Annotated in this window: 71 protein-coding genes (2 of these 71 cut by a window edge); 32 read left to right on the forward strand and 39 right to left on the reverse strand. The window is 66.7% G+C overall.

What is annotated here, in order from left to right; translation table 11 throughout:
• From D6850_RS14655 to htpX (D6850_RS14680), 5 genes are all read right to left on the reverse strand, one after another.
• On the reverse strand, positions 1-1,270 hold the 5' portion of the coding sequence (locus D6850_RS14655) for a 3'-5' exonuclease (protein WP_121168283.1). 731 nt of this gene lie to the left of the window's left edge; 1,270 of the gene's 2,001 nt are visible here — the first part of the coding sequence; it begins with the start codon at positions 1,268-1,270; its stop codon lies off the left edge, out of view.
• Between the two features lie 400 nt (positions 1,271-1,670).
• Entirely contained in the window at positions 1,671-4,526 is a 2,856-nt protein-coding gene (locus tag D6850_RS14665; RefSeq protein WP_121168287.1) for a site-specific DNA-methyltransferase, read from the reverse strand.
• Positions 4,526-5,443 carry a hypothetical protein gene (locus tag D6850_RS14670; protein WP_121168289.1) on the reverse strand — a complete coding sequence of 306 codons (918 nt, stop codon included), beginning with the start codon at positions 5,441-5,443 and terminating at the stop codon, positions 4,526-4,528. The genes D6850_RS14665 and D6850_RS14670 overlap by 1 nt, the downstream gene beginning before the upstream one ends.
• 127 nt (positions 5,444-5,570) lie before the next feature.
• Positions 5,571-8,579 (reverse strand): BPTD_3080 family restriction endonuclease, encoded by a 3,009-nt coding sequence (locus tag D6850_RS14675; protein ID WP_166434082.1) that lies wholly within the window; start codon positions 8,577-8,579, stop codon positions 5,571-5,573.
• 188 nt (positions 8,580-8,767) lie between these two features.
• Positions 8,768-9,685: a zinc metalloprotease HtpX gene (gene htpX / locus D6850_RS14680; protein WP_121168291.1), complete on the reverse strand. Its 918-nt coding sequence runs from the start codon at positions 9,683-9,685 to the stop codon at positions 8,768-8,770.
• Between the two features lie 285 nt (positions 9,686-9,970).
• On the opposite strand from htpX (D6850_RS14680), the gene D6850_RS14685 reads away from it, so the two are divergent.
• The 4 genes from D6850_RS14685 to D6850_RS14695 all read left to right on the forward strand — a co-directional run bounded on the left by D6850_RS14685 (position 9,971) and on the right by D6850_RS14695 (position 18,608).
• Positions 9,971-15,271, forward strand: coding sequence for an AAA domain-containing protein (locus tag D6850_RS14685; RefSeq protein WP_121168293.1), 5,301 nt, complete (start codon positions 9,971-9,973; stop codon positions 15,269-15,271).
• Positions 15,272-15,772: 501 nt separating this feature from the next.
• Positions 15,773-16,393: a DMT family transporter gene (locus D6850_RS14690; RefSeq protein ID WP_121168295.1), complete on the forward strand. Its 621-nt coding sequence runs from the start codon at positions 15,773-15,775 to the stop codon at positions 16,391-16,393.
• Between the two features lie 576 nt (positions 16,394-16,969).
• Positions 16,970-17,194: a hypothetical protein gene (locus D6850_RS19320; protein ID WP_147438911.1), complete on the forward strand. Its 225-nt coding sequence runs from the start codon at positions 16,970-16,972 to the stop codon at positions 17,192-17,194.
• Positions 17,195-17,342: 148 nt separating this feature from the next.
• Positions 17,343-18,608 (forward strand): MFS transporter, encoded by a 1,266-nt coding sequence (locus tag D6850_RS14695; protein WP_121168297.1) that lies wholly within the window; start codon positions 17,343-17,345, stop codon positions 18,606-18,608.
• Between the two features lie 9 nt (positions 18,609-18,617).
• On the opposite strand, the gene ftsH is transcribed toward D6850_RS14695, so the two are convergent.
• Positions 18,618-20,447: an ATP-dependent zinc metalloprotease FtsH gene (ftsH, locus tag D6850_RS14700; protein WP_121168299.1), complete on the reverse strand. Its 1,830-nt coding sequence runs from the start codon at positions 20,445-20,447 to the stop codon at positions 18,618-18,620.
• Positions 20,448-20,809: 362 nt separating this feature from the next.
• Here ftsH and D6850_RS14705 point away from each other — a divergent pair, with 362 nt between their 5' ends.
• The 10 genes from D6850_RS14705 to htpX (D6850_RS14750) all read left to right on the forward strand — a co-directional run bounded on the left by D6850_RS14705 (position 20,810) and on the right by htpX (D6850_RS14750) (position 30,226).
• Positions 20,810-21,250, forward strand: a complete 441-nt coding sequence (locus D6850_RS14705) for an Hsp20/alpha crystallin family protein (protein ID WP_121168301.1) — start codon at positions 20,810-20,812, stop codon at positions 21,248-21,250.
• A 21-nt stretch (positions 21,251-21,271) separates the two neighbouring features.
• Complete coding sequence (locus D6850_RS14710; protein WP_121168303.1) at positions 21,272-21,676, forward strand: Hsp20/alpha crystallin family protein; 405 nt, start codon at positions 21,272-21,274, stop codon at positions 21,674-21,676.
• 42 nt (positions 21,677-21,718) lie between these two features.
• A complete protein-coding gene (locus D6850_RS14715) occupies positions 21,719-22,201 on the forward strand; it encodes an Hsp20/alpha crystallin family protein (RefSeq protein ID WP_121168305.1) in 483 nt (160 codons plus the stop codon).
• 113 nt (positions 22,202-22,314) lie between these two features.
• Positions 22,315-25,212, forward strand: coding sequence for an ATP-dependent Clp protease ATP-binding subunit (locus D6850_RS14720; protein ID WP_121168308.1), 2,898 nt, complete (start codon positions 22,315-22,317; stop codon positions 25,210-25,212).
• Positions 25,213-25,242: 30 nt separating this feature from the next.
• Positions 25,243-26,415, forward strand: coding sequence for a flagellar biosynthesis protein FliA (locus D6850_RS14725; RefSeq protein WP_121168310.1), 1,173 nt, complete (start codon positions 25,243-25,245; stop codon positions 26,413-26,415).
• Between the two features lie 12 nt (positions 26,416-26,427).
• Complete coding sequence (locus D6850_RS14730) at positions 26,428-27,063, forward strand: HdeD family acid-resistance protein (protein ID WP_121168312.1); 636 nt, start codon at positions 26,428-26,430, stop codon at positions 27,061-27,063.
• A 31-nt stretch (positions 27,064-27,094) separates the two neighbouring features.
• Positions 27,095-27,604, forward strand: a complete 510-nt coding sequence (locus D6850_RS14735) for an NADH dehydrogenase ubiquinone Fe-S protein 4 (protein ID WP_121168314.1) — start codon at positions 27,095-27,097, stop codon at positions 27,602-27,604.
• A gap of 107 nt (positions 27,605-27,711) precedes the next feature.
• A complete protein-coding gene (locus tag D6850_RS14740; RefSeq protein ID WP_121168316.1) occupies positions 27,712-28,689 on the forward strand; it encodes a YfdX family protein in 978 nt (325 codons plus the stop codon).
• A 70-nt stretch (positions 28,690-28,759) separates the two neighbouring features.
• A complete protein-coding gene (locus D6850_RS14745) occupies positions 28,760-29,344 on the forward strand; it encodes a nucleotide exchange factor GrpE (RefSeq protein WP_121168318.1) in 585 nt (194 codons plus the stop codon).
• Positions 29,345-29,347: 3 nt separating this feature from the next.
• Entirely contained in the window at positions 29,348-30,226 is an 879-nt protein-coding gene (gene htpX / locus D6850_RS14750; protein ID WP_121168320.1) for a protease HtpX, read from the forward strand.
• A gap of 305 nt (positions 30,227-30,531) precedes the next feature.
• Here htpX (D6850_RS14750) and D6850_RS14755 read toward each other — a convergent pair whose 3' ends face one another.
• From D6850_RS14755 to D6850_RS14770, 4 genes are read right to left on the reverse strand one after another with little or no spacing between them, the layout of a single operon-like run.
• On the reverse strand, positions 30,532-30,963 hold the full coding sequence (locus tag D6850_RS14755; protein ID WP_121168322.1) for a type II toxin-antitoxin system YhaV family toxin: 432 nt from the start codon (positions 30,961-30,963) through the stop codon (positions 30,532-30,534).
• Positions 30,941-31,168: a type II toxin-antitoxin system Phd/YefM family antitoxin gene (locus tag D6850_RS14760; RefSeq protein WP_121168324.1), complete on the reverse strand. Its 228-nt coding sequence runs from the start codon at positions 31,166-31,168 to the stop codon at positions 30,941-30,943. The genes D6850_RS14755 and D6850_RS14760 overlap by 23 nt, the downstream gene beginning before the upstream one ends.
• A gap of 28 nt (positions 31,169-31,196) precedes the next feature.
• Positions 31,197-31,844, reverse strand: coding sequence for a hypothetical protein (locus tag D6850_RS14765; RefSeq protein WP_121168326.1), 648 nt, complete (start codon positions 31,842-31,844; stop codon positions 31,197-31,199).
• 43 nt (positions 31,845-31,887) lie between these two features.
• On the reverse strand, positions 31,888-32,556 hold the full coding sequence (locus tag D6850_RS14770; protein WP_245964204.1) for an ImmA/IrrE family metallo-endopeptidase: 669 nt from the start codon (positions 32,554-32,556) through the stop codon (positions 31,888-31,890).
• Between the two features lie 747 nt (positions 32,557-33,303).
• Between D6850_RS14770 and D6850_RS14775 the strand changes: the two genes are divergently transcribed.
• Positions 33,304-33,879, forward strand: coding sequence for a HupE/UreJ family protein (locus D6850_RS14775; protein WP_121168330.1), 576 nt, complete (start codon positions 33,304-33,306; stop codon positions 33,877-33,879).
• A 147-nt stretch (positions 33,880-34,026) separates the two neighbouring features.
• Here the strand turns inward: D6850_RS14775 and D6850_RS19545 are convergent, their stop codons facing one another.
• A complete protein-coding gene (locus tag D6850_RS19545; RefSeq protein ID WP_166434083.1) occupies positions 34,027-34,164 on the reverse strand; it encodes a hypothetical protein in 138 nt (45 codons plus the stop codon).
• 153 nt (positions 34,165-34,317) lie between these two features.
• Between D6850_RS19545 and D6850_RS14780 the strand changes: the two genes are divergently transcribed.
• Positions 34,318-35,757, forward strand: coding sequence for an MFS transporter (locus D6850_RS14780; protein WP_121168332.1), 1,440 nt, complete (start codon positions 34,318-34,320; stop codon positions 35,755-35,757).
• A 62-nt stretch (positions 35,758-35,819) separates the two neighbouring features.
• Here D6850_RS14780 and D6850_RS14785 read toward each other — a convergent pair whose 3' ends face one another.
• From D6850_RS14785 to D6850_RS14795, 3 genes are all read right to left on the reverse strand, one after another.
• On the reverse strand, positions 35,820-36,026 hold the full coding sequence (locus D6850_RS14785; protein ID WP_166434084.1) for a DUF3394 domain-containing protein: 207 nt from the start codon (positions 36,024-36,026) through the stop codon (positions 35,820-35,822).
• Between the two features lie 318 nt (positions 36,027-36,344).
• The gene (locus D6850_RS14790; RefSeq protein ID WP_121168336.1) at positions 36,345-36,839 is read right to left on the reverse strand and encodes a Dps family protein; all 495 of its coding nucleotides are present in this window, start codon (positions 36,837-36,839) and stop codon (positions 36,345-36,347) included.
• 107 nt (positions 36,840-36,946) lie between these two features.
• A complete protein-coding gene (locus D6850_RS14795; protein ID WP_206019284.1) occupies positions 36,947-37,264 on the reverse strand; it encodes a YjiS-like domain-containing protein in 318 nt (105 codons plus the stop codon).
• Positions 37,265-37,697: 433 nt separating this feature from the next.
• On the opposite strand from D6850_RS14795, the gene D6850_RS14800 reads away from it, so the two are divergent.
• The 7 genes from D6850_RS14800 to D6850_RS14830 all read left to right on the forward strand — a co-directional run bounded on the left by D6850_RS14800 (position 37,698) and on the right by D6850_RS14830 (position 43,468).
• Positions 37,698-37,988: an urease subunit gamma gene (locus tag D6850_RS14800; protein WP_425452397.1), complete on the forward strand. Its 291-nt coding sequence runs from the start codon at positions 37,698-37,700 to the stop codon at positions 37,986-37,988.
• Positions 37,989-38,233: 245 nt separating this feature from the next.
• Entirely contained in the window at positions 38,234-38,551 is a 318-nt protein-coding gene (locus D6850_RS19550; RefSeq protein WP_166434092.1) for an urease subunit beta, read from the forward strand.
• Positions 38,538-40,247, forward strand: coding sequence for an urease subunit alpha (locus D6850_RS14810; RefSeq protein WP_121168343.1), 1,710 nt, complete (start codon positions 38,538-38,540; stop codon positions 40,245-40,247). Before D6850_RS19550 ends, D6850_RS14810 begins: the two co-directional genes overlap by 14 nt.
• Before the next feature lie 17 nt (positions 40,248-40,264).
• Positions 40,265-40,936: an urease accessory protein UreF gene (locus D6850_RS14815; protein ID WP_121168345.1), complete on the forward strand. Its 672-nt coding sequence runs from the start codon at positions 40,265-40,267 to the stop codon at positions 40,934-40,936.
• A 25-nt stretch (positions 40,937-40,961) separates the two neighbouring features.
• Entirely contained in the window at positions 40,962-41,744 is a 783-nt protein-coding gene (locus D6850_RS14820) for an urease accessory protein UreD (protein WP_166434085.1), read from the forward strand.
• 13 nt (positions 41,745-41,757) lie between these two features.
• Positions 41,758-42,474, forward strand: coding sequence for an urease accessory protein UreG (ureG, locus tag D6850_RS14825; RefSeq protein WP_121168349.1), 717 nt, complete (start codon positions 41,758-41,760; stop codon positions 42,472-42,474).
• 46 nt (positions 42,475-42,520) lie between these two features.
• Positions 42,521-43,468, forward strand: a complete 948-nt coding sequence (locus D6850_RS14830; RefSeq protein WP_166434086.1) for an FUSC family protein — start codon at positions 42,521-42,523, stop codon at positions 43,466-43,468.
• A gap of 155 nt (positions 43,469-43,623) precedes the next feature.
• Here D6850_RS14830 and D6850_RS14835 read toward each other — a convergent pair whose 3' ends face one another.
• Positions 43,624-44,436, reverse strand: coding sequence for an efflux RND transporter periplasmic adaptor subunit (locus D6850_RS14835; protein ID WP_166434087.1), 813 nt, complete (start codon positions 44,434-44,436; stop codon positions 43,624-43,626).
• A 341-nt stretch (positions 44,437-44,777) separates the two neighbouring features.
• On the opposite strand from D6850_RS14835, the gene D6850_RS14840 reads away from it, so the two are divergent.
• Genes D6850_RS14840 through D6850_RS14860 form a run of 5 tightly spaced genes read left to right on the forward strand, consistent with a single transcriptional unit; the run spans position 44,778 to position 85,915 of the window.
• Positions 44,778-79,544: a CARDB domain-containing protein gene (locus D6850_RS14840; protein ID WP_166434088.1), complete on the forward strand. Its 34,767-nt coding sequence runs from the start codon at positions 44,778-44,780 to the stop codon at positions 79,542-79,544.
• A gap of 4 nt (positions 79,545-79,548) precedes the next feature.
• Positions 79,549-79,896, forward strand: a complete 348-nt coding sequence (locus D6850_RS14845; RefSeq protein ID WP_121168356.1) for a DUF3467 domain-containing protein — start codon at positions 79,549-79,551, stop codon at positions 79,894-79,896.
• Between the two features lie 7 nt (positions 79,897-79,903).
• Positions 79,904-81,766 carry an HlyD family secretion protein gene (locus D6850_RS14850; RefSeq protein ID WP_121168358.1) on the forward strand — a complete coding sequence of 621 codons (1,863 nt, stop codon included), beginning with the start codon at positions 79,904-79,906 and terminating at the stop codon, positions 81,764-81,766.
• Positions 81,763-83,916: a PqqD family peptide modification chaperone gene (locus tag D6850_RS14855; protein ID WP_121168360.1), complete on the forward strand. Its 2,154-nt coding sequence runs from the start codon at positions 81,763-81,765 to the stop codon at positions 83,914-83,916. Before D6850_RS14850 ends, D6850_RS14855 begins: the two co-directional genes overlap by 4 nt.
• Positions 83,909-85,915: a preprotein translocase subunit SecA gene (locus D6850_RS14860; RefSeq protein WP_121168362.1), complete on the forward strand. Its 2,007-nt coding sequence runs from the start codon at positions 83,909-83,911 to the stop codon at positions 85,913-85,915. The genes D6850_RS14855 and D6850_RS14860 overlap by 8 nt, the downstream gene beginning before the upstream one ends.
• Before the next feature lie 100 nt (positions 85,916-86,015).
• Here the strand turns inward: D6850_RS14860 and D6850_RS14865 are convergent, their stop codons facing one another.
• The 12 genes from D6850_RS14865 to dctP form a co-directional block, all read right to left on the reverse strand.
• On the reverse strand, positions 86,016-86,990 hold the full coding sequence (locus D6850_RS14865) for an endonuclease/exonuclease/phosphatase family protein (RefSeq protein ID WP_121168365.1): 975 nt from the start codon (positions 86,988-86,990) through the stop codon (positions 86,016-86,018).
• 66 nt (positions 86,991-87,056) lie between these two features.
• A complete protein-coding gene (locus tag D6850_RS14870; protein ID WP_121168367.1) occupies positions 87,057-88,085 on the reverse strand; it encodes a trans-3-hydroxy-L-proline dehydratase in 1,029 nt (342 codons plus the stop codon).
• Between the two features lie 12 nt (positions 88,086-88,097).
• Positions 88,098-89,762: a cis-3-hydroxy-L-proline dehydratase gene (gene lhpI / locus D6850_RS14875; RefSeq protein WP_121168369.1), complete on the reverse strand. Its 1,665-nt coding sequence runs from the start codon at positions 89,760-89,762 to the stop codon at positions 88,098-88,100.
• Between the two features lie 12 nt (positions 89,763-89,774).
• Positions 89,775-90,779 (reverse strand): 4-hydroxyproline epimerase, encoded by a 1,005-nt coding sequence (locus D6850_RS14880; protein ID WP_121168371.1) that lies wholly within the window; start codon positions 90,777-90,779, stop codon positions 89,775-89,777.
• The gene (locus D6850_RS14885) at positions 90,776-92,005 is read right to left on the reverse strand and encodes an NAD(P)/FAD-dependent oxidoreductase (protein ID WP_121168373.1); all 1,230 of its coding nucleotides are present in this window, start codon (positions 92,003-92,005) and stop codon (positions 90,776-90,778) included. The genes D6850_RS14880 and D6850_RS14885 overlap by 4 nt, the downstream gene beginning before the upstream one ends.
• Positions 92,005-92,727, reverse strand: coding sequence for an amino acid ABC transporter ATP-binding protein (locus tag D6850_RS14890; protein WP_121168375.1), 723 nt, complete (start codon positions 92,725-92,727; stop codon positions 92,005-92,007). Before D6850_RS14890 ends, D6850_RS14885 begins: the two co-directional genes overlap by 1 nt.
• Positions 92,720-93,373: an amino acid ABC transporter permease gene (locus tag D6850_RS14895; RefSeq protein ID WP_121168377.1), complete on the reverse strand. Its 654-nt coding sequence runs from the start codon at positions 93,371-93,373 to the stop codon at positions 92,720-92,722. Before D6850_RS14895 ends, D6850_RS14890 begins: the two co-directional genes overlap by 8 nt.
• Before the next feature lie 12 nt (positions 93,374-93,385).
• On the reverse strand, positions 93,386-94,051 hold the full coding sequence (locus D6850_RS14900) for an amino acid ABC transporter permease (protein WP_121168379.1): 666 nt from the start codon (positions 94,049-94,051) through the stop codon (positions 93,386-93,388).
• Positions 94,052-94,128: 77 nt separating this feature from the next.
• Complete coding sequence (locus tag D6850_RS14905) at positions 94,129-94,938, reverse strand: ABC transporter substrate-binding protein (protein WP_121168381.1); 810 nt, start codon at positions 94,936-94,938, stop codon at positions 94,129-94,131.
• A gap of 140 nt (positions 94,939-95,078) precedes the next feature.
• A complete protein-coding gene (locus tag D6850_RS14910) occupies positions 95,079-96,392 on the reverse strand; it encodes a TRAP transporter large permease (protein WP_121168383.1) in 1,314 nt (437 codons plus the stop codon).
• A gap of 1 nt (position 96,393) precedes the next feature.
• On the reverse strand, positions 96,394-96,915 hold the full coding sequence (locus tag D6850_RS14915) for a TRAP transporter small permease subunit (RefSeq protein ID WP_121168385.1): 522 nt from the start codon (positions 96,913-96,915) through the stop codon (positions 96,394-96,396).
• Between the two features lie 110 nt (positions 96,916-97,025).
• Positions 97,026-98,087 carry a TRAP transporter substrate-binding protein DctP gene (dctP, locus tag D6850_RS14920; RefSeq protein ID WP_121168451.1) on the reverse strand — a complete coding sequence of 354 codons (1,062 nt, stop codon included), beginning with the start codon at positions 98,085-98,087 and terminating at the stop codon, positions 97,026-97,028.
• Positions 98,088-98,100: 13 nt separating this feature from the next.
• Here dctP and brnA point away from each other — a divergent pair, with 13 nt between their 5' ends.
• Positions 98,101-98,505, forward strand: coding sequence for a type II toxin-antitoxin system BrnA family antitoxin (brnA, locus tag D6850_RS19640; protein WP_206019286.1), 405 nt, complete (start codon positions 98,101-98,103; stop codon positions 98,503-98,505).
• A gap of 30 nt (positions 98,506-98,535) precedes the next feature.
• On the opposite strand, the gene D6850_RS14930 is transcribed toward brnA, so the two are convergent.
• The gene (locus D6850_RS14930; protein ID WP_121168387.1) at positions 98,536-100,056 is read right to left on the reverse strand and encodes an aldehyde dehydrogenase (NADP(+)); all 1,521 of its coding nucleotides are present in this window, start codon (positions 100,054-100,056) and stop codon (positions 98,536-98,538) included.
• Positions 100,057-100,181: 125 nt separating this feature from the next.
• Between D6850_RS14930 and D6850_RS14935 the strand changes: the two genes are divergently transcribed.
• Complete coding sequence (locus D6850_RS14935; protein WP_121168389.1) at positions 100,182-101,210, forward strand: Ldh family oxidoreductase; 1,029 nt, start codon at positions 100,182-100,184, stop codon at positions 101,208-101,210.
• A gap of 242 nt (positions 101,211-101,452) precedes the next feature.
• Here D6850_RS14935 and D6850_RS14940 read toward each other — a convergent pair whose 3' ends face one another.
• Positions 101,453-102,415 carry a dihydrodipicolinate synthase family protein gene (locus D6850_RS14940; RefSeq protein WP_121168391.1) on the reverse strand — a complete coding sequence of 321 codons (963 nt, stop codon included), beginning with the start codon at positions 102,413-102,415 and terminating at the stop codon, positions 101,453-101,455.
• Positions 102,416-102,573: 158 nt separating this feature from the next.
• On the reverse strand, positions 102,574-103,302 hold the full coding sequence (locus tag D6850_RS14945; protein ID WP_121168393.1) for a GntR family transcriptional regulator: 729 nt from the start codon (positions 103,300-103,302) through the stop codon (positions 102,574-102,576).
• Between the two features lie 417 nt (positions 103,303-103,719).
• On the opposite strand from D6850_RS14945, the gene D6850_RS14950 reads away from it, so the two are divergent.
• The gene (locus D6850_RS14950; RefSeq protein WP_121168395.1) at positions 103,720-105,483 is read left to right on the forward strand and encodes a bifunctional helix-turn-helix transcriptional regulator/alpha/beta hydrolase; all 1,764 of its coding nucleotides are present in this window, start codon (positions 103,720-103,722) and stop codon (positions 105,481-105,483) included.
• A gap of 19 nt (positions 105,484-105,502) precedes the next feature.
• Here D6850_RS14950 and D6850_RS14955 read toward each other — a convergent pair whose 3' ends face one another.
• Genes D6850_RS14955 through D6850_RS14965 form a run of 3 tightly spaced genes read right to left on the reverse strand, consistent with a single transcriptional unit; the run spans position 105,503 to position 108,357 of the window.
• On the reverse strand, positions 105,503-106,807 hold the full coding sequence (locus D6850_RS14955; RefSeq protein WP_425452395.1) for a TRAP transporter large permease: 1,305 nt from the start codon (positions 106,805-106,807) through the stop codon (positions 105,503-105,505).
• Between the two features lie 4 nt (positions 106,808-106,811).
• Positions 106,812-107,330 (reverse strand): TRAP transporter small permease, encoded by a 519-nt coding sequence (locus tag D6850_RS14960; RefSeq protein WP_121168397.1) that lies wholly within the window; start codon positions 107,328-107,330, stop codon positions 106,812-106,814.
• 40 nt (positions 107,331-107,370) lie between these two features.
• A complete protein-coding gene (locus tag D6850_RS14965; RefSeq protein ID WP_121168399.1) occupies positions 107,371-108,357 on the reverse strand; it encodes a TRAP transporter substrate-binding protein in 987 nt (328 codons plus the stop codon).
• Between the two features lie 249 nt (positions 108,358-108,606).
• On the opposite strand from D6850_RS14965, the gene D6850_RS14970 reads away from it, so the two are divergent.
• Positions 108,607-109,500: a LysR family transcriptional regulator gene (locus tag D6850_RS14970; protein WP_121168401.1), complete on the forward strand. Its 894-nt coding sequence runs from the start codon at positions 108,607-108,609 to the stop codon at positions 109,498-109,500.
• Here D6850_RS14970 and D6850_RS14975 read toward each other — a convergent pair.
• From D6850_RS14975 to D6850_RS15000, 6 genes are all read right to left on the reverse strand, one after another.
• Positions 109,485-110,933 carry an N-acyl-D-amino-acid deacylase family protein gene (locus tag D6850_RS14975; protein WP_121168403.1) on the reverse strand — a complete coding sequence of 483 codons (1,449 nt, stop codon included), beginning with the start codon at positions 110,931-110,933 and terminating at the stop codon, positions 109,485-109,487. The genes D6850_RS14970 and D6850_RS14975 overlap by 16 nt on opposite strands.
• Positions 110,926-112,329, reverse strand: a complete 1,404-nt coding sequence (locus D6850_RS14980) for an amidase (RefSeq protein ID WP_121168405.1) — start codon at positions 112,327-112,329, stop codon at positions 110,926-110,928. Before D6850_RS14980 ends, D6850_RS14975 begins: the two co-directional genes overlap by 8 nt.
• Before the next feature lie 74 nt (positions 112,330-112,403).
• A complete protein-coding gene (locus tag D6850_RS14985; protein WP_121168406.1) occupies positions 112,404-113,633 on the reverse strand; it encodes an amino acid ABC transporter substrate-binding protein in 1,230 nt (409 codons plus the stop codon).
• Between the two features lie 29 nt (positions 113,634-113,662).
• Positions 113,663-114,406, reverse strand: a complete 744-nt coding sequence (locus D6850_RS14990) for an ABC transporter ATP-binding protein (protein ID WP_121168407.1) — start codon at positions 114,404-114,406, stop codon at positions 113,663-113,665.
• Positions 114,407-114,409: 3 nt separating this feature from the next.
• Positions 114,410-115,117: an ABC transporter ATP-binding protein gene (locus D6850_RS14995; protein WP_121168408.1), complete on the reverse strand. Its 708-nt coding sequence runs from the start codon at positions 115,115-115,117 to the stop codon at positions 114,410-114,412.
• Between the two features lie 2 nt (positions 115,118-115,119).
• Positions 115,120-115,343, reverse strand: partial view of a branched-chain amino acid ABC transporter permease gene (locus D6850_RS15000; RefSeq protein WP_121168409.1) — the final stretch only. The gene runs 658 nt beyond the window's last position; 224 of the gene's 882 nt are visible here — the last part of the coding sequence; its start codon lies beyond the right edge, outside the window; the stop codon is at positions 115,120-115,122.

Consider the following 115,343-nt stretch of genomic DNA (forward strand, 5'->3'; position numbering starts at 1 on the left):
ATGGCATGGGGTCGCCCTGCCGAAGTGCATGGGCGCAGCCGGCCTCGGTAACGAGCCCCTCACGCGCGAGCCGGGCGCGGACCTGCGCGAACACCGCCCAGAGCGCATCGCGGCGGGACGCGGCCATCCGGGTCTTGCGCCCGAGGCGGGGCAGATCGCGATAGGCATCCGCATCCGCCACGTCCCAGGCATCGACGATCAGCAACCATTCATCGAACAGGAAGTCAGGGTCGACCGCCAAACCCGCCTCTGCCGCTGCCTCCTCGAGGAACCGCCGCAGAGTTGCCTCGTCGACGATTTCGACCCCGCCAAATCGTTCGGCATGGAGGCGGTGGATCACCGCGCCCAGGTCTTCGACGAAGATCCGGGCCTGTTCCTCGTGCCCGGCGACCAGCGGCAGCTTGGCGCGCAGCAGATCGGCCAGCCGGCGGTTGAAGGTGGTCAGCAGCACGCGGGCATCTGGATCGGCCGCCAGGCGCACCGCGCGGTGTAGCGCCACGATGGTCTTGCCGGTGCCGGCCGAGCCGATCACCCGGGCGGGGCCGTTGAAATCGCGTTCGACGAATTCGCGCTGCGCTGGGTGGAGGAAGACCGTCCATTTCTCCCAGGGCGCATCCAGCGCGGCCTTGAGCTCTTCGACATTCTCCACCACCCGAAAGCGGCGCAGGGCATCCGGGTGCGCCCAGGGGTCTTCGCCAGCCGCCACGACCGGAGCGGGCTGGGGTCGCTCGCCGGTGGCAGCGGCCATGATGGCGTCGGCAGCCTCGGAGGGCAGCCGCAGCGCGATATCCACCACCGTGTCCTCGGTGGCATCACGCACGGTGTCGAGCCAGTCCTCGGGCACGCCCCAGGACAACAGCGTATCGTTGGTTTCATCGGCGAAGAGGCGCGGCAGGCGGACGGCTTCCTCGACGATCCGCTGGATGACGACATCCTCGACGGTCTCGCGCGCTTCGACGATCTGGACGGCGCCGGTGCGGGGGTGGCTCTCGATCCGCCGGGTTTCGGCCCAGCGGTAGGCGGCGTCGTGATGGCCCACCCAGGCGAGCAACGTGTCGCCCTTGGCCTTGTGGATCACCATGCGGATGTCGCGATTGACCCGCGCGGTCCAGAAGTTCGGATCGCGGGCGCGATCGACCCGGTGCATGGAGAAGCCGGGCAGGCTCGGGTCCATCTGGAAATCGAAGGCGGATTGTTTCACTGCCTTCTGTTCCTGAGGGTGGAGCTTTTCCAGCGCGTCGTAGAAGGTATCGGCGATGCGGTGGGTCATTTTATCTTTGCGTTACTGAGCTTAAATTTCCGCTTTTTTCTCCGCTCAACTTTGAAAGTTGCGACCCATTCTGATTGGGCATTGTTCCTTAATTCTAAACCTCTAACTTTCTCGGCTTTTCTTCGAGCTTTTGCTGAAGCTTCTTGCTCAGGCGAAAGTCTCGAAGCACGGAAGTATCTCGTCTCATTGGACGGGTCTGAATCGACTTCTTGCCGTCCGAATTCTTGGTGAAGAGTACTTGGTATCTCCCGCCCTTCGCGAACTGCTCGCATATATGCTTCAAATCTAACGTTCTGGCTTTCATCGCTATTGAGATCCTTCTCGTCGTCACTTCCGAACCAAGAGGTTCCGGGTCGGATAATAGTTGAACCACCGTTGTAATCACCCTTCTTAGACACACCTACACCCCCAAGACTTTCATCACCTCATCCCCCAGATGGTTGATAACCTTGACGGCAATGCGGCCTGATTTGGGCTTTGCGAAGGGGCGCGAGACTGTGCGTTTGAGGCTTTCCCATGCTTCCTCGTCCACTTCCCCTTTCAGCGTCGTCTTGAGCTGCTTATAGGGGATCTCGGCGCCGGGGAAATAGGCGTGGCGCACGAAGAAGGATTCCTCGTTGTAGTCGGTGTCGATGAACCAGCAGGCGATGTCGTCGGGTTCGCTTGACACGACCTCGCCCGTCGCGGGTTTGAAGATGTCGACGCCGAGCAACTCGATGCGCAGGCGGTCGCCCTCCTCCCGAACCACGATATCCGGCTCGCCGAACACCACGAACAGGTTGCCGCCACCGGATTTCAGGTCGCCGGCCATGTGCAGGTCGGGGTTCATCCGGGCTTGCAGGATCGGCAGGCGGCCCAGCTTGCGGGTCTCTGCCGTGTGGGCGTCGTAGTTGAAGGCGCAGGTGATCAGCAGGTCGAAGCCTGCATCCACCGCCTCGCGCGCGGCGGCCATCAGGTCGGCGCGTTGCAGGGTGCCGTATTCGGGGCCGATCAGGATGCCAGCCTTGCGTTCCGTATCCCCTTCCAGATACCGCCCCTCGGCGGCGAGCCATTCACCGGGCCAGGCGGTGAGCGAGGTGAAGGTGATCTTGTCGGCCTTGTCGGCTTGCTGGATGCCCGCCTTGGAGAGGTTTTCGAGGATCGCGGTGCGGTAGTTGTCGGCCTCTTGCGCGCCTGGGGCGCGTTTGCCGGTGGCGGCGTCGTGATCCTCGATGATCTCGCCGTGTTCGTTGACCGCCTGGGTGCGGTGGGGCGAGAGGCTTTCGACCGTGAAGGGCCCGGCGACGCGGAGGCGTTTTTTGTCCTCATAGGGTTTGTCATAGAGGAATTCGTGATCGGCCTTGGCGGCGATGGAGGCGTCGATTTCGGTTTGCCGGGCGATGCGGGCGGTCCAGAAATCGGCCAGCGCGGTCTTTGCGGCATCGGACCAGTCTTCGGGGGCCTCGCGCGGGATTTCCCATTCCATGAAGCCGTTTGCGGGGGCGGTTTCTCCGCTGGGCAGGTCGACCTCGCCACTTGCGGTAAAGTCGATGTCATCGGCCTTGCGCCCGCCGGTCTCGACCGTGAAGGGCGTGGGGTGGCCGTTGAGCGCGGTGTTGAGGGCCGTGCGGGCGGCGTCGACGGCGGGTTGCTTGTCGGCCCAGATCTCGTCGATCTCGGTGTTGTTGGCGATGCTCTTCAGGGTGATGTGCGGCACGCGCTGATAGACAAAGCCGTGGCGGATGTCGTTATAGGTGGCCGCTGTCGCAGGGGCAGATCGGGTGACCTCGGCCTCTTTCCTTTGCCCGGCGTCGCTGTCCTTGAGCAGATACCAGGGGTATTTCGCGCCCATGATCCGCGCGCGGGCCAGGGCGAGGGCCACGCGAGAGGTGTCGATGGTGATCCAGCGCCGGCCCCATTGCTCGGCGACATGGGCGGTGGTGCCGGAGCCGCAGGTGGGATCGAGCACGAGGTCGCCGGGGTCGGTGGTCATTTGAATGCACCGCTCAATAACTTTTACATTTGTCTGAACTACATAAACTCGTGAAGAGACGCCAAGACCGCCTGATTGGGTATCCATCCAAATGTTCGACATCGGCGAAAAAGGCCAATCTTCGAAATAGCGCTTATAAAATGCGTTTTGCCCGCGCAAGCCAAGCCGGTTTGATTTATATGCGCGTGTCAAGCCGATCAGTGAAGTCTTCCAACCACCTGATTTCGGACGGAATTTTTGCCCCCACGCGGAGAACTCCATTCGCGACGAGTCACCGCCGGAGCGAGATGTGAGATCACCAAATACCAAAAGTTTCGCTTTCTTGGAGCTTGGCTTCCGCGCGATTACAAAGTCGTCTTCATACATCGCGAAGGAAGATGCTTCTTGCTTATTGCGATCTTTTTCAAGTTTCAGCTCGCGAAACTTTGCATTTTCCTTGTCCTTCGCAAACCAAAGCACGTGGTCCGCGATCCCCGAAACAAACTTGGAAGTTTGACTTGTCGTAGTGACGAAGTCGATTTGAACGATAAAATTCTCCTCCCCAAACACCTCATCCATGAGCGCGCGCACCCGGTGGACGTTCTCGTCTCCGATCTGGACGAAACAGGAGCCGCTCTCAGTCAGCAGTTCCCGCGCCACCACCAGCCGGTCGCGCAGGTATTGCAGGTAGGAATGGATGCCATCGCGCCAGGTGTCGCGGAAGGCCTTCACCTGCTCGGGCTCGCGGGTCAGATGCTCCAGCTTGCCGTCCTTCACATCGCGCGAGGTGGTGGACCACTGGAAGTTGGAGTTGAACTTGATGCCATAGGGCGGGTCGATATAGATCGCCTGCACCTGGCCTTTCAGCCCCTCACGCTCGGCCAGTGATGCCATCACCTGCAACCCGTCGCCCAGGATCATCCGGTTCGACCATTTGCGGTGGTGGCGGTAGAACTCGATCTCGGCCTCGCGGTCATCGTCGGTCAGCCCGAAATGATCGAAGAGATCGACGCCCGCCCCCTGCCCGTTCCGCTGCCCTCCGGCGCGCAGATCCTCGATGATCGCCTTCGGATGCACCTGTTCCTGCAGGTAGATCGGCGGCGCGTCGACGGTGAGCGCCGCCTGGTCGATATTTTTGCCGCGCCAGATCAGCTGCGGGTCGAGATCGGGGTTGCGGGTCGCGTAGGCCACCTTGATCGGGCGCGCATCGTCCGGGTCCATCATCGGCGCCAGTTCGGGCGTCGGGATGTTGAGGCGTTCGTCGTCGTGGGTGATCGGGTCGATGGGAGTCTTTTGGTCGGTCATCAGAGCGTATCCTCGGCGATGCAATTCAGAGCGGAAATGTAGAGTTCGAGCATGCGTTCCTGCCAATCCTGCGCCGCGGGCCATGTGGATGGATCGGCAACACTCGCCTCGAATCGCTGCCCCAATTCAGTGCCCTCGCCGCTTTGATTGGTGATGCCAAGGCGCTCTTCCAGTTTTGGGATGCGGGGCAGGATCCACTCGCGGAACGCGTCTGTCGTCAGACCGGAATGTCCGCGGACAAATATCCCGGCAGCCTTCTGGCCGATCCAGAGCACGACCTTGATGTCCGGCGCCTTGTCCGGCGAGAAGGAAATCCAACTGCCGCGTTTTGCCGGCACACGGGTGTCTGGATGACGGGCAACGTATTCGGCCCAATAAGCCTCGCGCATGTCGCCGAGTTCCGACGTGCCGCCGACCACGGTGCGTTTCTGGGCGATGAGTTTGCGATCCCAGTCATTGGGTTTCTCCACGACCTCGAATATCGGCGCATAGGGGCTGTCTCCGATGCGCACAACACGGGCCTTTATCGCGAAAAAGGAAAAGCCATCGGCAGTGTGTTCGTTGAGCCAGCGGATGGCGGATAGGTGCGGTTCACGGAACGACGGCGCGAGCCAGATGACGGTTTGCGCCTCGAGCCCGGCGAGATAGGTCATGATCTGGCCGAGATGGGTGTGGTCGGTCGTCTCCAACTGGTTTTCGATTAGCACGACGCTGTCATCCATCGGGTTGCGCGCGAGGATGTCGGCGGAGAAGGTTTCGACCGCGACCTCTGTGCCGGTGAGTTCCAGCGGGATGCCGATGGCCTCGGACAAATGATCGATATTCTCGGCGAGCCAAGGGGTGAATTCGAGTGCCTCGTGTTTCCATGCCTCACGCAGCGGGAGGTCCTGCAAACGGCCAAAGCGAATGTCGGTCATGTCAGCCTCTTTCACCAGATCAGCCAAAGTATGAAGATCGGCGGAATGGCCGAAACGGCAACCCAAAAGGCCGCGATAAGGCATTGAAACATCAGTGCCAGTAATTCCAGGGTGGTTGGTTCGCGTTTCATGCCGGCACCCTCCCGAGCATCTCATCGATAGCCGCATCCAGCGCGGGGCCGAACTCATGCACCTCGCGCAGTTCGGCGAAGCCCCAGCGCCCGTAAGTGCCCAGCCGGTTGACGGCGGGGATCCATTTGGCGCGCATGGTTTCAGCCTTGAGCATGGCGTCGTGGCCGCGGTAGCCCTTGACCTCGATCACCAGGGTGGTGGGTTCGGAGGCATCGAGCCGGATCAGGAAATCCGGGCGATAGTGGCGCGGTTCGCCTTCCACCAAGTATGGCACCTCAAGCCCGAGGTTGTGGTTCTTGGCATAGCTGAGCACGGCGGGATGATCCTCGATGCTGGCAGCCAGCTTGTCCTCCCAATCGCTGTCGGTGATGATCCAATTTAGGTGGGATTTGTCGGGGCGCGGTTGGTATCGCGTTGCCTTGGATGTGTTGAAATTGACCCCGAGGGTGGAGCCGGTGGGGTTGTAGGGATCGAGCACCGCGCGCAGCACGCTGTCGCCGCCGGGCTTGTCGATGAGCGCGCCGAAGATCAGGTCGCAGACTTCATCGGCAATCTCGCGGTAAAGGAGTTGCGCGGGCACGGTGCCGCCAGTGCACTGCAGGTGGCCTTCCGAGAGCCATTGGTTGACGATGCGCTTGGCCGCCGGGATCAGGTGCATGCGCGGGCGCTGGTTCGCATCGCGGAGTTTCTCGAACACCATGTGCTTGGCGACATGATAGGCGATGGTCGATTGCCGGGTGGTGCGCAGGTAATCGAGCGTCAGCTTTTCGCTTTCGCCGACGATGCCTTGCATGGTGACTTCGGCAGCAGAGGTCTTCTCGGGGGTCAGCACGTAGCGCTCCATGCCCGAGAAATCGACATCGAGGCTGTCCGAAGGCAGGTCAGCGACATAGCCGGTGACCCGCGGGAAGGTGATCTCCAGATGATCGCGCTCGGGCGAGACGGCGCGCACATTGATGACATCGCGCGGCGGCTGCGGTGGCGCGATTGTGGGCTGGCCCGAAAAATTCAGCCCGTCGATACCCATGATATCGGCATATTCGGTGCGAAACAGGCCGGTGTCGGGATCGGCATCGTAAGACAGCCGGCGCAGCGCACGACCGATCACCTGCTCGCAGATCAGTTGCGTGCCGAACGCCCGCAGGCCCAGGATATGCGTGACGTTATTGGCATCCCAGCCTTCAGTCAGCATCGAGACCGACACGACGCAGCGCACCTGCTCGCCCAAGCGGCCCTTTTTGCCCACGGTGTTCATCACCTCGCGCAGGATGTCGGCGTCGCTCAGGTCGTCGGCCCTGTTCCGCTCGGCCTGCTCGCGGCGGAAGGCCTCGATCTCTTCGGCATGGGCATCGCGGAAGGCCTTGTCCACGTCGCCGCCGGCCTCCAGCGTGGCGCTGTCGATCAGGACGGTGCGTGGCCGTGGCAGACGGTCGCCGTCAGACGAGAAATTGGCGAAGAGATCGCATTTACCCTTGATGGTTTCGATGGTCCCATCGGCATTCTCGCGCTCGTATCCGGCGATGTAGTCGCGCAGAAGCTCGGAATTGGTGGTGTTGTTGCAAACCACGATGAAGACCGGCGGGATGCCGACGCCCTCGGCCTCCCAAAGCTTGAAGGTCTTTTCGTAATGGCCGTAGAGCGCATCAATTGCGGTTTTCAGCGGGATCGGCAGGCTTTGCGGATCGGGTTTCGCGCCGCGGGATTTCTTCGGCATCTTCTTTCCGATCGCCTCCCACAGCTTTCGATAGAGCGGCTCGGGCTCACCCGGCAGATTGTCGGCCACCGGCACCCGCGGCAGCTTGACGATCCCGCATTCGATCGCGTCCATCAGCGAAAAATCGGAGATCACCCAGGGAAAGAGCGTGCCCTCGACCCAGCCCGACCCGGACAGGAAAAACGGCGTGGCCGAGAGATCATAGACAATCTGCACCCCCAGCTTGCGCTTCGCGGCCTCAATCCCCGAGATCCAAAGTCGCGCGGCCTCGGCGTTCTCCTCCGCTTCCTTGCGTGCATCGCCGGTCAGCTTTGGTGCATCGGCATTCGGGCGTTCGCGGTAGCAGTGATGCGCCTCGTCATTGATCACGTTGATCCGGCCCAGCCCCATGAGTTCCGGCATGACCCGCTGGAGCATCTGGCCTTCGCTCTCCAGCGTGGTCAGCGCCTCGCCATGCCCCTCAAGCGCCGAGCGCGTCCCCTTCGCGAGTTGCACCCGCTCGCGCAGCTTGAAGGCATGATAATTGGTCAGGACAATCTTCGCGCGCTGCATGTCCGGCATCAGGTCGCCCGGGACGAGGTTAAGTTTCTGATAGTAGCTGTCGGCATCATTGGGCATGAGAACCCGCAGACGATCGCGAATCGTAATGCCGGGAGTCACGATCAAGAACCCCCGCGAGAAGGTTTTGGAATTGGGACTGCGCACGGAATTGAGCGTCTGCCAGGCGATCAGCATGGCCATGACGGTGGTCTTGCCGGCACCCGTCGCCAGCTTCATCGCCACCCGGAAGAGGTCCGGGTTCGCCTCGGCGTTCGCAGCCTCCAGCCTGCGGCGCACCCGACGGCCCCGCTCCCCCATCTTCGGCGCAACTTCGGTCATCCAGATCGCGGTTTCGACCGCTTCGAGCTGGCAGAAGAACGGGCGGATGACCTGCGTCTCGTCCTTCTGAATGGCGCGCCAATGTTGCAGCAGACGCTGCGTTATCGGAGAGACCTGCCAGTCGTTCGGGTTCGGGAGTTGCCGCCAGGCATCGACCTGGCTGCGCATCTCGTTGACGAATTCGGTCACGTTGTAGGCCATGTCCTGGCCCGTCAGCCCGGCCGCGCTCAACTCCATTTCCGCCTGCTTGCCGCCCTTCACGCTCCTGGCCTTCGGCATTGCAGAAATGAGATCGGATCTTCGCCTCTTGGGAATTACCGTATCGGTAGGACGACCGTCACCATCCAATTCCCAGTGCCGCTCTGGAATAAAATAGGGAGAGTTCAGGATTGGCTGCTCGAAAAAGGTCATTTCTCTGCCCCGGATTTGTTTGATGGCACTAAAGCAAAGGCAAAGGAGCGAAGCAATGCCTCCCGCGGCGGGCAATCATCATGCAGAATATGCGATGGCTGCTGTGGCTGTCAGGAAATTGTTCGTTCCACCCTGCCCGGTCGCCGCGGGCAGGTCACCGTAACCTGTCGGTCGCAAGAGAGGCGCTTTCAGCCCCAGGGTCCGCGTTGCCCGCGTGGGCGGGTTGCGCGATCGTTCCACCCGGGCCGGGCGGCAGGTGTTAATGTCGTTCCTCCTTGGCCCGCCATCGCGCGCAGCGCCGCCACGCGGTTCTCGGTCGCGGGATGGGTCGCGAAGAGATTGTCGTGCTTGTGCGCGTGCAGCGGGTTGATGATGAACATATGCGCCGTCGCCGGGTTGCGTTCGGCCGCGTGGTTGTCGATCCGGGCCGCGCCCATGGCGATCTTTTCGAGCGCCGACGCGAGCCAGAGCGGCTGGCCGCAGATCTCGGCACCCGCCTTGTCGGCGGCATATTCCCGGGTCCGGCTGATCGCCATCTGCACCAGCGCCGCCGCCAGCGGGGCGAGGATCATCATCGCGAGCGTGCCGATCAGCCCCAACCGCTCACGCGATCCGCCGAAGAACAGCGCGAAATTGGCCAGCATCGAGATGGCGCCCGCGAAGGTCGCGGTCACGGTCATGATCGCGGTGTCGTGGTTGCGGATATGTGCCAGTTCGTGGGCAATCACGCCGGCCAGTTCCTCGCGCGTCAGGTTGCGGATCAGGCCGGATGTCACCGCCACGGCCGCGTTGGCCGGATTGCGCCCGGTAGCAAAGGCATTGGGCTGCGGCGTGTCGATCAGGTAGACCTTCGGCGCGGGCAGGCCCGCGTTGCGCGCAAGTTCGGCGGTCAAGGCGTGCAGGCCGAGACGATCGCCCGGGGGCAGCGGCTCGGCGTTGTGCATCCGCAGGACCATGCGGTCCGAGTTCCACCATGTAAACACATTCATTCCGGCCGCAACGACCAGCGCAATGAGCGCCCCACCCGATCCCCCGATCAGATAGCCCACACCCATGAAAAGCGCGGTCATTGCCGCCATCAGCATCGCTGTCTTCACATAGCCCATCGTGCCTCTTAACGAACCTCGCAGTAACACCGTGATCGAAATATGGGGCGGCTTCCGATCCGTGCAAGCATGATGGCTGCAAGCACTGGCGAAGCAATCTTTCCGCAGTCCGGGCCTGAATTGCCGCTCAAGCCCGCCGCGTCAGCAGGTTTCGCCGCCCCCCATATCGCGAGGTAAACTCCAACGGCATACTGGAATTATATCCGGCACATCGCTCGCCAATTGACTGCAGCACCATTTCTGTCGGAGAAAGGCTCACATCAAATCGGCGCCGATGAGCCAGAAATGACGACTGTGAACCCACCCGCATCTGACAATTCTTCGCATGGCGAGCGCAAGAACCTTTCCGGCCTGCTGGGATTTGCCCAGGGCGTTCTGACCGCACGCACCAAGGTCCAGATGTCGATGCAGGCCGGGCTGGGGGTCTTCCACGAGGGAGACGTCGACCACCTGCCGGGCGTTCACCTGCACTGCGACGACGGCGCTTGGCTGCGAATCGACAGGCAGCCGGAAACCCGCCCACCGGAGGCGGTCGATTACGTAGCGCGCTTCTTCGCCGCCATCCCGTCCGATCCCTCGAAACTGCCCAAGCTGAAGCCCGCAATCCAGATCGATGTCACGATCGAGGATGCTTCCGACCTCGAGGAAGCGGGGCTCCTTTCTCCCGAGGATGTCCATGTCATCGTCGAGGACGGCATTGAGGTCGAAAACCGTGTAAGGGTCATCCTCCACGCCGAGAACTGCCCCGAGATGCGCCGCGACTTCGAGCGCTACACGCGCGGCGATTGGGCGGACTGGGCGCATGCCGAGAAACCCGTGCGGCGCGCCATCGCCTTCTACAACGACCTGTTCAAAATCCACTCGGCCATCCACACCTCGGAGGGCACCCCCCCGGAGATCGTTTGGGGCATCGGGATCGGCCGCTGGGAGACAGGCTCCGAGAAAATCGACATGCCGATCATCGAACAGCTAATCGATATCGAGCTGGAGGATGGCGGCGCCATCTCCATCCGTCCGCGGGAGCTGCCGCCGCAGCTTTCGCTGAAGCCCTACCTCGAGGTCGATGTCGATGGCTCTCCGAAGCTCCAGCGTGACCTCCAGGAGCGACTGAGCCAGATCCTGGTGGGGGAGGAGGAGTTCTCTCCCTTCACAACCCTCTGGGAGCCCCTGCTCGACACGGCCACCAGCAACCTGGCCCCGAGCGCCGTTCATGTCACGCGCGCGCAGCTGGACGAGGGCGCCTCGCTCGAAAGCATCGGCAAGGACCTGAGGGTCACCTCGAGCTGGGCGATCTTCGGCCGGCCGCGCTCGATCGAGGCGCGTGCTCAGGACCTGGCCGCCCTGCGCAAGCAGATCGACGACGAGACCGCGACGGTTCCAGCCTCGATCCGCAGATACGCCACGACGCCGCCCGACGAGCCCAAGAGCACAACCTCGAGTTTCGGCCTCAATACCGCCGTCATCGGTGCCAACAAGACGCCGCCCGAGCCCTCCGCCACGGGCGGCGCGAGCATGGGCCGGGTCCCCGGCGCGGGCAGCACTCGGAAGGCCGACAAAGGCGAGAACGGCCGCAGGGTTCATTTCTTTCCGCTCCCCTACAACGAGGAGCAGGGCAAGATCTCCGACATGATCGATGACGCCAAGGTGCACGTCGTCGGCGTTTCTGGCCCGCCCGGAACCGGCAAGAGCCACACCATCGCCAACATTATCAGCCACCAGATGGCAACGGGAAACCGCGTGCTGGTGACCGCCCGCACTCCCGAGGCCATTGCCGCCGTGCGGGAAAAACTCCCGCCCGCGCTCCAACCCCTCGTCATCGCCTCCGTCGGCACCGACCGGGACAGCGCGCAGCAGCTCCAGGACGCGGTCTCCGAGCTCTCCCGCGAGGTTGTCACGCTCAACGAGCAGGACGCCGAGGACCAGATGCACCGACTCGAGGTAATGATCGTCGCCTGCGACGAGACCGCCGAGGAGGCGGATGCCGCCCTCGCTGAGATCGCCCGCGCGAACCTCGCCCAGATGACCTGGGACGGCGCCCAGCACACGCCGATGGACTTGGTCGACATCCTGGCCGCGGGCGAGGAGGCGCACGGCTGGTTTACCGACCGCCCCTCCAAACCGCCCCCGGCGCAGCTCGACGAAACCCTCGGACGTCTCGCGACCGCGATGCCCGCGCTTGCCGCCGACACCCTCTATGCAGGCGCGGACCTTCCTGCCGCGGACGCCCTCCCCGGAACGGCCGAGCTGGTCGCGGCCCACGACGCCGCGCTCGCTTGGTCGCGCCGCGAGGTCGTCGATTACAGCAGCGCCCCGCCGATGGCCCTCGACAGCGCGGGCGCCGAGAGCCAGGCGCGAAAGGTCCTCCGCGAGCTCCTCGCCCTGTCCGACATGATCGCGATCGCGGACGCCAATGTCCGCGGCCTCGCCGTGCGCGCGCTGCGCGACGACGGCGCGATCAATCGCTCCGCGATCGAGGCAACCCACAGTTTTCTCAGCAAGCAGCGCGTCCTCGACCAGATCACGACAGTCCGATTCGAGATCGGCGCCTGCGGCGAAGAAGACTTCATGCAGGCCGCGACGCGCGGCGCATCGGGGCAGAAGCCTGTCGGCTTCGGCCTCTTCAATGGGGCGCTCAAGTCCGCAACTGCCTCGGTCCGCGTGAACGGGAAGGACCCGTCCGGCACCAGCGACTGGCAGGCCGTCCTCGAGGCCTGCCGGCTCCAGCAGGCCAGCGTGAAGATCGCCGACACGCTCCGGCCCTTCGTCTCGGAGCAGATCATGCCAGCGCTGCCGAGCCGCCCTTGGGAGATCGCCCAACACCTGAAAGACAGGCAAACGGAACTGGAGGCCGCCCTCGATATCGCCACTCGGCTCAAGCCCGTCATCGACGCCCTCGAAGCGCTCTTTCCCTATGGGCTCGATAGCGAGGCGATCAAGACGCACCTCGATTGCAGCGATGCGATCTTCGCGATCCGCGGCAACCTTCCGGACGACTACGTCGCTCCGGAGGCGTTAGAGCGCCTGCGCCAGATTGCCGGCTCGAGCTCGCTCCCGATCCTCGCTGCCATCGGCAGCCTCGCCAATGCGCTCGGACAAGAAGGCACGGACCCCACAGATGTGGTCAAGGAGCGCGGCGCCATCACCCGCGAGCTTACACGCCTCTCCGAGGTCGCGCCCCGGCTCAAGGCCCTCGGTGCCGATCTCGATGCCCTGCGCACCGCCGGCGCTCCCGAGTGGGTAGAGCGACTCGAGGAACGCCCGGAGGCGGCCGGCGAGTTGATCCCCGACACCTGGAGGGCCTCCTGGGCTTGGGCCGAAGCCAAGGCCCGGCTCGACTGCATTGTGGCTCTCGGCAATGGAGACGACCACCGGCGCATCAAGTCCGAAGCCATAGCGCAGCGGCGAAAGCATTTCGAGGACCTAATCCGCACGCGTACCCTCCTGGGTCTCAAGGATCGCATGACCCCCTCGATCCGCACCGCCATGGAAGCCTTCACCCAGGCCGTCTCCAAAATCGGCACGGGCAAGGGCAAGCGCGCCCCCCGCTTCATTCGGGCCGCCCAGGAGGCCGCACGGAAGGCGTCACCCGCCGCCCCGGTCTGGATCATGCCGGAATATAGGATTCCTGAGCAGCTGCCGGCCAAGTTCGGCGACTTTGACCTCGTGATCCTCGACGAGGCCTCACAGAGCGACATCACCGCGCTCGCGGCACTGGCGCGCGGCAAGAAAATCCTGGTGGTGGGCGACGAGGAGCAGGTGAGTCCCTCGAGCGTCGGCATCCCGGACCAGAAGATCAACGCGCTGCGGGCCGAGTTCATCGACACGCTACCGATGTCGGGCCTGATCGACCAGAACACCTCGATCTTCGAGATGACCAAGCGGATGCATCCCGACAGTCATGTCATGCTGCGCGAGCACTTCCGCTGCGTCGCTCCGATCATCCAGTTCTCGACGCGCTTCTACAACAACGCCCTCGTGCCGCTTCGCGTGCCCAAGGCTTCCGAGCGCTTCGACCCGCCGCTGGCGGACGTCTACATCGCGGGCGCCACGCGCCACGGCAAGATCAATGCCTCCGAGGCGCGCTGGATCGTCGACGAGATCGCGGGGCTTATCGAGGACCCTGCCCACGAGGGGCGCGACATCGGGGTGATCTCGCTGATCGGCAATGAACAGGCCGAGCGGATTGGCCGAATGCTCGTTGAAGACGAGCGGATCGGACCCGAGCAGATCGAGAAGCGCCGGATCATCTACGGCGATGCGCGCACCATGCAGGGCCAGGAACGCTCCATTGTCTTCCTGTCGATGGTCGCGACCCCCGGCCACGCCACTGCCCAGACCAGCAAGGCCGACCAGCAACGTATCAACGTCGCCATGAGCCGGGCGAAGGACCGTCTCTATCTGGTGCGCTCGGTCAGCCTCGAGGATCTCAAGCCCACCGACATCAAGGCGCATATCCTTCAGCACTTCGCCGACCCGATGCCCGAGGGCCGGGCGGCGACCGGCAAGGAAACAGCGAACCTGATGGACCGCTGCGATAGCGGCTTTGAACGCGAGGTCCTCCAGCGCCTGATGGATGCCGGCTACCGGGTGCAGCCGCAGGTCCCCGCCGGCGGCTTCCGGATCGACCTCGTGGTCGAAGGCACCGAGGACCGGCGCCTGGCGATCGAGCTCGACGGTGACCAGTATCACGGGCCCGATGTCTGGGACCGCGACATGGCCCGCCAGGCCGCGCTGGAACGCGCGGGCTGGGTCTTCTGGCGCGTCTTCGGAAGCCAGTGGAAATCGAACCGGGAGTTCTGGTGGGACAGCCTCATCGAGACGCTGGACCGCCTCGGTATCGAACCGATCGGCTCCGAGGCCGTGGACGAACGCTTCACCGAGACCATCGTAGTCGATCCCTGGGAGACCGTCGGATCGACCCCGGACAACACCGAGGACGTCGAGGTCGGGACGACCGGTTCGGGCGAAGATGCAGGCACCCAGGGCGCGGCCGCCCTCGAGGCACCGGCCGATCACGACAGGGAGGTATCGCCAGATAGCGCCGGCACGAAAACTTTCCCGGCCACGGCGCGCGAAGACATGGCCGATCCCGCGGAGGAGTCCGATGCAGGCCATTCCGATCACGTCCGGCCCTCGGTAGACGAGGAGCCCGGGGTGCCTCCGAAGAATGCGAAGACGGCCGCACGCCGCACTGGCGCGGGCCCATTGAGGCGCGCCGACCAGCAGCAGCGTTTGCCGCTCGAAGACGACCTTTTTAGCGTCTTGGCCCCAGCCTCTCCCGACGACGACCGGAAGCCCGCGACCGGCGTCTTGAAGGGCGATGACATGTTCGCCCTGTCCGCCGCCGAGGGCGACGCGGGTCCTGGCCCGGTGCGTGCGGGCAGCACAGTCCGACTGGAAAAGCTTGGCAACGGCGGCGGCAAGCTTGAGGTCACTATTGTCGAGGACGGGCACAACGCGGCCCATGGGATGATCGGGATTCACACGCCGCTCGCCCAGGCCCTCCTCGAAGCGGAGGTGGGCGAAGAGGTCGAATACAAAACCGGCGCCTACCTACAGGAGGTTCGAATTCTCGCCATCAGCTAAGTGGGCTCCGTCCGCTCGCCCAATCCATCTTGATCGAGCGTTGACTGCGTGCACCGGTTACGGCACAACTTGGGGCACACCGCCGGATTCGAACCGGACTCGGAGGAAATTTCCCTTTGTTTTCATAGGTGTTTGCAGACCGTCTCCCGCCCTCATCATCGAAGCCGCCAACTTCGAGCAATACGGCTCCCCCGCGCCTGCGGGGATAGACCCCCTTTGAAACCGGCTTGCCGGTGTTATACCAGGGCTCCCCCGCGCCTGCGGGGATAGACCCAATCCCGTTGTGCGCGCATGACGTATCGAATGGGCTCCCCCGCGCCTGCGGGGATAGACCCGATCCGCTCCGGGTTGTCCATCGTCCGCATCAGGCTCCCTCGCGCCTGCGGGGATCCGCCTTGCCTCCGGCGCCGTGGCGCTCGCTTTGCTCATGTGGTGGCGGCAGGGACGTCTCTGGAATTTTGCGAGGCAAGCTGGGCAAGTGTCGGCGCCTTAGCTCTCTATGTGATCGGCTTTTCCTTCGCCTATCTCAGCCTCGGTGCCGGGCTTGGTACGCTGGTGCTGTTTGGGTGCGTGCAAGTGACGATGTTCTGCGGCGCGGTCGCCCGGGGAGAGCGTCCTGCCCTGCGCCGCTGGGGAGGCGTGGGGCTGGCGTTCGCCGGGTTGATTTGGTTGGTCAGCCCGGCCGGCGTCGCCCCGGCGCCGGGTGGCGCCGCGTCGATGGTGGCGGCAGGGTTCGGGTGGGGCGTCTATTCCCTGATCGGCAAGCGCGTGACCGAGCCGCTGAGCGCGACAGCAGCAAAGTTCTTGCTGGCGGCACCTTTCGGGTTCACCGCTGTTCTGATCGTACCAGCCGGCCCCGCGGTACAGCCCATGGGCGTTGTTTACGGGCTTTTGTCGGGGATGGGCGCCTCGGGGCTGGGGTATGCGCTGTGGTATTCGGTGCTGCCACGCATCGATGCCTCGACGGCGTCGGTGGCTCAGCTCTCTGTGCCGGTGATTGCGGTTGCCGGCGGCGCCGTGTTTCTGGACGAGGCGGTGACCTCGCGCCTGGTCCTCGCGGCCTGCGTGGTGTTGGCGGGGGTGGCGCTGACGACGGTGCGGAGCCGGCCGAAGACGGTGTGATCGTGCCGGCTCACTGCTGGATCGGCTCCAGCGGGCCATCATGGATCAGGCCAATCACAGGGAGGATTTTGCCGGATTGTCAGGCGCAAAGCGGATTGTCGCGAGGGCTTCGTAGCCGAATAGGCGGCGAACAATCCACGGAGAGGAAAAGCGCCATCGGCAGGGGCCGAGTTTAAGGCCTACGTGCCTGCTATAGTCCTCTGGACACGTGGACTGCCTACCAGTAAGCGGCGTGCCACACCCGCCTGCATCTGACGCGAACAATGATGAGGGGATATGACAGGGTCACCCAATCCGCAGGCACTATTATCTGTGCTGTTTCCAGTCGCCAAACTCGATATGCATTTCGCATATAGAAGGAAAATCTTTTGCACAAACAAGCAACCCATGATCGCATTGCCTGGCTTTATGATCTTCTCGATCTGCCATTCGGACGATAGTCAGAAATTGGGATATTTATCTATATGTTGATTCTAAGGTGCCCTCAGAGGCATATGTAGTGTTGGAGCAGGCTCCCGAAACTTCATGAGGGCGGAAAACTGGATAATTGGCCTCCTCGGACTGGTTTGATCCAGCATGCGGCTGTGCTTGGCCAGGCATTATCGCGCCGGCGTCTTCCCGCAGAAAATTTTTCGCGCAGATCTCGAAGGTATCGCGACTGCCACCTCAAACTGCTCTCACAGCGGCATTCCGAGCGAATCAAAACCTATCAAGCTTGATCCGTGGGCGTTGATTCGCGATTGGAATGTCAGCCCGTCGTTGGTTGAGACCCTGATTTACCAGCTCTCGTTATGGAATTGAAAATCATCCGAGGTTCTGGCCAGAGAAATTTCAAGTGGCGCACGCCTTTCAACGAAGAGCAGCCCAGGCGGCCATCGCTTGGTTGACATGATTCTTATCGAAGGCTTTCTTTATCCATCGCGGGCACTGCAACAATGGAGAAAAACCGGTGAAGGCGGCAAGCGCGGCGCGCATACGATATCTTTCGCTACTTGCCAGCGTCGCGTTCCTGGTTCTCGGCAATGGTCTGCAACAGACGCTGATTGGCCTGCGGGCCGGTGTCGAAAGCTATGCGGAGGAAACGGTGGGCGTGATGATGTCCGCCTATTTCGTGGGCTTCGTGCTTGCCTCCGTTCATGCGCCGCGCGTGATCCAGCAGGTCGGGCATATCCGTGCCTTCGCGGCCTTCGCCTCGGCCGCCTCGGCCGTTGCGCTCTGCTTCGCGCTCTTCGTCTCGCCCGCGGTCTGGATCCTGCTTCGGGTGATGCAGGGCGCGTGCTACGCGGGGATGATCATCGTGGTGGAAAGCTGGCTGAACGCATCGGCCGAGCCAAGCTGGCGGGGGCGCGTCCTCGCGATCTACTCGATCGTCATGTACGCGGCCTGGGCGGTCAGCCAGCCGATGGTGGGGCTGGCGCCGGTGTCGGGGTTCGCGCTGTTCGCGGTGGTGTCGATCTGCCTCTCGCTGGCGCTGGTGCCGATCACGCTCAGCCGCGCGGGCGATCCGGGCGTCGTGCTGGCCACGCGCGTCGGCATCCGGCGCCTGCTGGCGATCTCGCCCATGGCGCTGACCGGCGCCTTCGTGATGGGGATGGCGGTCGGGGCGTTCTTCGGCATGGGGCCGGTGGCCAGCCAGCAATCCGGGTTCAGCGACGCGCGAACCGGGATGATCCTGTCGGCGGCCCTGGTCGGCGCGTTGGTGTTCCAGTGGCCCCTGGGCTGGCTGTCGGACCTGATGGATCGCCGCCTCATTATCTTCGGAAGCAGCGTCGCGGGTCTCGTGGTGTCACTGCTGTTCGCCGGACAACTGGGGGCGGAAAGCGAGTTTTCCGTGATCCTCCTCGCTTTCCTTCTCGGCGGAACCTTGATGCCGCTGTACTCGATCTGCCTGGCCGAGGTGAACGACCGCATCGAGGAGAGCGAACTGATCGCGGCGGCAAGCGCCTTCGTGCTGGTCTACGGTGTGGGGTCGGCCGTCGGACCCTTCTCGGCCAGTCTGGTCATGGGACAGGTCGGACCCGCCGGGCTGTTTCTCTTCATCGCCATGGTGCTGGGCCTCTTCGCCGGCTTCGATGCCTTGCGCATCCGGCAGCGGGAAAAGACCAATGCCCGCGCCAAGCAGAGCTATGTGGCCACACCCAGCACCAGTCATGCCGTCCTGCCCCTGCATGAGCATGGCCCCGACCGCGCCGAGGACGAGGCCGCCCCGCGCTGAAGCCGTTCGTCAGGCCGCCTCTGCCGGCCGCACCACCTCGGCCTTGATGTGTTTGAGGTCGGCGTCTTCCAGCGTCTCGCGCTCCAGCAGGTCGGCGGCGCTCTTTTCCAGCAGGGCGCGGTTGTCTTCCAGCAATGCGACCGTGCGGTCGAAGATCGTGTCGATCACCTCCTTCACCGCGTGGTCCATGCGCTCGGCGGTGGCGTCGCTGTAGCGGCGGTTGAGCCAGGAGCCCTGCTCTGTCTGGCCGAGGAAGGTGGGCCGGTCGCTGTCGTAGCTGACATGGCCCAGATCCTCGTCCATGCCATAGCGCGCCACCATCGAGCGCGCGATGTCGGTCGCGCGCGCCAGATCGTCCGAGGCACCGGTCGAAAGATGCCCGTAGATGATCTTTTCCGCCGCGCGCCCGCCCAGCAGGACGGCGATCTTGTTCTCCAGCTCCTCGCGGGTCATCAGGTAGCGATCCTCGGTGGGGCGCTGGATCGTGTAGCCGAGCGCGCCGATCCCGCGCGGGATGATCGACACCTTGTGCACCTCGTCGACGCCCGGCAGCGCCATGCCGACGATGGCGTGGCCCATCTCGTGGTGCGCCACGATCTCGCGCTCGCGCGGGTTCAGGCGGCGGTTCTTCTTCTCCAGCCCCGCGACGATGCGCTCGACCGCTTGGGTGAAATCCTGCATCTCGACCTTTTGCGCCTTGCGCCGCGTCGCCATCAGCGCCGCCTCGTTGACCAGGTTGGCGAGGTCCGCGCCGGAAAACCCGGTGGTGAGTGCGGCGATCTGGTCGGGATCGACGCCCTCGGCCAGTTTGATCTTTTTCATGTGGACCTTGAGGATCTGCACCCGCCCGGCGCGATCGGGGCGGTCCACCAGCACCTGCCGATCGAAGCGGCCGGCGCGCAACAGCGCGGGATCGAGGATTTCGGGCCGGTTGGTGGCGGCCAGCAGCACCACGCCCTCGGACGGGTCGAAGCCGTCCAGCTCGGTCAGAAGCTGGTTCAGCGTCTGCTCGCGCTCGTCATGGCCGCCCGGCTGCTGTCCGGCGCTGCGCGAGCGCCCCAGGGCGTCGAGTTCGTCGACGAAGATGATCGCGGGCGCGGCCTTGCGCGCCTGCTCGAACAGGTCGCGCACCCGCGCGGCGCCCACGCCGACGAACATCTCGACGAATTCCGAGCCCGAGATCGAATAGAACGGCACGCCCGCCTCGCCCGCCACGGCGCGGGCCAGCAGTGTCTTGCCGGTGCCGGGCGGGCCGACCAGCAGCACGCCCTTGGGCATGCAAGCACCGAGCCCGCCGTAATGTTCGGGATCCTTCAGGAACTCGACGACCTCTTCCAGCTCCTGCTTGGCCTCGTCGACTCCCGCCACATCGTCGAAACTGACCCTGGTGTCGCTCTCGACATAGATTTTCGCCTTGCTCTTGCCGATCGACATAAAGCCGCCCATGCCCTGCTTTTCGGCGAACCTGCGGATGAAGAAGATCCAGATGCCGACGAAGATCAGCGCTGGCAGCACCCACGAGAGCAGCGTCGTGAACCACGTGTTCTCGACCGCGCCGGTGAAGGTGGCGTCATGACCCTCCAGCCGCGCTGCCATATCGGGTGGCACGGTGGTGGTGACGAAACCGGTCTTGCCGTCCTGCGGGGTCTTGAAGGTGCCGCGGATTGTACTGCTGCCGACCACGACCTCCTCGATCTGGCCCTGATAGAGATAGGTCTCGAACTGGCTGTAGGGGATCGCTTCGATGGTCTGGCTCTCGACCCAGAGATCGCGCAGCAGCACGACGCCGAAGACGGCAAGAAAGATGTACCAGATGTTGATCTGCGTCTTCTTGTCCATTGGCGCTCTCCTTTTCCGGTTGCAAGTTCGCCTTCCCGCATCTCACTCGACAATAAATTGACGCCCCCCTCTTGACAAGAAAATGGAGTGTTCCCAGCTCATTGACGCGGGATGCCGCTAAGAGGGTCCCGAAGATGGTGGCGAAATCGTGATGCATGTGCAAGTCAGCGCATCGTCCCGTCATCGGCCGCAAGGCGCAGTGTCTGGCCTTGCGTATCGACACACGTGGTCGCCATGCGTCTTCGTGCCGGATCGTCTCCGATCCATTCTCCTTCTTTCGCGACAATCCCGCAAGCGCCGGGCGTCCGCAGCATCCGGCGGGCGCGCGGCATCACACGGGATGAACACCGAAGGAGGAGACAATGCTGAATATCGGATATCCAGGAACCCAGTGGGATCCCTTCGCGGAACTGCGCCAGTTGCAGTCGCAGATGAACCGCATGTTCGAAGGTTCCCCGCGCACCGCCAGCGACGGCGCCTGGCCGCCGGTCAACATGTGGTTGGGCGATGACAGCGTTGTGGTCACCGCCGAGATGCCAGGCGTGACCACCGACGACATCGGCCTGACGGTGCGCGAGAACACCCTGATCATCGCCGGCAAACGCAACCCCTCGACTGACGACGAGGATGCCGCCTGGCATCGCCGCGAGCGCCCGGCGGGCGAATTCTCGCGTTCGATCCGCCTGCCGCTGCGCGTCGATCCCGACAAGGTCGAGGCCCGAGCGAAGAACGGCATTCTCGAGATCGAGATGGGCCGTCCCGATGCCGAACGGCCGCGCAAGATCTCGGTCAAGGCGGCCTGATCAACGGAAAGGAGGAAAGACATGGCACAGGAATTGAAAACCACTGGCGGCGACGTCGCCCGCACCGGCGAGCGTGATGAGCGCGCGATGAGCGGGCCGGTCTATCGCCCGGCGACCGACATCTTCGAGAAGGATGACGCGGTGACGCTGGTCATCGACATGCCCGGCGTGGCGCCGGATACCGTCGATGTCTCGGTCGAGAACCGTGCGTTGACGGTGCGGGGAGTGATCCAGGCGCCGGTGCCCGAGGGCTATCGCCGGATATATGCCGAATACGCCCCCGGCACCTTCGAGCGGGCCTTCAGCCTGCCCGACACGATCGACGCGGACGGCATCGAGGCCAGCCACCGCGATGGTGTGCTGACTCTCACCCTGAAGAAGAGCGAGGCCGCCAAACCGAAGCAGATCAAGGTCAAGGCCGCCTGAGGCGGCTGCGACCGAAAGAGTGTAGCGAAAGGAGGAACAACCATGGCATTCAGCGATCTCATTCCCTGGGGCCGGGGCCGCGACCGCATGCCGGCCCGACAGGATGCAGATGAAAACCCGATGATGTCGCTCCAGCGCGACCTGAACCGCGTCTTCGAGGATTTCTGGGGCCGGTTCGACAATCCCTTCGGCAGCCTCACCACGGGCGGCCCGCGCACCGACATCTCGGAAACCGACGAGGCGATGCTGGTTTCGGTCGACCTGCCGGGGCTCGACGAGAAGGACATCGAGGTGAACGTCACCGACGACATGTTGACGATCCGCGGCGAGCGCGAGGAGAAGACCGACAAGGACGGTTTTTCTTCGCAGTCGCGGCGCAGCTTCCACCGGATGATCCCGGTACCGCCGGGCGTCGACCCTGAAAAGGCAGAGGCCGAGTTCAAGCGCGGCGTGCTGACCGTCACTTTGCCCAAGACCGAAGAGGCCAAGGCGCGCGTCAAGCGGATCGACGTGAAATCCGGCTGATCCAGCACGGGTCGAAAGGTCCGTGCCCCCCATCCCCCGAGGGCGGGAACAAAGCCCTCATTTATTAGTCAATTTCATAATGACCCTGACACCACCCGTAGGAGGAGACGACAATGGCAAACGGAATCTGTGATATCTGCAAGCGCCGCCCGGCGTCATTCCGGGCGCAGGTCTCGGTCAATGGTGAACGCCAGTTGATGGAGCTTTGTGACGAGGATTACCGCAAGCTGGCACGGCAGCAGAGGCGTTCCGGGTCTCCGTTGGAATCGCTCTTCGGTGGTGGATCTCTCTTCGATGAATTCTTCGGCGACAGCCCCTTTGGGGGCATGGGTCGGCGCATTGGTGACGACGGCGAAGGCCAGCGCATCCCCGTCAATCGCGGCTCGCGTCGTGGCCAGGGCGGGGCCAGCATCGCGGATCGCCTCAGCGAACAGGGCAACAGGCTGCTGCAGGAGGCAGCAACGAAGGCGGGCGAGTTAGGCCGCTCGGAGGTAGATACCGAACACCTGCTCTTCGCGCTGAGCGACAGCGACGTGGTGAAGACGCTGCTGGAGCAGTTCAAGATCGACATCGACGATCTGCGCCGCCAGATCGACAAGGAAGCTCCGCGCGGAGAGATCAAGGAAGGCGGCGAGATCGGCGTGTCCCCGCGCCTCAAGGACGCGCTCAACCGCGCCTTCATCGCCTCGAACGAGCTGGGCCATTCCTATGTCGGACCCGAACACCTGCTGATCGGGCTGGCCGAGGAGGGCGAAGGGCTGGCCGCCGACATCCTGCGCAAGTATGGCCTGACGCCGCAAGCCCTGCGCCAACAGGTCACCAAGGTGGTCGGCCGCGGGGCCGAGGAAGGCCGCGTCGAGACGCCTTCGAACACGCCGGATCTGGACGAGTTTTCGCGCGATCTGACGAAACTGGCCCGCGAGGGCAAGCTCGACCCTGTCATCGGGCGCGCCCGCGAGATCGAGACCACGATCGAGGTCCTGGCGCGGCGCAAGAAGAACAACCCCGTCCTGATCGGCGAGCCGGGCGTCGGCAAGACCGCGATCATCGAGGGGCTGGCGCAGCGCATCGTCGCGGGCGAGGTGCCCGAGGCGCTGCGCGACAAGCGGCTGATGGAACTCAACATCAACTCGATGGTCGCCGGGTCCAAGTATCGTGGCGAATTCGAGGAACGCATCCAGAAGGTGCTGAAAGAGATCGAGGCCAACAAGGACGAGCTTGTCCTGTTCATCGACGAGCTTCACACGATCATGGGCGCCGGCCAGGGCGGCGGCGAAGGCGGGCTGGACGTGGCCAACACCTTCAAGCCTGCAATGGCACGCGGCGAGCTGAACCTGATCGGCGCGACCACGCTCAACGAATACCAGAAACATATCGAGAAGGACGCAGCTTTGGAGCGGCGGTTCCAGCCGGTCTATGTGGATGAACCCACGGTGGCGCAGACCATCATGATATTGCGGGGCCTGCGCGACACCTTGGAGTCGCATCACAAGGTCACGATCACGGACGAGGCCATCGTCGCGGCTGCCGAGCTGTCCGACCGCTACATTTCGGGCCGCTTCATGCCCGACAAGGCCATCGACCTGATCGACCAGGCGGCGGCCCGGGTCAAGATCAGCGCCACGGCGCGGCCCGTCGACGTGCAGGAATTGGAAGCTGAGGTGAAGCAAATTCAGCGCGAGCAGGATTATGCCGCGGCGCGCAAGCAGTTCGACCGCGCCGCCGAGTTGAAGGCGGAACTGGAGGAAAAGCAGACCGAACTGGACGCGCTGCTGGAAACCTGGAAACGCGACCGTGCCTCGGCCAGCGCCGAGGTGCGCACCGATCATATCGCGCAGATCGTCTCCAAACTCACCGGCATCCCGGTGACGGATCTCACCAGCGAGGAGCGCGAGAATCTTCTGAAGCTGGAGGACCGCCTGCACGAGCGCGTCATTGGCCAGAACGAGGCCATCAATTCGGTGGCCGACGCCGTGCGCCTGGCACGCGCCGGGCTGCGCGAAGGCCCGGCGCCGACCGCGACCTTCCTCTTCCTCGGCCCGACCGGCGTCGGCAAGACGGAACTGGCCAAGGCACTGGCCGAGACCGTCTATGGCGACGAGGACGCGATGATCCGCATCGACATGTCGGAATATGCCGAGCGTCACACCGTCGCGCGGCTGGTCGGCGCGCCGCCGGGTTACGTGGGCTATGACGAGGGCGGGCAGTTGACTGAGCGCGTGCGCCGGCGGCCCTATTCGGTGGTGCTGCTGGACGAGATCGAGAAGGCGCATGGCGATGTCTACAACATCCTGTTGCAGGTCTTCGACGATGGCCGCCTGACCGACGGCAAGGGGCGCGTGGTGGATTTCACCCACACGATCATCATCGCTACATCGAACCTCGGCTCCGACATTATCCAGCGTAACCTCTCGAGCCGCGGCACGAAGGAGTTCGACGAGGCCAAGCAGCATGCCGACCTGATGGACGTGCTGCGCAACCACTTCCGGCCCGAGTTCCTCAACCGGATCGATGAGATCATCGTGTTCCACTCGCTGGACCGGACGGAGATCCGCGAGATCGTCGGGCTGCAACTGGAGCGCGTGGCGCGCACGGCGCTGACGCAAGGGGTGGAGCTGGAGTTCGACGAGTCCGTCACCGATCACTTCGGCGCCGTGGGCTTCAAGCCCGAGTTTGGCGCGCGCGAATTGCGCCGCCTGATCCGTTCGGAACTCGAGACCGGGCTGGCCCGCGCCATGCTGGAGGGCTCGGTCGAGGACGGCGACCGGGTGCGTGTGGCGTGGTCAGCCGAGGCGCAGAAGATCACCTTCGAGAAACTGGAGGCGCCCGATGCCAAAGAGGATCAGGTAACGAAGCAAGCCGAGGCGGCCGCGGCCGAAAAAACCGATGGCCGCAACAAGGACGGCGCGGCATCCGCGCCGGACGATTCCCCTGACGGCGAGGGTTCCGCAGATACGAAGGCCGAGCCCGGAGAGGTTGCAGACAAGGGCGGTGCCGACGCTGCGACGTGACGCGGCGGGAATGTTGACGAGGGAAGCCAGATGAACGTGATGACGGCCTTTCGCAATCTCGATTCCCACGGCAGGCACCGCGCCCCCGAAGTGATCCGGCACGAGGCGGCGCTGCTGGAAAAACGGCTTGCGCGGTTCCGCCCCGATCTGGTGCGGCTGGAGGTCGCGGTGGCCCAGACGCGGGGCAAGAAACGCATCCGGGCCGACCTTCGGCTCGGGCTGCCCTCTGGCGTGATCGCCGCGAAGAGAGAGGGTTTCGAGACCGAACCGGTCCTGCGCGAGGCGTTCGCGGCCCTCGGGCGGCGGCTCGACCGGCACCTGGCCCGCCTGCAACGCACGCCGGAATGGAAACGGCCGGCGCGGCGGGCACGGATCGGCCAGCTTCTGCCGCCCGCGCGGGACCGGGTCGAGACCGACCGGAGGGCCCTCTATTTCGATCTGATCGAGGATCATCTCGATCACGTCTACAATATTGTCAGGCGCGAGCTGACCTATCTCGAAGCCAGCGGGGCCGCGCCCGCCGGCCGCCTGAGCGTCCGGGGTCTCGTCGATGCCACGATCCTGAACGGGCTCGACCGCTTCGAGAAGCGGCCCACCGACTTTTCGGTCGGCGACTGGCTGACGCAAACGGCCTATCGGACCATCGAGTCCGAAGCCCGTGCCGCGCGCCGCGCCATCCCCGATGATGCGGCCCGACTGGAGGAGGCACCTGAGGAACCCGCCCGCGACCCGACCGAGGCGGATCAGGAGATTCATGAGTTCTATCAACCCGACGACGCGCCGATGCTGGAGGATCTCGTGGCCGATGAGGACGGCGAGGAGACCGAGACCTGGGTGGCGCGACGCGAGGCGGCGCTGGCGTTGCATCGGGCGCTGGCCGATCTGCCCGCACTCTGGCGCAAGCTCTTCCTGCGGCTCTACATGGAGGACGAGACGGCGGAACAGGCCGCCGTGCTTCTGGACCTGCCCGCGGAGGAAGTAGCACGCACCGCCGAGGCCGCACGCGACTTCCTGCGCCAGCGCCTGATCGAGGCCGGTCACGCGCCGGACATCGTCGAAGTGACGCTGGCGGACACCCCGGCGCGGATGGTGCAGATCCCGCAACCGCTGGAGGACCGCGACCGGATTGCCGCCGCAATGACTGGGCACGCCGATGGCCGCCCGCGTGGCGCGCCAGAGACGACCGAGCGCGCCGATCACTGAAAGGAGTTTGAAATGAGCACGACAGACACAAACCCGCAAAACTCCCTGGAAGATTTCCTGTGCAGCCTGTCGAAGAACTGGTGGGCCTTCATCCTGCGCGGCGTTCTCGCGCTTGTCATCGCGGTTCTCGCCTGGCTGATGCCGGCAGAGGCCATCCTCGCGCTGACACTGGTCTTCGGCGCCTTCGCCTTCGCCGATGGAGTCTTCGGCCTCGTCGCCGCCGGGCGCCGCATGCGCCGGGATCAACGCTGGGGTTGGCTCGCCTTCAGCGGCGTGCTGGGCATTCTGACCGGGATCGTGGTGCTGGTCACGCCGTTCGTCGCAACTCTGGTGCTGGCGGTATTTCTCTGGGCCAGCATCGCCTTCTGGTCGATCTTCTCGGGGATTTCCGAGATCGTGACCGCGATCCGGCTGCGCCAGGAGATCGAGGGGGAGGTCTGGCTGGCGCTTGGCGGCATCGTTTCGGTCCTGCTTGGGATTTTCGTCGTGTGGTTCCTGTTTGCCTATCCAGCGCAAAGCCTGTTGGCGCTCGGTTGGGTGCTGGCGATCTACGCCGCAACCTTCGGCATCGTCATGATCCTGCTGGGTCTCAGGCTTCGCAAGGCGAAGGGGAACGCGAATGACGGCACATCCAGCGGCGCGGCGTGAGCCCGCGCGACCTCAAGAAAAGGAGATCATCATGTTCGACAGACATGGACATAACCGCCCGCCATTCCGGCCGAGAATACCGGGCACCGAACTGCGCTCGCCCGATGTGCCGACGGCGGTCATCTACCGCCCGTCGCGCAGTGCGATGCAGTCGGGACCGCGCCCGCGGCACTGGATTCTGGAATTCGAGCCGGCGCAGGCAGCGGAGATCGAGCCGCTCATGGGCTGGACCGCGACACGCGATCCCTACCGTCCGATCCGGCTGAGCTTCCCCAATCGCGAGAGCGCGGTGGACTACGCGGAGCGAATGGACTGGAACTACATCGTCCGCGACGATGGAGGAAGCAGCAAGCGCGTTGTGCCCGAGCCGGTCTTCCGCCCGCTCGAACGGCTCGACGGCCCGGTCCCGCGCATGAAGACCGGGTCGCGCAAACCCGCGCGGGAGACGGAGGAGACCGATCCCGTGGTGCTGGCCTCGCTCGAATCCTTCCCCGCCTCCGATCCGCCGGCCTGGACCGGAACGACGATCGGGCGGCGATGACCGTTGCGGCGCACGGAGCATCGGCCCGGCCGTGCGTTCGATGAACGGCATTTAACCGCAACCGGGCCGATGAACGCAGCAAGACGAAAGGAGAAAGGAGACGAGCCATGTTCGATCAGACGAAACCGACGACAACTGTCAGCACATTGGCACTGGCAACGATGTTGGCCGTGACACCGGCATTCGCTCAGGACAGCGCGCAGCCGCCGACATCTGACACCAATGCCGCCGTCAGCGAGCCGGTCCAGGACGAGGCGACGGCGAAGATCGACGAGAAGCGCAAGACTCTTCTCAAGGACGCGACAAGCGCGCTCGACAAGACGAAAGAGGCGCTGAAGGCGCTCGATGACGGTGACAGCGACGCGGCACTCGAGGCGCTGGCCGTCGCGACCGGCAAGCTGCAAAGCGTGGTCGCCCGCGATCCCGACCTCGCCCTGGCCCCGGTCGATGTCCATCTCGTGCAGCGCGATCTGCTGGGCGATCTCGACGCGATCAGGAAGGTCCGAGAGGAAATCGAGGATTTGGTCGACGATGGCAAGCTCCAGCAGGCCCGGCCGCTGATGCGCGATTTCGCGAGCGAGATCGTCGTCGAGACGGCGAACCTGCCGCTTGCGACCTATCCCGATGCCATCCTGAAGGCGACGGCCGAGATCGACAGAGGCGAGACCGAAAAGGCCAAACAGACCCTCGCGAGGGCGCTGAGTACTGTGGTCATTACCGAGGAGGCGATCGCGCTTCCCGTCCTGCGGGCGCAGTTATTGATCGATGCGGCGGAAGACACGCTCGGTTCAGATCACAGCACAACGACGGCAACCGATGCGAGCGAGACCGCCTCCGACGATGACGGAAAAAACGGCGACGCGGAGACAACGAAAGCGCTGACGCCCAGCGAATATGTCGAAGCCGCCCGTGAGCAGCTCAAGATCGCCGAAGCGCTCGGCTATGGCGGAAAGGGCGACTTCAAGGAACTCTACCAGGATCTGGATGACCTCGACGAGAAGATCGACGCCCAGGAGAACACCGGCGGCATCTTCGATAGGATCGGTGACAGCTTCATCCGGCTGAAGCAGCGGATCTTCGATTGAGGACCGTAGGGCGGGACGCGGAGCCGGCGTGCCGCCCGTCCACCTGATGCAATGAGGAAAGGAGTGGAGGATGGGTGAGAGCGAGAAGGACAAGGTGACATCGGTTGCAACGACTGAAAACGAGGCAGCCGATCAGACCGACACACCGGCCGAAAACACGGCACCCGCAGCGACCGAGACCGACGCGCAGGCGGAAATCGACCGCCTGACCGACAAGTGGAAACGGGCATTGGCGGAGGCGGAGAACGCGCGCAAGCGGGCCGATGCCGCGCGCATCGAAGGGCGCGAGCACGGCATCGCGGTCGCCGTGGAAGCGTTGGCTCCCGCGTTTGACGCGCTGGCGCTCGGGATCGAGGCCGCCAGGAACAGCCCCGATGCCGAAGATCCGCGGATCATCGCGCATCTCGAAGGGTTGGGCAACATCCGCTCGGCCTTTGAGACGGGTCTGAAGGCGCTTGGCGTGCGCACCATCGCGCCGGAAAAAACCGCCTTCGACCCGGCCCTGCACGAGGCCATGCAGATGCAGGAAACCGACGGGGCCGAACCCGGACAGGTGCTCGTCCTGCACCGACCGGGTTTTGCCATTGGCCAGCGCCTGATCCGGCCCGCCCGCGTCACCGTCAGCGCGGCGCCGCGGGAAAAGGCGGAGGACTGAACGATGCTGCGGCTGGGGCTTTATCTCGGTGCCAACCTCGCGATTCTCATCGTCCTCTCGGCGGCGTTCCGGCTGCTGGGGATCGAGGGGATGCTGCAGGCGAGCGGCGTCGATCTGAACCTGACGGCGCTGCTGATCTTCTCCGCAGTGATCGGTTTCGCCGGCTCGCTGATCTCGCTCTTCCTCTCCAAAATCATGGCGAAGGCGGCGATGGGCGTGCATGTCATCGCCAGGCCGCGCGACGCCACCGAACGCTGGTTGGTCGAAACCGTCCATGCCTTGGCCGACCGCGCCGGGATCGGCCGGCCTGAGGTCGGCATCTTCGATCATTCCTCTCCCAATGCCTTCGCCACCGGCTGGAACCGCGACGACGCGCTGATTGCCGTAAGTACCGGCCTCTTGCGGCACATGAGCCGGGGCGAGGTCGAGGCGGTGCTGGGTCATGAGGTCAGTCACGCTGCCAATGGCGACATGGTGACGCTGGCGCTGATCCAGGGTGTGGTGAACACCTTCGTGATCTTTCTGTCGCGGCTGGTGGGGTTGCTGTTCGATCGGCTTATCCTGCGGATCGAACGCGGCTATGGCCCCGGTTTCTGGATCGTGTCGCTGATCATGGAAATGGTCCTCGGCGTTCTGGCAATGGCCCTCGTGATGTGGTTCTCGCGCTGGCGCGAATACCGCGCCGATGCAGGCGGGGCGGCGCTGGCCGGCCGCGCTAACATGATCGCCGCGCTGGAGCGGCTGAAGCTGGCGCAGAATGCGCCGCCGCTGCCCGAGGAGATACGCGCCTTCGCCATCAGCGCCGGCCGCGTGCAGGCGCTTTTCGCCAGCCATCCGCCGCTGGACGCGCGCATCGCCGCCTTGCATGCATTCAGCAGATGAGAGGGCGCTGCCCATCGGGCAGCATCAAGTGTGGTGTTCAAAGCCAATCTGAGCCGAGAGAGGCCTTCCTGTATCGAAGATTGACCTGGCCTGTCTTCACATGCGTAATGCCTTTGCACCTCGAGGCTGACGCTCAGCTCGGGGAATTCTGCGTCGAGCCAGCACACCACCGCGAGCGCATCGCGCTCGAGTTCCTGAGCCGCTTCTCGCGTCTTCTGCATTGCCGCCTGGACTCGGGAGGTCGATTCATCATGGATGTCGTGTAATCCTCCTTCTCGCCCTCTCTGGACCACTGGACCTTGATGTCATTGCAGATCGACCGGCGCGGCCGGCTTGATCAGGTCATTCCAGTCGGACGGGGGATCTCCCGCCGCAAGGCGCTTCTGGAAGACTCTGTAGGTGTCGGTCTTGCTGCCGTAGGCTCTCTTGGTGTTCTCGTTGTTCACCCTACCATAGATGATGATCCTGGACTTCATGTCGTGGCGGAAGAAGAGGCGGGACTGCTGAAGGAACTTCGCCCGCTTCCAGGTGCGGTGTTCCGGCCCAATCGTGTTGCCCAGGTCAAATACAGAGGAGGCTGGATCCGCTGGAATAACCTCCTTGGTCAGCTTTTCAGTGGCCGCCAGTATTTTCGAAGGGGCCTTCTTCCGGTAGGTCGACCACTGATATTGGCATTCTCGACAAGCTCCCTTTCGTCGGTGATAAGGGCAGGCCTCACGTCCAAGTCTCGATTTCATCCTCCGCCATGGGTTCAAAGAAATCGGGGATATTTACTACTTCTCCTTCGGCGATTCCGAGGCGAAACACGGACACTTTCGCTCCCGCCAATACAAGCCGAACGATCGGTTGGCCGCCGCGCGTAATTACCACATCTTCACCACGTTCGGCGGCCGCGACAAGCTCCGACAACCTCGCTTTCGCTTCTGCTATGTTCATCTGCATCAGTGCCAACTTGTAGACCTTCCCCTGCTCAGAGGGCGCCGAGGATGCGCTCGATGATCGCCGGATCATTCCCCGCGATGAGCCAGTCGCGTGGCGAATGCCCATCAAGATCTTCTCGCGGTGTTCGGAACAGCCGAGCCATGGCCTGGGCGGAGATCGGCCGCCCGGCGGCGAGCAGGGTGCGCCCGAGATGCGGCACCTCTCCTGTGTCGGTGAGCTGGAATGTCGGGATCAGCCAGCCTCGCCCGTGCGGGCGATGAACGGCCATCAGGGAGCCTGCCGCGATACGCTGCCGCAGGCGGGCATCGCTTACGCCCATACGGCGCGCCGCCTTGGCAAGCGGGATGGCCTTGGCCGTTATTATCGACTCCCGGGTCATCCCTTCCATCACGGGGGCCGACTTGTAGAAATCCTCGTCGGACATGGCGTTGCCCGCATCGATGCCGAAGCGCTCGAGGATCTCTTGCTCCGCCTTGTCCAGCGGGGTTTCCTCGCAGGTAACCTCATGCGCCTGCTCGACGATGCGCGCGGCAATGTGCAGTGCAGCCTCGGCCAGCTCTCTCTTCTCCTTGCTCGCCAGGGCCTGATCGATCAGGCTGAGATCCTTCCTGGTCCCGCTGGTCAGGGCGGTCTCGCCACCTTCGGCCGAATGCGTGATGAGTGTCATGAACTGCATGGGCATCTCCCTGGATGGGATATACTCCGTTAGCGGCCGGTTGTCAGTCCGCGATCATCCTGTCGCTCCGCGCGACCAGCAGCGAGACAACCTCGTTCTCCTGGGTTCTGAAGGATTGTTCGCCCAATTCGACCTGGTCAGCCCAATCGACGTCGAACCATGTGTCGCCCTCGACGGTCGACATGAAGCGGTCATCCGGGGCGCCGCCAAACAGGATGTCATAGGCTCCGCTCTGGTGGTCGAGGCAATCCTTCGGAAACCATATCTCCGCGATGCTCTTTGAGCGAACGAACCAGTGACGGCCATCTTTGCCGTATGCAACCAGCAGGGAAGGATGCACATCACTCTCGACCAGGCGATAGGCCATCGCAGTCAGGCTGACGTCGAAACGGGCCGCCAGTTCTCTCACGGTTTTCATGTCGAGGCGCTTGAAGTCACGCATCGCGTTCCTGAGCATGAAGCCGGGCATCAGCAAATCCGCGGCAAAACGGTTTGCGGCAGCTTCTCGTGAGAGGCCTTTCAGTTTTGTCCCGCTTCCCCTGATATCTTCCTTGCTACACAGGAGCTGATAGCCGCGATGCCACTCCCAATGTCCTATTTCGTGCGCCAGGGAAAACCGTTGGCGACGGGGAAGACTTCGCTCGTCTATCGAAATTATCGCCCGGCCAACATCGGCCCTGCCGGCAATGCAGGCATCGCTGTGAATCGGCACCAAAGGTTGACCCCACCTTGATGCACCACAAAGTAGTGAATCTATTGCAGATACTGAAATCCGGACGGGGTCACCATCGGCGCCGGTCGTGCCCCCAGACCGGTTGGAGTTTAGATCGGGAAACCAATGGCTTGTAGCCTGATGGTCAGGGGGTGATAGTTTGAAGCCGTTTAACATCTAAGACTTCGGTGGTCTCAGGCTCCCGCAACCAACTTTAGCGAACTTTCGCAAGAAGCCAAGCCCGCCGCACCGGCGGGCTTTGTTGTTTCCAGAAATTCCAACAGCACGCCACGCAGCTCGAGCCGGTGAAGCCGCGCGTCGGCGTCCCAATCGACCGCCGCAGTATTCGATCAGGCTGTGCAACTCCTCGCTGGCGCTGCCCGACACGTCCTCGTCCGACAGCGTCGCAACGAGGTCATCGACATAGGTCCGGTATTCGGCCATGCTTGGACCACGATGCGGGCCCGGGCAAAGGCCGATGCCGAGGAACGCCTGCGCGATGAATTCGCCAAGATCGAAACGACGCGCGAAGCGCTCAAGAGCAGATGCCCTCCGAGACCGACATCGCCGTGATCTACCGGTTTTAGTGGAAATGACGGTCACCTTGTCGCTGCAGGGCGCGCCGGGGTGACCGCTTTTTAATACAGTTGCGCCACAGACATGATTTGGTCATTCTGATCCACAGGTAATTGAAACGCGGAGAAGCCGCTCGAATACGCCTCCGTAGACATATGATGAGGAGCGATCATGAAACCTATTCTTGCCGCCGCAGCACTGTCCATCGCAGGTACCCCCGCACTCGCGCATCTGAACCCCGCTGAGCACGGGTCATTCGCCGCCGGTCTGTCGCATCCGGCTTTCGGTCTCGATCATATCCTTGCGATGCTTGCAGTCGGTCTGTGGGCTGCGACACTTGGCGGACGCGCGATCTGGGCGCTCCCCTCGTCCTTCGTCGGCGTGATGATGGTCGGGTTCATGGCGGCCGTCGCCGGTATAGGCCTTCCGTTGGTCGAACCCATGATCCTTGTCTCGGTTCTCGCGCTCGGTCTGGCGGTGGCGCTTTCGCTGCGTCTGCCGATCTCGGCTGCCGCTGGCGTCGTCGGGGTGTTTGCCCTGTTCCACGGTCATGCCCACGGCGGTGAGCTTGGAACCGCGGGCGCACTTGCTTTTGGCGCGGGCTTCGCAATCACCACGGCGCTTCTTCATGCTGTCGGTGTCGGCGTTGCTCTGGCGGCGAGCCGCATCATTGCCGGTTCAAAGGTTCTTCAAGGTATGGGATGGGCCACAGCACTTTGTGGTCTTTGGGTGATCGTCGGGAGCTGAACCTACTCTGTTCGCTGCCGTCCCGCGCGCCGGCGGACCCGCTCCAACAAGTCGCGGGCAAATCTGAACTGAGCCGAAGTTGTCATGGACCTTCTCGGAAAGCCGTAGGGCCGAGGGTGGCGAGAATTGACATGAAGTTGGTATTTGTCAGTGTTTCGGAGCCACCAAACGCTCGTAAAACTTAGGGCTAAACGAAACACTGTCGGGTTTTGCCGATAGGCCAAGCCATGCAACGCCGATGATGAAACCGATCAGGGCCCCTGCCGCGCCCACGAGATAGCGCATGGGGCGCCTGATAGCGCCAAGTTGTTGCGACCGGGTAGCAAAAAATTGGCGCAGAGGTTACAGCAGCCATCGGTTGCAGGGACGGGAAGGTCGGGTTTGGCGCCAACGAAACCAGATGTGAACGCAAGCAGACGAATTGACGCCGATCCGACAATGGATCCGGTGCGATGGCGCATCCTATCCGTGCTGCTGGTCACAATCTTCATGACGCTTGTCAGCGTGAGCATCGTGAACGTTGCGCTGCCCTCGATCCGGGTCGGCCTCGATGCTTCGGAAGCGGACCTTCAATGGGTCCTGTCAGGTTACGCGCTGACCTTCGGAGTGATCCTGGTGGCGGCAGGGCGTGCCGGCGACATCATGGGGCGCGGCGGGCTGTTCCTGATCGGGGTGGCCATCTTCACCATCGCCTCGGTCGCGGCGGGAATGGCGCCGAACGCGGAATGGCTGAACGGCGCCCGCTTCCTCCAGGGGATCGGTTCGGGCCTTCTGAACCCGCAGGGGCTGGGGATGATCCAGCACTATTTCCGCGGAGACGCGCGGGGGCGGGCCTTTGGCTATTTCGGCACGACGGTCGGTCTTTCGGTTGCTGTCGGCCCGGTTCTGGGCGGTGTTCTGATCGAGCTGGGCGGGACTGACATCGGCTGGCGCCTGACGTTCCTCGTCAACGTGCCAATCGGCGTCCTTGCGATCGTGCTGGGGCTCTTGTGGTTTCCGCGACCGTTGATCGTGCGGCTGCCGCGAACGGGCAGCGGGCTGCGCTCGCTCGATCCGGTAGGCGCAGTCCTGCTGGGCCTGGCTGTCCTCGCCTTTCTTTTCCCCTTCATGGAAGGCAGAGGCGGCGCCGCGCTCTGGTTGCTATCGCCGCTGGGCCTGCTCTTGGCCTGGCTCTGGGTTTTGTGGGAGCGGCGCTATGTCCGGCTGGGGCTCAGCCCGATGGTCGATCTCAGGGTGTTTTCGACCCGCAGCTATACCAACGGCACAAGCATCATGGCGCTCTATTTCATGGGCATCACGAGCGTCTGGGTGCTGGTCGCGCTTTACGTTCAGGAGGGTGACGGAAAAACGGCGCTGCAATCGGCGACCTTCGGCATCCCGGCTGCCCTTCTGTCCGCCTACGCCGCGCATTGGGCTGGGAGCCGGGTTGCCGTGCTTGGCCGCCGGCTGGTGATCGGCGGGTTGCTGGTCGCGCTCTTCGGTCTGGGGCTCAGCATCGTCGTCGTGATCCTGTTCGAAGCCGGTCATCTGAGCATCTGGTGGCTGATGGGATCACTGGCCTTCGTCGGCGTGGCGCAAGGCACGGTCATCAGTCCGAACCAGACCCTGACGCTGGCGGAGGTGCCGCTTGATTATGCAGGCAGTTCGGGAGCGATCATGCAGACGGGGCAACGGATCGGCACGGCGGTCGGGATCGCGGTGATCACGGCGGCGGTGTTCGCCACGCTGTCGGTCTCGTCCTGGGGGATGGCGATGATCGTGGGATTGGGCCTGATCGCCTTCGTGGTCGTCCTGGCGCTGCTTATGGCATTGAAAGACCTGAGGGACAGAAGGCAGCAGCCCGCACGGGAGGAAGAAAAGCCTGATCGGACAGTCTGACGAACAGACCGGATTTCGGAGCCTTGCCCCTTTCCTTCGGGCTCGCAGAACAATGATGAGGGTCAGGTCCGTCGGCGACGCCACTGCGCGCCCATGATCAGTAGCATTGCCAGATAGGCAGGAATAAAGAACCACTCCTTGTCCATTCGGGAGTTTGTTGTCTGCAGCTCAACCACTTTCCAGCCGAAATCGACACCCCATTTCTGGGCCGGGCTGTCGAAGCGGACATCGCCTACGGATCCGACGACACCAAGATCGCGCAGACGCAAGAAGATCGGCTTGCTGTGGTTGCGCGGGGCTCGACCTTCTGCCGGTCCCGAGGGTGTGCTCGCAGGCTATCGACACGGATCTGGACACCCGTAACGGCGCGACTGCGTTGAACGTCGAGACTCAATGCGGGATTGGCGAAGGCAAGCCGGGCAGAGATCTGACTGAAGCCGGCGTTTCGCGTGGATTCTGGGCCATGTCCTTGATCCGGGCATATTTCTCCAAAGCCCCAGGGATGTCCCCCGCCGATAACGCATAAATTCAAAAGCCCCGGCTCATGCCGGGGCTGATGGGAAATGGGACGCTTGGACCGGATATGTTTACGCTGCAATGGCGCGCAACATCCAGGCGCTCTTCTCGTGAAAATCGGCGCGCGACGTGGCCAGATCCGCTGTCACCGGGTCGTCGGCGGCCTCAGCGGTCTCAACCAGCGCACGCATGCGCGCCGCCAGCTTTTCGTGGTCGGATAAAAGGTCTTTGACCATGTCCTCTGCACTGAGGCTCGCATCCGCGTCCCGCGCATCCGGCCCGGCGGTCAGATCTGCCGGGCTGATCAGCGCGGGTTTGCCCAAGGCTCTGATACGTTCGGCCAGCACGTCTGCGGCGGTGAACATGTCGGTGTAATGCTCTTCCGTCATGTCGTGAATCGAGACGAATAGGGGACCCGTCACGTTCCAGTGGTATATGTGCGATTTCAGGACGAGACGATATGTACCCGCCAAAACCTCGCTCAGCGCCTCGGCCACGGACCCGATGTTCGAAATGCGGGGTTCCGTGTTTTCGTTGATTTGGGGCTGCTCAGTAGAGATTGTCATCGATGTCTCCTCTTTCAGGCGATTAATCCATGCCGCGCAAGACACGGACCGAAATGACGACACCGTTCGGGATTTGAACGGGCCGACCGATCGGATGGTGGTTCACCCTATGCGGCAATAGCGACTCGGTTGCGCTTGTTGGGGGCCGGGCCCCTGCGCTCGCCCTTTCTTGAGGCTCGGGGCGAGGGAGGCAAACCAAGGTCGCGGTCACCGAAGCCATTCACGACACGCCGGATATCGGACCGGTAGATGCCCATATCCCGCAGAAGCATATCGTCCATCGCTTCGAGTTCGGCGATCGCGCGGCGTCGTTGCCGCCGGCGCGCGAGGAATCGACCAAACTGCCCGATGAGGCCGACGGTATCATCGCGCTCGTTTTCGTGAGCGGTGTCGTGAAGCATTTCGCGGGTAATGTAGATAGACATTTTTCCTCCAGTTCGAAGACGACTGACGCCGAAGCGATGACCGTGATCGCGTGCCGGACATGCCCGTCCCGCAACGCCGTCATGCGTCATCGCTGTGTTCATGTGATCCGGATGGGATCGGAAAGCCCCGAGGCGTAAACAGGCGCTGCGGCCCGTCCTCCCGGGGTTACCGGCGGTTCAGTAGACTTCCTGCGCCCTGCAGAAACCTTCTATGAAAGCTGAACATCGTCATGCTTCTGATATGGCGATCGCAGAGACCGGATTCAAGCCTATCGCCGATGGAGGCAGAAGAATGCCCCGAGGGTGGCTCGGCGGCGGACTTGCGAACGTGCGGCGATTGTATGACCGTTATTTCAAGTGACATCAGACAGGTCTTGGGGCAACATGACGATGCTACGCATCAGAATCCAGGAGGACGCCGATGCTACTGAGCATGCACGAGCAGGAAAGGCTCATGGTCTACACGGCCGGCAAGCTAGCGCTGGAACGCAAGGAGCGGGGGCTGAAGCTCAATCTTCCCGAGGCGACGGCGCTGCTGACCTCCTATCTTCTCGAGGGCGCGCGCGATGGAGAGACAGTAACTGACCTGATGGAATCCGGGCGCAACGTGCTGACCCGCGAGGACGTGATGGAGGGTGTCCCCGAGATGATCGCGCAGATCCAGGTCGAGGCGACATTCCCCGATGGCACCAAACTTGTCACAGTGATGGAGCCGATCCGATGACCCGGAAACTCAACCCGTTCGCGCAGCTTGCGGCGGATAACGCCGGCAAGTCGGAGAGCGCGCGCGGCAAGCACTCGACCGACGATCCCGGCCGTGAGTATGACCAGACCAGTTCCGAGGCGAAGGAACGGACGCGATCCTCCGGACCCAGCGCCCCGAGCGAGCCGCGCCGCCCGGGTGGCGGCACTCGCCAGGCCCCGCGCCGCCAATCGGAGGCGCCGCTCGATCATGAGGCCGACCCCGTCATCCCGGGCGAGATCCTTTATGGCGAGGGCGATGTGGTTATCAACGAAGGGATGGAAGTCACGACGATCCGCGTCGCCAACACCTCCGACCGCCCGATCCAGATCGGATCACATTATCACTTCGCCGAGGTGAATGCCGCGCTTGAATTCGACCGGGATGCCGCTTGGGGCAAGCGCCTTGCGGTGCTGTCGGGCGGCGCCGAACGGTTCGAACCCGGCGCCGTGGCCGAGGTGGGTCTCGTGCCCATTCAGGGCAAGCGCATCGTTCTGGGGTTGCGCGGCTTGTGCAACGGAAGGCTCGACGATGCAAAAGGTTGATCGCCGCGAATACGTGGCCTCCTACGGGCCGACCAAGGGCGACCGTATCCGCCTTGCCGATACCTGCCTGACGATCGAGGTCGAGGAGGACCGTTCCGGCGGGGGTGATGAATCCGTGTTTGGCGGCGGCAAGTCGATCCGCGAGTCGATGGGCCAGTCGTCACACACCCGCGCCGAGGGCACGCCCGATCTGATCATCACCGGCGCCGTGATCCTCGACCACTGGGGGATCATCAAGGCCGATATTGGCATCCGCGACGGGCGCATCGTCGGTATCGGCAAATCCGGCAACCCCGACACGATGGACGGCATCGACCCGACGCTGGTCATCGGTCCCTCGACCGAAGTTATGGCCGGCAACGGGCTGATCGCCACGGCGGGCGCGATCGACACCCATGTGCATTTCGTCGGCCCGCAGATGCTGCAGATCGCGCTTGCCTCGGGCGTCACCACCGTCACCGGCGGCGGCACCGGCCCGACCGAAGGCTCCAAGGCCACGCTGGCCACCCCCGGTTCATGGTGGATGGAACGGATGCTGGAGGGCTTCGACCCCTGGCCGGTGAACGTGTTGTTCCTCGGGCGCGGCAACACCATGTCCAGGGAGGCGATGTGGGAGCAGCTGCGCGGCGGCGTCGGCGGCTTCAAGGTGCATGAGGACTGGGGCGCGACCCCCGCCGCCATCGACGCCTGCCTGTCGGTAGCCGAGGAGTCCGGCGTACAGGTGGCGATCCATTCAGACACGCTGAACGAGGCGGGGTTCAAGGAGGATCTGCTGAAAGCGGTCGATGGCCGGACCTTCCACGCCTTCCACACCGAGGGTGCGGGCGGCGGACATGCGCCCGACATCATCAGCATCGCGGGCGAACGCAACGTCCTGCCCGCCTCGACCAATCCGACGCGGCCCTTCACGAAAAACACCGTGGCCGAGCATCTGGACATGGTGATGGTGGCCCATCACCTGAACCCGCAGGTGCCCAACGATCTGGCCTTCGCGGAAAGCCGCGTGCGCGCAGGCACCATTGCCGCCGAGGATATCCTTCAGGACATGGGCGCGATTTCCATCATGTCGTCGGATGCGCAGGCGATGGGCCGGATCGGCGAGACGGTGATGCGCTCATGGCAGACCGCGCATCAGATGAAGAAACTGCGCGGCGCGCTGCCGGGCGACGACCGCGCCGACAACATGCGCGCGCGGCGCTACGTGGCGAAATACACGATCTGCCCGGCCGTCGCACACGGGATGGAGCGCGAGATTGGCTCCATCGAGGTGGGCAAGAAGGCCGATATCGTGATGTGGCAGCCGGCCCTGTTCGGTGTGCGGCCCCATACGGTCTTTACCGGCGGCATGGTCGCGACGGCGGCGCTGGGCGATCCCAACGCCTCGATCCCGACGCCGCAGCCGGTGATGGAGCGGACCGGGTATAACGTGCATTCCCCTGCCTCGGGGGCGACCAGCGTCGCCTTCGTGTCGCAGGCGGCGATCGACGACGGGCTGGCCGACCGGATCAACACCAATCGTAAATTCGTCGCCATCGCGAACACGCGGGGCCGCACCAAGGAGGACATGCCGGAAAATACCGCCCTGCCAAAGATCGAGGTCGATCCCGATACCTATTCAGTGAAGATCGATGGCGAGAATGCCGATCACGAACCGGCCAGCGAAGTGCCAATGGCGCAGCGATATTTCCTGTTCTGAAAAAGGAAGCAGCCGGAATGGAAAGGCAGGCAGCCCTTTTGCTACTGGCGGATGGTCGCCTGCCTGCCGGGGGCTATGCCCACTCCGGCGGCTTGGAGCCGGCAATCACGGCGAAGCGCGTCACTGACGTGGCGGGGCTGGAGAATTTCCTGATCGGCCGGGCCGAAACCGCCGGGCTGATCGCGGCGGCGTTTGCTGCGGCGGCTTGCATTCGGGCGGTGCGCGATGATTTCAGCGATCTGGCGGTGCTGGAAGCAGAGCTTGACGCGCGCGCGCCTTCTCCCGAATTGCGCAAGGTCTCGCGCGATCTTGGGCGGCAATTGCGCCGCGCCATGAGCAGTATCCATCCGCATCCGTTTTTTGCCGCTCTGGGAGACGCGCCGCATCAACCCATCGTCATGGGTGTCGCGGCGGCGGTTATGGGTCTTGGCCCGCGCGACGCCGCGCTCGCGATCCTGCACGAGAACAATTCCGGGGCGGCGGCGGCGGCGGCCAAGCTGATGCGCGTCGATCCGTTCGATGTGCACGCCATCCTCGCCCGCATGACGAAACGGCTGGATGCGCTGTCCGTGCGGGCTGCCGCTGCCGCCGACGGCCCGCCCGCCGATCTGCCTTCGCCAGGCGCGCCCCTGTCCGACATCGCCGCCGAGCATCACAGGAGGCGAGATGTACGACTCTTTGCATCCTAAATCGGCGCACCGCCCGATCGGCGCCATGTCCGCCCGCGCAGTCCTGTCCAGCGCGCTCGGCCCGAACGGCAGCAGCCACATCCAGACGCTGCGATCGGACGGGCCGCTTGTCCTGCGCAAGAGCAACCCCAAGGGGTCCGAGCCGCTGACGCATCGGCGCCCCGATGTGGCGCGCGTCGCCCTTGCCGCCGGTACCGCGGGGCCGCTGGGCGGGGATGACTATGCGCTCGACGTGCAAGTCGGGGCGGGCAGCACGATGGTGCTGCAAGAGGTCTCGGCCATGCTGATCCTGCCGGGGCTGGAGGGCGCGAAATCGCAAATGTCGATCACCGTTCGGGTCGAAGCCGGGGCCACCTTCGTCTGGCTGGCCGAGCCGATCATCGCGGCGCATCGCTGCAACCATCGCCACGATGTGCGGGTCGCGCTTGCGTCCGATGCCCGGATGATCTCGCGAGAGGAAACGTTGCTGGGCCGTCATGGCGAGCCTGCGGGCGATCTGACCAGCCGGTTGCGCGTCACCCGGGACGGCGCGCCGCTTTATGACCAGCAGGTTGCGTTCGGACCCGCCCGCGATGGCTGGAACGGGGCGGCGGTTCTGGACCGGAATCGCGCGGTCGGATCAGTGATCGCGGTCGATCCCGGCTGGACCGAGGCGCCGCCCCCCGCACACCCCTACCACGAGACCGCTGCGCTGACGCCGCTGGCCGGGCCGGGCGTCGCCATAGGCGCGGTTGCAACTGACAGCCTGTCGCTGCGCCGCCTGCTGATGCGCGGCGTGAATGAACTCGGCCCCCCCTGGGCCATCTGAAGGAGACGACGCCATGCATGATGACACGACAACCCCGCAAACCCGCGCCCTGCGTCTAGGCGTTGCCGGCCCAGTGGGTACCGGCAAAAGCTCGGTGATCGCCACGATCTGCCGACACCTGCGTGACGACTTCGCGCTCGGAGTCATCACGAACGACATCTACACGGACGAGGACGCGCGCTTCCTGAAATCCGAAGGCGTGCTACCCGAAGAGCGCATCCGCGCCGTCGAGACCGGCTCCTGCCCGCATACCGCGATCCGCGACGATGTGACGATGAACCTGATGGCGGTCGAGGACATGGAGCGCGATTTCGCGCCGCTCGATATCGTGCTGGTGGAAAGCGGCGGAGACAACCTGACGGCGACGTTCTCACCGGCGCTGGTGGATGCGCAACTCTTCGTGCTTGACGTGGCCGGTGGCGGCGATGTCGCGCGCAAGGGCGGGCCGGGAATCAGCGGCGCCGACCTGCTGATCATCAACAAGATCGATCTGGGTCCGCATGTCGATGTGGATGTCGAGCAGATGGTCGCCGACGCAGAAAAGGCCCGCGATGGTGGACCGGTCCTTGCGTTGTCGCGCAAACGAGCCGACACAGTGGAAAAACTGTGCGACTGGGTGCGCAAGATGCACAAGACCTATGCTGGCGGCGGGCACATTCCCGTCGATCCCGGCCCGATGGCGCCCCACCATCACGCGCATGACGATGGTCATACCCATAACCACGATTGACGACCAGGATCAGACGGGCGAACTGGCTGCAATCCGAAAGGGGCCGATGGACAGTCTGAGCTGGCAGATAAAACATGCAGTGCGCATGGTCGTGTCTGGCTCGGGCGCCTATCTGCTGGTGTTCTCGCTTGGTCTTCAGGTGGAGTTCTCGGCCGTCATTACCGCCATTTTCGTCACCCAGAGTAACGTCGGCGGGTCGTACCGCGTGGCGGTCGAGCAGTTCTTCGCGGCGATCGTCGGCGCAATCTGTGGCGCGGGGGCCGCCGTGCTGATCCTTCCGCAGGATCCCGTGTCGACCGCCATTGCGCTGGTGATCGCGCTGACGCCCCTGGCGCTGCTTGGCGCACGTTCGCCCGGATTCCGGGTGGCGCCGATCAGCGCGGTGATCATCCTTCTGGAAGGACCGGGATTTGAACTCGACACGCTGACGCTTGCGCTTGACCGGGTGCTGGGTGTCGCGCTCGGCTGTGGCGCTGGCGTGGCGGTGTCCCTGACGGTATATCCCGCGCGCGCATTGTCTGCCGCCGTCGAAACCGCTGGCAGGGTGACTGCTTTGCTGGCGCGGCAGATGCAGATCCTGTCCAAGAAAGAGCCATCGCTTCGCGGCGAACACGGCGCTCTCGCGGCGCAGGTGCGCGAGAACCTCGTGCGGCTCGAAGGCTTGGTGGAAGAGGCCGAGCATGAGCGGCGCGGAAGATCCACGCGTTATTCCGGCACACCGCGCCTGCTGCGGACTTTGCGTCTTCTCGTCGGCGAGGATGCGCCGGAGGATTTCGATACGCTGAGCCCGGCCGTGCGGGCCTATCTCGGCGCGCTGGAGGACATCCGGAAAAGCGGAGAAGTGCCCATGCTTCCGCCCGCCACTCTTCGGCGCATGTTCGGGATCGGGTTTACGCTGGATCAGCTTCGGCGGGATATCGGTGACATGATCGAGATCGCGCGAGAGGTTCCGAAACCACGGCCCGGTTTGCTCGCGCCGCCGATACGAAGTTGATCTGACGCCATCGGGCGCGGCCTGTGGCGGCCGACCGGGCGTAGTCGATCAACCATGTCGCCTTCCGTGCGGAGAATGATGATGTGCGGAAGGGCTAGCAGGAACAAGGACCGCGATTGCCCGTTGGCGATTATCGGTCAACTACGTGTTGCGCGCTAATCTGATCCGGCAAGCCGCAGCGTGCAGCTTTGTCCGGCGAGGATCGCGCCCTCGGGATTGGGCAATTCCAAACGCACCCCGAACGTGCCCGTCGCCGCGTCCAGCACCGGATCGATCACCGCCAGCGTCGCGGCGACCGTATTCCCGGTTTCGAGCGTCACTTCGCCGGTTTGGCCGACCGCCACGTCGGCGCGGCGCGCGGCGGGCAGGTAGGCTTCGACGTGCAGCGGGTCGATCCGCGCCAGCACGATGATCGGCGCCTGTTCGTTGTAAAGCTCGCCCGCCGACATCAGCGTGTCCGTCACCACCCCTTTGAAGGGCGCGCGCACCCGCTTGCGTTCGCGCGCGGCGAGCGCGGCGGCAAGCTGCACCTTCGCCACCTCGATCTGGTAGATCGCCTCTTCCTCCTCGAGGCGGGCGGACTGCGCGGCGAGGATCGCGGCCTCCTGTTCGGATTTCGGCACGAGGTTGCGCTTGACCAGCGTGGTCAGGCGCCGCGCGTTCAACTCCGCCGTCTCGGCCTTGGCGCGGGCCAGCCGCACGGCGATGTCCGACCCGACGCGCAGGCGGGCGAGGTCAAGCTGCGCCTCCTCTTCGGACGCCTCCAGTTCGGCCAGAACCTGGTCATGCGCCACCCGATCCGCGCGCTCCACCAGGACCTGCGCCAGCACGCCGCGCGCGGCCGCGCCGATGCGGGCGATCTCGTTGGCCTGCACGAGGCATTCGGTAACCGGCTGCGCCCCCGCCGCGCCGGCCGAGTAGATCAGCGCGGCGCAGAGCCCGAGAAGCCGGACCGGGGCGAAGTTCATCGGCGATGTCCTATGCTGATTGCCAGACACGCGGCGATCATGGTATACGGCTAACCATAATACAAGAATTTCAACGGTCCGGCATGTGGGGGCACGCCGGATCGACATCGGCGGAACAACTCAGCGGACCGCGTTCCGCCGGTAATTGGTGTAACGGTTTCAGGGGAGACCATGGGGGGAACTGCTGTTTCAGGCGGCGCTGTCTGCAAGCGCCGCGCGGGTACGTGAAACGTCCGCGCGATTCCCGTGTTCACGAGACCCCGGACGCCGTTCGGGGCGAAAGCCGCCCGTCCGTCGCGTGCACCTCCTGTTCGCATCTCGCCACGCATCTGAAGGGATCGGTGTCCCGCCGTGTCCTGATGGAGACGTTCGAGCCGCGCCTCCTGCTCTCGGCGGATCTCTTTCCCATCGCCGGGACCATATCGGCGCCCGGCGACGAGGACAGCTACCATATCACCTTTGCCGAACCCGCGCGGGTCAGCTTTGACGCGCTCACCGCGGGTGAGCTGAGCTGGCGGCTGCGTGGCCCCGGCGGCGTCGACATGGGCAGCCGGCTCGACCAGGCCGACGGGCGCTACCGCCATCCGCCCGCCGTGTTCGAGATGGCGCGGGGGACCTATACGCTCAGCATCTTCGGCGCCGACGCGCAGACCGGCGATTACGAATTCCGCCTGAACGATCTGTCCGACGATCCGCTGCTCGCCCCGGGCGCGCCCGAGGCGGTGACGCTGCCGCGCGGGACCGAGGCGCGGGAATACGGCATCGAGGCGCAGGCAGGGCAGTATCTCAACCTCGGCTTGAGTGAAGTCACCGACGCCAACGCCGGGTCCATGACCCTCATCTCGCCCACCGGGCAGGTCGTCGCGAGTTCTGGTTTCTCGAGCTTCGGCGCGGTTCTGAGCGAGAGCGGCCGGCACGTCCTGCTGATCGACGGCGGTATCGACCGGACCGAGGCGGCGGGCTTTACCCTGACCGCCACGCTCGGCGACACGGAGCCGCGCGAATACACGCTCGGGACCACGGTGAACGCCACGCTCGACACGCCCGGGGAGCGGCATCTGCATCACTTTACCCTTGCCTCGGACACACGCGTCACCCTCACCGGCAGCGGCGGCTACCGCGCGCCTGCCTGGGAATTGCGCGGGCGGGGCGGCAGCATTGACGGCTCGAACGGGCTGCCGAGCGGGGGGGAGAGCTTTGATCTGCCGGCCGGCGAATACTGGCTGTTGGCGACGGCCGGCGAGGGGCGCACCGGGGATTACGCGTTCAGCATCGCCGCCGACGGCGCCTATGCCGGCGCGCCGGCCCCGGTGACCGAGTTCGCAGGCGCGCTGGGCGACATCCTCACCGGCACGTTCAGCGGCGTTGCGGGCGAGGCGCATCGCTACCAGTTCGACCTGGCCGCGCCGCAAGATCTGATGTTCACCCGCCTCGCACAGAACGGACAGACCGACATCACGCTGGAATCCGCGCAGGGGCGCGTGCTGTCGCATTTCAGCGCCCGCGACCGCGCCTTTCAGCGCGTCGCGGCGCATGTGCCGGCGGGGACCTATTGGCTCACCGTCCGGGCCAAGGGCGATGCGGCGGGCGATTACCGCGCCGTGCTTTTCGATCACGTGCAAGAGGCGCAGCCGGTCACGCTCGGCACGCCGTTCTCGGTCGCGCTCGACGATGTGCGCTCGGTGCGCTCGGTCACGGTCGATCTGGTCGCGGGGCAGCGCGTATATCTCGATCCGACGGCGGTGGAACCTGCGGGCGTCGCCACCGGCTCGATGCGAATCTACGCCTACGGGCCGGACGGGCGGTATCTGAGCGACTTGACCGCCAGCATCAACTCGGGCGAGGCGCTGCGCGCGCCGCTGGACGGCGCCTACCGGTTCGAGTTCCGCCGCGACGAGGGGCAGGACATCACCGCCTACACCGCGACGCTCTACGACGCCACCGAACTGCCGCTGCCGCTGGCGCTCGATACGGTGCAGACGGTGACGCTCGACACGCCGGGCAAGATGCTGGACTACCACGTCGATATCGACGCGCCGACGGTGGTGACCCTCGATTTGCAACAATCCATCGACAACGCCGGCGGCGTCTATGCCCGGCTGCTCGACCCGGACGGCAATTCGGTCTTTGCCCAGTATGTCACCCAGCGCGCGGATTACATGCGCGCGGCGGTCGGGCCCGGACGCTACACGCTGCGCCTGACAATGCGCGATGACGAGACCGGCAGCGCCCGGATCGCCCTGCGCGACGATCGCAGCGCGCCGCTGATCATGCGAGGGATCGAGCAGTCGGGCGCCGTCGATCCCGGACAGGAGATGCGCCGCTGGGCCATCGACGCGACCGGGGGCGAGCGGGTAACGCTGGATATCACCAGCTTCACAGGCAAGGACACCTATTATCATCCGGCCCTGCTGGTCTTCGCGCCCGATGGCAGCCGCATCCTCGCCGCGAGCGCGGCGGTCGGGGCGTATTCCTTTGATCCGCCGCGCGACGGGCGCTACCTGGTCATGCTCGATTCCCAACCGGGGCAGGGCGGGCCCCTCACCTACGCGTTCACGGCGCGCACGGCGGCGTTCCAGGATATCGACATCGCGCTTGGCGCCCGCGTCGACGGGTCGATCCCGGTGGCCTATGGCCGGGCCGATCATCGGTTCACGCTGACGCGGGAAACGCAGCTTTACATTGACGCGCTGAACGCGGCTGATGCGCAGGTCACGGTGCTGGACAGCGACGGCAACCCGGTGCCGCAACAGCCCTATAGCCATTTCGACTACTTCAGCGGTTATCGCCGCGGTTTCCGTCTGCCGCCGGGCGAATACCTGCTGCGGATCACGCCGGACGGGGCGAAGACGCCCGACTATTCCTTCGTCCTGCGGGATATGGCGCTGAGCACGGCGCTGCCGTTCGATACGGAGGTGACGCAGACGCTGGATGAGAACGCCGTCATCCGCCATTTCGACGTGACCCATGCAGGGCAGGTCACGATCGACAGCATCGCGCGCAGCGGCGACGTTTATTGGCAGGTGATGGACGCGCATGGCAACCATGTCGTCGACGCGACGCATTTCAACTCTGACCTCAGCTTCTACGCCGCCGGACCGGGACGCTATACGCTTATCCTGGACGAACGCCCCGACCGCCCCAATGGGGCCGAGATAACCTATCGCGTGACGCAGGCGCAAAGCCTCACCCGCGCGATCGTCCCCGGCACTCCCGTCACCGGAACCATCGAGCGGCCCCGCGACGTCATCCGCCATACCTTCACGCTGGACGCCGCGGCGCGACTGGCCTTCAAGGCCGAGACATCGACCGACGGGCTGACCTTCCGGCTGGAAAAGAACGGCGTGCCGGTCAGCGACCCGGTGAGCCTGCGGCGCTACACGTTCGACAGCGCGCAGATGGACCTCGGCCCCGGCGACTATGCGCTGGTGATCGAAGCGCAGGGCGGCTTCACCGGCGATTATCGCTTTGAGCTGCTGGATTTCGCCGACGCCGCGCCGCTTGCCGACAACGTTGCGACCGGTCTCATCACCGTTGCGCCGTCGACCGCAGGAAGGGTGTTCAGCTGGGCGGGCGTCGCCGGGCAGATGGTCGAATTCGAGCGCCTCGTCCAGACCGGAAACATGAGTTTCGCCATGTATGACCCCGAGGGCGGGCGGGTCTTCGAACATAACGGTCTGCGCGACCTGGACCTCACCCTGCGCAGGACCGGGACCTATCACATCCTCGTCTATGGCTACACGACCAACACCTCGGACGATATCGAATTCGCCTTCGCCATGCGCGAAACCGGGGCCGCCGCGCCCGGCGCGCTGACCGGCGCGCCGCTGGCGCTGGGGCAACTGGCGAGCGGCACGCTCACGGCGGCGAACACGCCTGACAGCTACCTGTTGACGCTGGCCGCGCCGACCCGCGTCATCATGGACGGGCAGACCAATTCTTCGGCGGTGCGCGTGTCCCTGCATGGCGAGCTGGGCGAGATCATGACCCCGCGCCGGATCAACGAGGAGGTCTATGACGCGTACGACCGCGCCGACCGGCAGGACGATACTTATACGCTCGACCTCGCCGCCGGGACGTATCGGATCGACGTGCAGTCGACCAGCGCGAGCGACGCCTACGCCTTTACGTTCCTCGATGCGGACAGCGGTGCGGTTCTGCCGCTCGACACGCCGCAAACGGTGCTGAGCGACCCGGCCAACAGCGTGGCGCTGCTGAGCTTCGACGCGACCCTGGGCGAGCATGTCGCGCTCGACATGGTCAACGACGGAGGCGGTAAACGCTGGCAGGTGATCGGCCCGGACGGGGCGCGGGTCGCCTATGGCAACTCCCTCACCGGCACGGATTTCCGGGCCCGGATGAGCGGACGCTACGTGCTGGTCATCGACGGCAACGCCAACGAAACAACCCCGAGCACCGCCACGATCACCCGCCGCAACGCCGACCCCGGGGCGATCACCCTTGGCGCGCTGACTACCGTGAACCTGCCGATGTGGGGCGCGGCGGACCGGTTCTCGTTCTCGCTCGCCGAAGCCAAGTCGCTGATGTTCGACAGCCGTTTCACGAGCACCAAGAGCATCACCTGGGGCGTCACCGACAGCGCCGGCGCCGCGGTGGCGGGCGGGCGGATCGACAATGCCGACGCGCGCGATTTCCGCCTGCCCGCCGGCGATTACGATCTGTGGCTGCACTCAACCGCCGCGTTCGATCCGTTCGATTTCCGCCTGCTCGACCTCGGCGCGGGCCGCGATATCAGCCCGGGCGAGACGGTGACGGGATCCTCCGACTCGGCGGCGGACGCGCATGTGTTCCGCTTCGATGGCGCGGCGGGGCAGGAGGTGGTGTTCGATATCCTCTCGTTCTCGCAATCGACCTACCTTGCCAACTACCGCCTCATCGCGCCGGACGGGACCGAGTTGGGGCGGCGCGCGGTCGACGATCTGGGTGTGACGCGGCTGGGGCAGACGGGGACATGGACGCTGCTGCTGCTGCCCTTTGACGGGCGCGCGGGATCGCTCGACTACAGCTTTCGCCTGCTCGAACGGCAGGAAACGCGTCAGGCGCTCGATTTCGGCGCGCGGTATCGGGACACCCCCGACGATACGCGCGCGCGGCTGGTCTATGACTTCACAATGGCGCAGGCGGGCGAGGTCTATTTCGATTCGTTGCGGAACGATTTCTCGGCGCATTGGACGATACGGGACAGCCGCGGGCGCCAGGTGGCCGAGGCGCGTTTCGACCAGGACACCGGCGCCGGTTCCCGCGTGTTTCTCCGCGCCGGCGATTACAGTCTCACCGTCGAGCGCAGCGACGATGCGACCACCGAGCTCCCCTTCCGCCTGCTGAACCTCGCCGACGCCGCGCCGCTCACCCCCGGCGCGCCGCTGCGCGCGGTGCTCGACCCCGGCAACGTGACGCAGGCGTTCCGCTTCGACGGGCAGGCGGGGCAGCGCTACAAGATCACGCTGGGACAGGGACCGGTCTACACCGCCGGCTATCGCCTGATCGGCCCGGACGGGCGCGAGGCGCTGGCGCAGGCCGGCGCGATTTCGGATCAGGACGCGGTGACGTTGCATGCGGATGGCGCATACGTCCTTTTGGTCGAGGGCGCGCGAAACCGCACTGAGCCGCAGACCGTCGCGCTCACCCTTGTCGAGACGCCGCTCCGCGCGCCGGTCCCGGCCCGGTCGGACGCGCGGGTGGCGGCGGACCTCGTGCCCTCGGGCGTGGGGGTGAGCGCGAGCGGCGCGATCCAGGCGGGCAAGGACGTGATCGTGAGCTGGACCGTCACCAACAGCGGCGCGGCGGGCGCCGTGCCGGGCCGCGACCGGGTGATCCTGCGCCGCGCCGACACCGGCGAGATCGTCGGCGTGCGCGTGACCGGCCCCGGCGCGGCGGTACTGGGCGCGGGCGAGGCGACCACCCGGCAGGCGACGCTGCGGCTGCCGTCGGGCTCGCTCGGCGCGGGAGACCTGGTGGCGGAGGTTGAGCTCGACATCGCCAACGCCGTGGACGAGACCGACGGCGGCATCGCGCCGGAGCAGAACAACACCGCCAGCGCCGCCTTCACTGCGCTCAACGACCAACTGGCCGATCTCGTGGTCGAGGACATTCGCGCGGAGCCAACTAGCGGGTACAGGCCCGGCGATTCGGTCACGGTCCGCTGGACCCTGCGCAACGCGGGCGGAGCGGCGGTGACGCATGCTTTCTCTGACCAGCTTCGTCTGCGCAACCTGAGCCAGGGGGGAAGCCCGACGCTGATCCTGCAAACCCTCGGCTATGACCCGGCCACCGACGGCGCGATCGCCGAAGGCGCCACGACCGAGCGCAGCGCGACGATCACCTGGCCCGAAGGTCTGGACGGGACCGGCGCGATGCAGTTCGAGGTGACGACCGACCTCGACAACGCCATCCCCGAGGACAATGACGCCGGCACGGGCGAGACCAACAACCGCTCGCAGGCCGAAATCATCAACGCGCCCGACCTGGTGATCGAGGGGCTGACGCTCTCGACCCCGCACCCGCAGGCGGGCGACAGCGTCACCTTCACCTGGACCGTGCGCAACGCCGGCACGGCGGACCTGCCCGTCCCGTTCCGCTCGCTCTTGCAGGTCACGAATATCGACACGCGCGCGACCCTCGTCAATCAGCGCATCGATTTCCCGGCCGAGGAGGGCGCGCTGCTGCCCGCCGGGGCGGCCCGCGCGCGCAGCTTCACCACCACGCTGCCCGAGGGCGCGCATGGCGCGGGCGCGTTGCGTTTCCGGCTCTATCTCGACAACGGCAGTTCGCCTGCGGTGATCGAGGTGAACGCGGATGGCGACGCCGAGGCCAACAACTTCGGCGAGCTTCTCTTTTCTGCGCGGGAAAAGACCTACCCCGACCTTACGGTCACCGCGCCCGCCGTGACCGGCGCGCCGGTCGCCGGGCAGTCGGTGCAGATCGACTGGAGCGTGACCAATGCCGGGGCCGAAGCGGCGGGCGCGCGCGCCGACCGGCTGATCCTGTCGCGGGACGACACGCTCGGCAACGCCGACGATATCGTGCTGGCGGACGTCGCGCGAGGCGCGCTGGCGGCGGGCGGCACGGACGCGGTGAGCTTCAATGCCGCGCTGCCTCCCGACCTTTTGGGCGACTATCGGCTTTTCGTCGTGATCGACGCTGCCGGCGCGGTCACCGAGGGCGACGGCGAGAGCAACAACACCGCCGGCCCGGTGACGATCACCGTCGCGCCGGGGGCGAGCGCGGATCTCGTGGTCGAGGCGGTCGCCGGTCCCACCGCCGGAAGCTGGGGACAGACGGCGACGGTGTCCTGGCGGGTGGGCAACGATGGCGACGCGGCCACGGATGCGGGCTGGCTCGACCGGGTGTATCTGAGCGCGGATTCGGCCTTCGACGCGGGCGATGTCCTGCTGGCCGAAGTCGCCGCCCCCGCCGGGCCGCTGGCCGCCAACGGCAGCTACACGGCAAGCGCGGAGATCACCATCCCGGCGGGGCTGACCGGTCCTTACCGGCTGATCGTCGTGACCGACGCGGAGGATACGCAGGAAGAGGGGTCGAGCGAGGACAACAACGCCGGCGTCGCGCTCGAGCCGGTGACGATCTCTTCCTCGCTCGCCGCCGACCTCGTGGTGCAGAACGTCACCGGCCCGCCCGACGGCTCGCCCGGCGATGTCGCGACCGTCGCCTGGCGGGTCGAAAATACGGGCGAGGCGATCGCGCGCGCGCCCTTCACCGACCGCGTCTATCTGAGCCGGACGGGCGGGACGAGCGGCGCGCGCTACCTTGGGGACTACACCCATGTCGCGGGGCTGGAGCCGGGGCAGGGCGCGGATGCCACGCTCGACGTGACGCTGCCCTCGCTGCCGCCGGGGACGTGGCGGTTCCTCGTGGTCACCGACCACCACAACCAGGTGTTCGAGGCGGGACGCGAGGATAACGCGACCGCGGCGGATGCGCCCTTCGGCCTCGCCACGCCGGATTTCCAGGTGGTCAACGTCTCGGCCCCCGAAAGCGCGGTGTCCGACAGCGTCATCACCGTCAACTGGACGGTGCAGAACGCCGGGGCGGGCAACGCGACGGCGGGCCGGGTGGACCGGGTGCTCTTGTCGCGCGACGGGATCGCGGACAGCGGCGACATCGTGCTGCACACGACCGGGGCGCGCGATGCGCTGGCGGCGGGCGCGGACGAGGCGCAAAGCGCGGACGTGCGTATCCCCATCGACGCGCGCGGCGACTGGCGGATCATCGTCGTGGCCGACGCCACGGACCAGAACGACGAGCAGGATCTCGAGGACAACAACACGCTGTCGCGCGCCTTCTCGGTCGCGCTCGCCCCGCATTCGGACCTCGCGGTCAGCGAAGTGACCGCGCCGCCGCTGACCGTGGCCGACCCGGCGGTCATCACCGTCGGCTGGCGGGTCAGCAATATCGCGGATGAACAGGGGCGCGAGACGGGGTGGACCGACCAGGTCTGGGCGTCGAAGGACGACATCATCGGCGACGGCGACGATATCCTGCTGGGCAACTACCTGCGCGACGGGGCGCTGGCGCCGGGCGAAAGCTATGTCCGTTCAGAGGCGATCGACCTGCCCGCCGGATTCTCGGAGCGGCTGAAAATCTACGTGGTGGCCGACGCCGGCAGCCTCGTCTTCGAGGACGACGCGCGCGGCAACAACCGCGCCGAAGCACCGGATTACGCGGATGTCGCGCGCAAGCCCTATGCGGACCTCAAGGTCACGACCATCGAGGCCGCGGCGGCGGGCGTCTCGGGCACGGATCTCGATGTCGCCTGGACCGTGCGCAATGACGGGATCGGCGTCACCGACGCGGTGAATTGGACCGACCGCGTCACGCTGTCGCGCAACCCCGACGGCAGCGGGCAGGTGGCGAGCGCCAGTTTCACCCATCTCGGCGCGCTCGAGGTCGGGGACAGCTACCGCCGCAGCGCGACGATCGGCGTGCCGAACGGCGTCTCCGGGCAGCTCTACGTGCGGGTCGAGACCGCTTATGGCCGCGGACCTTATGAGTTCGTGTTCTACGACAACAACCACTCGGACGCGGCGCCCACCACCATCACGCTCGCCCCCAGCCCCGACTTGCAGGTAAGCGACATCGCCACGGTCGAAACCTCGCCCGAGGGCGAATTGATCGACGTCGCCTGGCGGGTGAGCAACGCGGGCGCCGCGCCGCTTGACGGGACATGGACCGACCGGCTGGTGCTGGTTCCGATTGATACGTCCAAGCCCGCCATCGTCGTCGGCAACTTCACCAACACCCGCGCGCTCGGCGTCGGGCAAAGCTACCAGCGCACCGAACGCTTCCGCCTGCCCCAGCGGATCGAGGGGGCCTATACGCTTACCGTCATCACCAATTACAACCGCGGCATCTACGAAGAGGGCGCGGCGGCTGACAACAACGCGACCGGCGACGACCGGCCCCTGCTGGTCACGCTCAACCCGCGGCCGAACCTCCAGGTGGCCAGCGTGGTGATCGCGCCGAACGTCACCGCCGGCGGCAGCCAGCAGGCGACCTTCGAGATCATCAACCAGGGCAGCGTCGCCGCGACCGGCGAATGGCAGGACAGCGTTTACCTGTCGCTCGACGACAGGCTGAGCAGCGACGACGTGCTGATCTCGCGCAGCGGCAACCCGCTCAGCCTCGCCCCCGGCGAAAGCTACACGATCACCTCGGACGTGGGCACGGTGCCGCTGCGCTGGTCGGGCGACGCCTACGTGATCGTGTCGGCGGACAGCAACGCCCGCGTCGACGAATACCCGTTGGACAATGACAACCAGCGCGCGGAAAAGTTCGACGTGACCGCGCTGCCGCGCCCGGACCTCGTGACCGGCAGCGTGATCGCCCCGGTGCAGGCCGTCGCCGGGTCCGAGATCGAAGTGCGCTACCGCGTCACCAACCGCGGCGCGGGCGATACGCTGGACGACACGTGGCGCGACACGATCTGGATCGCGCGCGACGCGCGCCGGCCCAACACCTCGGCCTTCGTGGACGTGGACGGCGCCGATTTCCTCAAGGGCAACTCGGCCCGCCTGCTCGGCACGGTGACGCATACCGGCGGGCTGGAACTGAATGAAAGCTACGAGATGACCGTGCGGGTGCGTATCCCCGGCGATCTCGAGTCGGGGCAGTATTTCATCACGCCCTGGTCGGACAGCTATGACGTGGTGGCCGAAGACACGCTGGCGATCAACGTCAACCCGGACGACCCGAACGAGATCGACAACAACAACTACAAGGGGCGCGGAATCGACATCATCGGTTACGTGCCGGTGCGCCCCGATCTGGTGGTCTCGAACGTCACTACCGACGCGCCCGCCCATGCCGGGCGCGATCGGCTCACCGTCAACTGGACTGTCGCCAACGAGGGTCTGACCGGCACGGCGGAGACATGGATCGACCGGGTCTATCTCAGCGACAGCGCGGAACTGGGCGCGCCGGGGGAAACCCTGTGGAACCTGGGCGACGTGCGCCGCACCGGGGCGCTTGCCGTGGGCGAGGAATACAGCGCCAGCGCCACGTTCGACCTGCCGCCTTCGGCGCGGGGGCAATACGTGCATGTCATCACCGACGCCGCCGTTCGGGGCCGTCAGGCGGTGGTCGAGGAGAATGAGGGCAACAACCTCGCTTCTGGCGCGGCGGACGTGACCGGCGCGAGCGCCGATCTGCGGGTGATCGCCGTCAGCGCGGCCGAGGGGGCCACCTCGGGCGAGCCGCTCGAGATCACCTGGACCGTGCGTAACGATGGCGTGGCGGCGGTCTGGGACGGCACGCAATACTGGCGCGATTCGGTCTGGCTGTCGCGCGATGCGGTGTTCGACCGCTCCCGCGCGACGCTGCTGGGGCAGGTGGTCCACCAGAACGAAGACGGTCTAGCCGCGGGCGCCAGCTATACCGAAAGCGCGGAATTTACCCTGCCGGCGGGGACGGACGGCGACTACTTCCTGCATGTCGCGACGGATACCTATCTCTGGGGCGGGATGCCGAAGGATGAATACCTGAGCGGCGGAGCCCGCACTGGGTCGGGTTTCTACGCCTCGAGCGTCTACGAGGACGACGCCGACCCCACCGGCAATTTCGGGCGCGGCAGCGTCGACATCACCTATGCCGAGCCCGATCTGGTCGTGACCGCCTTCGACGCGCCCGCCGGGGCCGCCAGCGGCGGGCGCGTCGAAATCACCTACACGGTCACCAACAACGGCACCCGCGCCACGCGCGAGGATCGCTGGTATGACCGGTTCTTCATCTCGCGCGACGGCGCGCTCGACCCGCAGGATCACATGCTGGGCGAGCTGCGCCGCATCGGCCCGCTCCGCGTCGGCGAGAGCTATACCGAGACGGTCACGCTCGACCTGCCGCTCGGGATCGGGGGCGATTACACGATCCTGATGGAGACCGACTCCACCTCGGACGAGGGCGGAACCTATTATCCCTCGACCATCCGGATCGGCCTGCGCGGGCTGCGCGCGACCTCCGACGAGGTGGCCGAGTTCGCCGGCGAGGGCAACAACCGCGCCAGCGCGCCCATCGCGGTGGAGGCGGCCGAGACCTCGGACCTGGTGGTGAGCGCGATCACCCTGCCGCAGCGGGGCATAACGGGTCAGCCGCTCACCATCAGCTACGCGATCGAGAATGGCGGCGCGCGCTCGACCGAAGGCGGATGGCGCGATCTGGTCTATCTCAGCCGCGACGAATCTCTCGACACGCGGCGGGATTTCTTCCTCGGCTATCACGACCACCTTACCCCGCTCGAGGCGGGCGCGCTGCGCGAGGTGGACCTGGCGACGAAGCTGCCCAAGGGGCTGTCGGGGTCGTACTTCGTCTACGTGGTGAGCGATCCGGTATCGCCCGGCGCCCCGGTCGGCGCGATCTTCGAGGACGGGCGCGAGGCCAACATCCGCGCCTCCGCCCAGCCGCTGCTGATCGAACAGGTCCCGCCCGCCGACCTCATCGCGTCGGACGTGGCGATCAGCGGCGGCCCCGCGCCGGGCGATCCGGTCAGCGTGAGCTGGACCGTCACCAACCAGTCCGCCGCCGCCGCCGCGGGCCGGTGGATCGACGCGGTGTATCTCTCGCGCGACGGGGAATGGGACATCGGTGACACCTTCCTCGGGCGGTTCACCCATTCGGGCGGGCTCGAGGCGGGGGCGAGCTATGCCGGAAGCCTCGATGCCGATCTGCCGATCTTGGGCGATGGCGCCTGGCGGGTGATCGTGCGCACGGACGCGCGCGACGAGGTGTTCGAGGACGCCTTCGAGGCCAACAACACCACGCTCGGCGCGGCCCCGATCACGTTGGAAAGCCCGCTCATCCCGCTCGGCATCGATCGCACCGTTTCCCTTGGCGCGGCCACGGAACGGCTGTTCCGCATCGAGGTTCCCGCAGGGGAGACGTTGCGCGTATCGCTGACCGGGGGCGATCCGCTGACGCCCAGGGAAGTGTTCCTCAAGGCCGGGGAGCCGCCGACGCAGTCCGATTACGACGCAGCACAGGGCAGCGTCTTCGGCGCGCGGCAGGAGGCGCTGATTTCCTCGACCGAGCCGGGAACCTATTATATCCTCGTGCGCAGCTTTGGCGGCGAGGATGGCGCGGACGCGGTCGAACACACCCTACGGGCCGAGATCCTGCCGTTCCAGGTCACAGGCGTGACGCCGGACCAGGGCGGCTCGGCCCGGTTCGTCACCATGACCATTGACGGCGCGGGCATCCTGCCCGGCGCGGTGGTCAAGCTCAGCCGCCCCGGCGTGGCCGAATTCCTCCCCGTTTCGGTCAAGCGCGTCGACGCCACACGGGTGATCGCCACTTTCGACCTGCAAGGCGCGGAGCATGGGCTTTACGACGTGATCGTCACCAATTCGGATGGGGCCGAGGCGATCCTGCCCTATCGCTACCTCGTCGAGCGGCAGGTCGAGCGCGACGTGACCGTCGGGCTTGGCGGGCCGCGTGTGGTGCCGGCGGGGCAGGCCGGGTTCTACAGCGTGGTGGTGGACAGCCTCACCAATGTCGACACGCCCTACGTGCATTTCACCTTCGGCGCGCCCGAACTCGGGACCAGCGACATGGCCTACGGCCTGCCGTTCCTGCAATTCGCGACCAACGTGGGCGACGGATCGGACGCGCCTGCCGAGGGGCTGAGCGGCGCGCAATCGGCGGTCAATTTGGGTGGCCAACTGCTCGCCCCCGGTTACGCGTTCGACCTGCACGCCGAGGGGCAGGCGCAGATGACGTTCGCGGTGCAGACCTATCCGGGCTTGCAGGCGCTGATCGACCGGGATTTCGAGGGCATCAAGACCCATCTCTACAATACCTTCCCCGATCTGGCGGAGGCCGACGCGCTCTCGGGCGGGGTACCCGCGCTCGAGGCGGTCGATCCGCTGATTCACGAGATTTTCACCGATCCGGGGTTCGAGGTGATCTCGGGCGACCTGCCCTGGTATCTGCCCTTCCAGTTCAACGTATTGGCGGCCGCCACGCCGATGACGCGCGCCGAATTCGTCGCCGCCCAACGCGCCGAGGCCGAAACGCTGCGCCAGGCGGTGCTGGCGGACGCCGAAGCCGCGCCCGCGCTGCAAACGCTCGCCGCGGACGAGGGCGCGTGGATCGACGGCTTTCTCGCCGCGCTGGAAACGGCCGGGCTCTTGCGCGAAGAGGCCGACGCGCCGCCGGTGTTCGAGAAACCGCGCGTCACCTCGCTCATCGCGCAGCTGTCGCAGGGGCTGCTGCTGGGCCCGGCAGGGGACGAACTGCGCAGCACCGGCGACCTGGTCGATTTCTATGCAAAGGTGCGCGAATGGTATGGCGACACGCCGGGCGAGATGGCGCCGATCGCGCGCTATGACGTGCGCAACCCGCCGCGCGGACTGCCCTTCGACGTGCCGGTCGCGGAACTGCCCGAGGCGGGCGATTACGACCGTGGCCTCGACCGCCCGACCACATTCACCGCGTTCAACGTCTATTCGCCCTGGCTGGGCGAAGGCGCGGTCGATCTGCCCGATTTCGGCTCGGACGCCACCACGAGCGAGCTTGGCGCGCTCGACCTCGACCGCTTCCGCGAGATCGCGGGTGTGGCGCGCGGCGAAGGCGGCGCCTGGCTGCGCGGGCCGCTGGGCGCGGGGGCCGACAACTGGGCGCCCGCCGATGTGGCGCTGCCCCACGAGATCGGGTTCGAACTGGACGAGGCCAGCCCGCGCCCGGCGCGCGAACTGCGCATCGTCACCACGCTTGACGAGGCGCTGGACGCGCGCAGCTTCCGGCTGGGCGGGCTGGCGCTGGGCGATCTGAGCATCGAGGTGCCGGACGGACGGCTGCTCTACCAGACCGATATCGACCTGACGGCGACGCGCGGCTTCGTGCTGCGCGTCTCGGCGGGGATGGACATCGCCAGCCGCACCGCGACGTGGCTGGCGCAGGCGATCGATCCGGCGACGGGCGAGTTGCTCGAAGGGGACGGCGCGCAAGGCATCCTGCGTCCGGGCGAAAGTGGCGCGGCGCGCTACCGCGTGCAGGCCGACACGGACGCGACCAGCGGCGCGATGGTCAGCGCCGATGCGCGCGTGATCCTCGACGTGGCCGCGCCCGCGGATACCGATCCCTTCGCCTACCGGCTGGATCAGGCCGCGCCGGTCACGACATGGGACGCGCACCGGATAGCGGGGACGCGCGATACGCGCATCACCTGGGCCGCGACGGACGAACCGGGGGGCTCGGGCGTCGAGGGGGCCAACATCTACGTTTCGCTCGACGGGGGCGATTTCCGCCGGGTCGCGACGGACGAGACGACGGGCGAATTCGTCTACACGCTGCCCGAGGACAGCGCGGCAGACGCCCGCGTCGATGTGCTGGTGCTGGCCCGCGACGTAGCAGGCAACCGCGACGCGCCGCCGCCGGGCGTGGCCGGCGGCGACCTCGCGCCGGACATGGTGGACCTGGGCGGCACACGGGTCGAGGGCACGACCGCCGCCGCCCCGCTGCCGGTCGCCGACGCGACCCTGCCCGAGCCGCAGAACGCGCTGTTCCTCCAGGCGCTCGAAGGGGTGCCGGCGACCATCTCCCCGCTGCGCCCCGGCGCCTTCGCGACCGCCATTGCGCCGTTTGCGTTCGAGACCTTCATCGCCGGACTTCCCGGCAGTCAGGGCGGCATCGGCGCGCTGGCGGTGCTGGGACTGGCGGACGGGTCCATCCTCTATTCCGGCGGGCCGGACCGCGCGTGGCTCTATCGCGTGGATGCCGATGGCGCGGGCGCGGAAACCCCGCTCGCGCGGTATGAGGCGCCGATCTTCGATCTCGCGCAGACGCCCGACGGGCGGCTCTGGGCCACGACGGGGGGCGGCGCGTTGCTCGAGATCGACGCGGCGACGGGCGAAATCCTCGGGCGGCACGGCGACGGGATCACCCAGTCGGTCGCGGTGGCCGGGGATGGCCGCATCTTTGTCTCGACCGGCGACGGCGTGGCGCTGTTCGACGCCGTGACCGAAACCTTTGCGGCCTTCTCCGACACCCGCGTGGACGATCTCGCCATTGCGCCCGACGGCAGCCTCTGGGGGACGAGCTGGCCCGACCGGGGCCGCGTGCTGCGCTTCGGCGCAGACGGGCGGGCCGAGGTGGTGGCCGAAGTGCAGGCGCCGCTCGATTCCATCGCGTTCGGCGCGCCGGGGAGCGAGTTCGCCGGCCTCGCGATCCTCACCAGCGTGCGCGACGGGGCGGGCGAGGACGCGATTTCGCGCATCTTCGCGCTGGACGTGGCCAGTCACGAGATCGTCAGCGTCGCCGCCGCGCCGATCCGGGGCGAAGGCATCGCCGCGCTCGCCGACGGGCGGGTGCTGGTGGCGCATGGAACCGGGCTAGACGTGCTGCGCCCGCTCTATGCGCCGAAGGTTGTGGCGAGCACGCTGAACGACGGCGCGATCACCTCGCAGCCGATCGCGCGCTTCGCGTTCCGCTTCGACGATGACATGGCGATCACGGGGGCGGGATCGGTGCTCGACCCGCGCAATTTCGCGCTGATCGACGGCATGGGCGAGATCCGCCCCATCACCCGCGTCGATTACGACGCAGAGACGCGCGAGGTCACGCTGCGCTTCGCCAGCCTGCCGCGCGGGGTGTTCGCCGTCTCGGTCTCCGGCGATGTGCAGAGCGCGCGGGGCGTGGCCCTGGGCGCGCCCTACACGGTGGAGTTCACCCGGCTTCAGGACGTCACCGCCAACGTGCGGATCGAGTATCAGAACACCCGATTCGATCGCCAGACCGGAACCGCGACCTACGAAGTGATCGTCACCAACACCGGCGCGCGCCCGCTGCTGGCGCCGCTGCAACTGACGCTGGATGCGAACGACCCGACCGGCAGCGGCACGCCGCTGGACGGGGTGCGCTCGGACGATATCTGGCTGATCGACCTGTCCGACGAACTGGGCGAGGATCGCATCCTCAGCCCCGGCGAAAGCGCGACCGCCCATGCGGTGACGCTGCTGCTCGACCCCGGCCAGCGCGCGGCGTTCCGGCACGGGGTGCGCATCCTGCCGGGCGTCAACACTGCGCCCGTCATCCTCGAGAACATGCCGACCGAGGCCGAGGTGGGGGCGCTCTATTCACATGAATTCATCGCCTCCGACCTTGAGGGCGACGCGATCGGCTGGGTGCTGGCGAGCGGCCCGGAGGGGATGGAGATCGACGCCGAAACCGGCCTGCTGACCTGGACGCCGGACGCCAACGCATCCGCCGTCAGCCCGGTCGCGGTGCGCGCCTACGACGAGGCGGGCGGTTTCTCCGAGGTCGCGTGGGACATCGCCATCGCCGAGGGGTTGAACCGTGCGCCCCGGATCGAGGCGCCCAACGCGGTGGTCGAGCTTCTGGAAGGCGAGGAAATGCGCCTGCCGCTGCTGGCGATGGACGAAGACCGCGACATGCTGCTGCTGTTCGCCGACAACCTGCCGCGCGGCGCGTTCCTCGACCAGAGCACGCAGGAACTGGTCTGGACGCCGCAGCCGGGGCAGCGCGGGCTTTACCAGGGCGTCGTCATCGGGGCGAGCGACGGCGCGGCGCAATCGACGCAGAGCTTCGACATCCTCGTGCGCCCGGGCAACGCGGCGCCGGTGGTCGCCACGCCCAAACCGCTCGCGGCGCGCGAGGGCGACCCGTTACGCATCGCCATCACCGCCGCCGATCCCGAGGGTGGCGCGCTGCGCTTCTCCGCGCCGGTGCTGCCGGCGGGCGCGTCGCTGAACCGCGACACCGGCGTGCTGGAGTGGACGCCGGGTTATACGCAGTTGGGCGAATACACCGTGCCGGTCGATGTGAGCGACGGAACCGGCGTCACCCGCGTCGTGCTGCGCATCGACGTGGCCAACGCCAACGGCGCGCCGGTGCTGCGCGGCTTTGGCGACTGGACGCTGACCGAGGGACAGGCGCTTTTTTTCCGCACCGACGCGTTCGATCCCGACAATCCTGACTACGTCCTGCCCGAGCGCGACGAGGACGAAACGCTGCTGCATTACGAGGGGTCGCAGCGCGCGTCGCTGAGCTACGCGATGACCGGTCTGCCGGACGGCGCGACCTATGATGCGGACACCGGACAATTCAACTGGCAGACGGGGTACGAGGATGCGGGCCGGCACGTGATGCGGCTCACGGTGACGGATGACGGCGACGGCACGGGGGTGGCCGCAACGCGCAGCATCGACATCACCATCGACGTGCAGGATCTCAATCGCCCGCCCGTACTGCCCGACCTGCCGAACCGCACGGTGGAAGGCGGCGGGGTGCTGGAGATCCCGCTCGACTCGGTCGACCCGGACGGCAACGCGCTGCGCTTTACCGCGACCGCCACCCGCGCGGCGGGGGCCGACCAGATCGGGCTCGACCCGACGCCGATCCCGCTCGACGGGTCATCGCCCTTCGGGGCACTGGTCATGGATGCGGGTGGCGGCGCGGTGCTGCGGTTCACGCCCGCGGACCTCGATCGGGGCGACTGGCGCATCGACCTCGAGGTGGAGGATGACGGCAATGGCGTCGCCGCCAACGCGCAACGCGACGCGGGCAGTTTCGTCCTGTCGGTCGAGGCCGCCAATCTCGGCCCCGCGCTCGCCCCCGTCGCGGGGCTGGTGGCGGTGCCCGGCGAGATGCTGGAATACGAGTTCACGGCGCAAGACGCGGACCGCGATCCGCTGACCTTCACCATCGACGGGCTGCCCGCAGGCGCGGTGATCGCCGCCGGGTCGGGCTACGGCCGCGCGGTGCTGCGCTGGCCGCCCGGCGCGGGCGACGTGGGCGATCACACGCTGACGCTCACTGTCACCGACAGCGGCGCGGGCACGCCCGCCGACGCGCTGAGCGATACGCTCATCATCCCGGTCACGGTGCGCGCCAGCAACGGCGCGCCGATACTGCAACCCGTGGGCGACATCACCGTGGCGGAGCTTGAGGAGTTCACCCGCACGCTCACCGCCGCCGACCCGGACGGCGATCCGCTGACATGGTCGGCGACCGGCCTGCCGCCGGGGGCCGCGCTCGACCCGCTGACGGGGACGTTCGCCTTCACGCCGCACAGCTTCCAGGCCGGGCGTTACGATGGGGTGACGATCACCGTCACCGATGGCCATGCCTCGGCGTCCGAGACGGTCGCGCTGATCGTCACCAACACCAACCGCGCGCCGGTCTTCGTGCCGACCCCGCCGCAGACGGGCCGCGAGGGGGCCGAGTTCGGCTTCCGCCTGCTCGCCGGAGACATCGACGGCGACGGCGTGCTGTTCGAGCCGGTGGACGCGCTGCCCCCGGGCGCCGCGCTCGACCCGGTGACGGGCGAATTCCGCTGGACGCCGGGTTACGCGCAGGCGGGTACATACACGATCAAGGTCCGCGTGCGCGACGCGGCCGGCGCGGCGAGCGAACAGGACGTCGCCGTCACCGTGCTGAACCGCAACCGCGCGCCCGAGCTGACCTTGCAGAACCGCGCGGTGGCGCTGGGCGAGACGCTGGAATACACTGTCGGGGCGAGCGACCCGGACGCCGACGACGTGGTGATCCTGGCCGCCGAGAACCTGCCCGAGACCGCCAGTTTCGATCCTGCGACCGGCCTTCTGACGTTCCGTCCCGAAGTGGCGGACCTCGGCGATCACGTGATCCGCATCACCGCCTTCGACGGCACGGACCTGGTGGCGCGCAACATGGTGCTGCGCGTCACCCGCACGCCGCAACTGCCGGTGGCGGTGCTGGACGTCACACCGCGTTTCCCGGCGCGGCCGGGGCAGGTGGTGACGTTCTCGGCCGCGGGGTCGGGTTTCGTGCCGGTCGCCTCTTACCGGCTGACCATCGACGGGGTGGAGACGCCGCTTGACGATCTCAACCGCGCGCGGATCACGCCGGACGCGCCGGGGCGGATCACCGCCGTGCTGGAAGTGACCGACGTCGATGGGCGGGTGGGCCGCACCGAGAAGGTGATCGCCGTGCGCGACGCGACCGACCGCGCCGCGCCCGAGCTGGACCTCGCCGTGGCGGATGGCGACGTGCTGGCGCCGGGCGACGTGATCGGCAGCGTGCATGACGCGAGCCTCGCCGACTGGCGCGCGCTGCTTGTGCCCGGCGACGGCGGGCCGGCGATCCTGCTGGGCGCGGGGACGGCGGAGGTGGATGGCGCGGCCCTCGGCGCGCTCGATCCGGGGCTGGTGCGGTCGGGGTTCTACACGCTGCGGCTCGAGGCGGTGGACGTGGCGGGGCTCTCATCCGTGCTGGAGCGGCAGGTCGAGGTCCTGCCCGCATCCTCTGCGACGCTGCGCCGTGCGGAGGTGGATGCGCGGGTCGCGCTGGGCGGCGTCACGCTCGACCTTGCCCGCATTTACGATGCGCGCGACGCCGGGCGGGCCGGCGATTTCGGCCCCGGCTGGTCGGCGGGATGGAGCGATCTGCGGCTTGACGCCGGGCCGGCGGCGGCGCTCGACCGCGCGTTGCAGGACGGCGACCGTGTGCACATGACCGCGCCCGACGGCGCGCGGCTGATGTTCACCGCGCGGATCGACACTCAGGCGATCGCGGGGCTCGACCGCGCGACCCTGCGCTTCACCACCGATACGCCCGGTTACACGCTGACCCATGACGGCCCGCTGCTGACCGAGGCCGAGGGTGGACTTTACTCGGTCGTGACCGGTCTGCACTACAGCCCGTTCGGACGCGGCGGCGAGGTGCTCACGCTCACCACGCCGGACGGGACCGCGTGGCGCGCGGACGGGACCGGGTCGGTGAAGGCGATCATGCGGGACGATGTGCGCCTGATCGTGGCCGACAGCGGAATCATCGCGCCCGATGGCGGCGCGGTGCAGGTCGTGACCAGCCCGCTGGGCGGAATCGCGGGGCTGCAACTGCCGGATGGGGGGCGGCGCATCTACCTCTATGACGACGCAGGGCGGCTGAGCTTTGCCGGGGGCGGAGAGGCGCCCATGCTCTACGCCTACGAGGCGGCCGGCATGGGTCGGCTGATCGCGGCGGCGGGGCCGGGGGGCGCGCAGTATGGCTATGCGCCCGATGGCGCGGTCACCGGCAGCGCGGCAAAGCATCACTTCGGCACGCTGGCCGAGGCCGCGCCGCATGACGTGTCCCTCGCCGCCGGTGCAGTGGAGGGCGCGACGCTGGCGATCCGGGGCAGTGAGCTTGCCTCCGCTGGCGGACGCATCCTGTTGCGCGTCACGGTCGCGGGGCCTGAACCGGCGGCGCTGACCCTCAGCGGCGAAGACCCGCTGTCGCTCGAACGCTCGGGCGGCGTGAGCACGGCGATCTTCGCAGTAGAGTCCTCCGGCCTGCTTGCGCTGCAACTGACCGGCGGCGCTGCGGGAAGCCATACGGTCAGCGTCGGCGCGGCGGGCGATCTCGACGACGACGGCGCGGTCAACGGCGCGGACCTCGGCGCGCAGGACGCCGCGCCGGTCGATATCGACGGCAACGGCGTGGCGGACGGGGCCGACCGGGCGCTCTTGCTTCAGAACTTCGGCCTACTTCCCAATGCTGCGCCCGAGATCAGCGCGCAGACGCAGAAGACCTATACCGATCTCGCCATCGAAATCCCGCTCGGCCCGATGACCAGCGACGCCGAAGGCGACCCGGTCTTCTACGAGATCCTCGGCGCCATCGGCGGCGCAGCCACGCTGACCCCTGACGGGCGCGCGATCCGCTTCATTCCCGAGGCCGGGCGCACCACGCCGGGCCGGGTGATCGTGCGGGCGAGCGACGGTTATCGCGCCTCCGCCGCCGTGCCGCTCAACATCGACATCTCGGGCGCGGCGCTCACCGCAATCGATTTCGCCAGCCGCGCGCCGATGCTCTCGGACGGGCAGCGGATGGATTTCGCCATCACCGGAACTTTCGCGGATGGCGGCTCGGCAAGGCTGCCCGAGGGATACGTCACCGTCGATTTCGCCGACCCGGACGTGGCGCGGCTGCGCGCGGGACGACTCGAGGCGCTTGGCGACGGGTTCAGCCTGCTGACCGCCACGCGCGGGGCGGCGACGGCGGCGACGGTGGTGCGCGTCGGGCAGCAGGAGGATTACGACGAGGCGCTGATCGCGTATGGCGCGGATGTCTATCCCGACGCGGTGATCGTCACGCCGGGGGCCGAGCGGCAATTGCTGCTGTTCGACCCGTTCGAGGAAAACGTGCTGAGCACCCGCAATGACGAAGTGAAAAAATTCGTGGTCAACGGCGATATCGTGGAGGTCACGGCGGACGGGCGCATCGTCGGCAAGGCGGTCGGCGAAACCATCGTGCAGGTGATCTACCGCGCGACCGAATTGCTTGTGCCGGTGCAGGTGCGCGCGCCGGTGGTGGGCGATAACGTGTCGGTGGGCCGCGACGGCGGAATCGTGCAGAACGCCGACGGCTACCAGGTCGCCATCGCCGCGGACGCGCTCCCGCGCGAGGTCGAGGTCAGTATCGAGACGCTGGAAGAGGCCGATCTCGACGTGCCGCCGCTGCCGGACGGGGTGGGGCTGACCTTCGCGGGCGCCTTCCGACTCGACACCGGGGACGCGCCGATGCGGATCCCGGCGCAGTTGGCCATTCCGACGGATCGGCCGGTCGGGTCGAAGATCGTCTTCTACCGGATCAGCGATTTCGTGACCGAAGCGGGGATCGTGCGCGGCTACCAGGAGGTAGAGACCGGCATCGTCGGCGCCGACGGCATGGCGCGGACCACCTCGCCGCCCTGGGACGGGATACAGGCGGCGGGCGACTACGTGCTGGCCGAGGCCGACACCGCGCTCACGCAGGTCAAGGGGTTCGAGGCCGAGGTCAAGGCCAAGAACGCCACCGACGCGGTGCAGACGGGCGGTTTCATCGCCGGACATGCGGGCGGCGCGTTCATGGGCGCGCTCAGCGCGGGCGGCAAGATGCTGCTGACGCTGCCGAACCGCGTCGGCAATCTCATTACCACGGTGTTCAACGCCGATACGCTTGAATTCATCTCCAGCAAGGTGATCGAACTGGTCGAAGGCGTGGGCGATTTCGTGGTGTCGATGGTTGGCAGCGCGGCGGCCGAAGCCATCGCGGGCACGGCCCCGGTCATCACCGGCACGCAGGTGCTGCTTGAAGGCACGAGCGAGGATTCGGCCGTGGTCGACCCCCGGCTCGAGATCCGCGGCCAGCGGCTCTTCGTGCCCGAGGGCGCCGCCAATCCGTTGCCAAGCTGGGTGGTTTTTGGCGAATTCGACCGGGACGAGTTGCAGAAACTCATGCTCGAGGCCGGAGAGGCACCCGCTGACGCGGTGCTGCGCGCAAGCAAGCAGAACGGCGTCGCGGTGCGCGGGGAAAAGGGGTTCCGCGACGGACAGGAGACGCTGACCGTGCGCCCGCCGCGCGATATCGCCGTGCGCGACGCGGTGGTCGTCCGCCCCGACATGTCCTTCCGCACCTACCAGAGCGATCCGAGCCCGACGCAATACGCCGCCGGCGCGGCCGCCGGGGGCGGTTACCGCGACGTGAGCTGGGAATACTCGGACGCGGTGGCGATCCGGGGACGGGTCGGCGATACCTTCGTTTCGGTGCAGCGCGGCGTGCGCCAGCCCGACGGCGCGGAAATCACGCCTGGGGGCGAGCGGCTCGACCAGTTGGTGATCGTGCGCGAGGGGACGTTCGCGCCGCCGGTTTCGGGCTGGAACGACAAGCGGCCCGAACTGGTCGGTCGAATCCCGATCGGCTATCTTGACGGTGAGGGCGTCCCGATCGCCGAGAAGGGCAGCGCGCGCCCCGACAAGGTGGTGCTGACCAGCGACGGCGCCCGCGCCTATGTGGGCCTTCTCGGGGCGGGCGGGATCGCGGTCGTGGATACGGTGATGTACCGCCAGATCGACGTCGACCTGAAGGATACCGGCCGCACCAACTTCATCCAGATCAACGGCGCGCGGATCGGCGATCTGTTTCTCGACCGCCACAACAATTTCCTGATCGCCACCGATCGCGCCAAACCGGTGATCCGCTTCATCGGCGTCAACCCGGACGATTCGGCGACCTATCACAAGGAATTCCTGACCGTAGAGCTGGAAAAGGATTGGCCGATCACCGGGGCGACGCTGACGCCGGACTTGACCCAGCTTGTCGTGACCCAGTCGGACCGCAACGCCGGGGCGGACACGGAGCAGCCGGGCAATGGGCGGGTCGCGATCTACGACCTCGCCAAGCTGATGGACACGACGCAGGAGGTGACGCCCGAAGCGGCCTTCGGCGAGCGCGGCGAGGCCAATGGCGTCTTCCTGCGCAACCCGGCGGGCGTGCAGACGCGGATCGCGTTCGAGGACAGCCGCGCCAAGATCATCGTGCTGGACGGCGGGCGCCAGAAGGACGACGGCGACAGCACCGGCGCCTATCACGGCACGGTCGTGGTGCTGAGCCGCAGCAGCGCGCGGGACGAGGGCGGCGCGGGCAACTGGACCCATCAGAAGAACCTGTCGTTCAACTTCCCGATAGGCAGCGACCATGACAACGGATCCGATCCGTTCGGCATGGCCGATCCCACAGACGTGGTCTTCGCCCGCGACGGCAAGACCGCCTTCGTCATCGGACAGCGCCGGTTCGATCCGAACTTCGTGGAGCGCAACCCGAACCTCACCGACAATTCCGATGTCGCGCGCTACCGCAATAACCAGGCCGGCACCAACATCGCGATCATCGAAAACCTGCTCAGCTCCGGGGAACTCGCTCCGCCGCCCAAGGTCGTCGCCGCCACCCGCGGCATCCCCAAGAGCTGGGGCAGCGATATCGGGCTGTCGCCGGACGGCAAATACCTCTTCATGTCGGGGGGGCGCCTCGGCAACCTGCTGGCCTACGACATAGAGGCGATCCAGGAGTTGCTGGCGAACAACGAGGACAACAAGGACAAGTACGTCGATCACCCGATCGACGACCTCCACACCGGCACGGGCGCGCAGATCACCGCCGACGGGTCGATCCGCACCCATTTCAACCGCGACATCGACGTGCGCGGCGGTTTCGGCCTGCTCAACGCGAACGGCAAGATCGCGGTGCAGGGCCGCGAGGACGCCTTTTCGGTCTATGCGCCGATCTTCACCGGCGGCATCGCGCAGGCGATGGCGCAGGGCCGCTCGCCCATCAACCTGAACCCCGAAGGATTCGAAGGACCGCTTGACGTGACGGCGGGGTCCGGACCGATCCGGCTGCCGAAATACACTGGCAAAACCAACCCACAGCCGACCTTTCATTTCAAGCTCGACAATCTCGACGAGGTGACGGAGGTGGTCTTTACCCTGTCGGTGAGCGCGCCGGGCAGGGGCCTCTATATCGGCGACGCCAGCGCCACCGACAAGGCCGCGCTCAAGGCGCTCGGCTATGCCGACGGCGAGGGCGTCTCGGCGCTGGCCGATGCGCTGGGGGTGGGCGGCGCCCTCGAGGGGACCGGCATACGCGAGTTGCGCCCGGTTGAGAACAACCGCAACCGCATCCATACCGAGCGCATTTCGCTCGAGCGAATAAAGGCGGAGTTCGCCGACGGCCAGTTCGCGATCACGCTGCCGCCGGGCACGGTGCTGACCGCCGGGCAGCAATATTACTGGGGCGTCGAGACGGTGCTTCAGCCCAACAACGAACACCCCCGCGTCGCCGCACTCGAGGCGAGTCTCGTGATCGAGGCGCCGGAACCGGCGGCAGGCCAGAAATACGCCGGCGTCACCGTCCTGACCCACGGGTTCAGCGCGCCGCTTTTCGGCCCCGAGGTGAGCGAGACAACCATGTTCGACCTTGCCCGGGCGATCGCGCGGGCGTCGAACGCGGCGGTGATGCTGCACGATCCGGGCTTTGGCGGGGCCGGTCGCAAGGGCGACTGGGTCACGCTGAGCGGTGATCCGGACACGTCGGATTCGCTCGTTCTCATCACCGACTGGACCGATGCGAGCAGCGTCAACGACACCGGCTTTGCCGAGGCGGCGGGTGACGCGTTCTACGCTGATATCATCGACCTCGACAGAAACCACCTGACCGGGATGCTCGGCGCGCCGCTGCATTTCATCGGGCAGGATCGCGGCGCCGCCGTCAACTCCGAGATCGTGCAGCGCCTGCTGGCGAACCAGGGCGCGGATGCGCTCGGCGATATCCACGTGACCACCATCGATCCCGGCGGCGTGCAGCCGCAGATGAAGGTGCCGATCGCCGATTTCCTCGGCGCGATCGAGGACATGAGCAAGGTCGTCGCGGTCGGGTTCTTTACCTACGGGCTGTGGAACACCTATGGCACGATCCAGTCCTTCGGCACGCTGGCCCCGGTCACGGTGCCGACGGCGGCGGGGGCGTTCCGCAACGCTCTCAAGGCCAAGAAGTTCGCCGACAAGGTCGCCGCCGCCAAGACCACGGTGACGCGGCTCGGCTTCGGCACGCTTGATTTCACCAACTTCCAGGATCCCAAGGTCATCAACTGGAAGGGCGTCGGTTTCGCCGACAACTATTACCAGCAGGCGGTCGATCCGAAGCGGGCGATCTCGTTCAGCTGGCGGGGTTTGCCGGTTGCGACCGCGGACGTGAACCTGAACCTGACCGGGCTGCCCGGATTCTTCGAGGACGACGCGATCCCGAACTTCTCGTTCGGTATCTTCAACAAGACGCAGCTCGGCCTTGGCGTCGGCACTGTTAACGCGCGCGCGGTGGGCTGGTATCTGGGGACCGCCGACCTCGGCGCGGAGACGTATAACGGCGTGGGCGACGCGCCGGACAACATCTGGCGGCAGGCTTCGGATCGGTTCATCGAGACCAAGACCGCCTTTCCGCCCCCGACCGACCTCTGGAGCAAGGTCGGCAAGCTGGCGCGCTACTACAAGGACGAGCGCGCGCCTATCCCGGCGGATATCGTCAAGAACGCCAACGGCTACGAGAGCAACACCAAGAACTGGTATATCGCCCGCGAATTCGAGAGCCCCGGCGCCAAGCGCACCAACCAGAAGGCCGCGATCGATCAGCGCGCCTGGGAGGGCGTCGGCACCGGCTGGTTCTATTCCTCTCTGGGCGGCGGCGAAGGGCTGCGCGGCCGCATTCCACAAGTGGACCGCGACAAGTACGACCCAGAAAAACACGACAACGCCACGCAGGGCTTTCAGCGCGAGGTGATCGAGGACGTCTTCAACGGCGATTTCGAAAGCACCTTCCGCCCGTTCTATGGCCGCGTGCCGATTCCGGGGCGCAGCGCCTACGAGGTCGCCGGCTGGTCCTTCCACGGCGGCGGCGTGTCCTCGGAGGTGTTCCCGAACCGGGCCCATGACCGCTTTGACGCGGCGACGCTGGCGGCGTCGATCCCGTTCCCGGGGTTGAACTCGCTCAAGCCGAAGGTGTCGCTGGCGAAGATCGAGGCGAAGATCGCGGCGATGCAGAAGGCGCTCGACAAGAAGAGCCCGGGCGACGTGCTGATCGCGAGTGCGCTCGAGGTGCAGAAGACCGTAAATTTCCTGATGAATGAAACCTTCGCCTTCGACGAGGGCGTCGCGATCATCGATGCGCTTGGCAAGGCCAAGATCGAGGACCTGCCCGGCCTGCTGAGCAATTTCGCCACCAAGTCGGCGCAGAAGCTGTTCGACCTGACCTTCGGCGGCGGCACGATCGACCTTCTCAAGGAAATGGCGCTGACCGACCTGGCGACGAACACCGCGCGGCTGAGTTGGAAGGGCCCGGTCCCCAGGACCGGGTTCGGCGCGATCGCGTCCGAGCTCAATAACGCCGCCGAGGTGCGCAGCAGGCTGGGCAAGGAGGCCGCGCTCAAGAAATGGCTGGGCGAAGAGGACGCGAAGGTTCGCGAGGGTCCGTCGCTCAAGGGGGCCGTCAAGAGCTTCCTCATCGAGGAGCTGAAGAAGCGGATCCCAATAATCCTCAAGTATATCCAGGCCGAGCTTCTCGAATACAGTTTCGAGTTGCAGGAGGGCCGCGCGCTTGTCCACAACACGCAGAAGTTCCCGGAGAACAAGGAGTTGCTGGGTATCGACGTGACCTGGCTCGTGCCGTTCATCCCGCCGCCCGTCGGCACCGTCATGGGCAGCGAGCTCGAAGTCTCGGCCGAGGTCGACGGGGTGATGTATCGCCTCACGCCCGAGAATGACGGCGCGGTGGTCCGCGACTTCGGAAGCCTGAACGAGACCAGGCGCGTGATGTTCAAGCTGCCGCCCGAGGCGGTGGGCAAGGTCGGCCGGCTGGTGATCGTCAACGGAACCGCCTCGGGCGTGGAGCGCGGCCCGTTCCGCGCCGTTGTGGACAACATCAGCTTTGACGGACGGGTGGCGATCACCGACAGCGACCATGAGGCCGACGACCTGAACATCCTGTTCACCGACGATGGACAGTCCTTCGAGAACGCGGACGGCCTCGACGCCTTCCTGCGAACCGAGGAGAGCGGGACCGGCATCGACCGGCACGAACTGACGATCCAGAACAACAACGACCGCACGATCAACGTGACGGTGCGAATCCCGCAGAACGATTTCCTGACCCTGCGCGCGGGCGAGGGAACGTGGTTCGCGGACGGCGTGGCGGTGGCCGGGACGTTCGACATGCGGGCGGGAACCGAGCCGCTGACCCTGACGGTCAAGATCTCGCCGGATGAGCGCGCGGTGCTCTCGCTCGGCGCGTCGGTCAACCGCGACCGGCTTGGCGAATTGCTTGGCGTGGACGGGATCGCGCTGCTTACCGCGCAGGCGACGATCAGCTATGAGAGCGAAGGCTCGTCATTGACCGGACTTCAACGCGCGAACCTCTTTTACATGCTCGACGGCGGCGACGACCTCGCCAATGACGGCACGTTCGGTTTCGCCGACACCACCAGCGGCGAAGAACGCGAGATCGTGATCCCGATCCGCGGCGTGCTGGCGGATGAGGCCGGGTTCGAGGGCGGCATCGTCAACGAGCGGCGCGACGACTGGATGCGCGTCGATACGGAAACGGCGGGGCGGATCACGCTCGGCTTTGCGCCGCGCGGGGTGCTGGCGGCGGCGGGCGGCGCGCAGCCGATCCTCGCCGATGACGGCACGCTCAAGCTGATGTGGCGGGGGGCCGATCTCGGGCAGTTCGCGCTCGAGGGGCGGGGCAGCGCGCCGCAGGTCGTCAACCTTGACGCGGACGCGCTGCGCGAGGCGATCCGCGCGCAGGTCGCCCTGCTGGCGGAGCGGGATGCGGCAGATGAGATCCCCGAGGGCGAAGGATTTGCCGCCTTGTTCGAGGATCTGGCCGAAGGCGACTGGGAAACGGTCGCGGCGCGGATCGAGGCGGAGGTCAAGGCGCTCTTGTCCGCGGCGGGCGAGCGGGGCTTCGCGGTGCTGCGCGGCGCGGATGGCGACCTGACCTACGCGTTCACCGACGATACAGACGCAAGCGCGCGCCTCCCGGTGGAGCCCTCCGAAACCGAGGAGGCGGCGGCCGAAATCGACGACACCCTGGACGAGACGGTGGCGGACGAGGCCGAGCGCATCGCCGAACCGAAGGAGGCCTTCGACCAGGCGGCGGATCTGGCCGCCGGCATCTTCGTCGGCGACGAGGCCGATCTCGAGGAGCTGGGCGCGCTTGCCGGCAGCTTTGCGGAGTCCGCACAGGCGGCCGTGACCAAGGCCACCGAAGCGAGTGAACGGTTCGGGCGGACCGCCGCCGAATTCATCGACGTGGTAGAGGCCATCGGCGGCGATAGCGCGGCGTTTGCGCGGCTTGGCGCGCCCCTTGGGGAGGGGTTCGGCGCGCTGGCCGAGGACGGCACGCGGTTCTCGCCCATGCTGACAGATGCGCTGGATGCGCAGGTTTCTCTTATCGCGCGGGCCGAGAGCGTGGCGACCACGCCCGACCAGATCCAGAAGGTCAACGTGATGCGCGGCCTCGCGGACCAGATCCGCGATCTCGGCGCCGATGTCGCGGCGTCGCTGCAAAGCGCCGGGCTGGTCGAGGGCAGCACCTATCAGGCGCGCGCCGGGGTCAGCGACGCGGTCAACAGCGGCATGGCGCAGGCGCTGGCCGGGTTGAAGGGCGGCTCGGGCGGCGGCGGCGGTATCGGCGGCGGCCTTGGCGGCATCCTCAAGCGCCTGTCCGCGACCCTGGGAGGAACGCCCGACGGCGACGCCTTCGCCAATGTCTGGACTGACTTGCAGAGCGAGAACCGCGGCCTTCTGTCCGATCTCACCGGCGTGATGGGTGGTTTGAGCGAGGCGATCAAAGATATCGGCACGGCGCTGGGCGGCGCGCTCGACGGGGGCACGACCGAGGCCGAGAGCCAGGCCGCCAGCCTGCGCGGATTCGCCGGCGGGTTGCAGTCGCTCTTCGAGGATATCGAATCGAACTCGCTCGGCCTGCTTGCCGCCACCACCCAGACCAAGGACACGATCAGCCAGGTGTCCGCGCGGGCCATGACCGAGGGCGAGGCGCTCTTTACGGGCATGACCGGCGCCAAGGCGGATCTCTTGGCCTCGGAGGCGACGCACATGACCATGCAGGGCGTCGCCAGCGCGAGCGACCCCGACGCCGCCGCGGCGATCTCGGAGAGCTTCGAGCGGCTGAGCACGCACACCATATCCGACATCGACGCCATGCTGGAGTACGTCGGCACGCGGGGTGGCGGCGGCGGAGCGTCGGGCGGTGGCGGTGGCGACGGCGGCTCGGGTGGTGGTGGCGGCTCGAGCGGTGGCGGCGGCCTGTTCGGCTCCCTGAACAAGCTCATCGTGAGCATTTCCGGACTGACCGGCGACGGGCTTTTGTCCCAGCTTCGTGACACGGGTAATCCCGATGGGATCGGCGGCATCATGGCCGGGCTCTCGACGAAGATGAAGGGAATCACGGACGAGTTGCAGCCGCTCATCGCCGCGATCGGAGACACCGCCGAGACCGGGCAGGCGCAGATGAACCTCGCCGGGGCCATCGGCGGGGTCGGCCATGCCGCGACCGGGCTCGCCGAACTGATCGGCAGCAAGCTCGAGACCGCGGGCAGCAGCGCCCTGCTGACCGAGAGTTCGGGCGGCGGCGGCGGGATCGGCGGCGGGTTGCTGTCTTCTTCGGGCATGGCGACCATTCTCAGCGCGCTCGAGGGCCGGAAGGCGCCGACGAATTCCAGTGGCGGCGGCGGGCTGTTCTCAAGCAGCAATCATCTGTTGAAAAGCATCGCCGGGCTGTTCGACGACGCCGGTACGCCGGATGTCGCGAACCCGTTCTCGTTGTCCACGGAAACGCCGCGCGACGCGCTTGGCAAGATGCTGAGCAACGTCACGGGCCTCTCGTCCCTTTTCGACGGCATGAGTCCGGATGCGATGGCGCTGACGCCGGCGATGCGCACGATGCTGGCCGAGATGAAGGAGGCCGGGACCACCGGCAAGGCATGGTTCGCCGAAGCCGAGAGCATCGTTGGCAAACCCGCGCCCGATGGCGGCGGCGGCGGCGGGATCGGCGGCGGGTTGACCGGGTTGCTCCCCAGCATCGTCAGCAGCCTCTTCCCCGAGGCCAGCGCCCGGGACAGCAACCCGTTCGCGAAGATATCCGAGAAGATCGGCGGTCTCTTCGAGGCCAACAGCGATACGGTCGGCCGGATGGGCGATCTGCTGTCGGGTCTTCAGACCGACGGCGCGTCGATGCTCGACCGGCTGGCCGGGGGCGAGAATCCGGACCCGACCACGCGCCGCACGCTCTCGGGCAAGCTGATCGCCGTCGACGCCGCCTGGGGCCGCAGCGAGGCGCAGCTTGTGCTGGGCGAAGCGCAGCTTACCGGCGCGCGCGACGCCGCCGAGGCGGCGGGCGCCGGTGCGGCCGGCGCGCTGGGTGCGCTTGACAGCGCGATGACCGACTCGCTGGGCGCATTGGCGGGTCAGGGGGCGCTTCTGGGCGGCGCGCTCGACGCGGTGGGCGACGTGATCCGGCGGATCGCGGCGCTGGACCCGGCGGACACCGCCGGGGCCGCCGCGCTGCGCGCGGAACTGGCTACGACCATCGACGACGCGAAGGCCGAGGCGACGGCGACCAAGGACAAGGTGGACGAGGCCAGAGAAGAGATCGAAGAGCCGCTTCAGGAGATCGCAGACGAAGCGGCCGAGATCACCGAAGGAACGCGGCTCGGCTTCGGGAGCTTCGATTTCACGCCGGTCAATCCCGGCCCGGCGTTCGACCTGGAGAAACTGCTGCGCGACGACGTGGACGACCTGCTGACGCAGGCGCAGCAGCGATTCCGCCTCGACGCCATGTTCAACGCGGATCACCTGACCGATCGCGTGGTGATCGACACCGGCGCACTGTTCGAAGCGCTGCGTGCGCCCGCGCAGGAAGACGGGTTCGACCCGCTCGCCGCCTTTGCCGAAACCGTCGCCTGGACCTACGCGCACGAGATCGCGCACACGCTCGGGCTGCCGGATCTCTATGATTTCAGCGAAGGCGGTCGGGTGCTCGACGGTGCTGGGATCATGGGGCTGCGCAACGATTTCACCGTGACCACGGCGCATGAGGGCGCGATCCGCTTTGCCTCGGACAGCCCTGAGGCGGGAGCGGGGGCGAGCGTGACGGCGGTGCTCGACATGCTGCGCACGGCGCGGGACGGCGGGGTTCTGAACCTCGAGGAAAACACCGGGCGCGATTACCTGATGGCGCCGCCCGCCGGGTCGGTTCCGCTGCTCGATACCGGGTGGAACGTCCTGGGCCGGGTCGCCACGCTGCCCGATGGCGGGCTGGAACTGAGCGAGGGCGCGACGAGCCGCACCTCGGCCTATCGCATGGTGACCCCGCCCGCGGGGGCGACCAAGCTGACCTTTACCATCCGCACGCACCTGCCGCTATCGGGAATCACGCCGCCAGATGCGTTCGAGGTGGCGTTGCTCAACGCGCTAGGCGCGCCGCTGACCGTGATCGCGGGGCTGGACGGGACCGATGCGGCGCTGAACCTGCAATCGGACGGCACGCTGCGACTGGCGCCCGGCGTCACGGCGGGGCCGGATTTCGTGAACGACGCGGGCGTCGTCACGCGGGCGATCACCATCGACCTCAACGCGCTCGGGAACCCGGCGCGGATGGCGCTGTCGCTCGACCTGATCGGGTTCGGCGCGCAACATAGTTCGGTTGAGGTGGTCGATTTCGCCTTCGACGCGCCCGGCGGTTTCGTCAACACCGCGCCGGCGCTGACGCGCGGCGCGAGCGTCACGCTGGACGAGGACGCATCGGCGCTGATCGACCTGCGCGCGCTGGTGACGGACGCCGAGGGCGATCCGCTCACCTACGAGATCGACACGCCGCCCGCGCATGGCGCGCTGGAACCGGTGGAGCCGGGTGTATGGCGCTACACGCCGGACGCGGATTTCAACGGAACAGACAGCCTGCGCTTCACCGCGCGCGACGCGGTATTCCGCCCGCTGCCCGCGGTGCTGAACCTCATCGTGCGCCCCGTCAACGACGCGCCGGTGATGGACGCCACCCGTAACGAGACCGTGGCCGAGGGCGACATCCTGACGATGCAGGTGATCGCGACGGACGTGGATGGCGATGGCCTGAGCTATGCGCTCGAGGACGCTCCGACGGGCGCGACGCTCACGCCCGAGGGCGTGCTCAACTGGACCGCGCCGGGCGGGCCGTCGCACGCGATCTTCCGCATCCTCGCCAGCGACGGCAGCGGCGGCGAGGCGCGGCAGGAATTGCGGGTCGACGTGACCAATGCCGGGCCGGTGATCGCGCTGACCGCGCCCGAAATATCGGTCGTGGAGACCGAGGCGACGGTGAGGTTCACCGCCATTGATCCGGGCGACGATCCGGTCGGACCTGTCACGGTCGATTGGGGCGACGGCGCGGTGGAGACGCTGGCGGCAGGGGCGACCGGCGCTACGCATATCTATGACCGGCTGGGCAAGTTCACCGTCACGGTAAGCGCGGCGGACGATTCTGGCGCGATCGGCAGCACGGCGCGTGTGATCGAGGTGGTGACGCCGGGGCTGCGCGTCACGCGCGTCACCTCGGGCGCGTGGGGCGTGAACGTGCGTTTTAACGAGCCGGTCGATACCGGGCTGCCGAACCCCTACCGGCTCGACAGCCGACCGGCGGAACCCGTGGATGTGGTGCTGCTCGACGCGGGTGGCAATCCGGTGCGCGGCAGCCTCGTGCCGGATGCGGACGCGATGGGGTTCACCTTCCTCGCCAGCGTCGACGCGCTGCCGCCGGGGGACTACCGGCTGCGGCTGACGGCTGACGATCTCGGCTGGCGTAGCCGCTGGGACGTGCTCGAGGCCGGGCCGCTCGGCTACGAGGAGCGCTTGATCCGGGTCGCGGAAACGCCGGTCACGCTAAGCCTTCAAAACGCAGTGCAGATCGCGGGCGAGCCGCTCGGCATCCGCGGCGCGGGGCTGGCGCTGACGATGGATCAGGCGGGCGGGCTGCGCACGATGGTGGTGCGGATCGGCTGGGACGCGGGCGTGATGAACGTCAGCGGGCTGATGCCCTCGATCGCGGGCGCGAGCGTGAGCCGCGTCGACGCGGGCGGCGTGACAGGTCAGGCGCTTTACCGGATCGCGTTCGATGCCGCGCCCGATGCGGGGATGCTGGAGCTCGGGCGGCTGATGGGGCGCACGCTTGCCGGGGCGGGCTATGGCACCTCGGGCGCGCCGCTCAGCGTGCGGGTGGTGGAAATCAACGGCGAGGCGACGGCGGAACCCGTCCCGCCCGAAAGCCGCTCCCTGCCGCAGCCAGAGGGGGGCGAGACCTTCCCGCTCGGCGAACCGGGTGGGCCGGCGGCGTCGGAGGCGCGGGTCATCTCGCTCATCGCGCGGCGCGGCGATGCGGATGGCGACGGGCGCGTGACGGCGGCTGACATGGCGCTCTTTGCGGCGCTGCCCGAGGACGAGTTGGTCGGCCTCGACGCCTGGCGCTTTATCGACCCGAACCTGCTGCGCCCGCTGCCCGGCGCGACGGTCACGCCGGTCGAGCCGCCGGAAGGCGGCGGCGGAAGCGCGCGGCGCGGCGACGCGCCCGGCGCCATCATCTTCGGGGCGGTGGCGGATGGGGTGACGGGAGGCGCGATCAGCCTGATAGACGCGGCGCGCGATGGTGGCGGGGATGGGGGCAATCAGCTTCTTTACCTGCGCTACTCGAAGCCGGTTCCGCTCTGCCTTGTTCCCGAGGAGGCGGGCGACGATCCGGGCGCGCTGGCCCGGGCGACGCGGGCAGGGCTCTGCTTTGACGGGCTGCCTGCCGATCTGGCCGATCCGGATCAGCTCTGGCGACTCAACGGGATCGAGAGCGTCGCGCCCGGCGCCGAAACGCCCGCGCGCGCGGGCGAGGGGCCGATCTGCCTGAACGGGGTCGCGCCCGAGGGGGCGGAGGCGGGCGATCTCTTCCGCCTCGCGCCGCTGCCGAAGGGCATGGAGGCGCGCGAGGACGCGCTTCCGGCGCAGCACCGAATGTGCTTCGACGAACTGGACGGAGACATGCCCGCCCTGCCGCCCGAGGCCGAGGCGAACGATGCGCAAGAGGACGCGGCACTGCGCGCCGCGCCCGATGCGGCGCTTGCGCCCTTCACCGCGCTGGCGCTGATGAGCGCGGCCGCCGCCGCCCGGACCGGCGGCGCGCGCGAGCGGGCGGACCGCAAGGGAGCGCGTCATGCTATGCTGCTGACGGACATGAACGAATCGGGTGAAGGCTGACCCCATGACGAAGAAGAACGGAACCTCGAAATCCGCCAAGGCGGCGGCCAGGGCGGAGCCGCAGGACACCGGGCCGGTCTCCGACGCGGCCGCCGCGGAGGAACGGCGCGTCAGGCTCGACACCAGCCGGATGAAGAGCAGCTATTGCAACGTCTGCAACGCGACCAGCACGCGCGAGGAGGTGGTCATCAATTTCGGCCTCAACCAGAGTTGGGACCGCACCGAAGGCGACCTCGAGATCGAGATCCAGCATCGCATCATCATGAGCCCGCACGCCGCCGGCAAGCTGCGCGAGGTCCTGAACGAACTGATCGGCGAATACGAGGGACGCTACGGCCCGTTGCAGGATTGACCCCGATTTGGAAAACCGCCCCATAACGCGGGACACCCCCGCGCCGGAGGTTGGCGAGGCGCCGGCCCCGGCCGACCCGTGGCGCGCGTTCCTCGACCCCGACGACGGGGCGGCGTTCCTCTCCGGCTGGCTCGCCATTGCCTGCGAACGGATCGGTTCGGCGCGGGCCGGGGTGCTGTTCCTGCGCGGCGATGGCGGGCGGCTGGGCGTGGCGGCGCGCTGGCAGGTCGCGGAGGCTGAGACCGAGCGTTTCGTCACGCTGGCCGAGGCGCTGTTGCGCAAGCCCGAACCGCTGTTGCAGCGCGGCGAGGAGGACACGCTGCTGGGTTATCCCATCGACAGCGGCGGGACGGTGCAGGGCGTGCTGGTGCTGGCGCTGGCGACCCACCCGGACGGCGCGACCATGCGCGCGCTCATGCGCGAGTTGCACTGGTCCTGCGGCTGGATCGAGGCGCGGCTGATGCAGGGGCAGGCCGCGCTTGGGCGCAGGCAGGCAAGCAGCGCCCAGCTCGTGACCGGGCTTCTGGCGGCCTGCGACGCGCATGAACGCTTTGACGGGGCGGCGCTGGCGCTGGTCAACGCGATCCCGGGCCTTACCGGGTTCGACCTCGCCGCGCTCGGGATGCTGCGGCGCGGGCGCGTGCGGTTCGAGGCGCTGAGCCGCGTCGCCGCTTTCGGGCGAAAGTCCGAGCGCGTTGCCGCATTTGAGGCCGCGATGGACGAGGCGCTCGCCCAGGGCGAACCGGTGACATGGCCCGCCCCGCAGGACGGGCGGCAGATGATCGACGCGGCGCATCGCGCGCTCGGGCGGATGCTTGGCGCCGGGGCGCTGATCTCCGCGCCGCTGACGGTGCGCGGGCAGCCGGTGGGCGTGCTGCTGCTCGAGCGTGGACGCGAGGGCGACGCGGCGGTCGCGCTGGCCGAGGGAACGGCGGATGAGCTGCAACTGGTCGCGGCGGCGCTGGCCCCGCTGCTCAAGGCGAAATACGATGAGCGGCGCCTGATTTCGGGGCGGCTGCGCGACTGGGCGGGACGCGGATTGAGCGCCGTTTTCGGGCGGCGGCCTGCGATCACGCTGGCGGCGATCGTCGCCGCGCTGGCGCTGGCGCTGCCCTTCGTGATCACGGCAGAATTGCGCGTGCGCGCCGACGCGTCCGTCGAGGGGGCGCAGCAGCAGGCCGCCGTTGCGCCGGTCGATGGCTTCCTCGCCGAAGCGCCGGCGCGGGCGGGGCAGGAGGTGCGCACGGGCGACGTGCTCGCCCGGCTCGACAGCCGGGATCTCGCGCTCGAGGCCGCGGCGGCCGAGGCGCGCATCGCGGAAGCGCGCCAGTCGCTGCGCGAGGCGCTGGCCGAGGGCGACCGCGCCGCCGCCGCCATCGCCAATGCCGACCTGGCCGAGGCGCGCGCCGCCGCCGATCTGGCCGCTGCGCGGCTCGACCGGCTGACCGTGACCGCGCCCATCGACGGGCTGATCGTGTCAGGCGACCTCAGCCAGCGCATCGGCGCGCCGGTTGCGCGGGGCGATACGCTGTTCGAGGTGGCCGCGACGGACGGCTGGCGTCTGCGCATCGACGTGAGCGAATATGACCTCGGGCTGGTGGCGCCGGGGCAGGAGGGCCGCGCGGTGCTGGCCGGACTGCCGGATACGCCGGTGCCCTTCCGGGTGGAATCCATCGCCGCCGTGTCGGACCCCGGCGAGGGCGAGAACCGCTTTCGCGTCGACGCCACGGTAAGCGCGCCGCCCCCCGGATTGCGCCCCGGTCTCGAGGGTATCGCCAAGATCGCGGCGGGCGAGACCACGCTCGCCCACGCCTGGCTGCGCGGCACGCTGGTGCGCGCGCGCCTCCTGCTCTGGCGGTGGCTGCCATGAGCGACGCGCACCGTTCCACCGACTGGTATCGCATCAGCGCCGCGAAACCGCGCCTGCGCCGCGACGTGCGGGTGATCCGGCATATCTACCTTGGCCAGCCGTGGTATGTCCTGACCGACGCGACCGGGATCAAGGTGCATCGTCTGACCCCGGCGGCGCAGGAGGTGGCCGGGCGGCTCGACGGGCGGCGCGACGTTGAATCGATCTGGCAGGACCTGCAGGAGCGACTGGCCGAGGACGCGCCGACGCAGGACGAGATCGTGCGCCTGCTGTCGCAACTGCACCAGTCGGATCTGCTGGACAATGCCGAAACCCCGCTGCTCGACGACCTGCTGGAGCGGCGCGACAAGGACCGCGCGCAGAAGTGGAAGAAGCTGCTGCTGAACCCGCTTTCCGCAACCGTTCCGCTGTTCGATCCGGACCGCTTCCTGATCGTGCTGAGCCGCGCGATGGGGGTTGTCCCACGCGCGCTCTGGTGGCTCTCGGCGCTGGCTTTGATCGCGGCGGCGCTGATCGTGCTGCCGCTGCACTGGGCCGCACTTCGCCAGAGGGGGCTGGAGGGGTTCCTCGATCTGGAAAACCTCGCGCTGATCGCGCTGATCTACCCCGTCGTGAAGGCGCTGCACGAAATCGGCCATGGCGTCGCCGTGCGGTCGCGCGGAGGCGAGGTGCACGAAATGGGGCTGATGTTCATCGCCTTCTACCCGATTCCCTACGTCGAGGCGTCGGCATCGCTGTCGTTCCCGAACAAGTGGGACCGCGCGGCGGTGGCGGGGGCGGGCGTCGTCGTGGAACTGGTGATCGCCGCGCTCGCCTTCTTCGTCTGGACCCTGGCCGAGCCGGGGACGGTGCGCACGCTGATGTTCAACACTATGGTCATCTCGGGGCTGAGCACGCTGGCGGTGAACGGCAACCCCCTGCTGAAATTCGACGGCTACCACGTCCTGTGCGACGTGATCGAGATCCCGAACCTTTCCAAGCGCGGCAACGAATGGTGGGGTGAGATCGCGCGCGTGCACATCCTCGGCACAGGCGAGCGCGCGCGCACCCGGATGCAGCCGAGCGGCTGGGAGAAGCTGTGGTTCGCACTCTACCCGCCGGCCGCCTTTGCCTACCGCATCTTCATCTCGGTCACGATCGCGCTCTTCGTGGCGACGACCTATCGCATCGTCGGGGTGCTGCTGGCGATCTGGTCGCTGGCGATGATGCTGGCCTGGCCGATCCTCAAAACCGCGCACAAGGGACTGACCGATCCGCGCATACGCCGCGCGGGCGGGCGCGCCGTGTTGGGGGCGGGGGCGACGGCGCTGGCGGCGGGCGCGCTGGTCTTCGCGATGCCGCTGCCGCATCACGCGGTGGTGCAGGGGGTCGTGTGGCTGCCCGAAGAGGCGATCCTGCGCGCGCCGGTCGCGGCGCGGATCGCGTCCCTTCATGCGACCCATGGTGCGCGGGTGGCGCCCGGCGCGCCGCTTGTCACGCTCTCCGCGCCCGGGCTCGAGGCCGAGGCGCGGGAGCGCGCGGCGCGGCTGGAGAAGGCGCAGGCGCAATACGCCGCCGCCCGCGCGGCGGGGCGCGCAGATGCCGCACAGGTTCGCGCCCGCGTGGCCGAGGCGCGCGCCGCGCGCGACGACGCGACCGCGAGGCTGGCCGAGCTGGAGGTCGCCGCGACGCTGCCTGGCACGCTCAACCTGCCCGCCGCGAGTGGGCTTGCGGGGCGGTTCGTCGCGCGCGGGGACGTGATCGGGCAGGTGCTGCCCGAAAGCGATCCGGTGGTCCGCGTGGCGATGCCGCAATCGCTCGCCGCCGTGATGCAGCGCGAATTGCGCGGGGTCGAGCTGCGCCTCGCCGCGGCGCCCGGCCGGGCGCTGGCCACGCGCGTGCTGCGCGTGGTGCCGGCGGGGGGCGATGCGCTGCCCTCGCCGGTGCTTGCGCTCGATGGTGGCGGGCCATTCGCCACCGTGCCCACACAGAGCGGCGGGCCGCTGCGCAGCGCGACGCGGCTTTTCCAGTTCGATCTCGGGCTGCCGGAGGGCGTGCGCCCCGCCTACGGAATGCGTGCGCATGTGCGGCTGAGCTTCGCGCCCAAACCGCTCGCGGCGCGCGCCGCGCGGGCGGTGCGGGCGCTCTTCCTGCGGGCTTTCGATGTCTGACGCCGCCCGACCCTGGCGCACTCCGGAGCGCGCCGACACCGCCGAGGTCGAGCGCCGCCCACGCGCGCCCCGGCGCTCGGACGAGGTGGTGCTGACCGCGCTTTCCTACCTGCGCCGCGCGACCCGCCCGCCGGGGCCGCGCGGCTGGTATGAAACCCGCGCGGTGCTGCGCATCGCCCGCCGCCTCGCCGCGCTCGACGATGCGGCGCTGGCCGCGGAGGTGCGGGCGCAGGCGCCGCTCCTGCTCGCCTGCGGGCTGCGCGGCGAACCGTTGCGCATCGCGGCGGCGGGCGTGCGCGAGATGACGCATCGCAAGCTCGGGATGCGCCACCATCCGGTGCAGATCACCGGCGGACTGGCGCTTGCGCGCGGGCGGATCGTCGAGATGGCCACCGGCGAGGGGAAGACGATCACCACGCTCATTCCCGCCGTGCTGGTCGCGCTGACCGGGACGCCGGTGCATGTCATTACCGTCAACAAGTACCTCGCCGCGCGGGACGCCGAAACGCTCGCCCCGGTGCTCGGGGCTCTTGGGCTGACCCACGGCGTCATCACCGAGGACACGGAGCACCACCTGCGCCCGGCCATCCATGCCTCGGACGTGGTGTTCACCACGAATTCCGACGTCGCCTTCGACTACCTGCGCGACCGGCTGGCGACCGGGCGCGACCGCACCGCGCTGGCGACCATCGCGCGGCGGATGCTGGGCCGCGACGGCGGGCGCGACGCGGCGCGGATCCTGACGCGCGGCCTCGGTTTCGCGGTGATTGACGAGGTTGACAGCATCCTCATCGATGAGGCGCAGACGCCGCTCATCATCACCGCCGAACGGCCCGGCGGCGATGCGGCCCGCGCGGCGGACGAGGTAATGCTGGCGCTCGCCGCCACGCTCGAGGAGGGCGTGCATTACCGGCTGGACCGCCGCGCGCGCAGCGTTCGCCTGCTGCCGCCCGCCGCCGACGTGCTGGCGGGTCTCGCGCCGCCCGTGCCCGCGCTGATCCCCGAACCCGCGCGGCGCGAGGCGCTGGTGCATGCACTCTCGGCGCTGCATCTCTATCTCCGGGACGAACATTACATCCTCACCGATGACGGGCTCGCCATCGTGGATGAGTTCACCGGCCGCGTCATGGCCGACCGGCAGTGGCAAAGCGGGCTGCACCAGATGATCGAGGCCAAGGAACGGGTGGACCGATCGGGCACGCGCGAAACGCTGGCGCAGATCACCTACCAGACGTTTTTCGCCCGCTACCTGTGGTTCGCCGGCATGACCGGCACCGCGTCAGAGGTGGCGCGCGAACTGCGCCTGAGCCACGGGCGCAGCGTGCTGCGCCTGCCGACGCATCGCCCCATACGCCGTCGCATGGCGCGCACCCGGCTCTATGGGCGCTCAGACGCCCGCTGGGCCGCCGTCGCGCGCGAGGCGCGGCGCGTCGCCGCCCGGGGGCGCCCGGTGCTGATCGGCACCCGCTCGGTCGCCGCCTCCGAGGAGATCGCCGCCCGCCTGCGCGCCGCCGGGGCGGAACCCACGGTGCTCAACGCCCGTCAGGACGCGGACGAGGCCGCCATCGTCGCCCAGGCGGGCGAGGCGGGACGCATCACCGTGGCCACCAACATGGCCGGACGCGGCACCGACATCCCGGTGAGCGCCGAGGTCGAGGCGCTCGGCGGGCTGCATGTCATCGTGACCGAGTTCCACGGCTCCTCGCGCATCGATCGCCAGTTGATCGGGCGCACCGGGCGGCAGGGCCAGCGCGGCTCGGCGGCGGCGCATGTCTCGCTCGAGGATGCGCTTTTCGCCGACATGGCGCCGGGCATGACCCGCGCGCTCGGCGCCCTTTCGGCGCGCTGGCCAGGCCGCCTGCCGGGGCCGCTCGCCGAATTGCTGCGCAACCTCGCGCAGGCCCGCGCCGAACGCCGCGGCCGCCGCCGCCGCGCCGACACCGTCCGCCGCGCCCGCAAGCAGGAGAAGGCGCTCGGGTTTCGCCCGGACAACATCTGACCGCGATACGATCCTGCGGCCTTGCCGCGCCGGGCCACGGCCTCGCTTTCAATGTTCCGGGGATACTCGTTCGCCGGCCTGCCGCCGGGCGCCTACCGCCTCAATCTCGGGCGTCAGCGGCCTTCTCAAAGGTGATCGTCGCCTTGAGCGGAAAATGATCCGAGCCGAAATCCTCCAGCCGCTCAAAGGACACGAGGCCGATATTGGGCGTCAGAAAGAACTGGTCGATGGGCAGGCGCAGGAGCCGGTAATCGGCGTGGAAGCTCGACACCATGCCGCGTCCGACCCGCGGCTCGGCAAAGCTGCCGTAGCGCTTGAAGCGTCGCGTCGTCCAGGACCAGGCGACATCGTTGAAATCGCCCATGCAGGCGGTGGGCCGATCAGCCGAGGACGTCATCTCGGCGGCGCGCCTGATCTGTTCGTCGCGCGCCTTGGTGTCGTTGCCGGGGACGGGCGGGCGCGGATGCAGGCCGATGAAATTGAAGGCGCTGCCGCCGGGTTCGCGCAGCACGGCCTTGATCGCGGGGGTGTCGTCGTCGCTCGGATACATCCATTCGACGCTGTCCACGGGCAGGCGGGTGGCGAAGATCATGCCGTAATAGTCATCCGTCACCTTCCTGCGCACCGTCGCGTACCGGTCGAGCACCGGACTGAGCCCGCGGTCCCACGCGGCGTCGGTTTCCATCAGGAGCAGAACATCGGGATCCTCACGGTCTATGATGCGGGCCAGGTCGGCGTGCCGGCGGTTCTCCATCTGCACGTTCGCGGCGAGCAGGCACACGCGCGCGTCGCGCGTGCTGTTGCGGATCAATTCCACCTCGCGCGGGGCGAAGGGCAGGTAGGGATATATCTGCGCGACCTGGTAGACGAGGCAGAGCAGCAGGCCCGCCAGCAGCAGGGGCTTGAACGGCGCCTCGACCGGCAGCGCCAGCAGGATGAGCGCCAGCGCCACGGCGGCGATGTGCAGGCGCGGGAATTCCCACATGCGAATCCACCAATGCACACTGTTGGTAAGCGGCAGCGCGGTCGTCACGAAGACTCCGGCCGCCAGGATCCAGATCAGCGCGCTCAGCATGCAGTCAGGTCTTCCTCCGGTTTAAACGGTCGCGTCCTAACGCGCGAGGGCGCGATTGGTTGCGTCCTATCGCGCGCCCCACGTATCCGAAAGGCGATACCCTTCGGGCCAGGGGTCGGCGGGGTCAAGCATATGCTGATGCACGCCCGTAATCCAGCCGCGCCCCGACAGTTCGGGATGGATCGCCGGTTTGTCGCCCACCGTCGTCTCGCCGACGATGCGCCCGGTGAATTCCGATCCGATCACAGACACGGCGGTAAAGCGATCCTGCGCCGTCATTTGTCCGCGCGCCGCCATTACCGCCATGCGCGCGCAAAGTGCTGTGCCAGTGGGCGAGCGGTCCACCTTGCCGGGACGTACTGCGACGGCGGCGCCGGCGCGCAGATCGTTGCCATCGCGCTGCAGCGGCCCGGCGAAGAGGGTGAAGGAGATATGTTTCCAATCGGGATTGTCCGGGTGGTGAAAGCCCAGAGCCTCGTTCGCGGCGGCGGTGATCTTCATTCCCGTCCGCGCGAGGTCGTGCGCCTCGTCCTCCTTCAGCGAAAATCCCAGCGCCTCGGCATCGACAAAGACGAAGCTGTCCCCGCCATAGGCGGTATCGACGGTGAGCGTGCCCAGCCCCTCGACCTCGAGTTTCGCGTCGAGCTTTGCCGCGAAGCTGGGCAGGTTCTGCACGAAGATGCGCTCCGCCTTGCCGTCGCGGCATTCGGCGCGCACCTTGACCAGCCCGCCGGGCGACTCGAGCAACATCTCGGTCACCGGTTCCTGCATCGGCACGATCCCGGCGTCGAGCAGCACGGTCGAGACGCAGATCGAGTTCGAGCCCGACATCGGCGGGGTGTCGGCGGGCTCCATGATGATGAAGGCCGCGTCGGCGTCGGGGTGTTTCGGCGGCACCAGAAGGTTGACGTGCCGGAACACCCCGCCGCGAGGTTCGTTCAGCACGAAGTTGCGCAGGGTCTCGTCCCGCGCGATCCAGCGGGATTGCTCCCAGATCGTGTCGCCGGGGGGCGGGGCGACGCCGCCGACGATGACATCGCCGACCTCGCCCTCGGCATGGGCGGAAATCACGTGGACGATTTTCGAGCTACGCATGAGAGTGTCCTTTCAGGTCAGCCATTGGGGCAAGCCATCGCGCGCGCGGCCCGTCACCGCCGTCTCGGCGCAGTCGGCCATGCTGCCGAAGCGCACGGCGCGGCCCGACAGGCCCGGCGCGTAATGGGCGTATTTGCCCGAGTTGGTCATCAGCACCCGCGCGTCGGGCGGAAAGACCGGCTCGGAGATCGAGCACCAGCAGAGGTCGGGAATGACCTGCACGCCCGCCGCCTCCAGGCGGGCGATGCTGCCATCGTCGGCCGCGGCGCTCAGCACGTCGCGGCCCAGCGTGACGATGGTTGCGGCGCCCACGGCGCGGTCGCCGAGCGCGTCGGCGAAGGCGCGGCATTCGGCGAGCGAGGCGTGCGGGCTGCCGATGGCGACCAGATCGACGGTGTCGGCGCCGGCGTTGAACTGCTCCCAGGCGGCGATCAGATCGGCGCGCGTGATCCGCGCGGTATCCGCGTCTGTCGCCACGTTCTCCGCCTCGGGCGTCACGCCTGCGACATGAAGCATCGGCGCGGCCGAGGTGGTGCCGAAGGCGGCGCAGAGCGCCTTGAGGTCGTCCTCGGACGGCGCGGCGTCCTCCAGCCCGGTCAGTAGCGGGATGCGGTCCGGCGCGATCCGCCCCGCCAGCCAGCCAAGGAGCGGCCAGAGCGCGTCGTCGGCCCCTGTCGGCGCGTCCACATGGATCACCCGGCGCGCGGCGCGGTCGGCGTCGAGGTAGACGCCTGACAATGGCGCGCGTCCCGCGAGCGCGATGAAGAGGTCGAGGAAATCGGGATGCTTGACCGTACGCGCGCCCAGCACGGAATTAGCGTAGATTACGGCGTTGGATTCCGACCAGCCGATATTCTCGCCCTGCCCCGGCGCGTCGTCCAGCAGGTAGGGCGCGCAGGTAAAGCTGGGGCGCGCGCCCATCTCGACATAGGCGTCGGCGAGGCGCTGCGCGGGGCCGCCGAAATCGGGCGGCACCCCCTGCGCGCGCCAGTTCGCGTGATCCACGGAAATCGCGTTCATCGTCGTGGGCACCGCCACGCGCGCGCCCATGTCGGCCATGCGCCGCGCGAAGGTGAGGTTCGCGCGGCTCGCGTAGATGCAGCCGTCGATATGCGCGCGGGTCACGTCCGTCAGCGCGCGCGCGCCCTGCGACGCGGCCATCGCGACGATCACCTCCATCGCGAGTTTCACCGCCTCGCCGCCCGCCCCGTCGAGCATGGCGCGATCCGCGTAGTCCAGATCGACCGCATCGGCGGGCGGCGCAAGCGGCGCAGACCAGCCATCGGCGGTGAGATGCGTGGCGGTGATCTCGACCTCATCGGCCTTCGACAGCGTGGCATACGCCGCGCCGTCCAGCCGCAGCACCGGCAGGGGCCGGTCGAACATCCGCCCTGCGATCAGCGCGCCAAGCGTCAGGATATCCTCGTGCTCGCGAAACGCCAGCGCGGCGGGGGCGCAGCCGTTCAACGCCAGTTCCAGCAGCACGCCCGACCCGGTGCAGGACCCCCGGCTGGTCGGCATCACCAAGATCCGCCCAACCAGCGATTCCCCGCAAAGCGGGTGATGCGCGTCGATGATGCGCCCGGTGGCGGGATCGACCCCGCCCCAGAAACTCAGCCCTTCGGAAAAGGCGAGAACCCTGCCCCGCGCCTCGCCGGGAACGATGCTGTGCGCCATTGCGGCCCCCTGTCAGGTCACGACGAACCCATGCGCGAGCGGATCGCGCTCATCGTCGATGAAGATCGTGTTGAGCCCCGTCACCCGCGCCCATCCCGAAATGGAGGGGATGATCGCGGGCTGGCCCGCGACCTCTGCAGCGGCCTCCACCCGGCCTCTGAAAAGCGTGCCGATGATCGATTCGTGCACGAAATTGTCGCCCGGCTTCAGCAGCCCCTTGGCGGCGCGCTGCGCCATGCGCGCGCTGGTGCCGGTGCCGCAGGGAGAGCGGTCGATCGCCTTGTCGCCGTAGAACACCGCGTTGCGGGCATGCGCCTCGGCGTGCATCGGCGCGCCGGTCCACAGGATGTGGCTGAGGCCCTGGATCGCCGGGTGTTCGGGGTGGACGAACTCGTACTTGGCGTTGAGCGCCGCGCGCAATTTCGGGCTGAGGTTCACCAGTTGGGAGGCCGAGAAATCGGCCATGTCGCGGTAGTTCTCCTGCGGCTCCACGATGGCGTAAAAATTGCCGCCATAGGCCACGTCGACGACCACCTCGCCCAGCTCTGCGATCTCGACCGTCAGCCCCTCGGAATGGAGAAAGGCGGGCACGTTGGTCAGGCGCACCTCCTCGACAAAGCGACCCTCCTGCACGTAGGTCACATCAACCCGACCGGCAGGCGTCTCAAGGCGCAACTGTCCCGGCGTCTCGGGCCGGATCAGCCCGTTCTCCAGCGCGATGGTGACGGTGCCGATGGCGCCGTGACCGCACATCGGCAGACACCCGGAGGTTTCGATGAAGAGCACGGCAATATCGCAATCGTCGCGCGTGGGCGGGTAGAGGATCGCGCCCGACATCTGGTCGTGGCCGCGCGGCTCGAACATCAGGCCGGTGCGGATCCAATCGTATTCGGCCAGGAAATGCGCGCGCTTTTCCAGCATGGTCGCGCCGCGCAGCATCGGCGCGCCCCCGGTGACAAGGCGCACGGGATTGCCGCAGGTGTGACCGTCGATGCAGGGGAAGGTGTATTGTGTCATGTCGCCCTCGCGAAACGCGCCGGGGAAAACGGCGCCATGTCGATCTCCGGGGTCCGCCCGGTCAGCAGGTCCGCCACGATCCGCGCCGTGGCGGTGGACTGTGTGAGGCCGAGATGCCCGTGCCCGAAGGCGCAGATCACGTTGTCATGTCCCGGCAGAGTCCCGATGGCCGGCAGGCTGTCGGGCAGCGACGGGCGGAAGCCCATCCATTGCGTGCCGCCGCTGGCGTCGAGGCCGGGCAGGAAGGCCCGCGCCTTCCTGAGCATCGCGTCGGCGCGCGCAAAGTTCGGCGGGCGCTCGAGCCCGCCCAGTTCCACGGCACCGCCGACGCGCAGCCCCGAAGAAAGGCGCGAGACGACGAAACCATGCGCGGAAAACGTAATGTGCTGGCGCAAATCAAACGCATTGCCGGGCAGCGTGGTGTTGTAGCCGCGTTCGGTTTCCAGCGGAATGCGCACCCCAGCGGTGCGCGCCAAGTGATGCGAATGCGCGCCTGCGGCGAGGACGACGCGGCCCTTCAGGTCACCGACGGAGGTGCGCACGCCGTCGGGCGTCAGCGCCGTCGCCTCGGCGATCACGATTTCGCCGCCATTGCTGCGAACCTTGTCGGCGAGCGCGAGCGTGTAATCCTTCGGGTCGTCGATGGTGCACCAGCCCGGCGTGAACGCGGCGTGGGTGAAGCGCGGCGAGAGGCCGGGCTGCACCTCGGCGATCTCGTCGCCGGTGAGGTGGCGGAACTCCACGCCCTCCGCCGCGCGCGCATCCCAGCCTGGCATCGACGCCTCGAACTCGCGCGCCCCTTCGTAGACCTGCAACTGCCCCTCGCGGCGCAGCATTTTCGCCAGCCCCGCGCGTTCCAGGAACGAATCGAGCGTTTCGGCGGCGAGCCGCATCATGGCCGTCTGCGCGCGCGTCGATGCCTCAACCTGCGCCGGCCGGCTGGCCCGCCAGAATCGCCACATCCAGGGCGCGAGGCGCGGCGCGTAGGCGACCGGAACCGACAGCGGCCCAAGCGGATCGAGCAGCCATTTCGGCGCCTGCCGCAGAATGCCGGGCGAGGCCAGCGGCAGGATGTCGGGAAAGGCGAAGGCCCCGGCGTTGCCAGCCGATGCGCCCGCCGCCGGTCCCTCGCGGTCGATCACCGTCACGGACAACCCGCGCGCCTGCGCCTCGAGCGCGGCGGACAGGCCCACGACGCCGGCGCCGACGACGACGACGGCGGGCATTACCGGACGCTCGACAGGAACTTGCGGGTGGCCTCGTTCTTGGCCTCGCCGAAGATCTGCTCGGGCGGGCCGATCTCGGCCATCACGCCCTGGTCGAAGAACGCCACCCGGTCCGAAACCTCGCGCGCGAAACGCATCTCATGGGTGACGCAGATCATCGTCATGCCGCCATCGGCCAGCAACTTCAGCGTGTCGAGCACCTCGCCCACAAGCTGCGGGTCGAGCGCCGACGTCACCTCGTCGAAGAGCATGTAGTCGGGCGACATCGCGAGCGCGCGGGCGATCGCCATGCGCTGCTGTTGCCCGCCCGACAGGCGCGAGGGATAGACCTTGATCTTGTCGCCGAGGCCGACGTGTTCGAGCTGACGCACCGCGATCTCCTCGGCCTCCTTGCGGCCCATGCCCTTGACCTTGCGCGGGGCCAGCGTGACGTTCTCCAGCACGGTGAGATGTGGAAACGCGTTGAACTGCTGGAACACGATGCCGATCTTGCGGCGCAGCTTGTTGAGGTCGGTCGAGCGCGCGTGCACCTCGGTCCCGTCCACGAGGATGCGGCCCTCATCGATGGGTTCCAATCCGTTGATGCAGGTGAGCAGCGTGGACTTGCCGGACCCGGAGCCGCCGATCACCGATACCACCTCGCCCTTGTCGACGGTCAGGTCGATCCCCTTGAGCACCTTGAGCGCGCCGAAGGATTTATGGACATTCTCGATCTCAATCATTCTCTTTCCACCCACGTTCGAGATGCCCGCCAAGCCGGGCGATGGGGAAACTCAGCATGAAGTAAATCCCGCCGGCGATGAGCAGAATGAACATCGGCTCCTGAAGGCGGGTGATCAGTACCTGGCTGGATTTCAAGAGCTCGAAGATGCCGAGCCAGAGCACCAGCGCGCTGTCCTTCATGACACCCAATGTCAGGCCGATCCAGCTTGGCAGCGCGACGCGCAGCGCCATCGGGAACACGATTTGCGTCATGTCCTGCCCCCATGTCAGCCCCAGCGACCGCGCGGCGCGTCGGGTGACTGTCGGCACCGCGTCGATCGCGCCGCGCACAATCTCCGTGCAATAGGCCGAGGTATAGAGCGCCAGCACGATGCAGGAGGTGACGAATGGCGACATGCCGAAACCTGCGATCGCCTGGAAGGCGTTGGCGAGGATCAGCTGGATCAGCAGCGGGACCGAGCGGAACACGTCGAGCACGAAGACCAGCGGCAGCGTCATCCATGGCCGGACCGACGCGCGCAGCACGCCGAAGGCGAGGCCCATGAGCGTTCCGCCGGTGACCGCGAAGAATGTGATGGCGAGCGTGACGCCCGCCCCTTGCAGCATGAACAGCAGGTCATTGAAGGTGAAATCGGTTTCGAACATCGGCTCGCTCCCTCAATACCGGAACAGCCGCCACGCCACCAGGCGCGAGGCCAGCATCACCGCCTTGGTGATGAGGTAATAGATGATGGCCGCCATCGCGAAGAACTCGAAGGTGCGGAAGGTCCGCGCGTTCAGCGCCTGCGTGACGCCCGTCAGGTCGATGGCCATGCCAACCGTCACCCCGAGCGACGTCATCAGGATCGCCCAGACCATTTGGTTCATTGTCGGCAGAAAGGCGATGCGGAACATCTGCGGCATGACGATCAGGCGGAACGCCTTGGCCGGCCCCATGCCCAATGACCTGCCCGCGCGCATCTGCGTGTCCGGGATCGCCCGCAGCGCGCCGCGGAACGTCTCGCACAGGTAGCCTGCGTTGTTGAAGGTGATTCCGGCCAGCAGCGCGACATAGGGACTGAGATAGATTCCGAATGATCCCAGCCCGAAATGCGCCATGTAGATCTGGAACAGCGCCGGCGTGTTGCGCGCCACTTCGACCCAGGCGGTCGCGGGCGCGCGCAGCCAGCGCGAGGACGAATTGCGCCCGACGGCGAGGATCACCGCGATAGCGATGCCGATGATCATCGACAGGACGGCGATCTGCATCGTGTAGAGCGCGCCCTCCAGCATCTCGGGCAGCGCCCGAAAGGCCTGTCGCCATTGGAATGTGTAGTTGAACATGCCTCGCTCCGCGCGCGTCACCGGGCCGGTCAGGCCGGAGGATCAATGACCCTCCGACCTGTCTTCAGTCATCGGGTTCAGTAATAGACCCGGTCGATGGTCAGGTCGGGCGCCTCGCCCCCGATCCACTTGTCGTAGAGTTCGTCATAGCGGCCGGTGCGCACCTGCTGGTTGACGAAGAGGTTGAGGTAGTTGAGCAGCCCGTATTCGTTACGCAGCGCGATCAGCCCGACATAGTCGATGTCATAGGGCGCCTCGCCGGCCATCTTGAGGCCCTCGTACTTGCCGCTCTTGACGATCGATGAGGCGACGGTTGACGTCACCGTCGTTGCGTCGATCTGGCCCTGAGAAAGCGCGAGGAAAACGTCGGCCTGGCTCTGGTAGGGGCGAAAGCTGCCGCCCTTGTCCCATTCCTCGATGTCGCCCTCGAGGCGGATCGCCTCGTAGGTGCCGGCGACCGAGCCCGTCGTGCGGTCGGCCAGCGATTCATAGGTGTCCAGGCCCGTATCCTCGCGCGTCACCACGTTGAAGGTGAAAGCGAAATAGGGGATCGTGAAGCCCACGGTGCGGGCGCGTTCCAGCGTGTCGGAGGTCGAGGCGACGCCCACGTCCGCGCGGCCCGAAACCAGCGCCGGGATACGGTCGGGGAACGGAGTCTCGACGATCTCGGCCTCCACGCCGAGCGCCTTGGCGAGATCGTTGCAGTAATCCACGTCAAAGCCGATGGGCTCGTTGTTCTCGTCGCGCGATCCCATCGGAGGAAAGTCGAGCACGACCGCGCAGCGCAGGGTGCCGGAAGCGATGATGTCGTCGAGCTTGTCGGCGAGAGCCGGACCGGCGACGAGGGTGGCGGCGATCAGACCGCCGGCGAGGGTGCGTAATTTCATGGGTCTCTCCCTGTTGCGCCCCCGTCAGGCTCTGTCGCTCGGGCGACGAGTCGGGAGCGGTAACAGCCAACACCAGTTTCACGCTGGATACAAGTTGTATACTGGCGAAATCCTCACTTTTCCGTCCCTCTTTCGCCCCGTCAGAACCCGACAATCCGCTCGGGCAGCCATGTCGACAACGCCGGAAACGCGACGATGAAGAGCAGTGTCAGGATCTGGAGCGCGATGAAGGGCAGTACGCCGCGGCACATCTGGCCGTAGGTCATGTCGGGCGGCGCAATGGATTTGAGGTAGAAGATCGAAGACGCCATCGGCGGCGTGAGATACCCGGTCTGGATCACCACCAGCACCATCGTCGCGAACCACACCGGGTCGATCCCCGAGGCGCGGATGAACGGCGTGAAGAGCGGCACCACGATCAGGATGTTCGCCGTCCAGTCAAGCACGAAGCCGAGCACGAAAACCACCAGCAGGAAGAACACCACCATGCCGATGGTGCCCAGCCCCCAGGCGTCGATGAAGCCCCGGATGAGCTGCGCGCCCCCGTTCGCGGCGAAGACCCCCATGAACATGGTGCCCGCGGCTGCGATGAGCAGGATCATCGCCGTGATCCGCACGGTGATCGCCAGCGATTCGGTCAGGATGCCGAGGCTGAACCGCCGGTTGGCGATGCACAGCAGCAGCGCGCCCACCGCGCCCACCGCGGCCGCCTCGGTCGGCGAGGCGATCCCGGCGAGGATCGTGCCCAGCACGGCGAGGATCAGCGCGAAGACCGGCACCATGGTGAGCAGCGTGATGCGCAGCTTCTCGCCCAACGGGATCTCTTCGGGCGGGGTTTCATCAGGGTCGGGCGGGACCGGGTAGAGCATGCCGTGAATGACGATGTAGATCAGGAACAGCGCCACCATCAGCAGGCCGGGCAGCATCATGCCCGCCAGCAGCTTGCCCACCGACATCTGCGCCAGCGACGCATACATCACCGCGATCACCGAGGGCGGGATCGTGGTCCCGAGCGAGCCGCCCGCGCAGATCGTTCCGGCGATGAGCGAGTTGTCATAGCGCGCCTTCTGCATGGCGGGGATCGCCATCATGCCGATCATCACCTCGACCGCGCCGACAACGCCCGCGGCGGCGGCAAAGATCGCGCCCATCGCGATGGTGGCCAGCGCCAGCCCGCCGGGGAAGCGGCCCAGCCACATGTTCATCACTTTGAACAGCCGTTCGGCGATGCCCGAGCGTTCAAGCAACGCGCCCATCAGGATGAACATCGGCACCGCCGATAGGATATAGTTGGTCGAGGCCGTGTAGAACGACCCGTATAGCTGGTTGAACGCCACGTCGCCAAAGGCGACGAGCCCGGCCGCCGCGGCCACGATGGTCAGTGAGAAGGCCACCGGGATCCCCAGCAGGATCAGCGCAAAAAGCGCGGGAAACATCAGTCCGGCTGTCAGCATGTCAGGTCTCGATCTTGAAGGTGTCGTCGGCGCGCGGCGCGAGGAAGGCGCGAAGCCCCTCGGCGGCGAGCTGCAGCGCCAGCGCCCCGAGCCCGATGCTCAGCGCGGAATAAAACGGCCACATCAGAGGCGCCCAGGGGCTTACGTGTTCGACTTCGGAAATCATCCATGCGCGCCATGCGCGCTGTCCCGCGATGCTCGCCATCCAGGCGAAGATCGGGCAGAGTACGAGCAGGAAAGCCACTCCGTCGATCGCGCCGCGCACGCGCCTGGGGAGGCGGGCGGACAGGAAGTCGATGCGCACATGCGCGTCCTGGCGCAAGGTCTGCGCCGCGCCGAGGACAAACAGGACGCCGGTCGACATATAGGCGATGTCGAACGCCCAGAGCGTCGGCGCGCCGAACCCGTAGCGCGCCACCACTTCGTAAACCATGGAGCCGATCAGGATCAGGACCATCGCCTGCGCGATATATCCCAACGCGAGAGAGATACCGTCGGCCAGTCCCAGGAATATCCGTTTCATGATCGCCCCTCCGAAGCGGTTCGGCAGATTACCTGCGCGGGCATCATACCGGAATGCGGTGCGCGCTTCGCGGAAAACCGTCGGCCCCCGCGAAACGCTTTCTATCAGTCTCAGTTACCGTTGCGGATCAGGTAATCGCTCTGCGCGGCCCAGCGATCCTTGTAGGCGAGGTAGCCCTCGAGGATCTCGGCCATTTCGGGCCGGCCCGCTTCCTTCTCGCTAGCGGCCTTCTTCTTGATCCAGTCGACGCCGGCCTCTTCCAGTTGGGCCTGGAATTCCTTGTCGAGCGTGATCACTTCGGCCTTGCTGTTGCGCAGTTCTTCCATCGCTTTCATGTCATTGTCATAGAAGTTCAGGAGCGATTGCTGCGTGGTCAGTTCCGCCGCCGCCTCGATCTTGGGCTTGAGCGCATCATCAAGCGCGTCCCACGTCTCCTGCTTCATCACGACCTCCCACTGGAAGGTCGGCTGGTGAACGCCGGGGATGATGATGTAGGGGGCCGCTTCGTGGAAGCCTTCGGGCAGGTTGGCCGAGGGCGGCGCCCATTCGATCGCGTCCACGCCTTTGCGCTCCAGCAGGGTGTAGATCTCTCCGGGAGGCACAACTGTGGGCACCGCTTCGAAGTAGTCGCGCATCACTTCGGCCCAGGGGCCCGAGGTGCGGTACTTCAGACCCTTGAGGTCTTCGGCCGATTCGATCTTGACGTTCGAGTGCGCCATGATCTCGGACGACCCGATGCCGACGACGAGGCTCTTGAAGCCTTCTTCGGCGCGGATTTCCTGAAGCTTCTCCTTGCCGCCTTCTTCGTACATCCAGGTGATGAAGGCTTCGGGACCCATGCCGCCGGGGAAGCCGGCGAAGATCGAGTTGATCGGGTTCTGGTTCACGAGGTAGCTGGGCGACGAATGGCCCGCCTCGACGATACCGTCGCGCACGCCGTCATAGATTTGCAGCGCGGGCACGAGAACGCCGGCGCCGAACGGCTGGATCTCGACCTTGCCGTCGGTCATCAGGTTGACGTTGTCGGCGAAACGCTCGAGGAAGTTCACGTAAAAGGGCGATCCTTCGGGCACCGAGGTCGGCACGCGCCAGGTCACGTCCTGCGCCACCGCGCCGCTGGCGGCCAGCGACAGCGCGCCCGCCCAGGCCAGGCTTCTGAGTGAAAATGTCATTTCAATCTCCTCCATGATGGTTGCCGCGGTCCATCCGCGCCGCGGCGGTGGAGGGGAGTATAGAAAAAAGATTCGCCATGTCGACAAAATAAATACAAATACCGGCAAGCATTGCTTGTCAATTTGCCCCGGTCTTCGGCCTCAACACGAGAGGCTTGGCGGATCATCCCGCGCCGCGCCCGGAAAAAGGGGGCAAGCCGGGAAGAAGGCGACTGAATTCGACAGGACGTTCGACGCGGGCGAAGACGTGAGCGACGCGACCGCCTGGTCCCGCGCCCGCCGCCCGAACGATCAGCCCATGCGCGTCAACGTGGATTCCCTGCTCCGGGTGGTGGAGGCGCTCGACAGAAAGGCGCGCCACCCTGGGGTGACGCGCCAATCGCTCATCAAGCTGTGGATTGCTGAGCGCCAGCAATGAGCAGCGCCCATCCTCCAGCGCCGCCCCGGCTCAGGCCGCGGCGCCCTCGGGCAGCAGGTCGGCCGGCATGTTCTGGTAGCAGACCGGGCGCAGGAAGCGGCGGATCGAGAGCGTTCCGACGCTGGTTGCGCCGAAATTGGTGCTGGCCGGGTAAGGTCCGCCGTGGACCATCGAATCGACCACCTCGACCCCCGTCGGAAAGCCGTTGACCAGGACCCGGCCCGCCTTGCGCTCGAGGATCGGGCGCAGGGCGCGGGCGCGCTCCATGTCCGCGTCGTCCATGTGTAGCGTCACGGTCAGCTGCCCTTCGAGGCCGCGCGCGATACGCTCCACCTCGGCGGGCGAGGCCGCGCGCACGACGAGGCCGAGCGGCCCGAACACTTCGCGGTGCAGCGCCGGCTTGGACAGGAATTCCTGCGCGCTCGTCTCGTAGAGCGCGGGCGCGGCGTTGCGGCCTTCTGATTCGGCAACCGTGACGGCGCGCACGCTGTTGTCCGCCGCGATCTGATCGCGCCCATCGCAATAGGCGCGCGCGATGCCGTCGGTCAGCATGGTCTGCGGGCCGACGTCGCCAAGCGCTTCGGCGGCAGCGGTGACGAAGCGGTCGGCGTCGGGGCCGTCCTCGACCACGGCGATGCCGGGATTGGTGCAGAATTGCCCCGCCCCCATCGTCAGCGATCCCGCCCAGCCCTTGCCGATTTCATCGGCGCGCGCGCCGATGGCGTTGGGCAGCACGAACATCGGGTTGACCGAGCCGAGTTCACCGAAGAACGGGATCGGTTCGTCCCGCTGGGCGCAGAGATCGAATAGCGCGCGGCCCCCAGCAAGCGAGCCGGTGAAGCCCACGGCCTTGATGAGCGGATGCTGCACCAGCGCCTGCCCCACCTTGCGGTCGCCGCCCTGGATCAGGGAAAACACGCCAGCGGGCATGTCGCATTTCCCGACCGCGGCATGAATCGCCTCGGCCACGATCTCGCCGGTGCCGGGATGGGCGGAATGACCCTTGACCACGACCGGGCAGCCCGCCGCCAGCGCAGCCGCCGTGTCCCCGCCCGCGACCGAGAAGGCCAGCGGGAAATTCGACGCGCCGAACACCGCGACCGGGCCGATGGGACGTTGCACCATCACCAGTTCGGGGCGCGGGCCAGGCACGGCGCGGTCGGGCTGGGCCGGATCGACCCGGTGGTCGAGGTAGTCGCCCTTGCGGATATGCGCGGCGAACAGACGCAGTTGCCCCGCGGTGCGGCCGCGCTCGCCCTCGAGCCGCGCGGCGGGCAGGCCGGTTTCCTGCGTGCCGATCTCGGTAATCGCGTCTCCGCGCGCGTCGATCTCGTCCGCGATGGCGTCAAGGAACGCGGCGCGGTTCTCGCGCGTGGTGGCGGCATAGGCGTCGAACGCCTCTTCGGCCGCCTCGGCCGCGCGGTTGACCAGTTCTGGCGTGCCGACCGAGTAGCTATGCGCCGGCCCGCTCGCGGGGGACGACTCGAAACTTGACTCGCCGGCGACCCAGTCGCCCGCGATCAGGTGTTTGCCGTGGGGTGTAAAAGTCATATGGCTTCTCCTAAATCTCCGGTTGGGGTCGCGCCCTTCGCGGGGGCGCTCTTGCATCCGTTCGCGTCTGCATACAAGATGTATGCAGGATTGCAAGTTACGCAACCACGCAGAAGGGGCTTTTCATGACCGAAACCACACTCACAATCTCCGAGCTGACCGAGCGCGTCCGCGAGATCTTTGAGCGCAGCGGGCTGACCCCGCTCCATGCCGGCGCGCTGGCGCGCGTGATCGTCGCAGGCGAACGCGACGCCTGCAAGTCGCATGGCATCTACCGGATCGAGGGCTGCCTGCGCACCGTCAAGGCGGGCAAGGTCTCGCCCGACGCAGAGCCGGACGTTGCCACCGACGACACCGCCATCGTGCGCGTCGACGCCAAGGGCGGCTTTTCGGTCGCGGCGTTCGAGATGGGCGTGCCGGCGCTGGCGGAACGGACGCAAAAGCTCGGAATGGCGGCGATGGTGATCAACGACTGCACGCATTTTTCGGCCCTTTGGCCCGAGATCGAGATGCTGACCGAACGCAACCTCGTCGGCATGGCGATGTGCCCGAGCTATGCCAGCGTCGCGCCCACTGGCGGGACCGAGGCGCTGTTCGGCACCAACCCCTTCGCCTTCGGCTGGCCGCGGCCGGGCAACGACCCCTACGTGTTCGACTTCGCCACAAGCGTCGCCGCGCGGGGCGAGATCGAGCTGCACCGCCGTGCGGGCGATCAGCTCCCCGAGGGCTGGGCGGTGGATGCCGACGGGAACCCGACGACCGACCCGCAGGCAGCGCTGGACGGGGCGATGCTGCCCTTCGGCGGGCACAAGGGTTCGGCAATCTCGGCCATGATCGAACTGATGGCCGGCGTGATGATCGGTGATTTGACCAGCCCTGAATCGCTCGCCAAGCTGGGCATGACGACGCTGTCGCCGAGCCACGGCGAACTGATCCTCGCCTTCGACCCGGCGCGTTTCGCCGCCGGGCGGGCGGGCGATCCCATGGCGCGCGCCGAGACGCTGTTCGACGCGATCACCGGCCAGGGCGCGCGCCTGCCGTCGCAACGCCGCTTCGCCGCACGCAAGAAGGCGCAGGCGGACGGCGTCACGCTCAACGCCGACGAGATGGCGATGCTGGAGCGGCTGAAGGCCGAGGGGCTGAACGCCGTTTGACTGTAGGGAGGCGCGGCCCGCTCGGGTCGCGCCTCGCACCATCGGAGCGGCCGCGCGGGGCGCAGTAGCGGGCGGTAGTCTGTTCGCGTTGAGCATCATGCTCGTCGATTTCTTCTCGAACCGATCCTGTCCGCCATTGGCGTTCCCGCCTTCGACCAGTCGCGAGGGCACGCCCAAATGCAACCCGGCGCGACAGGGGGAACCCCGTCGCGCCGGCGCTGTTCGTTCGCAAGGGCTGCCGGTCAGGCGGCGTATTTCTGCACCGCGCCGGGCTGCTTGCTCCAGTCGGCATACCACTCGCGGAAGAGCTTCAGCTGCGCTTCGGCATAGCCCTTCTGGCGGTCGTTCAACTCGTCGGTTTCGTTGAAATGCAGCTTGTATTCCTCGTGACCGTTCAGCACCATCATGTGCTTGTAATAGAGTACGAGGTCGGCCTCTTCGTCGAAGGACGCCAGCACGTAAAGCGCCTGGTCGAGTTCGTAGGCGCGTGCGCGCGCCTCGGCGTCGCCCTTCGCGGCGGCTTCGCAGAGCGCGACGAGATGCAGGATCTCCCGCGGCAGCACGTTGCCGATGCCGGTGATCGACCCGGTCGCGCCGCAGTTGACGAACCCGTGGTAAACGGTGGTATCGACGCCGACCATCAGGATCACGTCATCCTCGCCGCTGGTGATGTTCTCGGCTGCATAACGCAGGGCCGCCGCCCCGCCGAATTCCTTGAACCCGACGAGGTTCGGATGCTCGGAGCGCAGGGCGAAGAACAGGTCGGCCTTGGTCTCGAACCCGTAATGGGGGCTGTTGTAGATCACCGCCGGCAGGTCGGGCGCGGCCGAGAGAACCGCCTTGAAGTGATTGCGCTGCGCGGCGTGCGACGGCAGGCGCGACACGAGGCGCGGGATCACCATCAGGCCGTGCGCGCCCACCTTCTGCGCGTGCGCGGCATGCGCGGCGGCGGTTTTCGTGTTAACTGCGCCGGTGCCGACGACGACGGGGACGCCCGCCTTGACGAGGCGTTCCACGCCTTCCATGCGCTGCTCATCGGTGATCAGTGGCCAGTCGCCCATCGAGCCGCAATAGACGACCGCGCGCATGCCAGCGTCGATCAGATCCTTGCCCATGCGCACCAGCGCGTCGAAATCCGGGGTGCGGTCCGCCTTGCAGGGCGTCATCAGGGCGGGAATCGTGCCCGAGAAAATGCTGTCGGTCATTGTTGGTCTCCTTCGCGACTCAGGTTCCGGGGGTGTTCCGCCCGCAGGACACACCATGTCATCGGTTGGAATCATCGGCAGGATAGCATTTGTATTTTTCTTGTCGACAAAAATTTTCCGGACGGCCGTGATCGGCGGCCCGCCGCGTCCTTCTCGCCTCAGAGCGTGATGTCGAGCCGGCGGTCGTCGGTGATCATGGCGCGGGTCTGGGTCACGATCTGATCCGCATGGGCGCGCGCCAGACGGTCGGATTCGTCGATGTCGCGCGCCTCGATGGCGGCGATGATCTCCTCGTGCTCGACCACGTATTCTTGCGGCAGCCGGTCGTCGAAGGACTGGTAATACAGCCGCAAGAGCCGCCTCCCTTCGTCCAGCAAGCGCAGAAACAGGCTCTCGTAATAGGGGTTGCGCCCGGCGGCGGCGATGGCGGCGTGGAACTCGCGGTTGGTGGCGATCATCGCCAACGCGTCCTGGTCGGTCACCGCGCGGGCGAATTCGGCCTGGCGCGCGCGGATCGCTTCCAGGTCCTCCGCCTGGTGATTCTGCGCCGCCAGCCGCGTGGTCACGCGATACATCAGCGTGATCGCGTCGAAGAACGCATGCAGGTTCAGCAGGTCGATATTCGTCACCACGGTCGACCGGTTCGGCAGCGTCGTGACCAGCCCTTCGCCCGCCAGCCGCACCAACGCCTCGCGGATGGGCGTGCGCGACATGGCGAGGCGCTGAGACAGCTGGACCTCGTCGATCAGGCTGCCCGGCGCAAGCGTGAGGTTCAGGATCTCGTCGCGCAGCACGTTGTAGACGAACTGCACGCCCGAGCCGCGCTTGCGCTCCCTCGTCTTCTCGGCGGTTGTCTCCTTGGCCTTGGCGGGGGAACGGACGGTCATGAAGTCTCCTCGGGCGATGCGACAGACCACCTGGAAACGGGCAGGCTGCAATGATAACGCGACAACATCCGGTCGCTGCGCCGTTGGCGGCGCAACCTGTTGTCGACAGCCAAAATACAAGCCAGCCCGTCACAATCAAGGGCGCATGCGCGCCGGTCGCTGCCAGCGGGGCGCCGAAACGTGAAAACACCGCGCTCCAATTCCTCGGAACGCGGCGCTCTTGCCGGAAATGTCGACCGTTTGCAGTAAGAACAGGTTGATTCAAATACCTATGCCAAAAGTTAACGCGCCTCTCGCATGCTCTGTCAAGAAAATCGCCGGAATGCGCACGCCCCCCTGCGGCGTGCCGGGCGAAAAAAGTTTGCGCGCGCCGATGTTGTACCTAATATTGGGTATAGACGCTCGAGGAGCCCGGCCATGCACGTCCCGCCCCGCGGCGAAGAGCCGACCCCGCCAGACACCGAACGGGATCGCCTGATCGAGGCGATCTACCGCATCGCGCTCGATCCGCAGAGCTATGACGACTTCATGGACCGCTGGGGCGGCTATGTCAGCCGTCGCCTGCTGAGCCATAAGGGCGCCGCCCCGCCGCCCGAGCCGGCGAACGCCCCGGAACTCGACCCGCATTTCGCCATCGCGACGCAGCTGCTGGACCAGACGATGCCGCCCCCCGTTCCGCCAGACGCGCCGGGTGACGGGCTTGACGCCAACAGCGACAGTGACAATTGCGCCGCTCCGCGCTTCCTGATCGATAGCGTCGGGCGCATCGTCTGGTACAACACCGCGTCCGAACGTCTGCTGGGGCTGCGCCGCGGCGCCACCCTTGACGATCTCCCGCTTGAGCCGGGGCCGCTGGCGGCGCTGCGCCGCATGGCCGCGCGCATGGGCGCTTCTGCCGAGGGACGTCCGCCGCTGGCGCTGGTGATGCCGCTGGCGCAATCCGGCGAGGTTCTGCATATGCAGGCCGGCGTCATTCCCGACGGCGCCGAGAACGAGGTGATCGTCGTCGCCCCTCTGGCGGCGCGCTGGCCGGCGGCAATGGCCGCGCTGCTGCGCGACGACTTCGGCCTTACCCGGTCCGAAACCGAGATCTGCGAATGGATCGCCAATGGCCACTCCGCCGCGCAGATCGCCGGCGCGCGAGATTCCGCGCTTGCCACCGTGCGCACCCAGATCAAGCGGATCATGGCCAAGATGCGCACCACCGCACAGCCCGAACTGGTGCGGCTGCTGCACCTGCTGATGCGGCTGGCCGAAACCCACCGCTACGCCGACGGGATCGCCACCGCGCCGGAAACCGCGCGCCGCTACCTTCGCGTGAATGGCCGCGCCATGCCGGTCAATCTGCACGGTCCCGAGGACGGCGCGCCGGTGATCTTCCTGCACGGGATGCTCGACGGGACCGACATCACGCAAGAGGCGCACCGCCTGCTCGACACGCTGAAGCTGCGCCTTGTCTGCCCGGTCCGCCCGTTCTTCGGCGCCGCCGAGGGCGATCCGGGGCCGCCAGAGGGCGCGCTTGCGCGGATGGCGTCGGACATCGCGCAATTGATGCGCCAGATGGGTCTCGGCCGCGCGGTTCTGATGGGGCACATGGCCGGGGCGCTCTATGCCTTCGCCGCCGCCGCGGAGACGCCCGAGCGCTTTGCCGGCGTGGTGAACGTCGCCGGCGGCGTGCCGATCCTCGGCCCCGGGCAGTTCGCCTCGATGGCGCCGCGCCAGCGCCTTGTCGCCTATACCGCGCGCTATTCGCCCGCCGTGCTGCCCTTCGTCCTGCGCGCCGGCGTGCGGCAGTTGCGCTCGGGGGGCGAGCGGCGCTTCCTGCTGTCGCTATACCAGGACGCGCCCGCCGATCTGCCGGTCGCGCTGCGCCCCGAGGTGCAGGCGATCCTGCGCGGGGGCTACCGTTTCTCAGTCGCCCAGGGGCATCGCGCGTTCGAGATCGACAGCCATCACGTCGTGCAGGACTGGACTGAAATTGTCGAGCGGGTCGCCTTGCCCGTGCAGTTGGTCCACGGGACCGAGGATCCGGTCGTGTCCATCGCGTCGGTGCGCGCTTTCGCCGACGGGCGCGCGAACTGCGAACTGATCGAGGCGCCGGAGACGGGGCAGCTTGTGTTCTACAAGACACCCGGCCTCGCGCTTCGCGCCGCGCGGGAACTGCTGGACGGCGTGGAGTGAACGGCAGGTCCCGGAGAAGTCACGACATCAGCCGCGGCAGACCCAACACCAGGTCCGGGAAGATGGTGATAATCACCAGCAGTACCAGCAGCAGGAGGAAGAAGGGGAACGCCGCCTTGGCGATGGTGAGGATGTTCTCGCCCGTCACGCCCTGAAGTACGAAGAGGTTGAACCCCACCGGCGGCGTGATTTGCGCCGCCTCGATCAGGATCACCAGGAAGATGCCGAACCACACGAGGTTGATCCCCGCCGTTTCGACCATCGGCAGCATGACCGAGGAGGTCAGCACGATGATCGAGATCCCCTCGAGAAAGCAGCCCATCACCAGGATCAGCGCCGCCAGCACCGTCAGCAGCACGTAGGGCGAAAGCCCCAACCCGTTCACCCATTGGGCAAGCTCGCGCGGCAAGTCGACGAAGGCCACCGCGATCGACAGGCAGGCCGCCGTCGCGATGATGAAGGAGATCATGCAGCTCGTGCGCACTGCGCTCATCACGCCCTCGATGAAGCTCGCCCAGGTGAGCGCCCGGCCCAGCGCCGAGAGCAGGAGCGCCCCCAGCACGCCGACCGCGGCGGCCTCGGTCGGGGTTGCGAACCCGCCGTAGATCGAGCCGATAACGAAGACGATCAGCCCTACCGCCGGAAGCAGGCTGCGCAGCGCGATCAGCTTGTCCCGGAAACGCGTGACCGCATCGCGCGCCGGCATGGAGTCGCCGCGCAGGATGCTGGAAACGCCGGTATAGGCCATGAACAGCCCGATCAGCAACAGACCCGGCAGGATCCCCCCGATGAAGAGATGGGCGATGGATTGCTCGGCCGTGACCCCGTAGACGATCATGATGATCGAGGGCGGAATGAGCAGGCCGAGCGTGCCTGACCCGGCCAGCGTGCCGATGGTCAGGGCCTTCGGGTACCCGCGCCGGTCGAGCTCGGGCACGCTCATCCGCCCGATCGTGGCGCAGGTCACTGCCGAGGAGCCGGTGATCGCCGCCATCACGCCGCAGCCCAGCACGTTCACGTGCAGCAATCCCCCCGGCAGCCGCCCGACCCACGACGACAGGCCCCGGAACATGTCCGCCGATAGATTCGAGCGGAACAGGATTTCGCCCATCCAGATGAACAGCGGCAAAGAGGTGAGAGCCCAGCCCCAGCTGCTGTCCCAGAGCGTCGATGCGATCAGCGATCCCATCGGCGCGGAGGTGAAGAACTGCATCATCGCCATGCCCACGACGAGAAGCGTCACCGACACCCATATGCCCGAGGCCAGCAGCCCGAAGATCAGGACGATGAGCACGCTCGCCGCCAAAAAGGTCGATTCCATCATGGGGTCATTCCGAATGGGTGATTTCAGAGTCCGGATCGCCGTCGTAGCGCGGCGGCCGGCCGGCGATGATCCAGATCAATTCGTCGAGGATGGAGACCGCGAAGAGGATCACCCCCGCCGCCGCTGCCGCCTGCGGGATCCAGAAGGGGATGGCCAGCAGGCCGGGGCTCACGTCGTGATATTCGTACGACTGCAGCGCCAGGTCCGTGATGTTCCAGGCGAGATAGCAGACCGCGGCGCCGGCAACCACGCAATTGAAGATTTCCGCCCCCCGGCGCAGGCCGGGCGGCAGCGGGTGGACGGCCAGCGTGATTCGAACGTGGCCGCCGTGCTGGAAGGTATGGGCCAGCCCGAAGAACATGGTGGCGGCCAGCAGCAGGCCGGCGGATTCCGTGGAATCCACCGTTACCCCCATCAGCCGGCCGACGATCTGCACGATGATCGTCACCCCGATTCCGACCAGGCACAGCCCGGCCAACAGTCCCGCGAGGTCGTATAACCGCGTCAAGAGACGTCTTGTCATGCAGTTTCTCCCCCGCGGACCCGTTTGGCCTCGGCGCCGATCAATCGCCGATCGCCGCCTCGTAGGCCTTGTAGACCGCTTGCTCCTTCTCGGAGGCGCCCTTCATCCAGTCGGCGACCATGCCCTTGCCGATCTCGTCGATGCGGTCGATGACTTCCTGCGGCGCCTTGGTGACGGTCATGCCGTTATCCGCCAGCATCTGCTCGCGCTCCTTGCTCGCCTGCTTGGAGTTCTCCCAGGCGCGGGCCGTGGCCTTTTCGCCCTCTTCGCGGACGATCTGCTGGATTTCCTCGGGCAGGGCGCGCAAGGCGCGCTGGTTGACGATGATCGCGTTCTTGTTGTGCATCGTCCCGGTGTAGCTGAAGGTGTCGAGGTAATCCCAGGCCTGCACGTCGGTGCCCGACTGCGCGCTGGTCCAGAGCGCCTCGATCATGCCGGTGGCGAAGGCCTGCGGGATTTCGGCGAAGGGCAGGATGATCGCCTCTGCGCCCAGTTCCTCGCCCATGATCTGCGTCTGCTTGGAGTAGATGCGCAGCTTGATCCCCTCGAGATCGGAGAGCGATTCAAGCGGGCCCGTGGTGTAGAATCCCTGCCCCGGCCAGGCCATGTAGGTCAGCACCTCCATGCCGTTCTTGCCGAACCATTCGTCGTAGAAGGGTTTCTGCTTTTCCATCAGCGTCCAAGCCTTGTCGTAGGTGGAGCCGACGCCGGGGATGTTGTCGAGGTTGAACATCTCTTGCTCGTTGCCGTAGATGCCCATGCGGATCGCGCCGATCGGAATCTGGCCGGACTGCACGGCCCGCTTGATGTTGGCCAGCTTGATCAGCGTGTCGTTGGGTCGCAGGTCGATCTTGAGCTCACCGTCGGTGCGTTCCTCCACGGCTTCGATGAATTCGCGCGTCGTCTTGGTCAGGAAGCTGCTCTCGGGATAACCCGAGGCCATCGTCCAGGTGGTTTCGGCCTGCGCGGCCCCCGCGGCCAGGGCGAGAAGCCCGGCGAAGGCGATCTTTCGGCAAGTGACTGTCATCTGAATTCTCCGTTCTGTTGCTGAATATATCGGGTGAGTGCGCTTGATTCCATGCACGCTTGCTATTCAGGATGAGCGTTTCATATGTTGTCATACAAGTCAAAATCTAATGTGCCGGAGCGGCCGAAAGACGTCGCCCCGCGCCCGGTGACGACCACCGCTTGGCTCTGCATCTCCGGATGTGCCAGAATGGATAGGTGACGCCCGCCGGGTTCCTCCCATATTCGCATTCAGGACAGTGAACGGTATATGAACTTTCGGCAGATCGAGATCTTCTACGCGATTTACAGAAGCGGCTCGATCAGCGCGGCGGCGCGCCAGCTGCGCACGTCCCAGCCTGCGCTCAGCAAGGCGCTGAAGCACGCGGAATCGCAACTTGGGTTCAAGCTGTTCGACAGGGTCAAGCAGCGCCTCATCCCCACCCATGAGGCCGAGCTCATCTTCGCAGAGAGCCATCAGTTGCAGAAGTCGCTCAACAGCGTGAACGCGCTTGTGGACAAGCTTGGAGACCTGTCCCGCAGAACGCTGCGCATCGGTTTCCTGCCGAGCCTCGGGGTGGGATTCGCGCCGCGGGTGCTGGCGCGGCTGGCCGGCGAAACCAGCCCGTCCTGCGAGATATACACGCATCATTACGACCAGATCCTGGAGCGGCTCCTGTCTCATCGTCTTGATCTCGGGGTGGCGTTTTCGCTGCCCCAGCCGCCGGGTTTGCGCAGCATCCCGGTGGGGCGGATGCGGCTGGTCTACGTGGAGGCGGCGGGTAAATCCGCGCAGACCGTCAAGGGTCCCGTCCACCTGTCGGACGTGGACAGCAAGGCGCTCGTCGGGTTGGAGCGGGAGTCGCCCGTCGGCCGGGCGCTCGAGGTGGAGTTTCAACGCGAGGGACGAGAATATGCGCCGCGGATATCCGTGCACACATATGCCGTCGCGGCGGCCTGCGCGGCCAAGGGTGTCGGTCCGGCGATCGTTGATGAATTCTCGGCCGCGTCGACGCCGGGTCTGAATGTGCGCCCGCTCGAACCCGCGCGGTGCTTCGAGATCGTGGTCCTGCTGCCCGAAGATTACGCCGCGTCGCGCGCCGAGACCGAGCTGATCGACTGCATGCTGTGCGTATGCAGGGCGGAGGGTCATGCGCTCGACTGAGAGCGGCGCAGGATGCGCCCCGCGCCCGCCCGCCGTCCGGGATCACCTGACAGCACGGGGCGGCCGTTGACGAATACCTCGGCAACGCCTTCGGACGGGAGAGCCGGGCTGACATAGTCGGCGCGGTCGGCGATGGTCTCGGGGTCGAAGAGGACCAGGTCGGCGTAAAACCCTCCCTGCAGCCGGCCCCGCCGTGCAAGGCCAAAGACCTGCGCAGGCAGCGACGTCATCCGGCGCACGGCTTCGGGCAGGCTCAGCACACCTTTTTCGCGCACGTAGCGGCGCAGAACCCGCGGAAACGCGCCCCAGAGGCGCGGATGGGCGTTCGGGCCGGGGATGCCGTCCGAGCCGATCATGACGCGCGGGTGGGTCATGATCCGGGCTATGTCGTCTTCGGACATCTGGAAGTAGATCGCCACGCCCGGCATCAGGCGGCGCGCGGCCTCTTCGGGATCGCACCCCATCTCGGCGGCGATGTCGTCGAGGTAGCGGCCCTGCGCCTCGGGGTGGGGCGACGACTGTGCGATCAGGATGCGGTCGGCGTCCTTCACCTTTTGCGGCAGCAGCACGGTCGAGCTGGCGTCGTAGGGATATTGATCGAGCGCCACGTCCTGTTCGCGCAGCGCGGCGTCGATCATGGCGAGCGTTTCGCCCGATCTGCCGAAATTGGCGCATCCGATGCACTTGTGATGCGAGATGACGACCGGCACGCCGGCGTCGCGGCCGATTTCGAGGGTTTCGGCGACCGATTGCGCGACTCCGTCGCGTTCGTCGCGCATGTGGGTGACGTATCGCGCGCCCGGGTAGGCGGCCAAGCGGCGGGCGATGGACACGACCTCGGCCGTGGGCGCGTGGGTGGCGACCGGGTAGGCGAGGCCGGTGCTCAGCCCCAGCACGCCGGCCGCGAGCGCCTCGTCCAGCAGGGCGCACATTTGCGCGATCTCGGGTGCGGTGGCGGGGCGCGCAACGTCGTCCATCACGCGCGTCCGCATCACCCCGTGTCCGGCCAGAACGCCGACGTTGACCGCCGGGCGGGCTTGCTCAAGCGCGTCGAAATAGGCGGCGAAGGTCGGGTAGCGGTAAACGTCGCTCTGCCCGAGCAAGGCCAGCGGTTCGGGCAGCGAGGCGGGTCCGTCAAGCGGGGCGAGGGAGATGCCGCAATTCCCCACAATGACGCTGGTGACGCCCTGGCTCACCACGAAGGGCACGCCGGGATCTTCCAACACCGCCTGGTCGTGATGGGTGTGCACGTCGATGAAGCCGGGCGCGAGGCACTGCCCCTTCGCGTCGATTGCCTCACCGCCCCGCCAGCCCTCAAGCTTGCCGATCGCGGCGATACGGTCCCCGCGCACGGCGACGCCGCCCGTCACAGCGGGTCCGCCCAGTCCGTCCAGCAGCATCGCGTTGTGGATGATTAGGTCGCATTCAGGCATGAACCCGCTCCGGCGTCTTGAGCACGGAAAGATCCGGGCGGGGCATCGGCGCCAGCCGCTGTTCGAGCGCGCGGCCCAGGGCGAGGATCATCTCCTCGCCATAGGGCGTTCCCATCAGTTGCACGCCATGCGGAAGGTTCCGCCCGTCCACGCCCGTGGGTATCGAAAGCGCGCAGGTCGAAAGATAGTTCGCCGGGCGCGTGAACTGCGCGAGCGGGGCGGCGGATTCGTCCACCTCGTCGAGCGTCGGCGCCGTGAACGGGATCGCCGGCGTCAGGATCGCGTCGAAGCGGCGCATGTAGTCGCGGTAGCGCGCGACATGCGCCTGCCGCGTTTCAAGCGCGGAGAAGTAGTCCGAAGCGCTCACCGACGCGCCCTTGAGCACACGTTCGCGCACGGCGTCGTTGATCGGGACGCCGTCATCGTGGATGTATTCGCGATGAACGTGATAGGCCTCGGCGGCGATGAGCAGGCCGTTGAGTTCGGTCAGTTCCGCGAAATCGAATGGCAGGTCCGTCTCGTGCAGGCGCACGCCCGCCGCACCCAGCGCATCCTGCGCGGCCTGGTAGGCCGCTTCGATGTCGGGCGAGACCGAGATGGGAAAGCCCCGTGGGGCCATGACGGCCACGTTCCTGCCCTCGACGGTCAACTGGTCGTGGCGCAGCGGCGCATGGGGGGCGTCGGGGCGGGCGTCCTCGCGCATCGCGTGGTAGAGAAGCGCCGCGTCATCGACACTGAGCGTCATCGGCCCGAGCGAATCGAGAGTGCGCGACAGCGAAAGGCATCCCTCGAGGCTGATGCGACCGTAGGTCACCTTGAGCCCGACGAGCCCCGTCAGGCTGGCCGGGATCCGAACAGAGCCGCCCGTATCGCTTCCGATGGCGGCGGGGCACATGCCGGAGGCCACCGCGACGCCCGAACCGCTGGACGACCCCCCCGCGATCCGGGCTTGGTTCAGATCATAAGGGTTGCGCGGCGTGCCGCGCTTCTCGTTGGCGCCCCATCCGCCGAAGGCGAATTCCACCATCTCGGTGCGTCCCAGCGGAATCATTCCCGCGCCCAGAAGCCGTTGCAGCGCGGGCGCCGTCACCTCGCTTTTGCGGCCCTTCATCGAAAGGCTGCCGAATTCGCAGCCGTGACCCTTCCATTCGATCAGGTCCTTCAGCGCGATGGGCAGGCCGTGCAGCGGCCCGAACGAGATCCCCGCCTGGCGCAGCTTGTCCATCCCTTCGGCGGCGGCCAAGGCCTCTTCCTCGTACACCTCCGAGAACGCGCCGAGGACGCCGTCCTGCGCGCGGATGCGCCCGAGGCAGCCGGTGACGATATCGACGGATGAAATCTGACCGGCTCTGAGCGCGCGCGCAAGATCGGTCAATGTCGTGTGTGCTGAGATCATCACTTGAACGCATCCCGATTGAAGATGGGCGCCGGAGCGTCTGACGAAACGCTCCGGCGCGGGTTTCGTCAGCGTTACCGCTCGTCCCAGGACGGGATGGGGTAGATCGGCTCCGCCACCGCGACTTCGGGGGGCCAGACGGTTTCCATGCCGCCGCCGGACTGCAACTGCACGACGGGGAAGGGCATCTTGAGCTGCTTGCCGGTTTCGTCGATCGCGTAGGGGCCGGCCAGCACGGTGAGCTTGTCGGAGAGCTCCATCGCGGTTTTCTTGAGGTCGGCGGCTTCGAGGCTCTCGGCGTTCTGGATGATCTCGCCCGCGACCACACCGGCGCCATACGCAAGGATCGTCTGGAAGTCGGGCTCATAGCTCACGTCCGGGAACAGCCGTTCATATGCTTCGAGGAACTCCTCGCGGTCGAGACCGGCGGTGATTTCCCAGTTGATGGTCGGATGGAAATTGGTGTGGCTGAAGATGTAGTCGGCGTCGTCGCCGATATCCTGGAACTGCGGGGTCGATGCATAGACCATGTAGGTCATCGGGAACGACACATTCATCTGCCGCATTTGCCGCACCATCGAGATCAGGTCGCCCTCATACGAGGTCGGATAGAACAACTCGGCGCCGGACGCCTTGGCCTTTTGCAGCAGAAGGCTGAAATCCTTGGCGCCTTTCGGGTAGGTCTCCTGCATCACGACCTCGATGCCGCGCTCTTCGGCCAGCGCGCGGGCTCCCTCGGCCAGCCCTGCCGGAAACGGCTCATCGACCGAGATGATGGCGACCGATTTTACGCCGAGATCGGCGGCGAGATCCATGCTGGCCAGCGGCATGCGCGAGACCGGCATCTGTGTCGCCGAAACGATGTTCTTGAACCCCTGGGCGTAGAGCGCGTCGGAGGCGGCGGACCAGATCACCAGGAACTTGTCCAGCCGCTCGGCCGTGGTGGCCGCGGCCGCGGACAGGGTCGAGCCGAACGGCGCCATCAGCAGGTCGACATCCTCGTTCACGATCAGGTCTTCATAGACGCGGGCGACCATCTGCTTGTCGCTGCGGTCGTCGCGCTTGATCAGCTCGACCATGCGCTTCTCGCCGTTCACGTCGAGCCCGCCGGCGGCGTTGACCTCGTCGACCCAGATCTCGACGCCGCGAACGCCCGATTGCGAAGCCAGCGCGTAGTTGCCGGCCGACGACACGGTCATGCCGATGCGGATCGGATCGTCGGCGGCCCATGCCGCCGCGCCGAGCAGCGAGGCCGCGGTAATGAGCGCGCCTTTCAGAAGCGTTCGCTTGTCTGGATTGTTCATCTCTTCTTCTCCTCCTGTTGTTCGACGCCTCATGCGTCGATCTTGTAGTTCATCCACTCCGAGACCATTTCCCGCAGCTTGTCGTCGCTGGCGAAATCCTCGCGCGTTCCCTCGGCCTTATTTCGGCCCAGTTCGAGAATATAGAGGCGGTCCGCGATCTCGGCGCAGGACCGCACGTTCTGGTCGACCAGCAGGATGGTCGCGCCCCGGTCGGCGAGACTCCGGGTCAGGGCGTAGATTTCCTTGGAAATCTTGGGCGCGATCATCGCCGTGGGTTCGTCCAGCAGGATCACCTTCGGATCGATCACCAGCGCGCGGGCGATCTCGAGAAAGCGTTGCTGCCCGCCGCTGAGCGACGACGCCGCCGCGTTGGGCCGCTCGGCAAGGACGGGGAATTCGTCGAAGACGCTTTCGATCGCCCGGGCGACGCGTTTCTTGTCGCGGCGAAACGGCCAGCATCCGAGCAGCAGGTTGTCACGCACCGACAGGTCGGCGAAGACGCTGCGATGCTGCGGCACGAAGGCGATCCCCTCGAGCGCCCGCTGGAAGGCCTTTTGCCTGGTGATGTCCTGATCTCCGAGCGTGATCGACCCCTTGCGCGGTCGCAGCAGGCCGAAGAACGTCTTGAGCACCGTGGATTTGCCCGCCCCGTTCGGGCCGATGATCCCGGTGACCTCGCCGGGCCGCCCCGTGACCGCGACGTCGTTGAGAACGACGATGTCGCTGTTGTAGGCGACTTCGATGCCTTCCATGGACAGCTTCAGACCTTCCATAACTCAGGCTCCCAGGTAGGCTTCGACGACGTCGGGATTCGACTGGACGGTTTCGGCGTCCCCCCGCGCGAGGATGCGCCCCTCGTGCATCACGATGATGTCATGCGATAGTTCGTAGATCGACGTGAGGTCGTGGCTGACCAGCACGACGCTGCACCCGGTTTCTCCGGGCATGTCGCGGATCACGTCGATCAGTAGCCGCGACAGCGTCGGGTTCACGCCCGCGAACGGCTCGTCCAGCAGGACCAGCTTGGGGCGTGACACCATGATCCGCGCCAGTTCGAGCAGCTTCTGCTGCCCGCCCGAGAGTTCTTCGGCGTAGTTGTGGCGCAGATCAAAGAGATGGACCTTCTTCAGCCACGTGGCGCGGATTTCGTCGCGTTCCGCCCGCGTCATGCTGCGCGACAGCAGCGGCACCGCGAGGTTGTCCCAGAGCGTCATGCGCGAAAAGACGCGCGGCACCTGGAAGGTGCGCCCGACGCCGCGGTCGAAGATTTGCGCAGGCTTGAGGCCGGTCAGTTCCTTGCCGTCCAACTGGATCGAGCCGCTGGAGGCGATGTATACGCCGTTGATGCAGTTCAGCATCGTCGTCTTGCCCGAGCCATTCATGCCCAGCACGCCCAGAATGCTCCTCGGGGGTACTTCGAAATCGAGCCCGTCGAGCGCCTTCAGCCCGCCGAAATTCTTTCTGAGACCTTCGATCCGCAGCATCGTTATTTCAACGCCTCCCGTCCGAACAGGCCCGTCGGGCGCACGAGGATGACGCCGATCAGCAGCAGGAAGCCGAGAAGCGTGGCGGTCGTCCCGCTGGTGTAGACCAGCGCCGTCTGCTCGGTCAGGCCGAAGATGATGCCCCCGACGACCGCGCCGACTGGATGACCGAGCCCGCCCAGAACGATCACGATGAACCCGATCAGCGTGTAATCCTGGCCGATGA

The sequence above is a fragment of the Roseovarius spongiae genome, assembly GCF_003651245.1.
GTDB lineage: Bacteria > Pseudomonadota > Alphaproteobacteria > Rhodobacterales > Rhodobacteraceae > Roseovarius > Roseovarius spongiae.

Bases quoted from the DNA above. Each gene is read 5' to 3' on its own strand.
- D6850_RS14830 (WP_166434086.1), top strand. From the start codon at position 42,521: ATGGACAGTCTGAGCTGGCAGATAAAACATGCAGTGCGCATGGTCGTG.
- lhpI (WP_121168369.1), bottom strand. From the start codon at position 89,762: ATGGCGCACAGCATCGTTCCCGGCGAGGCGCGGGGCAGGGTTCTCGCC.
- D6850_RS14715 (WP_121168305.1), top strand. From the start codon at position 21,719: ATGGCATTCAGCGATCTCATTCCCTGGGGCCGGGGCCGCGACCGCATG.
- htpX (WP_121168320.1), top strand. From the start codon at position 29,348: ATGCTGCGGCTGGGGCTTTATCTCGGTGCCAACCTCGCGATTCTCATC.
- D6850_RS14710 (WP_121168303.1), top strand. From the start codon at position 21,272: ATGGCACAGGAATTGAAAACCACTGGCGGCGACGTCGCCCGCACCGGC.
- D6850_RS14855 (WP_121168360.1), top strand. From the start codon at position 81,763: ATGAGCGACGCGCACCGTTCCACCGACTGGTATCGCATCAGCGCCGCG.
- D6850_RS14960 (WP_121168397.1), bottom strand. From the start codon at position 107,330: ATGACAAGACGTCTCTTGACGCGGTTATACGACCTCGCGGGACTGTTG.
- D6850_RS14965 (WP_121168399.1), bottom strand. From the start codon at position 108,357: ATGACAGTCACTTGCCGAAAGATCGCCTTCGCCGGGCTTCTCGCCCTG.
- D6850_RS14720 (WP_121168308.1), top strand. From the start codon at position 22,315: ATGGCAAACGGAATCTGTGATATCTGCAAGCGCCGCCCGGCGTCATTC.
- D6850_RS14950 (WP_121168395.1), top strand. From the start codon at position 103,720: ATGCACGTCCCGCCCCGCGGCGAAGAGCCGACCCCGCCAGACACCGAA.
- D6850_RS14895 (WP_121168377.1), bottom strand. From the start codon at position 93,373: ATGTTCGAAACCGATTTCACCTTCAATGACCTGCTGTTCATGCTGCAA.
- D6850_RS14870 (WP_121168367.1), bottom strand. From the start codon at position 88,085: ATGCGTAGCTCGAAAATCGTCCACGTGATTTCCGCCCATGCCGAGGGC.
- D6850_RS14760 (WP_121168324.1), bottom strand. From the start codon at position 31,168: ATGCAGATGAACATAGCAGAAGCGAAAGCGAGGTTGTCGGAGCTTGTC.
- D6850_RS14755 (WP_121168322.1), bottom strand. From the start codon at position 30,963: ATGAAATCGAGACTTGGACGTGAGGCCTGCCCTTATCACCGACGAAAG.
- D6850_RS14905 (WP_121168381.1), bottom strand. From the start codon at position 94,938: ATGAAATTACGCACCCTCGCCGGCGGTCTGATCGCCGCCACCCTCGTC.
- D6850_RS14665 (WP_121168287.1), bottom strand. From the start codon at position 4,526: ATGACCGACCAAAAGACTCCCATCGACCCGATCACCCACGACGACGAA.
- dctP (WP_121168451.1), bottom strand. From the start codon at position 98,087: ATGACATTTTCACTCAGAAGCCTGGCCTGGGCGGGCGCGCTGTCGCTG.
- D6850_RS14835 (WP_166434087.1), bottom strand. From the start codon at position 44,436: ATGAACTTCGCCCCGGTCCGGCTTCTCGGGCTCTGCGCCGCGCTGATC.
- ureG (WP_121168349.1), top strand. From the start codon at position 41,758: ATGCATGATGACACGACAACCCCGCAAACCCGCGCCCTGCGTCTAGGC.
- D6850_RS14815 (WP_121168345.1), top strand. From the start codon at position 40,265: ATGGAAAGGCAGGCAGCCCTTTTGCTACTGGCGGATGGTCGCCTGCCT.
- D6850_RS14705 (WP_121168301.1), top strand. From the start codon at position 20,810: ATGCTGAATATCGGATATCCAGGAACCCAGTGGGATCCCTTCGCGGAA.
- D6850_RS14900 (WP_121168379.1), bottom strand. From the start codon at position 94,051: ATGTTCAACTACACATTCCAATGGCGACAGGCCTTTCGGGCGCTGCCC.
- D6850_RS14990 (WP_121168407.1), bottom strand. From the start codon at position 114,406: ATGGAAGGTCTGAAGCTGTCCATGGAAGGCATCGAAGTCGCCTACAAC.
- D6850_RS14915 (WP_121168385.1), bottom strand. From the start codon at position 96,915: ATGAAACGGATATTCCTGGGACTGGCCGACGGTATCTCTCTCGCGTTG.
- D6850_RS14765 (WP_121168326.1), bottom strand. From the start codon at position 31,844: ATGCAGTTCATGACACTCATCACGCATTCGGCCGAAGGTGGCGAGACC.
- D6850_RS14670 (WP_121168289.1), bottom strand. From the start codon at position 5,443: ATGACCGACATTCGCTTTGGCCGTTTGCAGGACCTCCCGCTGCGTGAG.
- D6850_RS14725 (WP_121168310.1), top strand. From the start codon at position 25,243: ATGAACGTGATGACGGCCTTTCGCAATCTCGATTCCCACGGCAGGCAC.
- D6850_RS14735 (WP_121168314.1), top strand. From the start codon at position 27,095: ATGTTCGACAGACATGGACATAACCGCCCGCCATTCCGGCCGAGAATA.
- D6850_RS19320 (WP_147438911.1), top strand. From the start codon at position 16,970: ATGCGGCTGTGCTTGGCCAGGCATTATCGCGCCGGCGTCTTCCCGCAG.
- D6850_RS14675 (WP_166434082.1), bottom strand. From the start codon at position 8,579: ATGACCTTTTTCGAGCAGCCAATCCTGAACTCTCCCTATTTTATTCCA.
- D6850_RS14940 (WP_121168391.1), bottom strand. From the start codon at position 102,415: ATGACCGACAGCATTTTCTCGGGCACGATTCCCGCCCTGATGACGCCC.
- D6850_RS14790 (WP_121168336.1), bottom strand. From the start codon at position 36,839: ATGACAATCTCTACTGAGCAGCCCCAAATCAACGAAAACACGGAACCC.
- D6850_RS14730 (WP_121168312.1), top strand. From the start codon at position 26,428: ATGAGCACGACAGACACAAACCCGCAAAACTCCCTGGAAGATTTCCTG.
- D6850_RS14910 (WP_121168383.1), bottom strand. From the start codon at position 96,392: ATGCTGACAGCCGGACTGATGTTTCCCGCGCTTTTTGCGCTGATCCTG.
- D6850_RS14945 (WP_121168393.1), bottom strand. From the start codon at position 103,302: ATGACCGTCCGTTCCCCCGCCAAGGCCAAGGAGACAACCGCCGAGAAG.
- D6850_RS19545 (WP_166434083.1), bottom strand. From the start codon at position 34,164: ATGCGCTATCTCGTGGGCGCGGCAGGGGCCCTGATCGGTTTCATCATC.
- D6850_RS14685 (WP_121168293.1), top strand. From the start codon at position 9,971: ATGACGACTGTGAACCCACCCGCATCTGACAATTCTTCGCATGGCGAG.
- D6850_RS14955 (WP_425452395.1), bottom strand. From the start codon at position 106,807: ATGATGGAATCGACCTTTTTGGCGGCGAGCGTGCTCATCGTCCTGATC.
- D6850_RS14890 (WP_121168375.1), bottom strand. From the start codon at position 92,727: ATGATTGAGATCGAGAATGTCCATAAATCCTTCGGCGCGCTCAAGGTG.
- D6850_RS14995 (WP_121168408.1), bottom strand. From the start codon at position 115,117: ATGCTGCGGATCGAAGGTCTCAGAAAGAATTTCGGCGGGCTGAAGGCG.
- D6850_RS14865 (WP_121168365.1), bottom strand. From the start codon at position 86,990: ATGCTGAGCGCGCTGATCTGGATCCTGGCGGCCGGAGTCTTCGTGACG.
- ftsH (WP_121168299.1), bottom strand. From the start codon at position 20,447: ATGGACAAGAAGACGCAGATCAACATCTGGTACATCTTTCTTGCCGTC.
- D6850_RS14845 (WP_121168356.1), top strand. From the start codon at position 79,549: ATGACGAAGAAGAACGGAACCTCGAAATCCGCCAAGGCGGCGGCCAGG.
- D6850_RS14935 (WP_121168389.1), top strand. From the start codon at position 100,182: ATGACCGAAACCACACTCACAATCTCCGAGCTGACCGAGCGCGTCCGC.
- htpX (WP_121168291.1), bottom strand. From the start codon at position 9,685: ATGGGCTATGTGAAGACAGCGATGCTGATGGCGGCAATGACCGCGCTT.
- D6850_RS14800 (WP_425452397.1), top strand. From the start codon at position 37,698: ATGCACGAGCAGGAAAGGCTCATGGTCTACACGGCCGGCAAGCTAGCG.
- D6850_RS14820 (WP_166434085.1), top strand. From the start codon at position 40,962: ATGTCCGCCCGCGCAGTCCTGTCCAGCGCGCTCGGCCCGAACGGCAGC.
- D6850_RS14985 (WP_121168406.1), bottom strand. From the start codon at position 113,633: ATGAACAATCCAGACAAGCGAACGCTTCTGAAAGGCGCGCTCATTACC.
- D6850_RS14930 (WP_121168387.1), bottom strand. From the start codon at position 100,056: ATGACTTTTACACCCCACGGCAAACACCTGATCGCGGGCGACTGGGTC.
- D6850_RS14880 (WP_121168371.1), bottom strand. From the start codon at position 90,779: ATGACACAATACACCTTCCCCTGCATCGACGGTCACACCTGCGGCAAT.
- D6850_RS14745 (WP_121168318.1), top strand. From the start codon at position 28,760: ATGGGTGAGAGCGAGAAGGACAAGGTGACATCGGTTGCAACGACTGAA.
- D6850_RS14740 (WP_121168316.1), top strand. From the start codon at position 27,712: ATGTTCGATCAGACGAAACCGACGACAACTGTCAGCACATTGGCACTG.
- D6850_RS14885 (WP_121168373.1), bottom strand. From the start codon at position 92,005: ATGCCCGCCGTCGTCGTCGTCGGCGCCGGCGTCGTGGGCCTGTCCGCC.
- D6850_RS14970 (WP_121168401.1), top strand. From the start codon at position 108,607: ATGAACTTTCGGCAGATCGAGATCTTCTACGCGATTTACAGAAGCGGC.
- D6850_RS14775 (WP_121168330.1), top strand. From the start codon at position 33,304: ATGAAACCTATTCTTGCCGCCGCAGCACTGTCCATCGCAGGTACCCCC.
- D6850_RS14860 (WP_121168362.1), top strand. From the start codon at position 83,909: ATGTCTGACGCCGCCCGACCCTGGCGCACTCCGGAGCGCGCCGACACC.
- D6850_RS14975 (WP_121168403.1), bottom strand. From the start codon at position 110,933: ATGCCTGAATGCGACCTAATCATCCACAACGCGATGCTGCTGGACGGA.
- brnA (WP_206019286.1), top strand. From the start codon at position 98,101: ATGATGGTTGCCGCGGTCCATCCGCGCCGCGGCGGTGGAGGGGAGTAT.
- D6850_RS14810 (WP_121168343.1), top strand. From the start codon at position 38,538: ATGCAAAAGGTTGATCGCCGCGAATACGTGGCCTCCTACGGGCCGACC.
- D6850_RS14980 (WP_121168405.1), bottom strand. From the start codon at position 112,329: ATGATCTCAGCACACACGACATTGACCGATCTTGCGCGCGCGCTCAGA.
- D6850_RS14795 (WP_206019284.1), bottom strand. From the start codon at position 37,264: ATGTCTATCTACATTACCCGCGAAATGCTTCACGACACCGCTCACGAA.
- D6850_RS14780 (WP_121168332.1), top strand. From the start codon at position 34,318: ATGGATCCGGTGCGATGGCGCATCCTATCCGTGCTGCTGGTCACAATC.